Raw genomic sequence first — 115343 nt, 5'->3', positions numbered from 1 at the left:
GCCTGTCCCATCTTCTCCTGTCCGAAGTACTGAAAGTGCGTGGTGCCGACCGCCGCGATGAATCGGCACAAGAGCTTGCCGCCGCTGAAGCGCTGTTTTGAGCAAAAAAAGCGCGTTCTTTTGAATCTCTGCGACCGACTCAGGGCAGGAGAGGCAAATCTTGTACCTGCAAGGATCCTGCGTCATTTACTTCCCCTCGCCGATTGAAATATCGCATTCTTTTCCTCACACGATATAAGACCACCTTCCTCCCAAAAAAAACCAGCATCGCTTGTCGATTACGGCGCAATGCCGTGCCGTCGTCTAGCCAAATCAAGGCTCCGAAACCAGAGCCTTCGCCCACCATCTACGACCAAAGTCGCCTATTGGGAAACGTTGATTCGTTCTATACATGCTGTACACAGAGCGCCCGCAAGCGCCAACTCCCTGTACACGCCGTGTTTAGAGAGCCTCGATGCCAAGAATCATCAAACCCCATAAGGAGACATAAGAATGAGTTCAGCCAATACTGTCGTGACGGCAGTCACCCAGCACCCTGCCTATCAAGAGCTGCTTAGAAAACGCAACCGCATGAGTCTGATCTTTTTCGGCTTGACCGTGATTGTGTACGCCGGTTTTATCCTGACCCTGGCCTTTGATCCCGAACTGTTCAGCCGCTCCGTTGGCTCCATGACCATGACCATCGGCGTACTGAGCGCTGTCATTGTGCTGCTGAGCGCCGTCGTGCTGGTGTCCGCCTTCGTCTACATTTCCAACAAGGTGTATGACCCCTTGCTGGCTCAAATCATGAAGGACGTGACATGAAGACATTCCTTCTGAGCCTGGGCCTGTTCAGTCTGGCCAGCAACAATGCGATGGCCGCCTCGCCCGGCCAGGCCAATACCTCTGCCATTGTCATGTTCCTGATCTTTATTGCCGGGACTATGGGCATTACCTGGTGGGCGGCCCGCCGCACACGCACCACGTCGGACTTTTATACCGCCGGTGGCGGTTTGACCGGCTTTCAAAACGGCCTGGCCATTGCCGGGGACTATCTGTCCGCCGCCTCCTTCCTGGGGATTGCAGGCATGGTGTACGTCAGCGGTTTTGACGGCATGATTTACGCCATCGGTTTCATGTTCGGCTGGCCGGTTGTGATGTTTCTGATTGCCGAGCGCCTGCGCAATCTGGGCCGCTACAACTTTGCTGACGTGACCTCGTTTCGCCTGTCCCAGAACCCCATGCGGATTCTGGCGGCCAGCGCCTCGCTGCTGATCATTGCCCTGTACCTGATCGCGCAAATGGTAGGCGCCGGCAAACTGATCGTGCTGTTGTTTGGTCTGGACTACAACGTGGCCGTTGTCATCGTAGGCTCGCTGATGATGATTTACGTCACCTTTGGCGGCATGACGGCCACCACCTGGGTACAAATCATCAAAGCTGTCCTGATGCTGTTCGGTGCGACGCTGATGACGATTCTGGTTCTGGCCGCTTTCTACTGGGATGTCGATGCCATGCTGGCCGCAGCCGTGGAAACGCACCCCACCGGGCACGCCATTCTTGAACCCGGCGCTGCCGTCAGCAGCAACCCGCTGAACGTGCTGTCCCTGGGGATTGCGCTGGCCTTCGGTACCGCTGGCCTACCCCATATCCTGATGCGTTTCTTCACCGTGGCCGATGCCAAGGAAGCTCGCAAATCCGTGATCTACGCCAGCAGCTTTATTGGCTACTTCTACCTGCTGACCTTCATCATCGGTTTCGGTGCCATCGCCTTGCTGGTCAAGCACCCCGAGTACTTCCAGACTGGCCCGGATGGCTCTTTCAACATGCTGACCAATCTGATTGGTGGCACCAATATGGTGGCGGTTCATCTGGCCAATGCCGTAGGCGGCAACCTCTTGCTGGGCTTTCTGGCAGCGGTGACCTTCGCAACCATTGTGGCTGTGGTCGCAGGCTTGGCTCTGGCTGGTGCCGCAGCTATTTCGCATGACTTGTACGCCAACGTCATCGCCAAAGGACGCGCGACCGAAAAAGACCAGATGCGCATTTCGCGTATCTCCACGGTGGTGCTGGGTGTGCTGGCGATTTTGCTGGGCATTATTTTTGAGAACCAGAACGTCGCCTTCATGGTGGGCCTGGCCTTTGCCATTGCCGCCAGTGCCAACTTCCCGGTTCTGGTGCTGTCGATTGCCTGGCGTGGCTGCACCACACGGGGCGCCACGATTGGCGGCTTCCTGGGTCTGGTCACCGCCACAGTGTGGGTGGTCTTGAGCAGCACGGTGTGGGTGGATGTATTCGGTTTTGCCGAGCCCATCACGCCTTTCCCTAACCCTGGCATCCTGTCCATCCCGCTGGCTTTCTTCTCGATCTGGCTGTTCTCGACCCTGGATAACAGCGCCCGCGCTACCCAGGAACGAGAAGCCTTCGAGGCTCTGACCGTACGCAGTCAAACCGGCATTGGTGCTGCCAGCGCCAGCGCTCACTAAGGCTTTTACGCTGATTTGATCAGCATGCAAGAACAGAAAACAGGGCATTTCGGTGCCCTGTTTTTACGGATGTGCAGCTCATCCTGACAAGCACTATGACAGAAACGTAAACATGGCATAATCCTCACATGAATGAACTGCTCATTGCTGACGATCACCCGCTGTTTCGTGAAGCATTACGAGGCGTCGTAGCCAGCCTGTTTCCCGGCACCACCATTTACGAAGCGGATCGCATCTCCAATTTATACCCCCTGGTCGACGACCATCCGGACGCCGATCTGCTCTTGCTGGATCTGGATATTCCAGGGGCAATCGGGTTCAGTGCGCTGGTTCATTTACGAGCGACCTATCCCTGCCTGCCCATCATTCTGGTTACCGCCCATGAACAGGCCCGCTTCATGCGCCGCGCCATGGATCACGGCGCCATGGGTTTCATCCCCAAATCTATTGACTCCCACACCCTGGGCGTGGCCTTGCAGGTAGTTCTGGACGGCGGCACCTGGCTGCCAGAAATCGGCTCTTGTGCCCCTGGCATCAGCCTGGACGAACGCGAAGTGGCCGCGAAATTGCGCGAACTGACCCCACAACAATTCCGCGTGCTGCAAATGCTCAGCACAGGCCAACTGAACAAGCAGATTGCCTACGAGCTGAACGTCTCGGAGGCCACCATCAAGGCTCACATGACGGCTATTTTGCGCAAATTGGGTGCCTCCAATCGTACCCAGGCCGTCTTGATGGCCAGTCACCTTGGCCTGAACCAGGATGAGCCCCAGGACGCTAATACGTTTTAATTTGGGCAGCCAAAAAAGCGCGCAACGAAGCGGGCTTGACCGGTTTGGTCAGCACCAGGTAACCATATTGCCGAGCTGCCGCTTTCAACTCATCGCTACCATCGGCCGTCAACAAAGCACCTTGCGCATGGGGCAAATGCAAGCGCAATAATTGCAGTGCCTGCAAGCCGTCCAATCGATCATGCAAGTGGTAATCCACCAGCAAGACCTCGGGATGCAAGTCGATTTTTTCCAAAGCACCATCGACCGTATTGGCGGTAATGATTTGCGCTCCCCACCGACCCAACAGCACTTCCATACCCGCCATAATATCCAGATCATTATCCAGGCAAAGTACCCGCAAGCCCGTCAAGGGCAGGCCGTCTGCAGGCTTGCTGGACTCGTTATTTGGATAGCTGCCAGGTTCGGTAGCCTGGCTCAAGGGAACACGGATGGAAAACATGCTGCCGCGCCCCACTTGGGATCGCACATCCAGCGTGTGTCCCAACAGGACGGCAATACGTTGGCAGATAGACAAGCCCAACCCAAGGCCACGACCATCCCAATCGAAGGCTTGCTCATAGCGATGAAACTCCGCATAAATCTGCTGAATATGATGAGACGGAATGCCCTGTCCTGAATCCCAGACCTGAAACTCCAGTTCCTTACCTCGAACCCGCACACCAAACACCACCCTCCCCTCCTGCGTATATCGCAAGGCATTGGCCAGGAAATTTTGCAGCACCCGACGCAGCAAGCGATGGTCGCTATACACCTGCAAAGGTCGTGCATGAACCCGCAGTTGGATACCACGCCGTGCCGCCATGGCCGCGTATTGATCCGCCAAATGCTGCAGCAAGTGCTGAACATCGATCACGCCCAAATCCGGCTTCAAGGCCCCAGCATCCAGACGGGAAATATCCAGCAGACCCTCCAGCAATTCTTCTGCCGTACGCAAAGAAGTGTCGACCCGCTCGGCCAAATTAGGCATCTCTGCAAGGTCGTGCGTATCGCGCAAGGCCGAGGCAAACAGACGCGCCGCATTAATCGGTTGCAGCACATCATGGCTGACCGCCGTCAGGAAACGGGTACGGGACTCCTGGGCTTTTTCCGCCTCTTGTGTACGCACCGCAACGCGCTGCTCCAGACTGTCGTTCATCTCGCGCAACTCGCGCTCCACGCGCTTGTATTGTGTGATGTCGCTATAGCTGGTGACGTAGCCGCCGCCCGGCAAAGGCCGCCCCCGCAACTCGACCACCTGCTTGTCATTCAACATGCGTTGAGTCACATAGGAAGAGCCTTCGCGCATGAACTGAATACGACGTTCTATGGCTTGTTCCACCCCTATGCTTTCCACGCCATCGACCTTGCCCCGCTCGGCATTAAAGCGAATCAGGTCCGCCACAGAGCGGCCCACATACAGCATGCTGGGTGGATAATCGAACAACTGCTGGTAGCGCTGATTCCAGGCAACCAGACGCATGTCCGCATCCACCACACTGACGCCCTGATCAATATTTTCCAGCGTAGCCAGCAAAATATCCCGATTGAAGCGCAGCTCCTGCCCCGCTTCGTCCAGCACGGCCATGATGGCGGCCACTTCCATGCCCGAACCACGCAAGGCACTGGTCAGCACCAAACGCGCAGACGCCGCCCCCACCGCTGCCGCCAATAGCAATTCGGTGAAATGCACCCAGGCACTATCAGCCCGCAGACCAGGTTCCAGCACTTGCTTGACCTGCCTGGCCTGCGTCTCAAAAGCACGACGCGCCATTTTTTTGCCGACAATCCGTTCCGCTAATACCAGTAAATCGTGTACCGACAGATCCCCATAAGAATGCCGGGCCGCCAGCGTCTGTCGCTCTGCATAAGGATCCAGAAAAGGCTCGGCACGCAAACGTTCTCCCAAGCCCGGACGTCTGCGCCACGAAACCCACAAAAATGCGCTGATATTGCACAGCAAGGACCAGAAAGTGCCATGCGTCAGCGGGTCCCAGCCTTCTACGCCAAACAACTGATAAGGGCGCAGCCAGGACAGTCCAAAAGGCCCTTGATGCAACCAGTCATCTGCCAGCAAACCAACCTCGGTCAGCGTTGGCAGGAGCAAGGTATAAACCCAGATGGCAAAGCCCAATAAAAGACCGGCCTCCACCCCTTGCCGACTGGCACCGCGCCAATACAAGCCACCGATCAAGCCCGGCCCAAACTGCGCGACCGCCACAAAAGCCATCAAGCCGTAGGCAGCCAAGGTCGTATCGCTGCCGCTGAGCATGTAATAGCCGTAAGCCACACCGGCCAGTGCCATGATGGCAACACGACGTATCCATAACACCGTGGAAGCGACTGTGCTTTGCTGGTATTGCGCCCAACCTCGGCGCAGCAACAAGGGCATCACCAAGTCATTACTGACCATGGTCGAGAGCGCTACGCTGGTCACAATCACCATGCCGGTTGCTGCCGAAAAACCGCCTATATAAACCATCAAGGCCAGGCCCACCTGGTTTTGCGACAAGGGCAAGGCCAGCACAAAGCTATCGGGTGCCACCCCCTCGCCCCCGACACCAAACAAGCTGACACCTGCCGCAGCAATGGGCACAACCATCACGCTGACCAGCACCAGATACGCGCCGAACAACCAGCGCGCCCGCCGTATATCCACCACATCCCCACATTCAACAATGGCCACATGGAATTGACGGGGCAAGCAAATAATGGCGGCAAAAGCCAGCAAGGTCTGCCCGACAAAGCCCACGGGGGGACTGTTCTCGAACAAGGTGGTGACCGCTCCCACCATATTGAGCTCAGCCTCCCCAAACCAGCGAAACGCGAACACACCAACGGCAACCAACGCCACCAGTTTCACCACCGACTCAAACGCCACTGCCAGCATCAAGCCCGGTCGATGCTCAGTGGCATCCACTTGCCGTGTTCCAAACAGGATGGCAAACAAGGCCATCAAAACGGCAACATATAAGGCCGGATCACCTAATAGGCCCACATGAAATTCCGTCCCTGCCAGCACACTCAAACTCAAGGCGACCGCCTTGTATTGCAGGGCCAGATACGGAACGGCAGCCACCACAGCAATCCCCGCCACCATCGCCGCCAAACGCTGCGAACGCCCATAACGACTGGCCATGAAGTCCGCAATGGACACCGTATTCTGGGATTGAGCCACCAGCGCCAGGCGTTCAATAATCCGCCAGCCAAACAGCAGCATCAGCATGGGGCCTAAATAAATAGGCAAAAAACCAATGCCATAGCGCACGGCCGAGCCGACCGCACCATAAAAGGTCCAGGAAGAACAGTACACAGCCAAGGCCAGGCTGTAGACCGTGGGTCGCAGCCAAGGGCGCTGGGTATACAAAGGATTCCTGTCTCCGAACCAGGCAATGGCGAACAAGATGGCGGCGTAAATCAAGGAAGCCAACACGACCCAAGCTGGCGTCATCTGCACTGTCTCCTACTTTGGTATAACGCGATGATTTTTCTCGTGATTGTAAGTAATACTAGGACAGTTCCTGCGGGATCTGGCCATGAAAATCTAGGGCTTATCACCTATACCCAATTTGAATTTCAAGGCAGATCTCCTGGGGCAAGCAACCGCCGCAGCATCATGGGCCACGGTGAAGATCACCTCACCTGCCAAGCAGCCCGACACGGTGCCTGTATCCCTGTCGTCATGCCGTATCAAACGACCGCAGCAAAACGATGCGCAAGCGGTACTCAAGCCAGCGCTGCATCACCTGTTCGGACAAGGATTTTTCGTCCGACATCACAAGAAGAAATAGAGCGTTTGAAAGCAAAGAGCATCTGCTCCGGCCCAGAGCACATCTATCACCCAACACCAGAAAAACGCCCCGACAAACAACTATCTTTCATCATCACGCGGGGCACATTAAAGGAGGCAATATGAAGCACTCAACATTGAACTTTGACCGCTACCCCCAGCAGCCGCATGGTGGGACGCTGGTCAACCAGGTCGTCCCGGAAGATCGCGTCAAGGACGAGATCGAACGTGCGCGCTCCCTGCCCAGCATCCGCGTGGATCTGGAGGCGGTCATCACCATCGAGATGATTGCGACCGGGGTGCTCTCTCCCAACAAGGGCTTCATGAACGAGGCCGACTACAACTCCGTGCTCAAAGAGGGTCGTTTGAGTAATGGTGTGGTGTGGCCTGTGCCCTTGAGCTTTGCTCCCATTGGCGATCGCAACCGCGACATTATCAAAGACCTTTCGGTTGGCTCTGAAGTGGCGCTGACCAATAGCGACAACGAACCAGTTGCCATCCTTAGCATCGAGGACATCTTCTCCTACGACAAGGAGCAGCGCGCCCAGCAATTGTTTGGCACGACAGACAGAAACCACCCCGGTGTGGATTCCATTTACCGACGCATGGGCGATGTGTCCCTGGGCGGCACCTTGCACCTGCTGCAGCGTGTGGACTGGGGCCCATTCGAGAAACTGCGGCGCGAACCCAAGGACACCTGGCATCTGTTCTACGAAGAAAAGAAATTCAATTCCGTGGCGGGCTTTATCACCGGCGCAAACCCACTGCACCGGGGCCACGAGTACATTCACCGCAATGCGCTGGAGGGGATTGATGGCCTGTTCCTGCAGCCACTGGTAGAGATGGCCAAGCGTGAATACGTGCGCCATGAGTTCCGCATGATGGCCTACCGGAACGTGCTCGATACCTACTACCCCAAGGACCGCGCCATCCTGTCACCGTTGCGTGTCACCTATATTTTTGCGGGTCCGCGCGAAACCATTTTACATGCCCTGATCATGAAGAACTACGGGTGTACTCACGCCCTGATTGGGCGGGATCACGCCGGGATTGGCAGCTACTACGACAAGTACGCCAGCCACAGCATTTTTGATCAGTTCAGCCCCAAGGAAATGGGCATTGATGTGCGCCTGTTCCACGAGGTGTTTTACTGCACACGCTGTGCCTGCCATGCCACTTCCGAGACTTGCCCGCACGATGATCGCTTCAGGCTGACCATCTCCGGCACGGGCATTCGTGAGATGCTGCGTCACGGCATCATGCCGCCCAAGGAGATTTGCCGCCCCGAATCCATCCTGCCCGCCATGCAAGGCGTGCAACCCAAAGGTCTTTGCGAGGAAGGCGAGGCGATTCAGCCCGTCAGCAAGGTGATCCAGAGCATGTTCCCCTACTACACCCAGTACACCCGTCTGGGCGGGGCCAAGCGCAGCGAACCGCTGGATCCATCTCAACTGACGGTGCGTGATCTAGAAATCGCCAGTCACGACGTCCGACACCATGCGGGGGATATTTATAACGGTGTCTACACCGAGTACAGCGCCGTGGTGGACCATAACCGCAGCATGCAAGCCGCCTGGATTGAAGATGCCCGTGCTGCCTTGCGCTTTCAGCAAGAGCGTCTGATCAGCGATCTGGAAGAAAAACAGCAGCAAGCACCGGAAGAGGCCTCGGACGAGTTCATGTATCAGGACAAGCAAGAGGTCGTGCGGGAACTGCATTCAGCCCGCAGCCTACTGGACGATATTCCAGCGGTGATCTCTGCCAAGCAATTGACCACACGTACCTGGAACGTCCTGCCCTACCAGCGCTATCGTGGGGCGGATAAGGAATAAGGCGGTATCTTGCTACACCGTCCTGCTTGGATTGAGATCGGGCAGGACGGCCCGTGGCAGATGCCTATCTCGATGATGGAAAACCATGTGAGCGAGCAACTCCAGTGACCGCTAATGCCGCGACAAGCAGCACCAGCACACTCCACGGAAAGGCAGACACGCTGAAGGTTTCAAGCAAAATGCCGCCGACAATTCCGCCACCAGCAATAGCGATGTTCCAGACCGTCACCATCATGGACTGCGCTACGTCGGTGGCTTCCCCTGCCGTCTTGGCCAAAGCCGTTTGAAAGAGCGTCGCCGAACCACCAAAGGCTAGCCCCCAGACGGCGACAGACGCGTAGACAGCAGCCGGTACGTTGCCGACAAGGCCAAGTGCCAATGCGGCAAGCGCGAACAAGGTCGTGCTGATCAGTACCAGTTCACGCAAGCGGCGGTCGATCAACACACCCACAATCCAGATGCCCAGTAACGCAGCGACGCCAAAAACCAGCAGGACAAGATCGATCCGATCCGCGATGCCAACCGGGACGAGAAAGGGGGCTATGTAGGTGTAGAGGATGTTATGGGCCAGCACATAAACTAGCGTGACAAACAGAATCGGCCGAATGCCCGGTAAAGTAAAAACCGTCCTGAGTGCAAACCCCTTTCCGCGTGCTTGTCCTGGAAAGTCCGGCACCTTGGCAGTCACCCAGACCACGAGAATCACCGTCAGAATGCTCATAAGACCAAAAGTCACGCGCCAACCCCAAGCCGCACCCAGAAAAGTGCCGGCCGGAATGCCCAGGGAAAGTGCAATCGGCGTACCTGCCATGGCGATCGCGATGGCGCGGCCCTTCAGGTGCTCGGGCACCATGCGGGCCGCATAGCCGGCCACCAAGGCCCACAACAGTCCTGCAAATACACCAGCAAAGAAACGGGCGACAAGTGTGATGGTATAGCTGTCAGAAACAGCCGTCACCGCATTGACAACAGCGAAGCCGCTGATGGCGATCAGCAACAATGGCCGACGCCGCCAATACCAGTGCGGCGGTGGAGACAATGGGCTTGCTCACGGAGGCCAGGCGAAAGACCGTATCCACCGTCATCGCACGACGACTTTCATGGTCGGCCCAGCCGTAAGCCTGGTGATGGATCAGCTTGCCATCGCGGGCCACCAGCACGACCGCACCGACCAGGCGGCCTTGGTCCTGTGCCTGTTGAGCTATGGTCTGTACACGGGTGGAAAGATGCGCAGGCAGGGCGTCGGCGCATCGCGTAATTACGGAAGTCATTACAAGTAATTCCTTTCATCAGTGGACCCAAACGTCATGATAGAAAGCCTGAAATTAAAGAAAAAGTCAGGTAGAGTTCCGTTTTAAGCGGAACTTTATATCCGTAATTGAGGGGTGATGATGGACAGTCTCAACAGCTTCGTGGTGTTCGTCCAAGTGGCTGAAGTGCGCAGCTTCGTTGCAGCTGGTCGGCTGCTGGGCGTGTCGGCCTCTGCGGTTGGTAAGAGTGTGGCGCGGCTGGAGGAAAAGCTGGGTGTGCGCCTGTTCCACCGTAGCACTCGCAGTGTCTCGCTGACAGCCGAGGGCTCGCTGTTCCTGGAGCGCAGCCGCCGCATCCTTGCCGAAATCGAGGCGGCAGAACAGGAACTGTCGCAGGCGACGACTATGCCGCATGGCCGGTTGCGAGTCAGCCTGCCTTTAGTCAGCTCGCTGTTACTGCCCGTGCTCGGCGAGTTCATGCGCGAGTACCCGGAGATCGAGCTGGACCTGGATTTCAGCGACCGGCTCGTTGATGTGATCGAGGAAGGTTTCGACGCCGTAGTCAGAACGGGCACCCCAACTGACTCGCGCCTTTCCGCTCGTCGGCTTGGCTCTTTTCGTTCGATGTTGGTCGCCTCGCCCGACTATCTGGCGCGGCAAGGAATACCCCAAGTACCTGCTGATCTGCTGAATCACACCTGCCTGCACTACCGCTTTCCCAACAGCGGCAAGCTGGAGCCGTGGGCCTTGCACCGCGCGACCGATGAGTCCGAACTGACGCTACCAACTTCGATGATTTGCAACAACATCGAGACACGCGTGTGCTTTGCCGTGCAGGGTTTGGGCATCGCCTATCTGCCAGAATTCTCGATCAGCGAGCCTCTGGCAGATGGGCGGCTACAAACCGTTCTGGACGACTATGCAGAACGCACTGGCGTTTTCTACATCCTCTGGCCTGCCAGCAAACATCCTTCGCCCAAGGTCAGAGCCTTCGTCGATTTCCTGTGCGCCCGTGTGTTTCCGGCTGTTCTGGACACGTCTCAAACCCAAGCCCGCCGCGTGAGCGGCCAATAAATGCCCACCCTCAATCCGCTCCACTTCCCACGCCTGCATTGCCGCACACCGTTGCGATGCCCCACCCCTGCCCTAGGGCGGACTTTTGACGCGCGCCTGAGCGTACATTGACCTTGTCTCAGCCATTGCTAAACCTGCTGTATAGAGCTTAGACTCAGTGCGACACATGGCGCACTGACAGCATCACGGACAAAAAAAGCCCCTGATCTACTTGAGATCAGGGGCTCTATTTCTAGCAAAGTCAGCGGATCGCCAAGCTTTGGCCGTTTATCGCGGGCGGCCTAACAGACCTCTTCCAGATTGGCCTCGTTCACCGGCATCAGGCGGCGGTAGAAAGTAGGCAGAGCAAACAAGGCGCCATGAAGATCAGCGTTGTAGAACTGCAGAGAATCCTGATTCTCGCTGCTCATGCGCTGTTCCAGACGTTCCTGGATTTGCTCGGCGCAGAACGCACGCGGGTTCAACTCGTCGGAAGCAATCGCCAGCCCCCAGTAAGAACCGTACAGCGGAATATGCAGACCGTAACCATGCACCTGCGCAAACACGCTGGCCAGGGATGCGCTCAGGTTCTTGACCTGCTGGCTTTCGTGGAAAGGCGAACCCAGGTGCAAGACCAAAGCACCACCGCTTGCCAGCGCGCGTTTGCAGGACTCAAAGAACGCGGCGGTGTACAAAGGACCAGCCGGCGTTTCGGGGTCGGTCAGATCCAGGTAAATCAGATCAAACCGCTCCTGTGTATTGGCCAGAAATTTCGCGCCGTCTTCAATCTGAATCTGCACACGCGGGTTATCAAAGGCCCCCTTATGAATAGACTGCAAGTGCTCGCGAGCCACCTCGATCACTTCGCCATCCAGCTCAACCAAGGAGACTCGCTCCAGGCTGGGGTACTTCAACAGTTCTTCCAGGGCACCACCATCACCACCGCCCACAATCAAGGCGCGACGTGGATTGGGGTGTGCCATGGCGGCCGGGTGAATCAGACCCTCGTGGTAGAAGAACTCTTCGGCCTCGGAGGTCATCATGCAGCCGTCCAAGCGCAAGGTCGTACCCAGAGTTTCAGACCGCAACAACTCCAGACGCTGGAAAGCAGTCTGACGCTCCAGCAAACGCTCGGTAAAGCGAAAGCCGTACAAGGCATCCTGGTTCAGGTTTTCCGTCAGCAGTTCGCCTGCATGAGCCGGGCCATCGGCCTCGCCACGCCACAAGCGATTACGCTGGGCCTGGCCGGGCTTGAAAGCCTGCTCAATACCGTTAATCAGGCGGGTCGCCTTGCCTGAGTTGTCTTGCATGAAGTTGCAAACATACACGTCCAGCGTCACGCCGTCGCGCTCTGGCCAGGTATGAATGGCTAAATGAGACTCCGCCAGCAGCAGGACACCGGTGACACCACCGGGCTGCCCTTCAAACTCGGGAAATGCCTGCCACTCTTCACCAACAATCGTCAGCCCAGCATCGATCGTCTGCTGGCGGCAAAAATCAGCCAGTTTCTGGGCATCGATCAGCAGCTCCGGGCTGCATGCACATTGGTAAAGGTCTGCGGTCAAGTGCAAGCCTTGCATAATCGTGTGCTCCTTTAACGGATTTTGCGCTCCCTACCAACGAGATGACCGCAACATAAAAACTTCAAAGCGAGGTGCACCTGAAAAGGCGATCACCTCGCTTCATCGAAAAGAGGGCAAATTGTACCTTATATCAAACTTAAATATATGAAAATAACCCTATTTTAGGGAAGATTAAGGTATATACGACGCGGAAGGCAACAAAACCAATTCCATGACCAAATGTGCGCCTGCCCCTGGGTGATCCTTGAAGTACACCCTGCCCCCGTGATGCTGGACAATCGAGCGCAAAATGGACAAACCCAAACCACTGCCTTGCACCTGTTGGCCAGGCAGGCGATAGAACTTGTCAAACACCTTATCTTTATAAAGAGGATCAATACCCGGGCCTTGATCCAGGACGTCGATACAGGCCCAACCCGTTTGGCCAGGCCGCAAACGCAAGGTCACCACCGTATCCGCAGCAGAGTACTTCAAGGCATTTTCCAAAGCATTGCGCAGCGCCACTAGCAAAGGAACCACATCCACTCTGGCCCACATGTTGTGCGAAGGTAAATCCAGACAAATGCGGTGGCGCTGTTCATTGAAAGAGCGCAGGCTCAGGCGCAACACCGCACGCAAATCTGACGTGCGCCACTCCCGGCTGCCAACCCCTTCATACTCGATGCGATTTAAACGCGTCAAATCGTCGAGCAGCACATCCACCCCTCGAACTTTTTCTCGTAACTTCATGTAAATTTTGCCAGCCCAGGCTGACGGGGTGGACTCTAACTGCAGCAATTCAATGTAGCCGCTGATGGCCGCCAGCGGAGAGCGTATTTCATGAGCGGCCACTGCAAAACAGTCTGCCCGGTCCCGTTCTTTTTGCATTTGTGCGCTGACATCACGAATCATCAATAAAGTGGCCGTAGCGGGAGCTGGCGCAGCATAGGAGTGAAACTCCAGCGCACGCCGGCGCTCACCTTCGCCATCCCGGTGCATACAATAAAAGGGATGATGGGCGCGGTAAATAGCCTGGCTAATTCCAGGCAGCAAATACGCTAAATCGGCCTGCAGTCCATTTTCGAGACGTTGAAAAAAATCCAGAAAATCATTTGTGTGATTGACTAACTCCGGAATACCCAACAAGTTGCGCATGGCCCGATTACAGCCCTGCAGCATCCCGCTGGAATCAAACATAGCAATCGCATCCGGCAAGGCATCGAGCATTTGCTCCGAACAATGCGATCTTTCATAAGTTAGCCTGGGCCATTTAGGAACACTCGCTTGATTAAACAAGCGTTGCCCCATTAAAAAACTGGTAAATAATGTGAGCAACAAGCCAATCCCCTATTTCTGCCCCAAAACAAGCACTGTGCCTGCCTCAGTGCGTTCTCAATCGCCATGCCGCCAAAGATCAGGCCCCGAAACTACGCCTGCTTTTTTTTGGGATGGGATTATCGACACGCCGATATCCTGCATCGGCCTGGGTGAAACAAACGATCAATTGCCTAATAACTTTATTTCATTACCAATAAGAAAAATGGCGGGAAAGGTATCATTAATTTTAAAAAGCCTGGCTCCAAAATGACGCGCCATAATGCTTAAAATCACAAACAGCCGTATCATAAGACGCACAACGCTGATTGTAGAAAACGAGGAGACTTGCATAAAATAGATTCCTATTTATTTCATAAAGGCAGGCTGGGATCAAGGTCAATACCAACAAAAAACACTAGGGTGCAAACACCCTGATTTCCTGGTTTGGCAGCCCCGTCACGATCCCGGACACCTATTTGTTGCGCTAGAGGACAAGTGTGTTCAAGGGCCTACACTGGAAGGTCCGGTAACACGACAGCACAAGGGATACGCGTAAAATCAGCAGGGCGAGTCCAGGTTCACAGGCCCGCCAGATTAAAGTGATTCCCTGAAGAAACATGAACATCTGAAAATCGGAGATATTAGAAGCATGTGTGTCAAATACTCTGCCTATCACTGGGCATGAACAGGCCACTTCCCATTGCCAGTATTAGTATTTCAGTACTTACTAATATCGTCTCTACACTCTGCACTGCTACATCGGGGCCCTTTCTTTCACTACCCCGGTCTGGCCTGCTTTCATTTTTTTGACTCCATGAACGACGCCGTTTACTCCACTCGGCAGGCTGCTGATTTACTAGGTGTGTCCGTACGCACCGTACAACTTTGGGTAGAAGCCGGGACCTTGAAGGCCTGGAAAACCCAAGGCGGCCACCGACGCATTGACCGCGACTCCGTGCAAACCATTTTGCAAGAGCGCCAAGGGCGAGGTAGTGCGCAACTACCCGATGCCCCCACCCCCTCAAGCCTGCCCGTTGGCAACGATGAACCTTGTCTGCGCGTGTTGGTCGTTGAAGACGATCTGGATCTGCTGGCTATTTACCGTATGGCCATGGAACATCTGCCCTTCCCGATTGAACTGCGTTGTGAGCAGGATGGGCTCAAAGGTCTGATTGCTGCAGGCAATTTCTACCCCGATGTCCTGATTGTGGACCTGAACTTGCCCAAGCTCGATGGCTTTGCCATGCTCAAAGCCCTGGCGGACGCCCCCGAAACCGGACATACCCAGATCTACGTCATTTCCGCTCTGAGTGCCACCGACATTCACGCACGCGGTGGCCTGCCCGGCAACGCCACAGCCCTGGCCAAGCCCATTCCTATCGCCTTGCTTTTGCAACTGCTCAGCGAAGCCTTCCACGCCCAGTACCTGCCCTCCTGAGCGCCTCTTTCCCCCTGTATCAGCACGGATCAATTTTTTCAGTTTCAACCCATTTGTGACAATGATTTTCATTTGATTATCAATTTTTTATTTTTAGACATAAAAAACGGATCAAATGATACTATTCACGAAAATTCACAACAAGAAATTGATCCGTTTATCGCGCGTCTTTTGCTGATACAAAAATATAAAGGGGAAGGTTATGCGCAAGAACCTACCAATTACCGGCATCGAAACCGAGCTGCTGGACGAACAATATCTCATCTCCAAAACTGACCTGGCCGGGCGCATCATCTATGCAAACCCGGCCTTTGTCGAGGTAAGCGGCTTTAGTCGGGCGGAGTTGATTGGCGAGCCACACAATATCGTGCGCCACCCCGATATGCCCTCCGAGGTTTTTGCAGATTTGTGGCATACCCTAAAGCAGGGGCGTTCGTGGGTTGGAGTCGTTAAAAACCGCCGTAAAGACGGCGGTTTTTATTGGGTTCTAGCCCATGCCAGCCCAATTATTGAACAAGGTGAACTAACCGGCTTTGCCTCGGTACGGGTACGGGCAAAACCTCAAGCTATTCAAGCCGCTGAACAGTTCTATCAGGAACTGCGCGAGGGCCGAAATCGTTCACGGGCCATACGCGCTGGCCATATTACGGTCCGCAGCTGGCAGCGTCCTTTTGCAGGACTACGCTTTTTATTTGGCCCCAGTTTACTGGCGGCTTTTCTGCGCAAAGGCATATTGAATCTGGGTATTACCGGCGGGATTATTGCCATGATCCTGAATACGGAAATGCCACAGCAAAGCATGACTCTGCTGGCCAGCTCCCTGGGCGTGGGCACGCTGATAATTTTGGGCTATCAAGCGATCTTGATGCGGCGTGTTTTGGGATCGTTTAAAACAGCCACGCACATCGCTCAACAAATTGCGGCGGGCAACCTGACAGTCAATACACGTGGGCCTGCTGTCAAAAACCTGGAGACACTGGGTCAAAACCTGGACCTGATGCGCAAAAGCCTGATGAGCATCAGCACGGACGTGGACCAGAGCTGCAGAAACAATCAGCGGGTATCACGCAAGCTCTCTGACAATAGTGCCTTGCTGGAAGCACGCACTCAAGAACAAGCGTCCTCCATGCAAGAGACTACCGCCAGCATGAGCTCATTTGGACAAACCGTCTTGCAAACGGCAGACAATGCCAAGGCCAGCCATGAACTGGCCAGCCGCAGTGCTGATATTGCCAGTCGTGGCAATGAGGCGGTTCAGAAGGTCAGTTCGTCCATGCAACAGATTCTGGAAAGCTCGCAGCATATTGGCAATATCGTCTCGATGATCAACAACATCGCCTTTCAAACCAATATCCTGTCAATCAACGCGTCGATTGAATCAGCACGGGCTGGAGAAGCCGGTAAAGGTTTTGCGGTAGTCGCGTCTGCCGTGCGTTCGTTGGCCCAGCAAGCAGCCCAAGCGGCCGATGAAATCAAGCAACTGGTCACTCAAACCCAAACACTCAGTGCCGAAGGGGCGGATCATGCAGCGCATGCGGGCCAAACCATGCAGGAAATTCTGACGTCGGTCTCTGAAGTAGCGGGTTTGATGGGTGAAATCTCTACCGCGACCAGTGAACAAAGCATTGGTTTGAGCCAACTGACCCAAGCCCTGAAACAAGTGGATCAAATTACCACCGACAATGCCGCTCTGGTTCATGATTTGAGCGAAACCGCTCAGGAGTTGAATCAGAACGGTGCCCAGTTGCAAGAGGCGATCAGTGTCCTCAATCATGGAAAAAGCGCGCCTACCCACTCACCTGTGCCTTTGACTCTGGCACCCATTGTGAATATGGATACCGCTCGTCGCAGGTCAACCCATCCGGGCCGACTACGGCAAGTGGTATCCAACCCCTAGCTATGCTAGAACCCCAGGCTTTGGGTGCCGCCCAACAGGGCCAGCACACCCAGCACAGCAAAGATACCGGCTGCAATCCGGTGGACCAACTGAATAGGCAAACGGCGGGCGATGCGCTCACCGAACAAAACGGCCGGAGCGTTGGCCAGCATCATGCCCAAAGTCGTGCCTAGCACCACAAAACCGAATTCTTGATATTGAGCGGCTAAAGCGACCGTGGCGATTTGGGTTTTATCGCCCATTTCAGCCAGGAAAAAGGTGACCAGGGTGGTCCCGAACACACCAAAGCGAGTACGTGTGGCCTCTGCATCGTCGATCTTGTCGGGAATCAGAATCCAGATGGCCATGGCCAGAAAGGAAATACCCAGCACCCAACGCAGCACTTCAGGATCCAGCAATGCCGGAACCCAGGCACCAATGGCACCAGCCAGACCGTGATTGACTAAGGTTGCTATGAAAATAGCGAGAATAATGGGCCAAGGGCGTTTGTAGCGGGCTGCGAGAATAAAGGCGAGCAACTGGGTTTTGTCCCCAATTTCTGCTAGAGCAACCACACCCGTGGAGATAAACAACGCTTCCATAACAACTCCTGGCCGGATACGAGACGAATGACCACAAACCCTCCCGGCCAAACGCGAAGGTCTATGGTCAAAAGTCTTGCCAGGCTAAGTTGCTACCAGCGCCATGACCCTGTATAGGTCAAGTATGTTGACGCTGATCTTCGCTCATTCGAAGCGGCTACTCCCTAATGACGAAGCGCATCGTAGCCCAGATTAGTGCGCCTGTCCAATCGGTGATTTTCAACGCACTGGAAGTACACTTAATTATTTTTACGCTTTCGTCCTACGCATGATTGCCCAAACCCCAGCGTCTCCCCCATCCGACACCTACCAGCGCTATGTGCTGCTGTATCTGTTATTCATGGTTTTGTTGTGGTCCGTTTTGATGGCTATTAGCCACAAAGCGCCTGACCTGGACGGCATGGAAGAGCTGGTCTGGTCGGCCAGTTTTGAGTTGGGCTATCTGAAACATCCCCCCTTCCCCTCGTGGGTGATGGCCGCCTTGACCAGTATGCTCGGACGCCCGGCCTGGCTGACCTTTGCAGCAGGCATGACAGCCTCGGTGCTGGGACTATGGTTTATCTGGAAACTGGCCTGCGAGTTCCTGAGTCCTGAGCGCGCCTTGATGGTCTTGCTGATCAGCTCTGTCAGTATTTACTTCTCCTTGCGCGGCACCATTTTTAATCACAACACGGCCCAGCTGTGGTCCGTAACCGCTGCGACCTGGTTTTTCTATCGTGCCAGCCGGGATCAGAAACCAGCAGACTGGTTATGGCTGGGCGCAGTCGCGGCGCTGTCTACCGTCACCAAATACAGCGCCGTTATTCTGTTCACTGCCTTCTTTTTGTATTTCCTGCGCAGCGGCATGTGGCGTCAACGACAAACCTGGGTAGGCGTGGGTCTGGCCCTGCTTGCCTATGTACTGGTTTTGTCTCCCCACCTGTACTGGCTGGTAAAGCATGACTTCGCCCCCTTCCGATATATGGATGGCTCGCTGGAAACGCATACTCGTTGGCAGGCCTACAAAGAGCTACTGGCTTTTAGCCTGGACCAACTAGGGCGACTGAGCCCCATGATAGTGGCCATGATCGCGCTGGGCATCTGGAACCATCGGGACAAGAAAAAGCGGGCTCAGTCGGATACCGCCCTGCAAGACAAGCAGCGCTATGCCGATGCGATTTCCCGCAGCGATAAGCAGTTTGTGCTATGGGTAGGCCTGACCCCCATGATCAGCACAGTCTTGATTTCAGCCATTATGGGCACCCGTCTGGTGGCCTCTTGGGCCACGACGTTCTTTGTGCTGTATGGCTTTTTTGCCTTGTGGATCCTGCATGGCCAGGACAAGATTCAGTTGCGCCGTATCGCCATTATTGTGATCGTGCTGCAGATTCTGCTGGCATCGGGCTATGCCTTGGCCCGTGGTCCACTGGCCTGGCATACAGGCCGGGATTCTCGCTCCACCTTCCCCGGCCCCGAGGTGTCTGCTCAGATGCAGGCCATCTGGAAAGAGCACATGCCCGGCATCCCCCTAAAGGTCGTGGTAGCGGATACCTGGCTGGGTGGAAATATCGCCGTTCATGCAGGCCAGGACGTCATGGTCTTTATCGATGCCGATCCTGCCGCTTCGCCCTGGCTGAAACTGCCGCAGGATTTGCAATGCGGGGCCCTGATTGTTTACAGCATCCAGACCCGAGGCAAGCCGCCAAAGCCCTTGCTCGAACTGTATGAACAAGCCCCCATCAAGGGGCTGGCCGAACAGCGCTGGTCCTCTGAACGCAGCCCCATGATTGATCTGAACTGGGCGATTTTGCCCGCGCAACGCAGTTGTCCCTTTACAGCCACTGCAGGCCACGACGGTTAAATCTGCGGGTGATGCACTGGCAGTTGCTCACCCAGGTAATCCAGAAAATGCCGCACCGCCGGGGCCATGCCTCGGCGGGAGGCAAATACAGCGTGAATGATCCCCGGCAAGGGGGCCCACTGCGGCAGGACCTGCACCAAACGTCCAGCTTTCAAGGCATCGCAGCACATATAGTCGGGCAAGATACCCACGCCTATGCCCTGCTCTACCCCCTCACGCAAGGTCAATAAATCCGAGGCCATATAGCGTGGCCTGTGCGTTACCGTCAGGCTGGCTCCCTCGGGACCGTACAACTCCCATTCGTTTTGACCTTGCCGAGCCGACATGGCCACCGTGGGCAATTTAACCAAATCTGCCGGGCCTCGCACCGGATCAAACCGCGCCAGCAAGCTAGGCTGGGCGACCAGAATCGCTCCGGTTTCGCCCAGGCGTTTCACGATATAGCTGGCGCTATCGCTGAGGGTGCTGCGTACTCGCAAGGCCACATCAATTCCATCGGCCACCGGATCGACCACACGGTTGCTGACCTCCACCTCCAGCTCAACCTGGGGATAGCGAATCAGAAATTGGGCGAACACGGTCGACAAGACGGTATGGGCCAAGGTAACCGGACAACTGATACGCAAAAGACCACGCGGCTCTTGCTGCACTTGTGCAACAGCGGCATAAGCCGTTTCAGCCTCGTCGCGCATGGCCTGGCAATGACGCAGGAACACCTCCCCGGCCGGGGTCAGAGACAGGCTACGCGTGGTGCGTTGCAACAGGCGCACACCCACTTCGGCTTCAAGGCGGCTAAGACGCCGCGACACGCGCGATGGCGGCATACCCAGGTGCCGAGCGGCTGCGCTGAACCCGCCGCGCTGCACCACTTCGGTAAACAACACCATGTCATTTAAGTCATACATACAGGGATGCTTTCCAGAATTACAAACAAAATTAGAATAATCTTTCTCAGAAAAGCCGGCTTATCAAAGATATGAGCATCAAACATAATGACACCATTCCTTCATCGCTTTGGACAACAGACATCATGAAACTGCTACACGTAGACTCCAGCATCACCGGCGCCAACTCCGTCTCCCGCGAACTTTCACAATTTGTGGTTGATCAACTGCGCCAGCAAAACGATCAAGTCCAAGTGGAGCATATCGATCTGGCCCTGAACCCGCCCCCTCACTTCTCGGCTGACTCCCTGGGCATGCGCCTGGGCCTGGACCCTGCCACCCTGACCGAACGTCAACGCGCCGAGAATGCGATCACCGAACAATACCTGAACCAGTTTCTGGCCTCGGACGTCATTGTGATTGGCGCCCCCTTCTACAACTTCACCATCCCTAGCCAGCTCAAAGCCTGGATGGACCGTCTGGCTCAAGCTGGTCGCACCTTCCGTTACACCAGCAATGGACCAGAAGGTCTGGCCGGCGACAAAACGGTATATCTGGTTCTGAGCCGTGGTGGCATCTACTCCGAATCGGAGCAAGGCCAGGCCATGGAGCACCAGGAAAGCTATCTGCGCGTGATGTTCGGCTTCATGGGCATAACAGACCTACGTATTGTGTACGCTGAAGGCCTGGGCAAAGCACCTGAGCTGCGCAACCAGATTGTAGAAAATGCCAAAGCCAGTGTCAGCGCCTTGCTGGAAAAGAGCACCGCCTAAAACAGACGCGGTCCGAGTCAATCAGGCCGCAACACTCGCGCCGTCACGCGGCCTCGCTCAGAATCTGGTGTTGTTTCAACTCCCAAGGCTGAGCACGCTACGCTCTTGCCAGACTGCGACCTCGGTCCAGTCTGGCTTTGTTTTTTGTCGCATCCGGCTTCTTGTTCCTGCCCGGCGAAAAAAAAGCCCCCTCGCTACGCCTTCGGCTTGCTGCCCCCCGTGGGGGAGCTTTTTGTCTTGGGGCGGCCCGGCGACGAAAAGAGCCCCCTCGCTACGCCTTCGGCTTGCTGCCCCCCAAGGGGGAGCTTTTTGTTTTGGGGCGGCCCGACGACGGAAAGGGCCCCCTCGCTACGCCTTCGGCTTGCTGCCCCCCAAGGGGGGGCTTTTTGTTTTGGGGCGGCCCGACGACGGAAAGGGCCCCCTCGCTACGCCTTCGGCTTGCTGCCCCCCAAGGGGGGGCTTTTTGTCTTGGGACGGCCCGGCGACAAAAAAGGGCCTATGCATGGCCCTTTATCCTAAGCGTGCAAGTCCAGTCTTAGCCCAATGATCCTTGAACCCGTACAGGCGCTCACAGGGCGTCAGGCTGGCCCCGCGCTTATTCGTCTGTCTCCAGCCAATGCCCCAAACGCAAACGCTTGGTATTGAGGTAGGCCTCGTTAAAGGGATTACCTTCAATTTGATGCGGTACGCGTTCCACCACATCAATACCGATGTCCTGCAAGGTTTTTACCTTGCGCGGGTTATTGGTCATCAGACGTAGTTTCTGGATACCAACGTGCTCGAGCATATCCTTGCAAATATCGTAGCGACGCATATCGGCCGGAAAACCGAGCTTCTCGTTGGCCTCTACGGTGTCGGCTCCCTGATCTTGCAGCTTGTATGCACGAATCTTGTTCACCAGACCAATGCCTCGCCCTTCCTGGCGCAAATACATCAGGGCGCCACGGCCAGCCGTCGCAATACGTTCCAGCGCCAGTTGCAGTTGAGGGCCGCAATCACAGCGCAGGCTAAATAAGGCATCGCCTGTCAAACACTCGGAGTGCACACGGGCCAGGACTGGGTGGCCATCGGCCACGTCCCCCAGGGTCAACAGGACGTGTTCTTTTTGATTGCTGCGCTCTACAAACACATGAATTTGAAAGACAGCCCAAGGCGTGGGCAAACGGCTGGAGCTGACATAGTCCAGTAAAACACCGGGTTTGGCCTGCTGGGCTGCAAGCGCGGAGCCCGATTCTGACGCCAGTGCGGCATCTGGGGTGGATTGCATAATGAGTCTCTGCTGCGGCGAAGAAATGCGGCTTGGCCCCATCCGGGGCGACTTGGCAATGATAGCCCAATTCAGCCGGTTTCTTTCAGTCTGGGACCTGATGCTTTTCAGGGCTAATTACCGCTCTTTGCCCACGACACAGGAGTGAAATAGTCACCTTATGTTCTTATCCTTATAGCGAAAAATTCTGCTATCCGGTATTCTACGCAACAAGAAAATACATAAAATGTTATGAAACTTACAAATACAGACGATCTATGGCACTTTGTGTTTTTCACTGAGTCCTGATCGTCCTCAGCCCTGATTGATCATGCCCGCCCTTAAGGTCTTTATCCGCTACGTTGTCATTGGGCTTGCTTTAGCCCTGCAACCGTTTGTCGCCCACGGCGCGGCAAGCCAGGCCTGGCCTCAACCGCCCTCACAGCTCAGTCTGGACAGCCCCTACGGCACACTGCAGGTAAGTCAAAGCGATTATGTCTACGAAGCGCGGCTGCAACTGGACGCAAAAACCATAGAGCCAGAGCTAAAAGGGATGATCAATATCCCCTACGCTTTCAAGCAAGCCAACAATCAAACCGCCCTGATTTCAGTCGACAAGGGCCTGGGTGCTTGCTCGATCAATTACCATTGGGTCACCGTATCGTCCCAGGGCTATACCGTCTCGCCAGCCTTTGGCTCATGCAGCGCCAAAATCCGGGTCCGTCATCACGGCCGAACCCTGATTATGGAAACACCCAGCCAGGACAATCCGGCCATGATCGACGAATACCGATACGATGGGCGCAAAATCAGTTTACGCCAGCGCCGTCCACTTATGCAGTAAGGGGAACCTGCAAGGAGCAGCGGACTCAAACGGAACACTGACTATAATCAGGTGTTTACGTCTCTCCGGATTTTCCCTATGCAAACCTCCACAACCCGCCCTTTACTCGTCTGGGATTTACCCACCCGTTTGTTCCACTGGCTGTTTGTCATTAGCATTGTGGGCTGTTTTGTGACAATCAAAGTTGGCGGGCTATGGATGGACTGGCACGTACGCTTTGGTCTGCTGGCCTTGGGACTGTTGGCCTTTCGTCTGGTCTGGGGTTTGATCGGTGGCTACTACTCGCGCTTTAGCCACTTCTTCCCCAATCCGATACGCAGCCTGCGTTATTTGCGTGATAAACCTGCCGTCTACCCAGGCCACAATCCTGTCGGCGCCTGGTCGGTCTGGGTCATGCTGATTGTGTTTGGTTTTCAGGCCATCTCTGGTTTGTTTGCCAACGACGATATCTTTACCTCAGGCCCTCTGGCCTATCTCAGCAGCGATTGGTCCAAAACCCTGACCGGTCTGCACAAAGCCAACGAATGGATCATGCTGGCCATTATCGGCTTGCATATCCTGGCTATTTTCCTATATCGCGTCCTGGGTGGTCAGAAATTAACCAGCGTCATGGTCAAGGGCAGCATGCCCGTACCCAGTGAACCTGCGCTACCTGCCAGCAAAGACAACTGGAAAACCCGTTTACTCGCTCTGCTCATTGCCGTACTGATTGCCTGGGGCGTGTACTGGATCACCGGCCTGGCACCGGTAGGCGGCGGCATGGACGACTTTATGTAAGCCTGACTTATCCCCAGAAGCTGTGAATAAACCTGGGGATAATGCGGGGATTGTTTGGGCTGAGCCGCATTTTTACTAGCCGTCTTTTAAACTGGATGGTGACTAGCCGCTTGAACACTCTCTGCACAAAGAGCGACGGCCTCACGATATTTTCAGCGCCGTCGCCAAAATCCCCACAAGACCAGAACCAGGCCCAGAACGGCGGCCAATAAACCGGCCCAGCTAAAGATAGTCAGGCCCAGCCAAGCGGGGCCGCGTGTAACCAGCACCGGCCCCAAAATCAATACAAAGGCCGCCGTCACAATCGCAATGGCCAAACGGGTAGCCGCCTTTTCCAGCGATGAGGCCAGACGCGGCATACCCTCGACTTGAATACGGGCAGAGATCTTGCCTTGCCGGACGCGATGCATCAGCAAACGCAGCAATTGAGGCGCATCCATCGCCAATTGACGGGACTCCAGCAAGCTGCGTTGCAAGTCTGCATAAACACGACGAGGGGAATACTGCTTACGCATCAAAGCCAGAATGACCGGTTGTGCAACCTCAACCACATCAAATTGCGGGTCCAGACGTTTCAATACGCCATCCGCGGTGATAAAAGCCTTGAACAGCAAAGCCAGATCTGGCGGCAAAATCAAATGGTTCTCACGCGCCAGCGCCATAAAATCCAGCAAAGCAACCGAAATGGACAAAAGCCCACTACTTTGTCGAGCAACATAGCGCTGGGCACTTTCTTCCAGCCGGCTCCAATCAAAATCTTCCGCACCCGACCAATCCAGCAAGGTGGTAGCCACCCCATCGGCCTGCCCGTCCACAATTGCGCGCAATAGAACCAGCAATTGCTGACGACGACGTTCCGTCAAATGACCGACCAGACCGAAATCAATAAAGGCGACCTGATTGCCCGGCAACGCCATCATATTGCCGGGGTGCGGGTCGGCATGAAATAGCCCATCCTCCAGAACCATATGCAAGAACGCCAAGGCTCCCCGGCGTGCCAGCAAGGGGCGATCCACTTCAATGGCTTGCAACTGCGCCTCTTGAATTGGTGAGACTCCGGGTACAAACTCCTGCACCATGACGGTGGCACTGGTCCACTCCATATAGACACGCGGCACCACAATGTCTTTAAAGGGCTGCATATTCTCGCGCACAGCCACGGTATTGGCTGCTTCGCGCGTAAAGTCCAGCTCATCGGCAATGGCTTCGGCCAAGGCGCGCACAATATCGTAAGGGCGATACTCAGGCAACAAACCCTGCTGCTGCACCAAACGGGCAATCTGTTTCAGCAAACGCAGATCGGCCTGGATCAAAGACTCAAGACCGGGGCGCTGCACCTTCACCACCACTTCAGTACCGTCCCGCAAACAGGCACGATACACCTGCGCCATAGAAGCCGAGGCCAGCACCTGGATATCAAAACGCGCAAAGGCTTGGTCTACGGTTTGCCCTAAAGCCAGTTCCAATTCGGGTCGAATAGTTTCCCACGGCACCGGCGCGGCATGACCTTGCAGTTTTTCCAGTTCCTGGGTCCATTCCAGAGGCAGCAGGTCATTGCGTGTGGCCAGAATCTGACCGAGTTTGATAAAGGTAGGCCCCAGCTCCTCCAGGGCACGTCGCAAACGTTCAGGCGCCGAGCGTTCGGGCATTTCTGTCGCCACCGGGGTTTTGTTACCGGGCAGCAGCTCCGACAGACCCAGACGATGCATCACATCCCCGATTCCGTATCGAGCAATGACCGATCCGATGGCACGCACGCGCGCATGGTCGCGCAAGGCCAACAAGGTTCCTCCCAACATACTCGCTCTCCAGTAGGCTACGCCCTGAGAAAAGTAGCATACCGCAGCGTCCGGGTGACTTACTTATCCACTTATCCACATTTTCAGTGGGCAAGCGCGGGGATAGCCTTTGGACAAGTCGCATTACCCCAAGTAATTCAAAGACTTGTCATGATGGGGTAATTAAAGCCCCCCTCCCTTTAGAAGATGACAAGAATCGAAAATGCCCCTGCTTTGGCCCGCAAATCAGAGTACATTGACGTTTTCAAATTCAAGGAGAGCGTGATGCGTCTGGATAAATCTCGCTCCAGCCGTAATGTCGAGGACCGCCGTGCCAATGGGCCACGCCTGAGCGGCGGCAAGATCGGTTTGGGGACAATCGTGCTGGCCTTGGTAGCCCTGTACTTTGGGGTCGACCCCAATGTGGTGCTGAACCTGGCCGGTGGCCCCACCAGCGCCCCGCAATCTCAACCGATTGCCGCCTCGGATACACAGGGCCAAACCATCGCCAAAATCCTGGGTGAAACCGAGGATGTCTGGCGCGATATTTTTGCCAAACAAACCAATGGCAGCTACCGTGATCCTGTGCTGGTTCTATATCACGGCGCCACTCCCACGGCTTGTGGCGCAGGCCAATCGGCCATGGGCCCGTTTTACTGCCCGGCCGATCAAAAGCTCTATATAGACCTGGGCTTTTTCACCGAGATGGAGCAAAAGATGGGCGTCAAGGGAAACTTTGCCCCTGCCTACGTGATTGCGCATGAAGTGGGCCACCACGTTCAGAACCAATTGGGCATGATGCGCCGTGTGGATGAAGCCCGTCGCAGCGGCTCGGCCTCGCAAGCCCGTCAGGCGTCCGTGCGTTTGGAACTGCAGGCAGACTGCTACGCCGGCATCTGGGCCAATCACGCCGATGCACAACGCCAGATTCTGGAACCGGGCGATATCCGCTCTGCGCTAGACGCGGCTCAAGCGGTAGGTGATGACACCTTGCAAAAGCAGTCTCAAGGCTATGTGGTTCCAGACTCTTTTACCCATGGCAGCGCGCAACAACGCATGGCCTGGTTCATGCAAGGCTATCAAACTGGGCAACTGAACATGTGCGATACCTTCACTCGACCTGATCCCGCTTCCTGATAAACGTAAAATTATGTAACCCGTCCTTGCGCTACATAATTTCCGTTCTATAATCATTTTCTTCGCAGGAAACGGGGGTCGTTAGCTCAGTTGGTAGAGCACTGGACTCTTAATCCATTGGTCGACAGTTCGAGTCTGTCACGACCCACCAGATATCCTGCTGTTTGCGGTACACCATGCCGCAACACCGTAAATTAGCCCGCTGCTACAGCGGGCTTTTTTGCGTCTGGACGCATCGATCCAGCACATCGCTACCCCAATTTTGCGCAGCCATCTTCTGGTCATAGTTGTTTACTTCGCCCACTACAAAAACCCGCTAGGCTAACAGATCATCACATCAGGAGATTGTCATGCTGATTGCCATTGATCCGACCAAGGCCCCCGACACCACACCTCCGGGCAAAACGCCGAACCCCGAACCCGATCCGAAGAAAATCCCGGGCAATGAGCCGCCTAGCAAAGCCAGGAACTGACAGACCTCGCCCACTCAAACATCCTGCACCCCTGCCATGTAGGCACAATCCAGGGCAGCGCAGAAAATGTCGCTGCCCTGCCAGCGCCTTGCCCCACATTTGAATCATGCTTTGGCAGCAGGAAAATGTTGCAAAGTTAAGACTATTTTAAAAAAAAATGCACACAATGCGCACTTGTTGCGTTGCAACATATATTATTTTTCCATAGTCGTTGTTCCTGCGGTGGTGAGATGAGCGGAGACAGGCGTCACAGAGCGCTGCTGTTATCTCGCTGCCCACCGACTAGGCAAGACCGGGGTCACGTGCCTAGCTAGCTTACTCGCCTTGCCGGAATTGTGTTGCTCTTCAACCTACAACACAGGTCCGCTTGCCTACCACTTGCGTTCGCGCTGTCGCACATCCTGCTGACAGCCGGAGAGTCGCTCAAACCGGCGCTGCCGGTTGCACTCAAGCCATCCACCAGGATTACCCATCCCGGTCGGCCCCCTCTCAACCGTCTCCTACCCCCCTCGGTGTTCCATTGCATCCGCAAGGCCAGCTTGCCTGTGTTTACTTCAGGAACACCTATGAAATTAATTACCGCCATCGTCAAACCCTTCAAGGTTGACGAGATACGCGAGGCCCTTTCCGATCTGGGCATACAGGGGATGACACTGACCGAGGTCAAAGGATTTGGTCGCCAGAAAGGCCACACTGAGCTGTACCGCGGTGCAGAATATGCAGTCGACTTCCTGCCCAAGATCCGCATTGAACTGGCTATTCCCGACGAGCAGTTGCAAAGCGTTCTGGAAGCCATTCAAAGCAGCGCCCGCACCGGTCGTATTGGTGACGGCAAGATCTTTGTCCAGCCGCTGGACCACGTCATCCGCATCCGCACCGGCGAATGCGATGAGCAAGCCCTGTAATCGGAGACTCCATCATGAACAACGCTGATCTCTCGTGGATGCTGGTCTCCACGCTTCTGGTACTAATGATGGCCGCGCCGGGCCTGGCCCTGTTTTACTCAGGGATGGTGCGTCAAAAAAATGCCTTGTCCATGTTGTCCCAAACCTTGCTGGTGTTCAGTTTGGGGGTGGTGCTGTGGTTTATCTATGGCTACTCGCTGGCTTTTACCGCTGGCAATCCCTTGATTGGTGGTTTCGACAAGGTCTTGTTCAATGGCATGTTTACTGCCGCTGACCAACAGTTCTCCATGTCGGGCACCCTGCCTGAACTGCTGTTTGCGTCTTTCCAGGCCACGTTTGCCGGTCTGACATGCGCCCTGGTTGTCGGCAGTCTGGCAGAACGTACCCGTCTGTCCGCCATTTTGGTCTTTACTGTGATCTGGTTCACCCTGGCCTATCTGCCTATCTGCCATATGGTCTGGTTTGCCGATGGACAGAACGGCGGTTTGCTCAACACCCGTGGCGCGTTGGACTTTGCGGGAGGAACGGTCGTACACATCAATGCTGGTATTGCGGGTCTGGTCGGAGCCTGGATGATTGGCCCACGCTTGAACTACCGTCGTGAAGCCATGCCACCCCATAACCTGCCCTTGACCTTTATTGGTGCGGCTCTGCTGTGGGTAGGCTGGTTCGGTTTCAACGCTGGCTCGGCTTTGTCTGCCAATGAAAATGCCACGCTCGCCTTCTTCAACACCATGTTGGCCGCTGCCATTGGCGTTGTGGCCTGGACATTGGGCGAATGGATCAGCAAAGGTCATCCTTCCTTGCTGGGTGCCTGCTCGGGTGCCATTGCAGGTTTGGTCGGTATTACCCCAGCAGCCGGTTTTGTGGCTCCCTCCGGTGCACTGGCCATTGGCTTGATTACTTCCCTGGCTTGCTTGTGGGGCGTTAATGTTCTGAAGCGCTGGCTGCGTGCCGACGATACATTGGACGTGTTTGGCATTCACGGTTTGGGCGGAATTGTGGGCGCGTTGCTCACGGGTCTGTTCAACGCACCTGTTCTAGGTGGTCCCGGCACCGCTGCTGGCAACAGTATCTGGATGCAGTTGTGGATTCAGCTCGAAGGCGTCTTGCTGACTCTGGTCTGGTCCGGTGTGGCCGCCTGGATTGCCTTCAAGATTGCCAAAGTCGTCTGCGGTGGTTTACGTGTCGATGCTGACCATGAACGCGAAGGTCTGGATATCCGCACCCACGGTGAAACGGGCTATCAACACTGAGATCCCATCATGATTCTTGACTATCTTGCCCACAGGCAAACAGCCCCCTTCAAACACAGGTACAAACCTAAAAGAAAAAGCCCTCTCTCGAGGGCTTTTTTTTTATAAGCAAAACGGCTGCTTATTTTTCTTTGCGGTAAGCGTCGTGACAAGTCTTACAGGACTTGCCCACATTACCAAAAGCCACACGGAAGGCATCAAAATCGCCTGAATCGGAAGCCACTTTCAGCTTGTCGATCGCAGCGGTGAAATCATCGGTAGCTTGCTTGAAACCCTGGGCATCGCTCCAGGCTTCTGCTTTGGTCTCGCCGCCTTCAGTACCGGCACCAAACGCGCTCCAAGGCAAAGCAGCCAAAACAGTCAGCACTTCCACGTTCTTGGCGATCGCAGCCGCGTCATAAGGAGCTTCCTTTTTAGCGACGGGAGCCATACGACCAAAATGCGAACCGATCAAGGCCATGCTGGCTTGACGGTAGTCCACCGCTTGCTCAGGCTTGGCGAATTGGGCTGTAGCTGGCGTGACAAACGCGGCGCACAAAGCGGCAGCGGCAGTCAAAAACGCAAGTTTTTTCATGGGAACTCCTGTGTGATGAAACATAAAACACTTCATAAAGCACTGGCTCAAGAAACCCGATCGGCGGTGCCCTTGTGCAAGAACACAGCCGTTTGGATTTAGATTGCCTGAGCCAACTGTACCGCGACGCCCAGATAGCTGCGTGGAGTTAGCTCAAGCAAATAGTTTTTAGCGTCTGCGGGCAGCTCCAGGCCACCAATAAACTCACGCAACGCTTCCTCGGTAATACCACGGCCACGTGTCAGAGCTTTGAGTTGTTCGTAAGGCTGAGGCAAACCGTAGCGACGCATCACGGTTTGAACTGGTTCGGCCAGGATTTCCCAGCAAGCATCAATGTCCGCATCCACAGCGGCAGCATTCAATTCCAGTTTGCCGATTCCACGCAGGCAGGCGTCGTAGGCCACCACGCTGTAGCCCAGGGCCACGCCCAGATTACGCAGCACGGTCGAATCCGTCAGGTCTCGCTGCCAACGAGAGATAGGGAGCTTCTCGGACAGGTGACGCAGCATGGCGTTGGCCAGGCCCAGATTGCCTTCCGAGTTTTCAAAGTCAATCGGGTTGACTTTGTGCGGCATGGTGGACGAACCGATCTCACCTTCTTTCAAGCGCTGCTTGAAGTAGCCCAGGGAAATGTAGCCCCAAACGTCACGGTTGAAGTCCAGCAGGATGGTGTTGGCACGGGCAACCGCGTCAAACAGGGCAGCCATCCAATCATGCGGTTCGATCTGAATGGTGTAGACGTTTTGCGTCAGACCCAAACCACCCAGCACTTTCTTGCTGAACGCTGGCCAGTCAATTTCGGGGTAAGCCGAGAAGTGCGCATTGTAGTTACCGGTTGCGCCATTCAATTTAGCCAGAGGCTGAACAGCGGCGATAGCGGTAATGGCGTTTTGCAAACGCGCGGCCACGTTGGCGAACTCTTTGCCCATGGTGCTGGGGCTGGCAGGCTGGCCGTGGGTGCGCGACAGCAAGGGCTGCTCGGCATGCAGACGGGCCTGGGCCTTGATGGCATCGCACACTTCCTGCAACTGAGGCAGGATGACCTGCTCGCGAGCACGCGTCAGCATCAAGGCGTGCGAAGTGTTGTTGATGTCCTCGGAGGTGCAGGAGAAGTGAATGAACTCGGCCGCGGCGGACAGTTCGGCGTGGTCGGCCACTTTTTCTTTCAACCAGTATTCCACGGCTTTCACGTCGTGGTTAGTGGTGCGTTCAATGGCTTTGATGCGGGCAGCATCGTCTTCCGAGAAGTTCTGCACCAGGCTCTTGAGTACCTCGCGGGCTTCGGCAGAGAAAGTAGGCAGTTCAGGCAGACCCGCGTCGGACAGGCCGATCAGCCAGGCCACTTCGACCTCCACGCGATGCCACATGAATGCGGCTTCGGACAACAGGCCACGCAAGGGGGCGGTACGGCTACCATAACGCCCGTCCAATGGCGACAAGGCATTCAGAGTGCTCAGGGTATCGGCTATGTGCATCGTTCTACAGAAAAGAAGGGGAATAAAGTCAGCCCGCATTCTAACATTGCGGGCCGACACCCGTATGCCACGTGTTCAGCATGGAGGTAGAAAGCGACGGCAGTCCCAGGCTTTGACGAATAAACCACAGTTTTCCAACATTGTCTCCAGCGACAGGGTCAGGCCCGGCCTGCGGGGCGTTCGCCCATAGGTTCCTGCTATACTTTTTGAGCCTGCAACTTTTGATAGCTTTTTATGAAACTTATAGCTTCCCTCACCAGCCCATACGCGCGCAAAGTGCGTGTTGTCATGGCGGAAAAAAAGCTCGATTACGAGCTGATTCTGGAGGATGTGTGGGCCGATGACAGCGATATTCTGAAACACAATCCACTGGGCAAAGTTCCCTGTCTGATTATGGATGATCAGGCAAGCTTGTTTGATTCCCGCGTGATCGTCGAATATCTGGATACCCTCTCGCCCGTCGGCCGCCTGATCCCCCAAGCCGGACGTGATCGCGCTGCAGTCAAATGCTGGGAAGCCATTGCCGATGGCTTGCTTGACGCCTGCGTTGCCATCGTGGTGGAAAATCGCCGCCCCCAAGAGCTACGTCTGCCCGCCTGGATTGACCGCCAGAACAGCAAAATCACCGCTGCCCTGCAATCGATGAACAACACCCTGGGTGATCAGTCCTTTTGCATGGGCACCAGCTTTAGCCTGGCCGACATTGCCGTAGGCTGCGCACTGGGTTATCTGGACCTGCGCTTTCCTGAGCTGGACTGGCGCTCGCAGTACGGCAATCTGCAACGCCTGGATGAAAAACTCCAAGCGCGTCCCTCGTTTGCCAGCACCTTACCGCCTACGCAGTGAGCGTTGCGCCAGCAAGCAAGGGCCCATTCTTTTGAATGGGTTTTTTTATGTCTGCCACCTCAGGACTTACCCAGCAAACGATACATCCAGAAGGCCTCATCGGTCTTCATGCGCTGGGCAAACTGGGCCGGCGAAAAGCCGGAAATTCGTTTGACCTCTCTGCCAAAATGAGACTGGTCGCTATACCCGGCCTGCAGCGCCACATCGGACCAGACCGGATTTTCCTGCTGCTGCACCAGGGCAAAAGCACGCTCTGCACGCACATAAAGCTGTAGCTCACGCTGACTCTGCCCAGCCCAACGCTTGAATTGCCGTTGCATCTGACGCAAGCCCGTTCCCGTGCAAGTTGCTGCTATTTTCATCCCCAAAGCCGTCAACCAATGGTTCAAGGTAGCAGCACCGCCTGTTGCCAGACCGCCATGGGCGCAACGTTGGATTGCTGACTCCAGCTGCTGAAATAAAGGGCCATCTCCAGTGCCTACCTGTCCAAGGGCCTGACAACTAGAAGCAGGCAAAACCTGCTCCATAGGCAGTACCAGATCCATCAAGTCGCTGGCCTCTATACCAAACACACGCTTGAAGGCATCGGGGTAAAGTCCAATCGAAATCGCATGGACAGATCCCGGAGACCAGCTAATGGACGGTGTACGCGACGGCCCGGCAAACAACATGCTGGGAAGGGCCTCTGACAGTACCGGAGCCCCCCCATTCGCTGGCGTCTGAACCATGTGCAGTTGGCCATGAAAAACCCACGACAAAACCACCAGGGGCGAGGCTGGATAAAAATTCAAACGCTGCTCCGACGGCAGAGCCAAACCACGGGTATCACGCTCCACCCCCAGATGGATGCTGGCCGCGGTTTTTCGGCTGGGGCGATGCAAACGGGCACAAGGCAAAGCAGACATGGCAAGTCGTTTCCGTTCTATCCGGCCCAGGCAAGACGGGCCACACTGAAAGTCCCTTTATCCTACTTCAGCCCCGCCCTCTTATGCCTAAAACTATTTTGCAAGGATCCTGGTCTCATCGTTGGCGAAGCGCCCTCACCCTCTGGGCCACCACCATAGACGTACTGGCCCGACGTATCATCGCCAAGCCGCTGGTGTCCGGCTGGTCTGTGCCTTTTGAAATCGCCACCCTGTTCTATCGCAAGCAGTTCAACCACGCCTTCCGCTTGCCAACCCTAGCTGAAGGCCGCGCCTATTTCGACAGCCTGTACACGATTGCCGAACCGGACTTGCCCGTCCAGATGCAGGCCAGCACGTCCCCAGAACCACGGGGAGACTGGTTCACTCCAGATCGCCCAAACAGCAGCAAAACCATCTTGTACTTTCATGGCGGCGGCTATGCGTTCTACCCAATCGTGTCGCGCCACTTCACTCGTCTGCTGGCCCACAAGCTGCAAATACCCATCTTCGCCGTGGACTATCGCCTGACCCCGGAACATCCTCACCCAGCCCAACAGGAAGATGCGCTAGAGGCCTACCGCTATCTGCTCAAACGTGGCATCCCCGCGCAGGATATTGTCCTGGCAGGCGACTCGGCAGGCGGACACCTGGTGCTGATGACCCTAGTCAGCCTGCGCCAGGCCGGACTGCCCCAACCTTCTCTGGCCTTGGCACTAAGCCCCTGGACGGATATAGGACGACGCGGCGCCAGCCAGTTTGGCTATGATCGCTACGATATGGTGCAGGGCTATCAAACACTGCAATACGGTCAATGGCTGAAGGGCAACGGCCTCTGGAGTGACGATCAACTCTCTCCCATTGCCCAGGATCTTCGCCATCTAGCCCCCATCTACATTCAGGCAGGCGGCAAGGAGATTCTGGTGGACATGATTCGCGATTTTGCCCAAGAGGCGCATAAGCAAGGAGCCGGCATTCGGCTGGATGTCTGGCCGGACATGACGCACGAGTTCCATGCCTATGGCCGCACACTGCCGCAAAGCGAGCAGGCGATTGCCGCGCTACGGACAGCGATTCAATGGACTAAAGGGGGCGTGTTTGAGCCGGCAGAAGAAACCGAATTGAATGGACTGGACTCTGCCTTTGGCAAAGCCCAGCGTAAAGACATCAAAGCTGTGTAATGGCCTGCGTAATCATATAGATCGCCAGCACAGTCAGCATGCTGGCAAAAATACGCTTAAGCGTCACCTGGTCAATTTTGTGGGCCAGGCTGGCGCCCAAGGGCGCGGTACAAATACTGGTGGCCGAAACGATCAACAAGGCAGGCCAGTAGATAAAGCCAATCATGCCAGGATGGCTGCCGAAAGTGGCCTGACCGGACCAGATATAGCCCACGCTATTGGCCAGCGCGATGAAAAAGCCCAGTGCAGCCGAAGTGGCGACGGCCTGTCGCACAGGCACATTGCCACGCAGCATGAAAGGGACGGACAAGAAGGCCCCGCCCGCACCCAACAGACCGGAGACGAAACCGATCAAGGCGCCCATGGCAGCGATCCAAAATGGGGCAGGCAAGGAGCGGCCTTGCACCGGGGTCGACTTGCGCGCCATTTTTGAAGCCGAATACAAGACGAACACACCGAACACAATCGCCAGCGCCGTGCTGTTGATCATGGCAAAAATCGCGCCGCCCGACAGCAGCCCGCCCACGATCAAACCGGGCACCATCACCTTGACCACGTCCCAACGGATAGCACCATGTTTATGGTGCGCCCGCACGCTGGATAAGGAAGTAAACAAAATCGTAGCCATGGCCGTGGCAATGGAGGCGTGCACGGCCAACTCTTGTGGCACGCCAAACAAGGGCAGCAGGAAGGTCAGGAATGGCACCAGAATCATGCCCCCGCCAATCCCCAACAGACCCGCGGCCAACCCTATACCGGCACCCAGCACCAGCAAACTGATGACAAGAATGGGATCCATGCCCGCCTCTTATTGAATAATGCCGCCGCCCAGGCAGCGGTCACCGTCGTACAAGACCACGGACTGACCGGGGGTTACAGCCCACTGAGGCTGATCAAAATGCAGAGACAGGCTATCACCTTCAGCCGCCAGCACCGTGCAGGCGGCATCAGCCTGGCGATAGCGGGTCTTGGCATGAATCGGGCCTAACGCCGGCGGATGGCCTGCTACCCAGCTAGTCTGCTCAGCCTTCAATTCGGACTGCAACAGCCAGGGGTGATCGTGCCCTTGCACAACATACAAGGTGTTTGTAGCCAAGTCTTTACGGGCGGCATACCAGGCGTCGGCGGTACCGTCTTCGCGCTGCTTGCCCTTGACGCCACCAATGCCCAAACCCTTGCGCTGACCATAGGTGTGGAAAGCCAGGCCCACGTGCTGACCCAGCACCTGCCCTTCCGGTGTCTTGATCGGACCGGGTTGAGTGGGCAGATAGCGATTCAGGAACTCGCGGAAAGGACGCTCGCCAATAAAGCAAATGCCGGTTGAGTCTTTTTTAGCCGCATTGGGCAGCTTCAGTTCTTCGGCAATACGGCGCACTTCCTGCTTGTTGATCTCGCCCAAAGGAAACAAGGTGCGCGACAACTGCGCCTGATTCAGGCGGTGCAAAAAATAACTTTGATCCTTAGAAGCATCCAGACCTTTGAGCAACTGGTAGTCTGTACCGCCCCCGGTCATGGGCACACCACGCACGCGAGCGTAATGGCCGGTCGCAATCCAATCAGCGCCCAAGGTCATGGCGTGGTCCAGAAAGGCCTTGAATTTGATTTCCGCATTGCACAGAACATCGGGATTCGGGGTACGGCCCGCCGAGTATTCCCGCAAGAACTCCGCAAACACGCGGTCTTTATATTCTGCTGCGAAGTTGACCGCCTCAATCTCGACCCCGACCAGATCGGCCACGCTGGCCGCATCCAGCCAATCCTGGCGCGAGGAGCAGAATTCGGAATCGTCGTCGTCTTCCCAGTTCTTCATGAACAGGCCCACGACTTCATAGCCTTGCTCTTTAAGCAACCAGGCCGAGACAGAGGAGTCCACGCCGCCGGACATTCCGATAACGACGCGACCTTTTTTGGTGGAAATAGTCATTGCAGTGATGATGAAAGGTGTCGCAGCAGGCAGACCGATGGTCCGGCGCACACCTGACTAACTAAAAAAGGCATTGTACGCCTGCCCTGACGCATGTACAGGCCGACGCTGCCAGTGCCTGGGGTTTCTGGAAAACGGTACTGCCCAAGACACGAAAGCCCAGACACAAGGTCCGGGCTTTCAGGCCAACTCAAGTGTGACTCAAGCGCGATCAGCCCAGAGGACGCGCAGGCAACATCTTGCCAGGGTTCATGATGTTATGAGGATCCAGCGCATGCTTGATGCTGCTCATCACATCCAGGGCATCCTGACCGTGCTCGGCCAGCATGAACTCCATCTTGTGCAGACCTACGCCGTGCTCACCCGTGCAGGTGCCTTGCATGGCAATGGCACGCTCTACCAGACGATGATTCAGGCGCTCGGACTCGTCCCACTCTTCCTGGCTATCGGCATCGAGCAGCATCAGGACGTGGAAGTTGCCATCGCCCACGTGGCCCACGATGGTGTACGGGAACGGAGCCTGATCCATATCGGCCGCGGTTTGCGCCACACATTCTGCCAGGGCGGAAATAGGCACACAAACGTCTGTGGTGCTGGAGCGGCAGCCAGGGCGCAGTTGCAAACCGGCAAAGTAGGCATTGTGTCGAGCCGTCCACAAACGCGAACGGTCCTCGGCCTTATCGGCCCATTCAAAGTCCATCCCGCCGTTCTCGCGGGTAATTTCCTGAACCACCTGAGCCTGCTCCTGCACACCGCTGGGGCTGCCGTGAAATTCAAACAGCAGCAGGGGCGACTCTTTCAGCGTTAGCTTGCTGTAGGCATTGGTGGCACGCACTGCTGCGGCATCCATGAACTCGACACGCGCAATTGGGATACCCATTTGAATGACCTCGATCACGCTTTGCACGGCAGAGCGCAGATCGGGGAAATTACAGATGGCGGCGGAAATGGCTTCGGGCTGCGGGTACAGGCGGACCGTCACTTCGGTAATGATGCCCAGCGTGCCTTCGCTACCAATGAACAAGCGAGTCAGGTCGTAACCGGCCGAGGATTTCTTGGCGCGATTAGCCGTATCGATAATGCGGCCGTCTGCCGTCACGACCTTCAGAGTCAGGACGTTTTCACGCATGGTGCCGTAGCGTACGGCATTGGTACCTGAAGCGCGGGTTGCAGCCATCCCACCCAGGCTGGCATCCGCACCGGGATCGATGGGGAAGAACAAACCTGTGTCACGGATATGCTCATTCAGGGCCATGCGTGTCACGCCAGCCTGCACTGTCGCGGTGAAGTCCTCGGCATTGATCGCCACGATCTCGTCCATGCCGGACAAGTCCAGACTGACGCCACCTTGAATCGCCAGAAAATGCCCTTCCAGCGAGGAACCAGCCCCGTAAGGAATCAGGGGCACATGGTGCTCATGGCAATGCCGCGCCACCCAGGCGACTTCTTCTGTGCTGCGAGCAAAAACAACCACATCAGGCAGCATGGGTGGATACGGCGATTCATCCCGTCCATGGTGTTCACGCACGGCGTGAGAAAGCGAGCACCGCTCTTGGAACTGAGCCTGCAAGGCTTCTACAAAACCTTCAGGTAAAGGGCGCCGCGCTAGATCGGCATGATCGGGAGCATTCATGAGCATTCCAAAAAGGCAAAACCCTATTATGAGTGGCTAAGTGCCCCCTCTTCAAGAGCGACTCGCGCCTGGCGACGCTGACGCACCGCTTGGGCCAGTTTTTCCAGAACCACCACGGTGTCATCCCAATCAATGCAACCGTCGGTGATGCTTTGGCCGTAGGTCAAGGGCTTGCCTTCCACCACGTCCTGACGACCGCCTACCAGATGGCTTTCGATCATCACGCCGCAGATACGCATATCGCCGCCCGAGATCTGACCGGCCACATCGGCCAGCACTTCGGGCTGACGGCGGTAGTCTTTATTGCTGTTGGCGTGGCTGGCATCGACCATCACACGCGGCACCATGCCGGCCTTGATCATGGCCTGGCTGGTTGCCTCGACGTTTTCAGCATCGTAGTTCGGCGTCTTGCCACCGCGCAGAATCACGTGGCAATCGTTATTGCCCACGGTGGACACAATGGCGGAGTGACCACCCTTGGTGACCGACAGGAAATGGTGCGGCTGCGAAGCGGCCTTGATCGCGTCCAGAGCAATACGAATATTGCCATCCGTGCCATTTTTGAAGCCCACGGGGCAGGACAATCCGGAGGACAGCTCGCGGTGAACCTGGCTTTCCGTCGTACGAGCACCAATGGCGCCCCAGGACACCAGATCGGCAATGTACTGGGGGGTAATCATGTCCAGGAACTCGCAGCCTGCGGGCAAATCCAACTGGTTGACGGCCAGCAGCAATTCACGCGCCGTACGCAAACCCTGATTGATGTTGAAACTGCCATCCATGAACGGGTCGTTGATCAGCCCTTTCCAGCCTACTGTGGTACGTGGCTTTTCGAAGTACACACGCATCACAATTTCCAGCTCGGGCGCAAAACGCTTGCGCTCCACCGTCAAACGGCGGGCGTAGTCCATTGCAGCTTCAGTATCGTGAATGGAACAAGGGCCCACCACGACCACCAGACGATCATCGCGTTCGTGAAGAATCTTGTGAATGCTGCGACGTGCCTTGTGAACCGTGGTCGAGACAGCAGAGGTACACGGGAACTCGCGCATCACATGGGATGGGGGAGACAGCTCCTTAATTTCACGAATCCGTAAATCATCAGTATTGTGCGACACGATTGAACTCCAGTTGGTTTGCCAGGTCCGGGGGCAAACGAAAAAAAAGCCGCCCGGACAATGCTGGCGGCTTATTTCAGGATTTGGGTCTTACTTGTGTTTGGTGCAACCCGTCCTTTCCTCCACCAGCGGCATCGGAAAAGCATAAAAATAAAAGAAGAAAACGGGGGTTGCGAAAGTCATGGGAAAAATCCTAACACAGTTCCGGACGTGCCGCCAACAAAACCGGCAAGATTCACCCACAAAAATGCAGAATAACAAAATATTTATACCAACAAGCCGCTAAAAAACACCACCAAACGAAACTATCATTTCGTTTAGAATTTTTTATTGGCCCTTTTGTTTCGTGTTATCGCAAAAAATCACGATAAATCTTTTAGCTGGCTTGTTTGTCTTATTTTTACATCTGTATACAAAACTGATCGCTATCTGTCCTGCTCAGATGCGAAAGGGCCAAAACACAAGGTTCTGGCCCTTAGCTGCCCAATTTAGCAACACGCTATCCGTCCTTTTCCGCCATAACGCGCTTGCTGTCGCTCGCGGAAAAATTCGGCGTATTCCATCGGTTTCTGATCGGGGTGATTCACCCGCATATGATTCAAATAGGTTTCGTAATCAGGCACGCCCACCATCAGGCGCAAGGTTGTGGCCAGATAGCGCCCGGTACCCCGCCCTGCCTGGGCACTGCGCGAGATCGCTCCGGTCAATAAGCCTTTCATATCAAGCTCCTGCTGCCGCTTGAGCCGGCAATGGCTGGTAGGGGGTCTGGGCAGAATGCGGCTCTGTGCTGCGGCGCGCTTTCAACACGCAACGTATGCCAAAGAACACCATGCTCAAGACCACGAAAATGAACAGACCACACAAGGTGGAGTTCACGTAATCGTTGAAAATGACCTGCTGCATCTGCTCCAGTGATTTGGCCGGTGCCATGACGGTTTGTTCGGCCAGACCTTGCTGGTACACCTTGGCGTGGGCCAAAAAGCCGATCTTGGGATCGGGGTGGAACATTTTCTGAAAGCCAGCCACCAGTGTGCAAATCAGTAGCCAGAGAGTGGGAACCACGGTCACCCATGCGTAGCGGTCTTTCTTCATCTTAAAGAGCACCACCGTACCCAAGACCAGTGCCACTGCCGCCAGCATCTGGTTGGCAATACCGAACAAGGGCCACAAGGTATTGATGCCGCCCAACGGATCGACCACGCCCTGATACAGGAAGTAGCCCCACGCCGCCACGCACAAGGAAGTGGCAATCAAGTTGGCAACCAGAGACTCCGTACGCCGCAAGCCCGGAACAAAGGTTCCCATCAAATCTTGCAGCATAAAACGACCTGCACGCGTACCGGCGTCTACGGCCGTCAGAATGAACAAGGCTTCAAACAAAATGGCGAAGTGGTACCAGAAGCTCATCATCGCAGGCCCGCCGATGACGTTATGCAAGATGAAGGCCATACCTACGGCCAGAGTAGGAGCACCACCGGCACGAGAAATGATGCTGTTTTCACCCACGTCACTGGCCATTTGGGTCAGGTCAGCCGGTGTAATCAAAAAGCCCCAGCTGGACACCACTTGCGCGGCCTGTTCGGGCGTGGTGCCAATCAAGGCAGCCGGGCTATTCATGGCGTAGTAAATGCCAGGCTCGATAACGCAAGCGGCCACCAACGCCATGATGGCCACAAAGGACTCCATCAGCATGCCACCGTAACCGATGTAGCGCGCCTGGGTTTCGTTCTCGATCATCTTGGGCGTGGTGCCCGAGGAAATCAAGGCATGGAAACCGGACACGGCACCGCAAGCAATGGTAATGAACAGGAAGGGGAACAAGCTGCCGGACCAGACTGGACCGGTGCCATCAATAAACTGGGTGGTGGCGGGCATTTTCAGCTCGGGTGCCACGATCACAATCCCAATGGCCAGCCCCACAATGGTGCCAATTTTCAGGAAAGTGGACAGATAGTCACGCGGCGCCAGCAACAGCCACACGGGCAGCACGGCAGCAATAAAGCCGTAGATAATCAACGCCCAGGTCAGCTCTTCGCCATTCAGGGTAAAGAATGGCCCCCAAGTTGGATGTGCAGCTACGTCCTGACCATACACAATGGTGGCCAGCAGGAAGATCAGCCCAATCACCGAGACCTCGCCAATGCGGCCTGGCCTTAGGAAACGCAGATAAATCCCCATGAAGATAGCCAGCGGAATCGTTGCTGCCACCGTGAAGGTGCCCCACGGCGAGTTGATCAAGGCCTTGACCACAATCAGCGCCAGCACCGCCAGGATGATGACCATAATCAGAAAAGCGCCAAACAGCGCGATCACACCCGGCACCGTGCCCAGTTCGGACTTGATCAAATCCCCCAGCGAGCGCCCGTCACGGCGCATGGAGATGAACAGAACCGTGAAGTCCTGCACCGCCCCCGCAAACACCACGCCGGCCAGAATCCAGAGCATGCCGGGCAAATACCCCATTTGCGCTGCCAGCACCGGCCCCACCAATGGACCAGCACCTGCAATTGCAGCAAAATGGTGCCCAAAGAGCACATGTTTATTGGTCGGTACGTAGTCCAGACCATCGTTATGACGCCAGGCTGGCGTCATGCGGGTAGCGTCCAGCTCAAAGACCTTACGAGCAATGAAACGACTGTAGTAACGATAGGCAATTAAATAGACGCAGACTGCCGCGACGACGATCCATAGAGCATTGATGCTCTCCCCCCGGCTCAGTGCTACCGTCCCCAGGGAAAAGGCCCCCAGCATCGCAACCAGCACCCAAATCAGATGCTGTTTCATAAAACCGCCCTCTTCTGTGCGCATACAAGCTCCATGATTTGCATTAAGTAAGTCTGTCACCCACTTTTTCTTCTGGCTGCACTTCTGATCTGAAGAAGTTGCCAGCTGCCGGTACAAGAGACGCTACACCGCGCGGGCTTAGCGTTCTTGCTGGGTCAGCACAGTTGCTTGATACCGTGCATTTCCCGCACCAGCAGTGTTGAAAGCGCGCCAAAGCGCACTTTCCAAAAAGGTGTCGGCGCGCCCGAAGGCGCGCCGAACTTATTCATGAATCAACCTGAGGTAGGCACAAGTCAGGCGCTTTTGAGAGGGCAAGCGCTCTTGAATCCTTGGGAGCATAGTGAAAACGCGCACTCAAGACACCGCGCATTTTCCCTAAGATCAACTACTTTGCTTATATAGAAATTCTAATCAGTTCTTTTGATCGATAGTTTCTATCCATTTAATTTGAGTACGAATGATTTTATGCGCTATGATTTCCCTGCAAATCTTTCGTAAAACAAATCATTTATAACGAAATGGTATAGGCGAAAAAAGGACTCATGATGAAACTACAATCCAAGCCCCTCTGCGCGCTGGCCTTTGCCCTGATGGGCACCATGGCCGCCGCTTCCAGCGCCCAAGCTGTCACGCTGGAACAAGTCAAAGAGCGCGGCGTGATTCGCGTCGCCGTTGCTAATGAAATTCCGTACGGATATATGGACATGTCCGGCAAAGCCCAAGGTGCCGGCCCTGAAGTGGCCCAGGCCATCATGGAGCGCCTGGGTGTCAAAGAAATCAAATGGGAAACCGCCAATTTCGGCTCCCTGATTCCCGGCCTGCAAGCCAAACGCTTTGATATGGTGGCTGCTGAAATGGCCATCCTGCCGCAACGCTGCAATACCGTGCTGTTCTCCGAGCCCAACAGCTCTTACGGCGAAGGCCTGCTGGTGGCCAAGGGCAATCCCAAGAACATCCACTCTTACGAAGACTTCGCCAAGACCGATCACAAGATTGCCATCATGGCGGGAGCCGATCAGCTAGAGATGATGCAGGCCCTGGGTGTGCCTGACGCGCGCATGGTCACCATTTCCAACAACGCCGATGCCATCTCGACCGTAGCCACAGGTCGTGCCGATGCCTATGCGGCTACCGGCCAGACTGCCAGCGACCTGGCCTCCAAAGGAGATGGCAAGGTGGAACTGGCTGCCGAATTCAAGGATCCCATCATCAATGGCAAGCCGGTCCGTAGCTGGGGCGGTTTTACCTTTGCCAAGGAGTCCGAGGACCTGCGTGATGCCGTCAACAAGGAACTGGCTGAGTTCAAAAAAACCGATGAATGGAAAGCCATCCTGAGCAAGCATGGCTTTACCGAAGAAGACGTCAAGCATTCGTTTGAGAAATCCACGGAACAGCTGTGTAAAGCCTGATCCTTCACCTGCGGGTAAGGCGGCCGCACGGGCCTGCGCGGCTCCTTGCAAGGGCCAACAGAGCATTCAACGTGCGTCGCCTGCCCTTGTCTGGAACCTGATATGGATTGGTTAAGTTACAGCTTGCCCCTGATGGAAGGGGCCTGGGTCACCATACAACTCACCCTGTATTCAACCGTGGTGGGAGCTATCGCCGCCTTTGCTCTGGGCATAGGCCGGCTGTCCCACTCGGTCGCCCTGCGCTCTTTGTCCATCACGATTATTGAAGTTTTTCGCGGCACCTCTTTATTGGTACAACTGTTCTGGCTGTACTTTGCCCTGCCGATTCTGGGCGAGTCCATGGGTCTGGACTGGCGTCTGGACCCGGTCGTGGCTGGCACCCTGGCCTTGGGCCTGAACATTGGCGCCTATGGTGCCGAAGTGGTACGTGGGGCTATTCAGGCCGTGCCACACTCCCAACTGGAAGCCGCCAAGGCCCTGGACTTTACGGAGCGCCAAACCCTGTGGCGCATCAGCCTGCCCCAGGCCATCCCCGAGATGATGCCCAGCTTCGGGAATCTGGCCGTGCAGAATCTGAAAGATACGGCCCTGGTCTCTTTGATCAGCTTGGGGGACTTAAGCTTTAGAGCTGAACAAATACGCAACTTCACCCAGGACAGCACCACCATCTACACCCTGCTCTTGCTGATGTACTTTGGCATGGCACTGGTACTGACCGTCCTGATGAAATTGCTGGAACGCGCAACCGGCCGCTGGCGCGCGCAAAGGAGCTGAACATGCTGTTTGGTATTGAATGGGACACCAGCAGCAACGGAGCATTTGCGCTGTCTATCCTGCCTATCTTACTCAAAGGTTTATGGGTCACCATCCAGGCCGCTGTGCTGGGCTTCGGTGTGGCCGCGGTGTTAGGACTGATTCTGGCCGGCCTGAAAAGCGTACGTTTGCGCCTGATTTCCTGGCCCGCCTATGTACTGACCGAATTCCTGCGCGACACGCCTTTGCTGGTGCAACTGTTTTTCCTGTACTACGTGCTGCCGGACTACGGCATCGTGTTACCCGCCTTTCTGACCGGCGCGCTGGCGCTGGGGGTGCAATACAGCGCGTATCTGTCTGAAGTCTATCGAGCCGGTCTGGAGTCTGTTACTCACGGCCAGACTGAAGCCGCCCGCGCGCTGGATATTTCTCCGCTGCGCACCTTTATGGTCATCACCCTGCCCCAGGCTATCCCACGCATCATCCCGGCCATGGGTAATTACCTGGTGTCCATCATGAAGGACGTGCCCGTGCTCTCTGTCGTATCGGTGCTGGAAGTCCTGAACGTGGCCAAGATTATTGGTGACCGCACTTTTAACTACATCATTCCCCTGTCCATGGTGGGCGGCCTGTACCTGCTGCTGACCCTCCTGGCTTCGGCTGGGGTACGAGCGCTGGACCAGCGCTTGCCCAAGCAAGGAATTCCCCTGCGATGACTGACACTACAAACCCCATCATTCAATTTGACAATGTCACCAAGAAATTCGGTGATGTCACTGTCCTGGATGCCTTGAACTTCCAAGTAGAGCCTGGTGAGAAAGTCACCATCATCGGCCCTTCCGGTTCTGGTAAATCCACGGTACTGCGTATCCTGATGACGCTGGAAACCATCGACGAAGGCGTCATCACGGTAGCAGGCAAACCTCTCTGGCATGAACGAGTTGATGACAAGTTGGTGCCCGCCAGCCAAAACCATTTGCGCGAAATGCGCAAGGAAATGGGCATGGTGTTCCAGCAGTTCAACCTGTTCCCGCACATGACGGTGATGCGCAACGTCACCGAAGCGCCCACCCATGTGCTGGGCCTGTCCAAAGAACAGGCGCGCGAGCGGGCCACCAAATATCTGGATCTGGTGGGCCTGATCGACCATGCGGACAAATTCCCCAGCCAGCTCTCTGGCGGGCAGCAACAGCGCGTCGGCATTGCTCGAGCCCTGGCCATGGAACCGAACATTCTGCTATTTGACGAGCCAACCTCGGCTCTAGACCCGGAACTGGTGGGCGAAGTGCTGGGCGTGATCCAAAAGCTGAGTCAGGAACAGGATCTGACAATTTTGCTGGTGACCCACGAAATGCAATTTGCCAAGGAAGTCTCAGACCGCGTCTGCTTCTTTGATAAAGGCGTGATCGTGGAATCCGGCCCGCCCGAACAAGTATTCTGCAACCCGCAGGAAGCACGAACGCAGGCGTTCTTGAGCAACTTTATTCAGGCGGCGTGAACGCTAACACTGCGTCACTTGAGCGTGGCTCTCCCCTGAACCGCGCTCAAACGGCTTTTTCCAAAAAAATAGTCAATCTCCTGCAAAGGCTCCGTAGAGGGAGCTCTCCAAACCTGCACGGCGACGGGCCAGCCCTCCCAGGTAATCCGCCTTATCAGCAAAAGCCAAAAACGAATCTGTGCTTTGTTGCTAAACCAGCATAGCCAGATCCCGTCGCCCCTGTTTCGGACCAATCAAGAATGGGCCGCCTGAACCCAAAAACTGGCCGCCGCTTGCGTGCGTCGCGCATGACAAAGGCACGACCTGATACCTGAGCCGGCTCCAGATAAACACGTGGCTGAGGCTTGGTGCTCATGCTCTCTGTCCCCAAGTCTTATTCAAGCAAGGATGTCGCCGGAGCTTCAGCCAGTTTGATAGCATGCTCACGCACATCTTCCGGCCAGGCTGCCAGCAGTTGTTTGAATCGCTCCCACTCATCGGCAAACAAGGCTCGCATGGCTTCTTCAAAGCCGGGCAAATCGCCACCGATTGCCGTCATGAAGTTATAGACCCGCTCTTGCGCCTGACGACGCTGATCTTTGGCGGCACTGGCTCGGCGGGCTTGTTCCACCAGTTTGCGTAGGGCAACCGATGCACCTCCAGGCTGGGTTGCCAGCCAATCCCAATGTCGTGGCAACAAGGTCACCTCGCGGGGGACGACGCCCAGCTTAGGGCGACCACGGCCTCGTGGGGCCTCTTCTTTTATCTGCTCAAGCTCAGGTTCAGGGACGTCCACAGACGCATAGCGTTGCGCCAGCTCTTCGTCCGTCCCGTGCGTATTCACATCCACGAAGCGGCCCGTCTCATCGTCAAAGATCAACACGGGATCGTTAACCTGGCTTTCCAGCACTTTTTTCACGGCCAGCACATTGACCAGCATGGAACCGTGCGCGATACGGCGGTGGCCCATAAAGCTGGTGTAAGTATGGGGATAAGTCGTTTTCATAGCAAAACCAATGCGTCAAGTAAGAAGGCCCTATTTTTACCCGGGTATTATTAATCAGTCAATATTATCCGGATATAAATAAAAAATGGGCCAATTAGGTGCATTGAAGCCACTGATCCTGGCCAGCAAGCATCTCAAATGATTCCGACCTAAGCCATGACCAAAGAATTGTCTGCGCTCACTGCTTTCCTGGGCCCAGACCCGTCAATGCGATCAAGACCAATAGTCTGCCCACAACTCGGTCCCAGAGACTGGCCGCCTCATCCCCTTATGCAAAGTCTTGAATACACAAAAAACGCCCCCTGGAAACAAATCCAGGGAGCGTTTTATCCGGCCAAATCCGCACGCAAGGTACAGACCTTCTTCGTGCTTAGGGCTCCAGCAACGGCCCACTCAATGGCGTCAGGACAGGGAACTGTCCGCGAGTCGCCACATGAGCAGGACGGGGTGTCAGCCCCTGCTTGGGATCGCCCACGCAGTTCTCCATGCTGTTATAGACCGTAAACACATTGGCTCGTGGCCAAGGCGAGATATTGCTGGCCGAGCCATGCAAGGTATTGCAGTCAAAAAAGATCACCGAACCGGCCTTGGCCGTAATGGCCTCAATGCCGCCTTGATCCACCAGCAAACGCAGGCTGATCGGATCGGGCACGCCATACTCCTGCTTGCGCAAGGACTCCTTGTAATGGTTGTCCGGTGTCTGCCCCGTGCACGAGATGAACTGGCGGTGCGAGCCCGGCACCAGCATCAAGGGGCCATTGCACACATTATTGTCCGTCAGCAGCACCGAGCAACTTAATGCGCGCATCTGCGGCATGCCATCTTCGATATGCCAAGTCTCGAAGTCCGAGTGCCAGTAAAACTCCTTGCCGGTAAAGCCCGGTTTCAGGTTGGCACGGGACTGATGCACATACACCTCCGAGCCCAGAATCTGGCGAGCCACATCCAGCACACGTGGATCCCGCACCAGGCGGGCAATCAACTCGCTAAGTTCATGCACCCGAAAGATCGAGCGCACGGCCTGACTGCCTTTTTCCACCACGGCCTCTTCTCGGGACAAGATGCCGGGATCCGCACTCATCGCCTCCACATTGCCCAGCAAGGCTTGCACTTCCTGCGCATTGAACAAATCGGGCAGCAGCAAAAAGCCGTTGTCCTCATACTCCCGCAGTTGGGACTTGTTCAAAGGCTGGCTACCTACCGGGTCCGGATACACCACCGGCTCCTGGCGGCTGACGATGGCCGCCGTTCGTTCTGTACGGGATGTGTACAGATCGCTCATGGTCACTGTCATCATGCTCTCCTTAGGTCTTCAGTCTTCCACGATGGCTGGGTAAACCCCTTTCTCATCGTGAACTTCCTGACCGGTCAAGGGCGGATTGAATACGCAGATCACTCGCAGCGGCTCTTTACCACCACGCAGATAGTGTTCGTCGTGCTGGTCCAAAGCGTAGACCACGCCTGGGCCCAACTCGTATTTCTTGCCGTCGGCAACGGTTTCGATTTCACCATCGCCCTCGATGCACCATACCGCTTCCAGGTGATTCTGGTAGTGGATGTGCGTCTCGGTGCCAGGAAAAATAACGGTTTCATGAAAGGAAAAACCCATGCCGTCTTTCTTGAGCAAAACACGGCGGCTGACCCAGGTATCTGTACGCACCTCGTCGCGGGTTCCAATCACATCCTGTACGTTCTTCACCAACATTAGCGTGCTCCTCCAATCTTCAGAATCTTGGCTTGGCTGCCACGCTTGGACAGGCACTGCGCCACGCTGCGTTCAATAATGTCCAGCCCTTGAGTCAGCTCTTCATTGCTGATCGTCAGCGCAGGCAGCAGCTTCAGAACTTCGTCATGGGCGCCCGACGTTTCAACCACCAAACCCTGCTTGAAAGCCTGTGCGGCAATTTCATTGGCCAGACCGGCACCGGGTGGGGTTACCAGACCTTGGATCAGGCCGCGACCACGCACACTCAAGCCACGATCGGGGTAGCTGTGCACCAGATTTTCCAGCCAATCGCGCACTTGGCGCTCTTTACCCTGAATCTCGGCTTCAAAGTCCTCGTTGGCCCAGTAACTTTCCAGGGCTTGAGCGGCGGTCACGAACGCCAGGTTATTGCCACGGAAAGTACCGTTATGGGCGCTGGGCTTCCACACATCCAGCTCAGGACGCAGCAAGACCAGGGACATGGGCAAGCCAAAGCCAGACAAGGATTTGGACAAGGTAATAATGTCAGGGCTGATACCGGCCTGCTCGAAACTGAAGAAACGGCCAGTACGCCCGCAGCCGACCTGAATGTCATCGACAATCAGCAACATATCGTGCTCGCGGCACAGACGTTGCAGCTCACGCAACCAACGCTGTGTGGCAACGTTCACGCCCCCTTCACCTTGCACGGTTTCCACGATGACCGCGGCAGGATGGTCCAAACCACTGCTGGGATCTTCCAGCAAACGTTCCAGATAAGCCATCGTATTGACGTCCGGGCCCAAGTACCCGTCATAGGGCATGAACGAGGTATTGCCAAGGGCGACACCTGCTGCACTACGAAACTTGGAATTCGCCGTCACTGCCAGGGAACCCGTGCTGACGCCGTGGAAACCGTGCGTAAAGGAAATCACATTCTGGCGACCCTTGACCTGGCGTGCCAGTTTTAACGCCGCCTCCACGGCATTGGTGCCCGTCGGCCCGGTAAACTGCAAGCGGTAGTTCCACCCGCGTGGTTTGAGCAGAATTTTATCCACCGTTTCAAGAAAATACTTCTTGGCGCTGGTGGCCATGTCCAAACCATGTACCAAGCCGTCGGTGTTCAGGTATTCAATCAGCTTTTCTTTCAGATGGGGGTTGTTGTGCCCGTAGTTGAGCGTACCGGCCCCACTGAAAAAATCGATGTATTGCCGACCTGACTCGTCCTCCAAAACCGAGCCTCGGGCTTTGTTGAAAATGACCGGGAAGGACCGGACGTAGCCCCGTACTTCAGACTCCATCCGGTCGAATATTTTTAAATCAGTCATATTTCCTCTCCTGGTTATAGAACGGCGTGTCTTTTGAGCCGACAAACAACAATCAGCGAACCAGACCGGCTCTACCGTTCTTTTGCGTAAAGTCCCCTTATCCAGAGTCCAAGGGGCCGATTCGTAATAGAGGTTCTGCCTCGTGAGCCTGATCGGCAAACAAGGCGGTATCAAAAAATTCCTGTTCCTGCATGGGCACACCCCAACGCCGTGCCATGGCCGCAAACAAGCCGCGCGACGCCCGGTTCCCGGGGCTGACCGTCGTTTCCAGATAGCGCAGGGAACGACCACGCAAACGCTCTCGTAAGTGCTCCAGCATGGCCTGCCCCAGACGACGCCCGCGGGCGCGCTCATGCACGGCAACTTGCCACACAAAGAGCACATCGGGACGGTCGGGGAGAAAGTAGGCAGAGATGAAACCGTCTATTTGTTCCCCACGCTGCGCGATAACGCAGGTCTGGGAAAAGTGCTCGCTGAGCAGCAAATAGAGATATTCAGAATTCAGATCCAAGGGCGGACTGTCGGCAATCAGTTGATGGATTGCAGCAGCATCGCGCAATTGAGGCGCTCGCAGGATCAGCGCCGGGTCACTGGGGGCAGGATTGGCTGCAGTCACACTGCCAGCCGAGCTGCCCGGACTGGGTCGATCCGTCAAACCACCAACCCGGATTCAGGGGGAACATCCCCTTCCGGGACCTCAAGAATAGGCGAGGCCGTCTCATCGGCCTCCAGCACAACATCCGGGTCAGCGTCGAGCAAGCGCACAATGCGCTCCAGGGACAAGGTCATGGTGGCCTGTTCCAGCTCGGGCAACTCTTTCAAAGCGTCCGACAGCTTCTTTTGCAAAGGGGATGGCGTATCGTGTGCCAAGGTCTTACCCTCTGGTGTCGCACTGACAAAAACAATGCGCCGATCTTCACGACCGCGCTCACGCAGCACCAGTTTCTTGTCTTCCAGACGATCCAGAATACCGACCACGGTGCTGGGGCTGACGTGCATTTCGCGACTGATGGCTGTAGCCGTCAGCGGGCCTTTTTCAATAATGGTGCGCAGGCAGATCAACTGAGGCGCGGTGATATTGCTGTACGCCGACAGCTGCCTGGAATGCAGGGCAATCGAGCGCGTAATCTGGCGCAAAGCCCGCAAAATTCGTAAATCGTAGTGTTGATCTGTGGTCATTTAATTAGCCAAACAAAATAATTCAGCACGATTAATTCGTGTTGAAATGATATGCCTAGAAAAGATCTAAGTCAAACCGATTCACACTCAAAATCATACGGAGCGTAAACACGCAGAGCCGACTTAAAACCCCAAAAAGTAAGCACCCGCCCCCTATTGAGCGGGCCAGCAAAATGTGGAAAATACCCTGCCCTATCCCTTTATTCGCCCTGATCGCGCCAAGACGATACACAGCTTACAGTACACTGTCATGCGCCTTTACCGAGGCGGATCGGTCTGTCTTTAACCAAGGCAGAGGCGCTGCATCAGAATCCTGCTTGCAAACTGCCACAGCCTGATACAGACCCAGCCCATTAACCCATCACCGTCTCGGCCAAGTAAAGCCACGACCTGCCCACGGTGCGCCTGGCAGACAGTAAAACCAGCATGAAGCAATCTGATAAGGCCACCCTGACCGGACTGATCGCCATTGTCCTTTGGAGCACGATAGTCGGTCTGATCCGCAGCGTCAGCGACTATCTTGGCGCCACCGGTGGCGCTGCTCTGATTTACACCCTGGCTACCGTCTTTCTGCTGTTATCGGTGGGCTGGGTGCGCCTACGAGACTTCCCTCGCCGCTACCTGCTTTGGGGCAGCATCCTGTTTGTCTGTTATGAGCTGTGCCTTGCCCTGTCGATTGGCTATGCTCATAACAGCCAGCAGGCTATTGAAGTGGGGATGGTCAATTATCTGTGGCCCACCTTCACCATCGTGGCCGCTATTTTGTTCAATAAGCAAAAAGCCAACTGGCTGATTGCGCCTGGCCTATTCTTGTCCATGATGGGTATCAGTTGGATTCTGGGCGGTGAACAAGGCTTGGGTCTGCACAACATCTGGCTGAATGTGCAGGACAATCCCTTGAGCTACGGCCTGGCCTTTAGCGGTGCACTGATCTGGGCCGGCTACAGCACCATGACCGCCCGCATCGCCCAGGGCAAAAATGGCATCACCTTGTTTTTCATGCTGACAGCAGCGGCCCTGTGGATGAAATACCTGATCCAAGGCGCGCCTGCCATCACGTTCACAGTGCCCGCTTTACTGTATTTGCTGCTGGCTGCCATTGCGATGGGCTTTGGTTATGCCGCCTGGAACGTGGGCATTTTGCATGGCAATGTCACCATACTGGCCGGCGCTTCTTACTTTATTCCGGTCATTTCAGCCGCCCTGTCCACCTTTTTGCTGCAAGCCCCCTTGACGCTGACTTTCTGGCAAGGCTCGGCCATGGTGTGTTCGGGGGCCCTGTTGTGTTGGTGGGCCATTCGCGTGCGCAAACCCAGGCCGGTGACACGCACTGTCTGAAAAACCATACTCATTAATCCCAACACCGTTGTGCCTGCCGCGCAAAAATCAAAACTAAAAGCAATGTGCTGTGCTGCAATAAAAGCGGCATCAAAAAAGACCGCCCCCGTTAATTCAACTTCGGGCGGTCTTTTTATTGGTTTTGATTAGCCAGCAAATTAAATCAGGCGGTTCCACCCACAGTCAGGTTTTCCATCCGCACGGTAGGAATCCCGACCCCAACCGGAACACTTTGACCTTCTTTACCGCAAGTACCCACTCCTGAATCCAACTGCATGTCATTACCGATCATACTGATTTGATTCATGGCATCGGGTCCGCTACCAATCAGGGTGGCCCCTTTAACGGGGTACATCAGTTTCCCATTTTCAATCACCCAGGCTTCCGAGGCGGAGAAAACAAACTTACCGCTAGTAATATCAACCTGGCCGCCACCGAAGTCTACGGCATATAAACCTTTTTTAACCGAGGCAATAATTTCCTGAGGATCCTTATCGCCGCCCAACATAAAGGTGTTGGTCATACGCGGCATGGGCAGGCTGGCGTAGGATTCACGGCGGCCATTACCCGTAATGGCCGTCCCCATCAGGCGCGCATTATGGGTATCTTGCAAGTAGCCTTTCAAAATACCGTCTTCAATCAAAACCGTACGTTGCGTGGTATTGCCCTCGTCATCCATATTTAAGGAACCACGGCGGTTTTCCAAGGTGCCATCATCAATGACGGTCACGCCTTTAGAAGCCACGCGCTGGCCAATACGGCCCGAGAACAAGCTGCTGCCTCTCCGGTTGAAATCGCCCTCCAAACCATGGCCTACCGCTTCGTGCAGCATGACGCCTGGCCAGCCCGGCCCCAGAACCACCGTCATCTGCCCAGCGGGTGCCGGTTTGGCTTGCAGATTTGTCATGGCTGAACGCACAGCCTTGTCCACATAACTGCGCAGCATATCGTCAGAGAAATAGGACAGGTCAACCCGCCCGCCACCGGCTGCCGAGCCGCGTTCACGACGGCCATTTTGTTCAACAATGACCGACAAGGACAAATGCACCAAGGGACGTACATCGGCTGCCAACCGGCCATCGCTACCGGCGACCAGCACCACATCGTATTCCGCACCCAGACTGGCCATGACCTGCACCACGCGCGAATCTGCCGCACGCGCCAAAGCATCCAGCCTTCCCAGCAAAGCCACCTTCTCAGGGGCAGGCAAACTGGCGATAGGGTCCGTGCCGGTATACAAGGGGGGGCGCGGTGAATCGGTCGGCACCAAAATGCCGCTTTTACCCGAACCGCCCTGGCGTGCAATCGAACGCACCACACGGGCCGAGGACAGCAACGCCTCGGGACTGAGGGAGTCCGAATAGGCAAACGCGGTTTTCTCGCCGCTTAATGCACGCACACCCACGCCCTGCTCGATTGAAAAGCTGCCGCTTTTGACGATCCCCTCATCCAGCGCCCAGCCTTCGCTACGGGTGTACTGAAAATACAAATCGGCGTAGTCGGCCTGATGGGTGAAGATCTCACCGAGCGCGCCAGACAAATGACTTTCGTCCAGACCCCAGGGGTCAAGCAACAGTCCACGGGCACATTCCAGAGCATTGATAGCCGGATCAACTAACTTCATCGTTTATTCCTACTGACAGATCCCCGGCAAGCCCATGGCTGCAAGGGACGAAAATGGGTACCAATAGACGTGCTGACATCAACTTGGCTTCCGTCCATCTGAGCATTAAAACAGAATGTGCCACCGTATGCGATGCCCACGTACGGATCAGGCCATTTACGCCCCTCCCCCCCTAAATCAGCCGATTGAAGCAATCGGTTCAAATATTCTACTTACGACATTTTCTGATACGGAATTAAAACTATTTAAAAATCCGTCTAATTAGAAATGAACCCATATGGTTTTGGTATAAACCCATTCGGTTTTATGATAACCCCTGATTAGATTAATTAATCAAGAGCCATAGAATCGTCTAATACCCTTAAATAATTACAAAAACCAAACACCTTTTTGATTAAGGGTTTATTTTTTATCCAAACCACTTATCTTTTCAAGAAAATCAAAGTACACTGCTTTCACATGATAAACATGAGCTTGTGCAGGCAGGGTTTATCAGATAACTACAAACATGAAACAGGAATCCTATATGTCAGTCGAAACTTACAGCTCCGCAAAGCAGAAGATCGAAAAAGAGATTCTGCGTCTGCAAAAGCAGATGAAATCCCTTAGAGTTAAACAGCGTCGTCCTGTCATTGCGTCTATCGTCAAGTCCATGCAAGACAACGAGATCACGATTGAAGAAGTTGCTGAAGCTCTGGAAAACTCTGCCCGTCGCGGCGCTGGCGCTAGCTCCAATGGTCCCAAAACCAGCCTGCCTCCCAAATACCGCCACCCCGGCACCCAAGACACCTGGACGGGCCGTGGTCGTCCACCACGCTGGATCATTGATGCAGAAGCCAATGGCCGCAGCCGTGAAGAGTTTCTTATCAAATAAGCTTGGAAACCAAACAAAAGAAAGGGACCGCTTTTCAAGCGGTCCCTTTCTTATTGATCTAAAACCCCTACATAATATCGGGGTTCTAGCGACTCAATCTCGAGGTAATGGATATCGGATATCAATCACTTGTCCATTATTACCGGGAAAACCATCAAATATGGCCTGGGACAAAAAAGGCATCTGCTGGTCCAGATTGTCAGAATGGCTATACGACACAGCGGTGGCGCGATACACTTCCGCGCCCGAGTTTTGATTATCCGTAATAATTACATTTAGATAATTTTTATACATAGTGACAGGAACATTCACTACATTCGGAGAATAAAAGAAACCGCCGCCCCAGCCATCATTTGGCGCATAATAGCCGCGACCAATTCCCCATGCGGATGGGCCATAAAAGCTATCTGCAAATTGCGGCACCCAGCTTTGCTCCTGCGGATTGCCATAATCCATTTGCACCACGAAACGCGCCGATTTCAGATCAGGGGCTTGCACCAGTCCTGTCACCCCAATAGAAGCCCGCACAGAATCAGCAAAAGACTGGTATTGCAAACTGCCGCTTTTGTCTGGCGAGGACTTGATGTAATACGTATCGCCACTGGTGGTGGTGGGCCATTGCTGATAACGCGTCAATTTGGCAGACCAGCTAGGCGCAGCGCAAGCCGTAGTCAACAACGCGAATGCCAGGCCCATCAGGCGTAGGGCGCGCCAGGAAGCCCCTTCAGAAAATAAGCTCATCGTTTCACCTTTGCTTGTTTTTCGCTTGCACGTTCAAGCCCGATTAATGGCAGCGCCACAGCGCTGGCGAACAATTAGTGTACTGCCTGTTTCTGGCGCTCAGTGTGGGCGTTCAAACAACATTACAATAGACCATCTTTTTCGATTGTCGGACCAGGATCACATGCGCACAGACACCTTACCCACGATCTCCCGTCACGATTACCAACCCTACCCCTATCAAATAGAAAAGGTACGGTTGGAATTTGATTTGGCGGCCGAGCAAACCTTGGTTCGTCTGGCTTTTCGAGCCAGCAGCCGGGATGGCCAGATCCGCCCCCTGGTGCTGGATGGCGAAGACATTGAACTCATTGAAATCAGTCTGAATGGCGTCGCCCTGAACGCCCAGGATTACCAGCTTGATGAGCAGGGCCTGGCGCTCTCGCCGGCGGCCACAGAGTTTGACGTGGTACTGGTGAGCCGCTGCCGCCCCCAAGAGAACACCATGCTGATGGGCCTGTATATCTCGGGCCAGAACCTATTTACTCAATGCGAAGCCCAGGGCTTTCGCCGCATCACTTTCTTTCCGGACCGCCCCGATGTGATGTCCCGCTATGAAGTGGTGCTGCGTGGCGATGCCAAGCGCTACCCGTATCTGCTCTCCAATGGCAATTTGCTGGAAAGCACCACACTGGACGATGGCCGTACTCAAGCTATCTGGGAAGACCCCTTTCCAAAACCTTCTTATTTATTTGCGCTGGTGGCCGGCGATTTTGATGTACGCGAGCGTGAAATCAAAAAGGCCAATGGCCAGCCTGCCCTATTGCAGGTTTATTGCGATCGTGGTGACGGCGATAAAACAGAATGGGCCATGCAATGCCTGGAGCATTCAGTACGCTGGGATGAGCAACGCTTCGGCCTGGAACTGGATCTGGACCGCTTCATGATTGTGGCCGCTCGCGACTTCAATATGGGCGCGATGGAAAACAAGGGCCTGAACATTTTTAATTCCGCCTATGTGCTGGCCGATGCACAAAGCACCACCGATGCGTCCTTCAACGCCGTCGAAGCCGTTATTGGTCACGAATATTTCCACAACTGGACGGGCAACCGCGTGACGTGCCGCGACTGGTTCCAGCTCTCCTTGAAAGAAGGCCTGACGGTGTTCCGCGACCAGGAGTTCTCGGCAGACATGTTGGCGCAAGGACTGGACGGCCCTCAAGCTGCCAGCGCTCGTGCCGTCAAACGCATTGATGATGTCAGCGTCTTGCGCGCGGCCCAATTTCCTGAAGATGCCGGCCCGATGGCTCACCCTATCCGTCCCGAGAGCTATCAGGAAATCAGCAACTTTTATACCGCCACGATTTACGAGAAAGGCGCTGAAGTCATTCGCATGCAGCACACCTTGCTGGGCGAAGAAAACTTTCAGGCTGGCATTCGTGAATACTTCAAGCGCCATGACGGCCAAGCGGTCACGTGCGATGATTTCGTGGACAGCATGGACAGCGTGTATCGCCAAGTCAAGCCTGGCCGCAGCCTGGAACAGTTCCGACGCTGGTATCAGCAGGCCGGCACTCCCCGCGTTCAGGTCAGCCTGCAACACGACCCCGCCACCCAGACCGCTACGCTGACCCTGCGCCAAAGCAATGCCCCCGCTGGGATTGAAAACAAATCCACGCCCAAACCCCCTTTGCATATCCCCTTTGCCCTGGGCATGCTGGATCAACAAGGCGCTCCCTTAACCCTGCACCTGGATGATCAGCAAGGCGATACGCTGGTGCTGGATTTCACTGAAGCGGAACAAAGCTGGACCTTCACGCAGATTCCCGACGCTCCGGTTCTGTCCCTGCTGCGCAATTTCTCTGCCCCCGTGCGGGTGGACTACTACCGTCCGGATTCCGAGCTGGCTTTGCTAGCCCGCCACGACACGGATCCATTTGCACGCTGGGAAGCGGCGCAGTTGCTGGCTACCCGTCTGATTTTGTCCTCGGCCTCGGGACGCACTCCTTCGGCCACACAATTGGCGACCGTAGTGCAAACCTGGCATGCGCTGGTACAAGACCCCGCCTTAAGCCCTGCTTACAAGGCCCGCATCCTGTCCCTTCCCAGCGAGCGTGAATTGCTGGAACAGACCCAGCCCATGACCCCGCGTGCCGTTGTTCAAGCCCGCCGTCAACTCCAACGTGAACTGGGTCTGGCCCTGACTCCCTACTGGCAAGAGCTGTACCAGTACCTGAGCCTGGAACAGGCTCCTTACAGCCCAGACGCCTTGCAGGCAGGCCAGCGCTCCTTGCGCAATCTGGCTCTGAATTATCTGCTGGTTGCCGGCGTGAGTACCGGCCCACGGTTGGCACGCAATCAATACGATCAGGCCACCAATATGACTGATCGCATGGGTGCCTTAAGTGCGCTGGTGAACTACGGCGACCAAGAAGATCGCCAAGACGGCCTGGATGACTTTTTCCAGCGCTGGCAAGACAATCCCCTGGTGCTGGACCGCTGGTTCAGCTTGCAGGCCACCGCCCCCAGCACACAAGTTGCCCAAGTGCGCGCCTTGATGCTGCATCCGGCTTTCTCGATGCGCAATCCCAACCGCGCTCGCTCTCTGATTTTCCAGTTTTGCATGAATAATATGCAGGCGGTACACACGCCCGAAGGCTATACCTTCTGGGCCGAGCAAGTCATTGCCCTGGACAAGCTCAACCCGGAAATCTCTGCCCGTCTGGCCCGTGTGTTTGATAACTGGGCCCGCTTTGAACCCGAAGCCCGCGACCTGCTCAAGGCAGCGCTGGAGCGTATTCAGGCCGAACCCGGCCTGTCGGGTAATGTGGCCGAAATCGTACATAAAGCATTAACTCTTTGACCTCGGAGTCTGTCTTGAAGAAAAACCTTACTCAGTATCTGGTGGAGCAACAGCGCCAGAAAAAAACGGTCACCGCCGATGTGCGCCTACTACTGGAGACCGTGGCTCGCGCGTGCAAGGCCATTGGCCATGCCGTCAGCAAAGGGGCGCTGGGCGGCGTTCTGGGTTCTCTGGACTCCGAGAACGTCCAGGGCGAAGTTCAGAAAAAACTGGACGTCCTGTCCAATGAAATTCTGCTGGAAGCCAATGAATGGGGCGGCAATCTGGCTGCCATGGCCTCCGAGGAAATGGACACCCTGCACCGTATCCCCGACTACTACCCCAAGGGCGAAAACCTGCTCTTGTTCGATCCGCTGGATGGCTCATCCAATATTGACGTGAACGTGTCCATTGGCACGATCTTCTCGGTGCTGAGCGTACCGCCTGAAGCGCGTGACCGCGTCATCGAAGAGCAGGACTTCCTGCAGCCCGGCATGCGCCAGGTTGCGGCCGGTTATGCCATTTACGGCCCACAAACCATGCTGGTACTGACTGTGGGTGACGGCGTTGCCGCGTTCACGCTGGACAAGGAAATGGGCTCCTGGGTATTGACCACTGAGCGCGTCACCATCCCTGAGGACACCGCTGAATTTGCCATCAACATGTCTAATATGCGTCACTGGGAAGCTCCGGTAAAACGCTATATCGACGACTGTCTGGCAGGCCCAGAAGGCCCACTGGGTAAAAGCTACAATATGCGCTGGATCGCCTCCATGGTGGCCGATGTACACCGCATCCTGACCCGTGGCGGTATCTTCATGTATCCCCGTGATGCCCGCGCCTCCGGTCGCAAAGGCAAGCTGCGTTTGATGTACGAAGCCAACCCCATGAGCTTCCTGGTCGAGCAGGCTGGTGGCTTGTCGATTGACGGCACACAGCGCATTCTGGACGTGCAGCCTACAGAACTGCATCAGCGCATTGGCGTGATTCTGGGTTCGCGCAATGAGGTCGAGCGCGTGCGCCAATACCACGAGCAGGGTTGACTTCTATCCGCTGCACGCCAGCGGACACCGTTGCTTTGCTGAAATGAAAATGGCCTCCAGATTGGAGGCCATTTTTTTAGAAGGCAAACTATTCAGGCTGACTGCTGAGCACGTCTTTTCAACTACCAGATAGGTAAATTGGGAAATAACGTAAAGCCAACAAGGGCAGATGAGTGGTTCATAAGCACACCTCTGGTCTCAAGCACAGCGCTGAACAAAGACTATCTGTTCATCACTCTCTACACCCGATAATCCGCTTTAATCCAGTGTCAAAACGGTAGACCCCGTCGTGCGACGACCCGCCAAAGCCTCATGCGCCTGGGCAACCTGATCCAGTGCAAAGCGTTGGCCAATCAGCGGCTTGATCTTGCCTTGCAAAACCAGCTCGAACATCTCATCTGCCGCGGCCTGCATGGTTTCCTGCGTCGGCACATAAGCACCCAGAACAGGACGAGTCACATACAAGGAACCCTTGGCGGCCAGAGTCGCCAGATTCACACCGGTTACCGGGCCGGAGGCATTGCCAAAGCTGACCATCAAGCCACGCGGTTGCAAGCAATCCAGCGAACGCTCCCAGGTGTCTTTACCCACACCGTCATAAACGACCGGCACTTTTTGGCCATTGGTCAGTTCCAGTACACGCTGCACCACATCTTCATAGGAGTAATCAATCACTTCCCAAGCACCATTCGCTTTCGCCAGTGCTGCTTTTTCGGGGCCAGAAACCGTACCAATCAATTTCACACCCAAGGCACGCGCCCATTGGCAGGCATACAAACCCACGCCACCGGCAGCGGCATGGAACAGAATCGTCTGGCCTTCATGCACACGATAAGTCTGGCGCAGCAAGTACCAGCAAGTCAGACCTTTCAGCATCATGGCTGCGGCCTGCTCAAAAGAGACAGCATCGGGAATACGCACGACACGGTCGGCAGGTACATTACGTGCTTGGGCATACGCCCCCAGGGGACTTTGACCGTAAGCGACGCGATCACCCACTTTCAGGTGCGTGACACCCGAACCGACTGCTTCCACAATGCCAGACGCCTCAAACCCCAAACCATGGGGCAAGGGATGGCTGTAGAGGCCATTACGGAAATAAATATCGATAAAGTTCAAACCCACCGCCTTTTGCCGTATGGTGACTTCTTGTTCCTGCGGAGCAGGTAACTCTACCGAAGCCCACTGCAATACCTCCGGGCCTCCATTACGTTCAATCCGTATCGCCTTAACCATCTGCGTCATTGTTTTACTCCTTTGATGAGGGGGCCCGTTGCAATGTCTTAGAATAATGCCTTACACGTATTGCCTGCCCGACCCCGCTGCCCTATCGCTGGCTGATCTAAAGCACCAGAATAGCGTAAATTTCACTCTTTTTTCTCGGATCGCTTTCCATGACGCATGGACGTGCTCTGGCAGCCATTCATGTGGCCGCCGTTCTGTTCGGACTGACCGGTATTTTTGGTGAACTCATCCAGGTCGGCGCCATGCTGATCACCGCTGGCCGGGCCAGCTTTGCGGTCCTGGCCTTGTTTATCAGTATCCGCTCTCAAGGACGCGGTTTGGGGCAAGGCATGAAAGCCGCGGACTTTCGTACCCTTCTTATGGCCTCCATCATGCTGGCCATTCACTGGGCCACTTTTTTTGTGGCCGTCAAAGTAGGCGGCGTGGCCATTGCCACCTTGGGGTTTGCCAGCTTCCCGGCCTTCATTACCCTGTGCGAATGGGCCGTATTGCGAGAGCGCGTCACGGTATCGGAATGGATCATTCTGGCTTTGGTCACCGTCGGTTTGTTGCTGGTTACCCCCTCTTTCGACTTTCAGGATCAATCGACCATCGGCTTGGCCTGGGCCATTGCCTCCGGCTTTACCTTTGCCATGTTCACCCTGATCAACCGCCGCGCTGCCAAACATTTGTCGGCACAGCAAGTGGCCTGGTGGGAGAACCTGTTTGTCGCCCTGATGTGCTGGCCTTTTGCCATACCGCTGCTGGGCGATAGCACATTATTAGACTGGTTCTGGATTGCCCTGCTGGGAGTGTTTTGCACAGCGCTGTCACACTACCTGCTGGTCTCTGCACTCAGCGTTCTGAATGCGCGCAGCGCCGGGATTGTGATCGCCCTGGAGCCCGTCTACGCCATTGCCTTTGCGGCTCTGCTCTTCGCTCAATACCCCAGCAGCCGTGCGCTGCTGGGCGGTGCCATCATGATTGGCGCCATCACTTGGGCAGGCCTGCGCCCACCCAAGTCCAACTAAGGATTTAGGCCATCGCTTCCAAAGTCTGGGCGATGGCCATTCTTGCCTTTTCCCTACTTATTGGCCCGATGGCGCAATACCAATCGGGCCAGAACATCAAATAGCTGGGCTCACCTAAGCCTTCATCCAGCACCCTCACTGAGAAAGAGCCCCCCCCCCAAAGAACGCCCTTTTCTGTCGATACTCAAAAGCGCTATGACTCAATTGAGCCACCTCAAAATGACAACCAATTTCCACACTGGAAATCAGTTACCATTATAATGAGCTGTACAGCAATGACTGACGCTCTATCTTTCTCAACGCACAAGCACCTCGGAAGGTAACCATGGTAAAAAAATCACCTGGGATAAAACCTAAAATTCATGCGATTGCTGGCGGCCTTGCCGGGATCGTAATCTTCAGTTTTCTGCTTTCCACGACGCTGGTCGAGATTCTTGGCAGCCAGCAAGAAATCGCTTTCGTAAAACGTATGATCGTTTTTCCAGGGCTATTCATATTGGTTCCGCTGCTTGCCCTCACAGGCGGGCTAGGGAAAGCGATGGCAGGCTCCGCCTCGCATCCCACACTGGCAATTAAAATCAAGCGTATGAAAATCATTGCCGCGTTCGGTATCGTGATTTTGATACCCAGTGCACTGGCGCTATCCAAGCTAGCAGCATCAGGCACCTTCGGGCCAATGTTCATCCTCATCCAAACCATAGAAATTTTGGCTGGCGTCACAAACCTAAGCCTCATCATCTTGAATGCTAAAGATGGTGCCGCTCTGTCAAAGCCGGGGTACTGAGACTGCTCAGCAGGAAATATCAAACGCCACAACATTTGAAACCGGTACTATGGGATGCCACTCAACTTACGGCGGCAACCGGTATCCACGAAAGGAGCTTAACGATTAGCAACTACTCTGATAGCAGTCAAAAGCAATCATTGACGGAAATCATTCTCGCCATTTTCCGCTTGAAAACTGCACTACTTGAAAATGGGAATGAACTGGTGCGGACTATCGTGACAGATAGCACCAACTGGCAAGTCTTGGGCGCTCTCGCACTCGCCAACCACGCCATGACCGCTCCCATGGTGGCTGAAAGTATGGGGATGACGCGCCAGGGAGCACAAAAGCGCTTGAACAAGCTCGCTGAAGACGGATTGGTGAAACCACATTCCAATCCTCGCCACGATCGCTCGCCAATTTGGGAACTCACTGATACCGGGCAGGAAGCCTATCAACAGATCATGAGCCGCTATGATGTCTGGCTCCAATCCCTACTTCCACAATTTCAATCCGCAAGCGCTGACTTAGCTACGACTCGTCAGGTGCTGACAGAGCTGGAAAAAGCACTCAATCACACTGATATCAAAAACGACGTCCTACCCAACATTGATGGTGGGCACCCGATATCCAAAACCAACACACCGTAGCGCACGTCATCGCCACAGCGGCCTTGTGATGTTCCGTGGTCGCTAGCTTTGAGCACTACTTCATGCAATCACTACAAGTACAAACCAACTTGGGCAGGCCTGCGCCCACCCAAGTCCAGCTAAGGGTTTAGGCCATCGCTTCCAAAGTCTGGGCGATGGCAGCACCGACTTCTGAGGTGCTCGCCTGGCCGCCCAGATCGGGCGTACGCGGACCATTAGCCAACACCTGCTCAATGGCTTGCACTACTTCGGCCGCTGCCTGTGGGTAGCCCAGAAAATCCAGCATCAAGGCACCACTCCAGATTTGACCGACCGGGTTGGCAATACCCTTGCCGTAGATATCCGGTGCCGAGCCATGCACGGGCTCGAACAAGGATGGAAACACACGTTCAGGGTTCAGGTTGGCCGACGGCGCAATACCGATGGTGCCGGTACATGCCGGCCCCAGATCGGACAAGATATCGCCAAACAGGTTGGAAGCCACCACCACATCGAACCAGTCCGGGTGCTGTACAAAGTGAGCACATAGAATGTCGATGTGATACTTGTCCCACTTCACATCCGGGTATTGCTCGCCCATGGCGGCCACGCGGGAATCCCACCAAGGCATGGAAATCGAAATACCGTTGGATTTGGTCGCGGCGGTGACGTGCTTGCCTCGTTTTTTAGCCAGTTCAAAAGCGAACTTCAAAACACGGTCTGTACCGGTGCGGGTAAAGACGCTTTCCTGAATGACCACTTCGCGCTGCGTGCCTTCAAACAGGATGCCGCCGCTATTGGAGTACTCGCCCTCGGTATTCTCGCGCACGATAAAGAAATCAATATCACCAGGTTCACGACCTGCCAGCGGCGAACGCACACCGGGCATCAAACGCACGGGACGCAAGTTGATGTACTGATCAAATTCACGACGGAATTTAAACAAGGACTCCCACAGAGAAACATGGTCAGGCACCAGATCAGGCCAGCCCATGGCACCAAAGAAAATGGCCTCGGTATCCATCAACTGGGCTTTCCAATCTGACGGCATCATGGTGCCGTGCTTCTGGTAGTAGTCCGAGCTCCAGTCCAGCACTTTCCAATCAAAATTGATGGCGTGACGACGAGCAGCCACTTCCAAAATACGCAGCCCTTCAGGCATGACTTCCTTGCCGATCCCGTCTCCCGCGATCACGGCAATGCGATGAACTTTACTCATTCCTCTATCCTTGTGGTTTTAGCTGGCCGCAATGGCCTTATTTTGAAAAAGCACTGCTTCGTTCACGAAACAGCAGGCAGCCTGTCAGCTTCCACCGTGCTGGCAGACTGGCCCTCAATTTGAAAACGCTTAATAACCCTGACTATGATCCACTCGTCCGGCCGCTGGTTTACCTTGCTGCAAAAGCTCGATACGTGAGCCAATTTGCTCCAGCGCCAGCTCTCGCACGGTGATGCCCGAAATATGCGGCGTAACCATCACAGAAGGAATGCCCCAATACGGATGATCCGCAGGCAGCGGCTCCTGGGTGAAGGCATCCAGCAAAGCGCCTGACAGATGACCGCTTTTGAGCGCGTCCAGCACATCCGCATCGACCAAATGTCCACCACGAGCCACGTTGATCAAAAAACCACCGGGCTGCAAATTGGACAACAGGTCGCGGTTGATCAGCCCTTCCGTTTGCGGCGTCAGTGGCAAAGCGTTGACCAGGATACGGCTGGCAGAGACGCACGCTTTCAGGCCCTCTTCACCCGCATAGCAAGGGAAGTCCGCTTCATGCAGACGACGCGACCAGCCACGCACAGGATAGCCCAGGCTGGCGATGACCTTGGCAATCTTGCTGCCAATTGCGCCCAGCCCCAAGACGGCTACCGGCCACTGCCGACGATCAATCGGGCGATAGGCTTTCCACTTGCCCTCGCGCGCCTGCTCTTCGTAGGGCTGAAAACGACCCACGGCACGCAGTACACCATACAAGGCATATTCGGCCATTTGCTCGGCCATGCCCGCGTCCTCCAGACGGTACAAAGGCATCTCGGCTGGGATACGGCCTGCCACCGCATCCACGCCCGCCCCCAGATTGAAAGTGGCGCGCAGCGTAGGTTCCTGCTTGAACAAGGCCGTATCCGGTTGCCACACCACAGCGTAGGTCGCCCCGGTGCTGGGCTGACCCGCTACGAACTCGTCAACTTTCCAATCAGGGTAGGCCTTGCGGAATTCGTCCGCCCAACGTGTGGTTTCTGATGGCCGTGCGGTGGCAATAATTAAATGCGGCAGTTGCAAGGGCATTAACGTTTTCCTCCAAATAAAGAGCCCAATACCCCACGCAGCACTTTAGTGGCAGCCCGTTTGGTCTCGGTTCTAATCATGCTTTGCACCAAACCGTCTTTCTTGCCACCGCGCGGCCCTGTTGATCCAAATAGAAAGTCATTGACCACGCCCATCAAGCCATCGTCCTTGTTTGCTGGCGCGCCGACCTGTGTGGCGCCTGCTGCACCATTGGCGGCGGCGTCCGCTGTTTTCTTGGCCAGCACCTCGTAGGCGGATTCGCGGTCAATAGCCTGGTCGTATTTCAAGCCGAACAAGGAGGCTTGTCGAACCGCCTGTCGCTCGGCATCAGTGGCCGGGCCAATCCGGCTACCTGGAGCCACCAGCCAGGCACGCTCGGTAGGCGTGGGAATGCCCTTGGCATCCAGCATGGACACCAAAGCCTCCCCCACCCCCAGCTCGGTAATCGCCGCTTCAATATCCAAACCGGGATTAGGGCGCATCGTTTGCGCTGCTGTCTTGACAGCCTTCTGATCACGCGGCGTAAAGGCGCGCAAAGCGTGCTGAACCCGATTACCCAACTGGCCCAGAACGGTATCAGGAATATCCAGCGGGTTTTGTGTCACGAAATAAATACCCACGCCTTTGGAGCGGATCAGACGCACGACCTGCTCGACTTTTTCCAGCAAAGCCTTGGGGGCACCTGTAAACAATAAGTGGGCTTCGTCAAAAAAGAAAACCAGACGCGGTTTGTCCAGATCGCCCACTTCCGGCAGGCGCTCGTACAGATCAGCCAGCATCCACAACAGAAATACCGCGTACAAACGAGGCGATTGCATCAGCTTGTCAGCGGCCAGCACATTGATCATGCCGCGCCCGGCAGAGTCGGTACGAATCCAATCCATCACATCCAGGGCGGGTTCGCCAAAGAAGCGATCCGCCCCTTGGGTTTCCAGGCGCAGCAAGGCGCGTTGAATGGCCCCTACGCTAGCGGCAGCAATATTGCCGTACTGATTACGCAGCTCGGCAGCACGATCCGATAGGTCTTGCAGCAAGGCACGCAAATCCTTCAAGTCCAGAATCAGTTGTCCCTCATCATCAGCCACCCGGAACAGAATGTTCAATATTCCTTCCTGGGTGTCATTGAGCTCCAGAATCTGGGCCAACAGCAAAGGCCCCATGTCGGAGATGGTGGCGCGCACTGGATGGCCCTGCTCGCCAAAAATGTCCCAGAAAGCAACCGGATTGGCGCCCCAGGCCGGTTCAGGCAGCCCCAGCTTTTGCAGACGCTCCTGCAATTTGGGATTGGGCTGGGCAGCCTGAGAAATTCCGCTCAAGTCTCCCTTGGCATCGGCCAGAAAAACCGGGGTTCCCTGCCGGGAAAAAGCCTCGGCCAGTACTTGCAAGGTGACAGTTTTTCCTGTCCCTGTCGCCCCCGTAATACAACCATGCCGGTTAGCCAGAGCAGGCAACAGGTAAATGGGAGTATTGCTGTTTTGAGCAAGCAAAATTGGATCGGCCATGATTGTTTGTTCTCTTCCGGATAGAATGCCAAGTGCCTAGATTCTAGCGACTTTCGCCCAAGCTCGGGCCTTGTCGCACAGACAGGTTAAAATAGATCTGTTTTTCTTTGAACGTAGTCTACTGAATTGGTAATACTTTATGGCCGGACATAGTAAATGGGCGAATATTCAGCACCGTAAAGGTCGTCAGGACGCAAAACGGGGCAAACTTTGGACCAAGATCATTCGTGAGGTCACCGTGGCCGCGCGTGCCGGCGGCCCTGACCCCGAGTCCAACCCACGTTTGCGCATGGCCTGGGACAAGGCAACCGCGGCCAATATGCCCAAAGACAACATTCTGCGCGCCATCCAGCGCGGCGCAGGCGGGGCAGACGACGCCAACTACGAAGAAATTCGCTACGAAGGCTATGGCATTAACGGTGCTGCCGTTATTGTGGACTGCATGACTGACAACCGTCAGCGCACGGTCTCGGATGTGCGTCACGCCTTTACCAAAAATGGCGGCAATCTGGGTCTGGACGGCTCGGTCGTGTTTCAATTTCGCCACTGCGGTCAGTTTCTGTTCGCCCCAGGCACCTCGGAAGACACGATTATGGAGATCGGCCTGGAGGCCGGTGCCGACGACATCGTGACGGATGAAGAAGGCCTGATCGAAGTGCTATGCGCTCCCACGGACTACCCGGCTGTGCAAGCAGCGTTCCAGGCAGCCGGTCTGACCCCCGAAGTAGAGGGTGTCGTCATGAAAGCCCTGAACGAGACCGAACTGAGCGGCGATGATGCCGTCAAAATGCAAAAACTTCTGGACGCACTGGAAGGCCTGGACGATGTCCAAGAGGTCTACACCACCGCTGTCATGGACGAAGCCGAATAACCTGATTCCTGAAAACTCCTCTTTGCGGGCCCTGCCCGACTCATCACTATGAAGCTACTTGTTGTCGGCAGCGGCGGCCGTGAACACGCCTTGGCATGGCGCCTGGCCCAATCTGCACGCGTACAGACTGTCTACGTTGCCCCGGGCAATGGCGGTACCGCACGTGCCGAACGTATTGAAAACCTGGCGATCACCGATATCCAGGAACTGATTGCCTTTGTGAAGCAAGAAAAAATTGCCTTCACCGTCGTTGGCCCGGAAGCGCCTCTGGCCGCTGGCATTGTGGACGCCTTCCGTGCGGCCGGCCTGAAAATCTTTGGTCCCACCCAGGCTGCTGCGCAGCTCGAAAGCTCCAAGGACTACGCCAAGGCTTTCATGGTGCGCCACAACATTCCAACAGCCGCCTACGCAACCTTTACCGACCCGGACGCCGCCAAGGATTACATCCGCCAGCAAGGCGCACCCATTGTGGTCAAGGCCGACGGCCTGGCCGCTGGCAAGGGTGTGATCGTGGCTACCACGCTGGAAGAAGCACTGAGCGCCATTGACGATATTCTGGGCGATGGCCGCTTTGGTGCTGCCGGTGCCCGCGTGGTCGTGGAAGAGTGCCTGACCGGCGAGGAAGCCAGCTTCATCGTGATGTGCGACGGCAAGCATGTACTGCCGATGGCCACCAGTCAGGATCACAAACGTCTGAAAGACGGCGATCAAGGCCCGAACACGGGTGGCATGGGCGCTTACTCCCCTGCCCCTATCGTCAGTCCTACGCTGCACAACCGCATCATGCGCGAAGTCATTCACCCCACCATGCAAGGCATGGCCAAGGAAGGCTTGCCCTACTCCGGTTTTCTGTACGCTGGCGTGATGATTGACGATGGTCCGGACGCAACCCGTCCGATCAAAGTGCTGGAATTCAACTGCCGCATGGGCGACCCTGAAACCCAGCCCATCATGATGCGCATCAAAAGCGATCTGACCGAAACCTTCGAGCTGGCTCTGGCTGGCAAGCTGGACGAGGCCACTATCGAATGGGATCGTCGTACCGCGATTGGCGTAGTACTGGCTGCGGCCAACTACCCCGAAGAGCCTCGTACCGGTGATGCCATCACCCAGTTTGCGAAAGACACCGACGAGTGCATCACCTTCCATGCGGGCACTCAAATGAAAGACGGTACCGTCGTCACCTCTGGTGGTCGTGTACTGTGCGTGACCGCCATGGCCGACTCCATCCGTCGCGCTCAGGAAGCCGCTTACGAGGCCATTTCCCAAACGCATTTCGACGGCAAGCAATTTCGCACCGATATTGGCTGGCGCGCCCTGCCCAGCAACGAATCCTGATTGTCGCAGCAAGGTCTTTTCATGTCTTTACCCATTGATACCGTCCAGGCTTATTTCCGTCAGTTGCAAAGCCACATCGTGGACACTCTGGAGCAACTGGATGGTACGCCCTTCGAGTCGGACCAGTGGGATCGTCCAGAAGGCGGTGGCGGTCTGTCCCGCCTGCTGGAGAACGGCCCCGTGTTCGAGCGGGCTGCCGTTTTGTTCAGCCATGTCAAAGGCCACACCCTGCCTCCTTCGGCCAGCGCCCACCGCCCTGAATTGGCCGGACGCCCCTGGGAGGCCATGGGTGTTTCGCTGGTGATACACCCGCGTAATCCCTTTGTGCCCACCACGCACATGAACGTGCGCATGTTTGTGGCCCAGGCCCAGACAGCGGATCAAGACGATGTATTCTGGTTTGGCGGCGGTATGGACTTAACGCCCTACTACCTGCACGAAGACGATGCCCGCCATTTTCATCAGGTGTGCCACGATGCCCTGGCACCGCACGGTGCGGATTACTACCCGCGCTACAAGCGCTGGTGCGACGAGTATTTCTATCTGAAGCATCGCAACGAAACCCGTGGTATTGGCGGCATTTTCTACGACGATTTGAACGAGTCCGGCTTTGAAGCCAGCTTTGCCCTGACCCGCTCCGTGGGCAACTCCTTTACCGATGCCTACGTGCCCATCGTGCGTGCCCGCATGGATCAGGAATACACCCAGGAAAATCGGGACTTCCAGGCCATTCGTCGTGGCCGCTATGTCGAATTCAATCTGGTCTTTGACCGCGGCACCCTGTTTGGTCTGCAATCGGGGGGGCGTACGGAATCCATCCTGCTGTCCATGCCTCCCCAGGCAAACTGGCGCTACAACTGGTCGCCCGAACCTGGCACACCGGAAGCGGCTTTGGCGCAATACCTGGTGCCTCGCGAATGGATTTAAAGCGAGTCGGGCTCTTGGGTGGCAGTTTCGACCCCATCCATAAAGCCCATATAGCACTGGCTCTTGCTGCATTCGAGCAATTGCAGCTGGATCAGGTTCAACTGCTGCCCGCTGCCCAGCCCTGGCAACGCGACGCCCTGGGTGCCAGCACCCAGGACCGTCTGGCCATGGCCGAGCTGGCCACCCAAAGCCACCACGGGCTGCAAGTGAACCCCGTAGAGATCGAACGCGGCGGCCCCACCTACACCATAGACACGGTGCGCAGCTTGCCTGCCGGGTCGCGGTACTACTGGATTTTAGGCAGCGACCAACTGCATAATTTCTGCAGCTGGAACGACTGGCAGGAAATTCTTGAATACGTCGAGCTGGCGGTGGCCCAGCGCCCCGGCAGTCCTGTGGAAACGCCCGCAGCCTTGCAACAGGAGCTGAGTCGACTTCAGCGCCGTTTACATCAGATCGACTTTCTGCCCATGGACATCTCGGCCACCCAAATTCGGGAGCGAGTGCAGCGCGGTGACAACATCACCGCCCTGGTCCCGGAAGAAGTCGCTCAATACATTGACAAAAAACGGCTCTATCTTTCCCACCCACAGGTGCGCCCTGTATAGTTCTTTTTATGAATATAGAAACACTTCAACGACTCGTCATCGATGCCCTCGAAGACGTCAAAGCTCAAGACATCAAGGTCTTTAGCACTACCCACATGACCGGCCTGTTCGATCGTGTGGTCATCGCCAGTGGTACGTCCAACCGGCAAACCCGCGCTCTGGCCCAGAACGTGTTTGATAAAGCACGTCAAAACAAAGTCGACGTTCTGGCCCATGAAGGCGAGGACACCGGCGAATGGGTATTGCTGGATTTGGGTGACATTGTGGTGCATTGCATGCAGCCCGCCATCCGCCAGTATTACAACCTGGAAGAACTTTGGGGCGAGCGCCCTGTCGAAGTGGAACTGCTGCCGCAATCGCGCCAGGTTCCACCCACTGGCTTTTTCGCCAGCGCCGACGAAGACTAAGCTCTTGCTCCTGCCTGTCGGCAACACCCAGGCCGCAGCTTATGATGCGGCCTTTTTTTTACCGCCGGGCCACCCCAAGGCTCGGCACCCCCGGTAAAAAACGCCCCCTCGGGGATGAGCCCGGACACACAGAAGCCCATTGGGAACGGCTGTGTATCAGGCAAATCCGAGCGGCATACAGGCCGCGAGGGGGAGCGCAAGCCGAAGGCGCAACGTGGGGGCTTTTTTTCTTGTACGACATTTCATGAAACTCATTGTCATTGCCGTCGGTCAGCGTATGCCCGACTGGGTAGAACAAGGTTGGCAGGAATATGCTCGCCGCCTGCCCCAGGACTGCGCCATAGAACTGCGTGAAATCAAGGCTGAGCCCCGTACCAGCGGCAAAACACCTGCCCAGATGATGCAGGCTGAAGCCAAACGTATTGAAGCAGCCATCCCCGCCCAGGCAATGCGTATTGCTCTGGACGAACGCGGCAAGGACCTGACCACCGTCAAGCTAGCCCAGGAACTCGAACGCTGGCGCAGCAGTGGTCAGGATATTGCGATTCTGGTCGGAGGCCCGGACGGGCTGGACGCAACCTTGAAGCAAAGTTGCCACGGCATGCTGCGCCTGTCCTCCCTGACGCTGCCCCACCCTCTGGTACGCATTTTTCTGGCCGAACAACTGTATCGCGCCTGGTCCGTCATGACCGGGCATCCTTATCACCGCGCCTGAATCTTCTTTAGCTCTGATTTTCTATGCCTTTTCAGCCCATCTACTTGGCCTCTGCCAGCCCGCGCCGCCACGACCTGCTCAACAGCATCCAGATTACTCATGAAGTCCTGAATGTACCCAGCCCTCCAGGCGAGGATGAACCCCGTCTGGAACAAGAGGCCGTGCTGGACTATGTTCGGCGTACCGCCCGCGACAAACTGCTGCGCGCGCTGGAATGGCGTGTACAGAACAGCAGCCTGGATCAGGAACGCGCTATTTTAAGTGCCGACACCACGGTCTGCATGGGCGAAGACATTTTTGGCAAACCTGCGGATCTGGACGACGCCGCACGTATCTTGCGCGAGCTCTCGGGCCGCCGTCACAAAGTGATGACAGCCTTGTCCCTGGGCGTAGGTGGAGTGGAATTTGAAAGCATCAGCATTAGCGAAGTCAGCTTCAAAACCCTGAACGAACAAGAAATTGCAGAATACTGTGCCAGCGGTGAACCTATGGGCAAAGCCGGAGCCTATGGCATTCAAGGTCTGGGTGGCGCATTCATCAGCCATTTGAGTGGCAGCTATACCGGCGTGATGGGTTTGCCTGTACACGAAACCTATCGCTTACTGGAATTGGCTAACCTGAAAATCCGCGCCCCCGGTTGAACCAGAGAAACGACCGAATCAGAACAGGCATGGGGAACTATCCAGGCAAGGCCCAGTCCCATCCTTTTATTCCATTTTGATCTTAGTATATATTTTCTTGGTATATACACTCACCGACTGTTTTGCAGGAATAACTACCATGTCGCTTTCTTCTTTTTCGATTCGTCTTGCCCTGGCCGGTTTGCTGTGTGCAAGCACGGCCGCGCAAGCCGCCGACCGTCCCGCTGCACTGAAAGCCCTGGAAGAACAAGGGCTGTCCATTGTGGGCGAGTTTGATGCCCCCGGCGGCCTGAAAGCCTGGGGTGCCTATAGCGGAAATCAGGCGCTGGCTATCTACAACTTGCCCGATGGGCAGCATATGATGGTCGGCACCATGATCGATGCCAAAGGCGAAGAGGTACGTCCTGCAGGCCTGGACGAGCTGGTGCAACCGGCTATCGCCAAAGACATGCTGGGCAAGCTGGAAAAGTCCCGCTGGATCAAAGATGGCGACGATAAGGCCTCACGCGTGGTCTACGTCTTTACCGATCCCAACTGCCCTTACTGCATGCAGTTCTGGCAAATGGCCCGCCCCTGGGTTGAGTCCGGCAAGGTGCAACTGCGTCACATCATGGTGGGCATACTGGCTCCCAGCAGCAGTCTGAAATCGGCCGCCATCCTGGCCGCCAAAGACCCAACCAAGGCCTTGAACGAGCACTCCCTGGCCATGCTGAAAGACCGCAGCGCCGGTGTGAAAGGACTAGACAGCATACCCAGCGACATCGAGGCCGACCTGACCCGCAATGAAGATCTGATGATGGGCTGGGACTTGCGTGCCACCCCCGCCATGGTCTGGCAAGATGAGCAGGGCCGCATTCAAATGCAGACCGGCGCTTCGCCCGACATTGCCGAACGCGTTTTTGGCCCACGCTAATATCAAGCAGGACGTTTATTCATGAGTACTCGTGTTCTTTTGCATGCTCCTACTGTCGATGCCCTGGAGCGTGCCCGCAGCAATGCGCGCAACTTGCTCAAGGACATCCCGGATGCCCAGATTCGTATCATCGCCAATGCCCAGGCCGTTAAAGCCTGTGTAGAAGGCGCTGAACACGATTGCGACACCTACACTTACCTGTGTCCCAACACACTGCGCAATCAGGATCTCAATGCACCAGAACGCTTCCAGACGCTGGAGCACGGGGCTATCACCGCGCTGGTGAAACTGCAGGCAGACAACTGGATTTACATTCGGGCCTGAGCAGATGTAGGCCTGGCACAACAGACCATACAGGCCGGTCATTATTTTGCCTAAGCCTGTTCAAACCTTGATACGATAGCTAGGCCCGCGACAAGCGGGCCTGTTTTTACCCCGTATCACAAGGAAATCTGCTATGTCCACCCTCGCCCGTTCTGCTCTGCGCCCCTTCCTGCTACTGGCTGCTTTATGTGCTTTAGGAACCAGTCAGGCACTGGCGCAGCAAACCACGGTGGGTGTCGGCGTGGGTTTCGCCCCAAAATACGAAGGGGCCGACAGTTACGGTGGCCGTTTCTACCCTCTGCTGTCGCACCGTAACGGCCACTTTTTCCTGGCCCCAAAAGCAGGCATGCCTGCCATCGGCCTGCAAACCAATCTGACAGACAACTGGACTATCGGCACCTACGCCGCCCTGGCCCGCGCACGTAAATCCGGTGATGCCGACCGCCTGTACGGTACGGACGATATTGATCGTCACGGCAATCTGGGTGTATTTACTGCTTACCGACTAGGCAATGCCAAGATCGAAGGCAGTTACTACCAGGCACTGAAAAGCGGCTACGGCGCCACTGCCGTTCTAGATCTGAGTTACCGCCTCTGGAACGATCAGGACAGCAGCTTCTCGCTGGGTGCGGAATTGAAATGGTCCAACGAAAAAGCCATGCGCACCTACTTTGGCGTGAAATCGCATGAAGCTGCTGGCAGCAATGGCCAACTGCGCACGTACCGCCCTGACGCTGGTTTGCGCTCTTATGCCTTGTACGGCCAGTACACCCACAAGATCAGCGAAAGCTGGTCCCTGCAAGGTCTGCTCGGCGTGAACACCTTGGGTGAAGAAGCCAAGGACAGTCCATTGGTCGAGAAGAAAAGCAGCGTCTTTGGTGGCGTAGGCTTGGGCTACAGCTTCTAAATACCTGTCAGGGTCTGCCGACCCGTTTAACCGTCAAGCCGTTGTGTTCCAGGCGTGCCTGCACAACGGCTCGATGATCACCCTGTATCTCCAGCGTTCCCCCTTTCAGCGTCCCGCCCGCCCCACACGCACTCTTCAGTTCTTTGACCAACGCCTTGAGCTGCTCTTCAGGCATCACCAGACCTGTTACCACGGTCACTCCCTTTCCTTTGCGTCCCTTGGTTTCCAGACTCAAGCGCACTGGCCCCTGAACCTGAGACAAGGCTTGTTCGCGCTTGTTTTCTTCGCAACGACACTGGTTCTGAGGCTGTCCGCAATCCGGACACACGCGTCCTTGTTCTGTGCTGTATACCAGCCTGGATAGCTGGTCCGATAAACTGGCCATGAGCTGGCTTCCTTCCAATTACTGAATCAAAACAAGCCTTCGGCTTGCGCTCCACTTCGCGGCCTGTGTGCTAGGCTCACCCCCAAGGGGGATTTTTTCCTTGGGGCGGCCCGGCGGTAAAAAAAAGCCCACCGAAATTCGGTGGGCTTTACGCTGGACAAAGCCCAGATAAATTACATCATGCCCATCAGGACCAGACCCAGCAATTGCTCGGAGGTAAAGCGCTGGCCGTTGATATCGAACACGCGATCCTGACCATCGTACTTGATAACGGTAGAGATATCGTTTTCGTCATTCTTGATCATATTGGACTTGGCGTAAGGCGCCACAGCAGCATCCAGCATCATGTCCAGCATGGCAGCGTTACCTTCCTCAGGCGTCAGGCCTTCGGCCTTGTCCATATCGGTAGCCAGACCACGCAGCATGGGCTTGGAGATCGAGACATCCAACTGAGCAGCAGGAATCGCTTCAACCCACAGCTCTGGGCTTTCTTTCAACTGTTGCAGCGTTGCATCAGGCTTTTGGAAGTCCACGCGCAAAGTGGCTTTGGACTCGCCAGCGGCAGTGTACCAACGCAGCGGCTCAATACGCAGCACAGGTTTTTGCTCCAGCGCTTGCAGAACCAGTTCCATTATCTTCTGAGCAGTTGGGCCATCAACCGAATCCATATCGTTTTGCAAATTGGAGTCGGAAATCAGCTTGGAGAGCGCAGAAATAGCAGGTGCATAGACGCGATCAAAGTTCATGGACAACTCAATCGAACCCAGATTGACCTTGTCCTCAAACACCAGATCACTGACCGTGTAGATGACCTTGGTATCGCTGATGGAGTCTTTGGTGACAGCGTCCGAGTTGACAGCGATTTGCTTGAAAGTGATGCCATCGGTCTCGGCGGTTTGCATCTTCACGTTATCCACGCTTAGCTTGCCAACCTGGGTGCCGTTTACATTGATGTCGCCATCTTGCTTGAAATCCACCACAAAGTTGGAGGCTTCCAGCTTCAATGGATCTTCGCTGATGTCATCGACGAACAGCTTGGGGAAGCTGCCAGTCACAACAATATCTTTGCTCTTGCCACCGGCTTTGGTACGCAACTGGCCACCACTGAAATCCACACTGATTTCATTGCCTTGGTGCTTGATGGCTTCAAAGTGCACGTTGGTGTCCACAGCACCGTCAAAACCAACCAGGCTGTCTGCCCACAAAGGGGTCTTGTCGCCAGTCAGCTTGTACCAGCCTTCCGTGTCCTTGGTCTTGACCAGGGTGCTGCGCGACAAGGCGGCAACAGGAGTGAAGTTACCCAGAGCCATTGCCGACATAGGAAGCGGACCATGGCTGATCTTGTCATCAAAAGTCAGCTCCAGAGGCGTATCTTCAGCATCAGAAGGCTTGATAGTGATGGTGTAACGAGCGGTAGAGGAAAATACGCCACGCTGGTAATCCAGCACATTCATGACGACTGACTCGCTCAAGCCCATTTGCTGCATCTGCTCGGCAGCCAGGGTATTGAACTGGGCCACTTTCTCACTGACCAGCGCTTCAGTTTTCTTACCGGTATACCAAGTCGAACCGCCGTATGCAGCCGCTAACACGACAACCAGTGTGACTAGCCCTGTACTTTTTTTCATGACTTCCCTTTTGTTGATCTACAGTCCCAACTTTAAACAGCCGACATAATACCGAAACTAAGTTTGACTGAAGATGGTTTATTCCCCGTAATTGTAACTATTCACGTGCGTAATGCGAGCGACATCTTGTTCGCCCAGTCCCAAACGATGAGCCACACGGTAACTTTGCTGGGCTGCATGGGCCACGGGCATACTGGTATGACTGGCACTGGCCAACTCTGCCACCGTGTTCAAGTCCTTCAACATGGTGTCGACCGACGCTTTTACTTGATTGTCGCGCTGCGTCATGCGCGGCACGAACAATTGCAGCAGCACCGAATCGGCCCAACCACCCCCCAGAGCCTCACTGATTTTAGAAGCATCCACACCATTATCATTGGCCAGGCTCAAGGCCTCGGCGATGGCGGTCAAGGTGGTGGCCACAATGGTCTGATTGCATAATTTTGTTACTTGGCCAGCCCCGACCGCCCCCATCAAGGTGACGCGCTGCGAATACGCCTCCAGTGCGGGGCGCACGCGCTCTAGCTGTGCCGCTTGTCCACCCACCATGATGGCCAAGGTGCCTTGTTCAGCCCCACCGACACCACCCGATACAGGGGCATCCAGCCAGTCAGCCCCGCAACGCTGCTGCAATTGGGCAGCCATCTCGCGCGTCGCCCGAGGTGAAATCGAGGAGTGGTCTACCACAATCTGCAAGGTTCCCTGCACAGTGGCCAGGCCCTGCTCACCCAGGACGGTATCGTGCACTGCTTGGGCATCGAACACGCACAGGAATACGGCTTCACACTGCTGGGCCATTTGCGCTGGAGTATCACACCAGCTTGCTCCTGCTTCCAATAGTGCAAGTGCCTTGTCTTTGGAGCGATTCCAGATACTGACCTGATAACCCGCCCCCAACAGGCGGCGCACCATCGGTTGACCCATACGACCCAATCCACAAAAACCAATCTTCATGTTTTGTCCTTTACGCCCCCAGGCCGCCACATCAACGGCAATGAGGCAAGAAAAACCCGCCTATCAGGCGGGTGGATTCCGGCCAGCCCAGCTTCGGGCGGCCTTCACGCTTGGCGTCAGGCCGCATCAGGCTGACGGTCAGGAGCGGCTTCTTGAAACGCGGATAGTTCCAGACATTTTTCTTCCACCGCCAACAGGCGAGGAAAAGCAGTCAGGTCAATCTCAAAGCGACGCGCATTGAACATCTGAGGAATCAGGCAAATTTCAGCCATACCGGGCGTATCACCAAAGATGAAGGCGTGACCTTTTTTGCCATGGCGTTGCACCAAGGCCTCCAGGCCCTCCAGTCCTACGCTGACCCAATGGCGATACCACTGATTGCGCGCATCTTCTTGGGCATGCAACTCGTTCTTCAAGTACTGCAGCACACGCAGATTATTCAATGGATGAATATCACAGGCCACGGTTTGAGCCATGGACCGCGCCCAGGCCCGCTCTGCTGAGGTTTTAGGCAAGAACGGCAGTTCGGGATAGCGTTCGTCCAAATATTCCAAAATAGCCAGGGATTGCGTGATGATCAAACCATCGTCGTCCAAGGCAGGCAACAACTGGACAGGGTTGATTTGCACATAATCGGGCTGATGCTGCTGACCGCCATCTTTAAGCAGATGCACAGGCTTGATCTGGTAATCCAGTCCCTTGAGGTTCAGACCAATCCGCACCCGGTAAGCGGCGGAACTGCGAAAGTAGCTATATAAAATCATCTTGTCTCCTGTCCACCCTGCAAAATTCGTTTTTTTATTTGTTCAGGTTTTCAATCTTGCGCGACAACTCTCGGGGCAGCGGGAAGGCAATGTTTTCCTCCACCCCATCCAGGGCTCGTACACGACCCACGCCTAGTTCCTGCAAGCGCTGAATCACCTGATTGACCAGAACCTCCGGTGCCGATGCGCCGGCCGTCACACCCACGCGCTTTTTACCCACCAGCCAGGCCGGATCAATCATTTCCGGTTTATCCAACAGATAGGCTTCAGCGCCTTTGCGTTCAGCCACTTCGCGCAAACGATTCGAGTTCGAGCTATTGGTACTGCCCACCACCAGAACCAGGTCGCACTGAGGGGCCATGATCTTGACCGCATCCTGACGGTTCTGGGTGGCGTAACAGATATCGCTTTTCTTGGGTTCGACGATATTGGGGAAACGCTCGCGCAAGGCCTGGGCCACAACCGCCGCATCGTCCACGGACAAGGTGGTTTGCGTCACAAAGGCCAACTTGTCGGGATCAGCCACGTTCAGATTGGCGACGTCCTCGGGCGTTTCCACCAGGTACATGCCGCCATCGGCCTGCCCCAAGGTGCCCTCAACTTCAGGGTGACCGACGTGACCAATCATGATGATTTCCCGGCCTTCGGCGCGCATGCGAGAGACCTCGATATGCACTTTGGTCACCAGCGGGCAGGTGGCGTCAAAGACTTTCAGGCCACGTTTTTCGGCATCGTCACGCACCTGACGCGAGACGCCGTGGGCCGAGAAAATCACGATCGCGCCCGAGGGAGCTTCGTCCAGCTCTTTAATAAAGATCGCCCCTTTGTTGCGCAGGTCTTCGACCACGTAACGGTTATGGACGATTTCATGACGCACATAGATTGGTGCGCCGTGCAATTCCAAGGCGCGTTCGACAATATCAATCGCGCGGTCGACCCCAGCACAGAATCCACGGGGCTGGGCCAGAACAACCTCAGCGTTCTGAACGGGAGTAACTTGACTCATTACAGAATCCCCAAAATATGAACATCCAGACGCAAGGCCACACCGGCCAAAGGATGGTTGAAATCGAACAAGGCCGTCTTGTCGTCGATTTCCTTGAGCACGCCCGAATAGCGGCTGCCATTCGGGGCGGCAAACTCCACCATGTCACCGGGTACGAACTCCACCCCTTCGGCAGCATTGCTGGCCAGCATTTCACGAGTGATGCGCTGCAAGAGGTCCGGATTACGGGCACCGTAGGCATCCTCGGGGGTGATGTCGAGCTGAAAGCGCTCGTCCTCACGGTGACCCAGCAATTTTTCTTCCATACCGGGGGCCCACTGACCATTGCCCAGTTGCAAGGTCGCCGGACGACCCGTAAAGGTATCCGCGAACACAGAGCCTGCCGCCGGGCCACTGGCCAGCTCTATACGATAGTGCAAAGTCAGGTAGGAATCCTGACGGACAATTCCAAGCTCGGAACTAGCAGAGTTACTCACGATCGCTCACTATAGAAAATCATTCAATTACCGCATTTTAACGTTTCTTATGGCCACATCCACTTTACGCCGCCAAGGGCCCCGCGAGCGCATGTTGGCGCACGGCCCTGCCTGCCTGAGCACCCCGGAACTGCTGGGTATTGTCCTGCGCACCGGTACACGCGGGCGCAATGCTGTCGAGCTCGGTCAGATGTTGCTGGAACATTTTAACGGACTCAAAGGATTATTATCGGCCGATGCGTCTGCCCTGCGTCAGCTGGACGGAATCGGGCCAGCCAAATGCGCGGAACTGTTGGTTATCCGGGAACTGCAACGCCGCTGTGCCCTGGAATCCCTGACCGGATTGCCAGTACTGAATCAGGCGGACAAGGTACGCGACTATTGCCTGGCCCATATTGGACATTTGCCCGTGGAGCACTGCCTGGCCCTGTTTCTGGACAATCAACTGCGCCTGATCTGCGCCGAGGAAATCAGCCGGGGCACCGTCAATCAGGCCTCGGTCTACCCACGGGAGATCTTGCGCGCTGCCCTGCGCCACCATAGCTGCGCCATTATTCTGGCGCACAATCACCCTTCTGGCGCTGCCTATCCCAGCGCGTCCGATATCAGGCTGACCCGGCACATACGTCAGGCACTGGCATTAGTAGATATACGTTTGTTGGACCATATTATTGTCACGCCCAGCCAGACTGTCTCCATGGCCGAACGCGGGGATCTGTAGCCGACCGGGTCCGGCGGAAACTGCCGGATTTTTGATACAGTTCCATGAGCTTCCCCGTAAAATCCTGAACACACTACAAGAGTACGGAGCGCCATGTCTGATCCCGCCGTGAAGTCCTTTGTTGGACGCGTACGTGACATTCTTCACGATCTATCCCCATCAGAGCGACGTCTGGCGGAATTTGCCCTGGATTTCCCAGGCGATCTGGCCGGCTACAGCGCGTCTGAGCTGGCATCTCTGGCCAATGTATCTAACGCCACGGTTACCCGCTTTATTCGGCGCCTGGGTTATAGCAATTACGAAGCGGCTCGCAAGCAAGTGCGCTCCGAAAAGAAAGCGGGCTCTCCCCTGCTGCTGGCCGCGACCGAGACAGAAGCCGAACGCTCGCTGGCCACACACCTGCAACAGAGCCAGAACAATCTGGCCTCCACCTACCGACGCATTCCCGACTCACTACTACTAGAGATTGCCCAGGCCATTCTGGGCGCACGCAAAGTGTGGGTACTGGGGTTTCGATCCAGCCATGCTCTGGCCAATTACTTTCGCTGGCAGTTGCTGCAAATCGTCCCTGAAGCCCATCTGATTCCCGGCCCTGGCGAAACCATGGGGGAGCATCTGGCCGGCATACACGCCGACGATGTGGTGGTGATCTTTGCCCTGCGTCGCCGGGTGCGCAATATGGATCAGCTGATTAGGCAAATAGCTCAGCTGAACCCGAATGTGCTGCATATCACCGATCAACTCAGCGCCGAGAAAAGTGCCTGTCGCTGGACGTTGCGATGCGATGTCCAGTCGCCCGGTGTGCTGGACAACCACGTGGCGGTGATCGGCTTATGCCATTTGATTCTGAGTCAGATAATGGATCAGGCCGGCCCGGTCGGGCGTCGCCATTTGGGCATGGTGGAAGCTTTCCACGACAGTTTTCTGGAGCTGTAGACCGCTGAAACTGGCATCACAAACCCATCCACTGCTCATGCAGCCAAGAAGGTAAGTCAGTCCAGCACAAGTCAGGCTGCCAGAGGCTATCCCAAGAATCGAATAAGGATCATATGCAAAATGCGATGATCCTTTTTTTATTAAAACCCCTTTTTTATCAATGAATTAAAGAACAGAATAAAAAAACTGCAAAATCTTTCTCGTTAACCCTAGTTTTGAAAATATTTTTTCATATTAATAATGGCTGAAAAAATAATGTTATGGGCGGACGTGCCAAGCATGTCCTGAAACGAGGAGAAACCATGTCTAGCAAGCAGCAAACCTTGCCGGCCGACACCGAGCAGGCACAGGCCAGTTCTACGGCCAACAATCACACGGTTCAGCAGCAACTGGAAAACTCGCTGGAAACCATAGGCGTCACCAACTCACACCGCAAAGTGCTGGCCCTGATTTTGCTGGGCGTGCTGTTTGACGTGCTCGAGCAAAATGCCGTGGGCCTGGTAGGCCCGCTTCTACAGCAACACTGGGGGCTGACGCCTCGTGATGTCGGGTTTCTGAACACCTTGACCTTTGCCGCTGCGGCCCTGGGGCGCTTGCTATCTGGTTATATCGCCGACCACTATGGTCGCCGCGTCATGCTGACCATCAATCTGGCCCTGTTCACGCTGGGCGCGCTGATCTGCGCCCTGGCCCCCAGCTACTGGGTACTGGGCCTGGGTCGCATGATTGTGGGCTTTGGTCTGGGTGGCGAGATCTCGATTGCCGTCACTATGCTGGCCGAGTTCTGCTCCTCGCGCTTTCGCGGCACCGCCGTCGGTACGATCAACGTCGCGGGTGGCGGTCTGGGCAATATGCTGGCTCCGGCCTTCGGCTTGCTGGTCTTTACCCTCTTTCCCGGCCCCGAGAGCTGGCGCTGGGTGTTTGGCCTGCTGGTCATGCCCGCCTTCACGGTGCTGTTCTACCGTCGTTATATTCCTGAAACACCTCGCTTTCTGGTGTCGCAAGGCCGTATCGACGAGGCCAATCAGGTTTTGAATATTCTGGCCTCGGGCAAGCTGGGCCGACACGTTGCCAACCCCTACCCTTATCTGCACAGCGGCCCACAAGCGCAAAAAGCAGAGCGCGTACGCTTGAGCGAGATTTTCGAAGGCCCGCTGGCCATGCGCACGCTGGTCACCGGTATTGCCGTGTGCATGACCTACGGCGCGCAACTGACGGTTCTGACCCTGATGCCGACTCTGCTGGTAGAGCAAGGCTACTCCCTGGTGAAAAGCTATACCTTCACCATCCTGATGCAGTCGGGCAGCTTGCTGGGTGCCTTGACCGCCTCTTACCTGGGCTCCCGCGTGCCTCGCAAACGCGTCTTCACCTACGGAGCTTTACTGGCCTGCGCCAGTGGTCTGGCCTTTGGCTTTCTGAGCTTCAATATCTACCTGGTATTGCTGTTCGGTGCGGCCTTCCAGTTCTGCGTACTGTTGCTGAACACCACGATCTGGATTTTCTCCCCCGAGCTGTATCCCACCCGCGTCCGCGCCTTTGGTACCGCCTTCATTCTGGCGCTGGGCACCTTGGCGGGCGCATTTATCCCCACGCTTAGCGGCTGGGTGCTGGAAGGCTACGGTGTCGCCGGCATGTTCACCTTAATGGCGGGCATGTATGTCACCTTTGCCGCCGTCCTGCAGTTGGCGCCCGAAACCTTTGGCCGCCCCCTGGATACCTGATTCACTTGATAAGCCGCATTACAGCGGCTCCTGTATTTATGTCTCATACCGTACTGCTCATCAACCCCAATACTTCCCGCCCCACCACCGACATGATGGTTGCGCTTGCCCAGGCTTGCTTTCAGAGCCTGCAGCGCAGCGACATCCTGGTCCGGGGGCTGACCGCCCCCGAGGGACCGGGCATGTTGACCGAAATGGAGGAACTGGAGCAAGCCGCCGCCATCGCCAGGCACCCGCTGATACTGGCCCAGGCGCAAGGCTCGGACGGCATCATCATCGGTGCTTTTGGTGATCCCGGCCTGCAGGCCCTGACTGAGCACGTAAAGGTGCCTGTCATCGGCATAGGCCAGGCTTCCATGCTGCAGGCCGCCCGAGCAGGCACCCCTTTTGGCATTGCCACCACGACGCCCGGCCTGGAGCAATCCATTCTGGACCAAGTACAGCGCTATGGCTGGAGCAACCAGTTCTCCGGCCTGCGCCTGACCCCTACCGCCCCGCTGGATCTGGCCCAGGCCCCTGAACGTCAGGATCAGGAGCTGGCCGACAGTGTCGTGGCATGTATCGAACAGGACGGTGCTCGCGCCGTCATCATCGGTGGCGGCCCGCTGGCTCAAAGCGCCCAAGCGCTGCAAAGCAGGCTGGCTGTGCCGGTGATCAACCCCATCATTGCTGCCTGCGAGCTTATGGCCGAGCGCCTGCCCCCAGATCAGCCATAACACGCTGTACCACACAAGGAGACACCCTCATGACGAGCAGCACCCTTGCGGACGGAGCCCAGGCCCCATCCGCCAGCAAGCAGGAACTGGATCAGATTTACAAAAAAGTGATGTGGCGCATTTTGCCCTTCATCTTTTTGCTTTGGATGCTGGCCTGGATAGACAGGCTCAACATTGGTTTTGCCAAGCTGCAAATGCAGCCCGAACTGGGGTTCTCCGAAACCGTTTACGGCATAGGCGCCGGCATTTTCTTTTTGGGCTACTTCTTTTTTGAAGTGCCCAGCAACTGGTTGCTGCTGCGTATTGGCGCGCGCAAGACCCTGGCCCGTATCGCTTTTGGCTGGGGCCTGATCTGCGTGCTGATGATGTTTACCAAAACGGCCGCCTACTTTTATGTGATGCGCTTTTTGCTGGGCGCTTTTGAGGCGGGTTTCCAGCCCGGTGTATTGCTGTTCCTGACCTTCTGGTTCCCGGCCCATCGTCGCGCCAAAGCGTTTGCGGTCTTTATTTCCGCCTCGGCGGTGGCTTCGGTTGTGGGTGCACCACTGGCCGGTTTCATCATGACGCGTCTGGATGGCGTCAATGATTGGTCCGGTTGGCAATGGTTATTCCTGCTGGAAGGCCTGCCGACGATTTTCGCAGGCATTCTGGCAGTGATGTTCATTGTGGACAGCCCGGAAAAAGCCAGTTGGTTAAGCCAGCGAGAGAAAGACCTGATCAAACAGGAGTTAGTGCTGGACGCCAAGGCCGCAGGCCCGCGCGAGCACAGCTTCAAGAAAGCCTTGGGCAATGCCGATCTGTGGACCCTGACCCTTATGTTCTTTGGCATCGTGGCCGCGAACTCCACGCTGGCCTTTTTTGCCCCCACCCTGGTACGCTCGCTAGGCCCGACCGATCCGCTACAAGTTGGTTTACTGGTAGGCCTGGTCTATGTTTTTGGAGCTATTTTCCAGTTGACGCTGGGCTTTAGTGCCGACCGTCGCCGCGAAGCCCGACTGCACACGGGCATTCCCGTCATCATCGGCGCGATCGGTCTGGCTGGTGTGGGTCTGTTCCTGTGCAACAATACGGCGATGGCTTTTATCAGCCTGATTGTGGCCGTATCCGGCACCATGGGCTGCATTCCGGTGTATTGGCAATTGCCTAATGCCGTACTGGCTGGCTCGGCAGCCGCTATCGGTGTGGCCTTCATCAACTCCGTAGCTAATCTGGCCGGCTTCGGCGCCCCCTTCATGTTGGGTGCGCTGAAAGATTCCAGCGGTAACTTCCAAAGTGGTTTGTGGATTATTGCGGCGCTGGAACTGGCCGTCGGTATCTGGATTCTGTCTTTCCGCAAGCGCAGGCAAACCACCTGAACTCCTTGAAAAGCAAGGATCAGGACCGCGAAAAGGCTGGCAAACTGGCCGTTTTCGGGGCCTGTCCACCCGCCAGCGAGCGAGACCCTGTTGCACTTGTGCCGCGCTTTGACGGAGTTTTCTTTGAAAAGCGGCGGCTCGATGCTAAAATCTCAGGCTTCATCGGATACGTGGCAAAAAGTCTTTAGGCATTATTCAATCGGGCGGGATGTAAAACCCAAACCCGGTTAAAAAAACAGCCCTCTAGCTTTTTAGTGCCGGTAGTTACAAGAAAGATTGAAAATCTGCCCTGTGCAGCTTTGTTTTTGTAAATACGTGCCTTGCTGGCGGTCCTTATTTGTCAAAACAGGAATCATCATGAAAGAAGGCATTCACCCAGAATACCGTGACGTGGTGTTTCTGGATCTGCAAACGGGCAACTCCTTTATCACCCGTTCCACTGTCCAGACTCGCGAAACCACCGAAAAAGACGGTCAGACTTACCCGCTGTTCAAGTGTGACGTGACGTCCGAGTCGCACCCCTTCTACACGGGCGCTCAAACCCGTATCGTGGAAACTGGCCGCGTTGAAAAATTCCGCGCCCGTTTTGCCCGTACGGCTGGTACCGTCAAGAAAGGCGAATAAGCTCTCTTTCTCGACATACCGCGTTCAGCGCAAAAAAGGCAGCTTCGGCTGCCTTTTTTACCGCCAGGCCGCCCCAAGGCTCGGCGCCCCCGGTAAAAAGCCCCCCTCGGGGATGAGCCCGGACACACAGCAGTCCATTGCGGACTGTTGTGTGCCTGGCGAATCCGAGCGGCATGCAAGCCGCGAGGTGGAGCGCAAGCCGAAGGCGCAGCGTGGGGGTCCTTTTTTAGCGTACATTTCCCGGCCAAGGCGCCCCCTTTGCATTAAGATAGGGCGAATCAACAGACTGTTTTACCCTAGACGTGTCATCTAGCCTCATACCCACCTCCACCCCTGCCCGCCTGACTGCTACCGCTGCCGTCAAACTTCCCCGACTGGTCCTGCTTGTTGTGGGGACAATTTACATTCTTGCGGGTCTGTTTTTCCGTGATCCCTGGAAGGCAGACGATGTCATCGGGCTTGCAACCATGCTGACCGCTTTGTCTGATCCCAGCGGTCAGGCTTTGCTGTTGCCGCAGGTGGGCGATCTGGCGCATGCCCAGGACGGGCCGCTGACGACCTGGCTGGGGGCGCTGTTCATTACGCTGTTTGCGCCGCTGCTCAAGCTGTTCACCTCCGAACTGAACGCCAATATTGTGGCGTCCCGCCTGCCCAATTTACTGTGGTTCGGCATGCTGGCAGCCTCGGTCTGGCACAGTGCCTACTGGCTGGCCCGTCGTCCCGAAGCCCAACCGTTACGCCTGCCCTTTGGGGGGGAGCCCTCGCCCACCGCCTATGGGCGCATGATTGCCGACGCCACTTTGCTGCTGACAGTGGCCACAGTGGGCATCATCTGGCGCATGCATGAAACGTCCGAAGTGCCGGCCATCATTGCTTTCCAAGCCCTGGCCTTGTACAGCCTGGTACGCATGTTCGACCGCCCAGCCTCAGGTGCAATCATGCTGGGCCTGTCTTTGGGTGCCTGCTTTCTGACCCGTGGCTGGCTGGGCGCAGGCCCCATTATGCTGGCCACTGCGCTGTGCTTTATTCCACGCGGCCCCTTGCGCCAGCACAGCCAATGGCTGGCCCTGAGTGCCGTGCTGACCCTGGCCATCATCATGGCCTGGTGGATCCCGGCCAAGCGTGTCAGCGTGTACTGGACTGAACAGTGGCGTCTGTGGCATCTGGCAGCCTGGGGCTGGGCCGGATTCAAGGAGCAGTTGAATAATCTGCGCGACTTGCTCTGGTTCCTCTGGCCTATCTGGCCGTTGGCATTGCTGGCGCTGTGGCAATGGCGCAGCTGGCTCAAAGCCCCGCATATTTACGTACCTGCCATCAGTTTTCTGGTTCCGCTCATCAGCCTATTATTCATGCGCGATGCCTTCGAGCCCGAATACGCCTTGCTGGTCGTGCCTTGCGCCATCCTGGCTGCTTTCTCGCTGCCCACCCTGCGTCGTGGCGTCATCAACACGCTGGACTGGTTTGCCATCATGTGTTTCTCGCTGACAGCGGCAACCGTCTGGCTGGGCTGGTTTGCTCAGCAAACAGGATGGCCACGGCAGATTTCGCAAAATATTGCCCGCCAGACGCAAGGCTATGACACCTTTATCTCCTGGCCGGTCATGATTATTGCCGTGCTCGGCACCGTCGCCTGGATCGCACTGGTGCGCTGGCGCTTGTCCTCCAACCCGCCAGGGCTGTTGCGTGGCACAGTCTTGTCTGCAGGTGGCCTCATTACCACCTGGCTCTTGCTGGTGACTTTATGGATGCCCTCGCTGGACTACGTACGTAGCTACCGCGATGTATCCGGCGAACTGTCTGCCGCCCTGCAGGCGCACAAGCAACCCGGTGAATGCCTGCGCTCCTGGGGGCTGGGTTCGGGGCAACGAGCCTCCTTCCTGGTATTCAACAACATCAATATCAATTTTGATAACCGCTGCTCCTTGGTACTGGAACAGTTTTCCCTGCGCGACCTGAAAGATGGCAAGGCCCCCATTCCCGACAATGCGGTCCAGCTCTGGCAAGGTAAACGCGGGCCAGATCGCCACGAGGCTTTCCGTCTGCTGCGAGTGCAAGCTCAGTAAGTTTCAATCATGTCCTCCGTGTTTCATCGCAACTGGAAAGGCCAGGCAGGTCAGATCCTGCGTCAGGCCTGGCCTGTGCTCGTTGGCTCCTGGGCAGGTATCGCCTTTGGTGTCCTAGATACCGTCATGGTCGGCCACAGCAGCCCGATCGACCTACAGGCCATGGGCCTGGGCGTATCCATTTACATCACCGTTTTTATTGGCTTGATGGGCGTCATCCACGCTCTGATTCCTATCATTGCGCAGCAATTTGGCGCGCGCCGCCTGACAGAAGTGGGCCGCTGGTGGGGGCAAGGCGTGTGGCTGGCCCTTTTGCTGACCTTGATCGGCACCCTGGCGCTGGCCTTTCCCAATATATGGTTACGCTGGTCGGGCGACTTAAGCCCTGAGGTTCACGACCGAGTAACCTGGTATTTACGCAGTCTGATCTTGGCTCTACCCGCCGCCCTGGTATTCCGAACCATTTATTGCCTGGGTACCGCCACATCGCGCCCCAAGGCCGTCATGCTGATCAATCTGTTCAGCGTGGCCTTCAAGGCCCTGTTCAACTGGGTGCTGATTTTCGGGAAATTTGGACTACCGGCCATGGGCGCCGTCGGCTCAGGTTTGGCCACTACGGTAGTGTCCTGGCTGATGCTGGCGGCAGGCCTGTGGTTGCTGCGTACCGACCGCTACTACAAGCCGTTTACGCTGCGACTGGGGCTACCCAACTGGGCGGCCCAAAAAGAACTGCTGCGTCTGGGTCTGCCTATGGGCGGCTCCTACCTGATCGAGATCTGCGCCTTCAGCTTCATGGCACTGCTGGTCGCCCGCGAGGGAGTCTTTGCATCGGGTGCGCACCAGATCATGGCCAATCTGGCCGCCGTCTGCTTTATGGTGCCGATGGCCGTGGGCGTTGCCGCTGCCTCAGTCAGCGCTCAAGCGATTGGTGCGAGGCAATATCATCGCGCCCGTCAAGTGGGAATGCTGAGCCTGGCAATCGTGCTGGCGGGGGTGACCTTAACGATTACCCTATTGGTGCTGCTGCGTCCGACCTTGGCCCATGCCTACACCGATGATGCCGATGTCGCACTCCGGGCTTTGCTGTTGCTGCAACTACTGCCCTTTTTCCACTTTTTCGATGCGTTCCAGTGCCTGATTTCCTATCTGCTGCGCGCGTATAAAGTGGCTTTTGTCCCCATGCTGCTGCAATTCTTTGCCTTGAGCGTACTGGGTTTGGGTGGAGGGTGGTGGCTGGGTTTTGGACCTGCAGCCGGATCGCTGGAAGGCGTTATTCAATGGCTGGCACCGGGAGCACCTGTGGGGGCGGCCAGCTTATGGACCATGTCCAGCCTGGGCCTGGGGGCTTCGGCCTTGTTGCTGATGTTCTGGTACGTTCATATTTTGCGCATCTACAATCCGACAAGGCGCAAGACGCAGGCGTCCCAATAAGCCAGACCTGGGGCACTGACACTCACTCAGTCCACGGCAAACTCAGACGCTCCGATACTGACTACCCTGTGCTTTTTTACTCTTTGCTCAGCCTCAAAAGCCCAAGGCCGAAATACGGTAAATCTTCAACGCGCAAACATATAAAAAAAACGGGACCAGTTGAATAACTGGTCCCGTTTTTTCTGTTGCCTTACCAAGACAAGGAAACTCAGGCAGCAGGCTTACTGCCTTCAATAGCTTCCGCAAGCTTGACGGTATCGTCTGTAGTTGAATCCGAGGACGCATCCGCCTCTGCCTGCGCCGACTCCTCAACCGCATCAATCAATGGGCTGACCAGGTCCACGACCTTGCTACGCGATAACAGGCCCAGGAACTCATCATTCTCCCCAGTCACTGCCAAAGGTTCGCTGCTACGCAGCAATTGCCCCAGAATTTCATCCAGCCCCATGGTCGCGGGCACTGAACTCATTTCATCCACAAAGCCGGAGATGTCCCGTGCGCCTTGCTGCACCGCTTCCTGGGCACTGGAACGCATCAAGACACCGGCCAGGCGCTTGCCATCGAGCACAGGCGCATAACGCACGCCCCGTTCGCTCAAGCGCTCCAGCGCATGAACAGCACGAGTACGCATGGTGAAGGTCAATGTCTTGCTGGAATCGCGCACCGCATGGGCCGCATTCAGCACCTTGCTGCGGTTCACGTCTTGCAAGAAAGCCTGTACATAATCGCTGGCGGGCGAGAGCAAAATGTCTTCGGGCGAACCTTCCTGGACCAGCTCACCATCTTTCAGAATGGCGATCCGGTTACCCAGGCGCAGGGCCTCATCCAAATCATGCGTAATAAACACAATGGTCTTGTTCAGACGGGCCTGAAGCTCCAGCAACTGATCCTGCATTTCACGTCGAATCAGTGGATCCAACGCCGAAAACGCTTCGTCCATCAAGAGGATGTCCGCATCGGTGGCCAAAGCGCGTGCCAGGCCCACACGTTGCTGCATACCGCCAGACAACTGATGGGGATACTGTTTTTCAAAACCCTGCAGACCCACCTGCTCCAGCCAATAAGTGGCCTTCTCTTCCCGGGCGGCGCGGCCCATGCCCTGCACCTGCAGGCCATAAGCGGCATTTTCCAGCACGGTACGATGCGGAAACAGGCCAAAGCGCTGAAAGACCATGCTGATCTTTTGCTGACGGAACTGCATCAGAGCCTTGCCATCCAGACTCATCACGTCCACATCATCCACCAGAATTTGCCCTGCCGTCGGTTCAATCAAACGGTTGAAGTGGCGAATCAAGGTGGACTTGCCTGAACCGGACAAGCCCATGATGACGTAAATACTGCCAGGCTCGATAGACAGGCTGATATCGCGCAGACCCAGCGTATGACCGCTTTTGGCCAGCAGCTCATCTTTGCGAACACCGTCACAAGCCTCTTGCAGCCAGCGCTCGGGTTGCGAGCCAAAGATTTTATAAATATTGCGAACTTCAATCTTGCTCATGAGGCCTCCCGCGTCTGAAAGCGGCGACCGAACTCTTGCGTAATACGGTCAAACAAGATTGCCAACAGCACAATACCCAAACCGGCCATCAGGCCACGGCCCACTTGCAGGCGGTTAATGCCTTGCAGCACTTCGTAGCCCAGCCCTCGCACACCGATCATGGAAGCGATCACCACCATGGCCAGGGCCATCATGGTTGTCTGGTTAATACCGGCCATGATGTTAGGCATGGCCAGGGGCAGTTGCACCCCGTAGAGCTGCTGCCAACGATTGGACCCAAAAGAACGCGAGGCTTCCAGCACTTCACTGTCGACCAGACGTATTCCCAGATCCGTCAAACGAATGACAGGCGCAATGGCATAAATGATGGTGGCAATCAGGGCGGCGATCTTGCCCAGATTGAACAGCATCACCACCGGAATCAGATAGACAAAGCTGGGCATGGTTTGCATCACATCCAGGATCGGCATCATGATGCGGCGCAGCCAGTTAAAGCTGGCCATCAACAAACCTAGTGGTATGCCTATCAGGACAGACAGGAAAACGGCCACGATCATCAGCGCCAGGGTCTGCATGGCAGCATCCCACAAGCCAATCAAACCGATGGCGAACAACATCGCCCCCATGGCGACGGAGAACAGAACCCGACGACTGGCAGCCCAACCCAGCACCACCACCACCAACACAACCGCCCACCAAGGGCTGCTGCGTAAGACGGACTCCATAAAAACCAGCATATCCAGCAAAGGCTGGGTCATGGCGCGCAAGGCACTGGAATAATTGTCAACCAGATCACCCACGAACTGATCGATGGGCAAACGTAAGGCGCGCGGATCAATCAACTCAGGAAACATAAAAAACACTCCGTAAAACTCGTGCATGTGGCGCGGGCGTGCCGCCTGGCCATGAGCCTGCCGGCCACAAACTGACCAGGCACAAAAGCGAGGTACGGCTCAGTGTCCACACCCCGAAGGATGCCGATACCGAGGCCGGCCTCGCTTACACAACAACACGAATACTAAAGAGCGGCTTTTACGCGCTGAGCCACTTCCATAGGCACCCACTTGGACCAGGTATCCTGGTGCTCTTTCAGGAACCAGTGCGCCACATCTTCGGGCTCACCCTCGGTTTTTTCCATATGAGCCATGGTGTCGTTCATCAACTCCAAAGGCACGCTGACATTGGCCAAGAAGGCCGTCAACTCGGGAGCCTGCTTGGAGAACTCCGTATTAACAGCGGTGAACACCGGATTTTCGGGGTAGTCGCTAGGCTCCGGATTGGCACAATTGGGGTCCGTCAAACAACCATGCTTTTTCGCGTCATAGGCTGGCAACTCCAGCTTGACCAGATCCATGGAGCCCACCAGCGGTGTCGGGTACCAGTAGTAGAAAACGATGTTTTCCTTGCGCTGGTAAGCGGAGGTCAAGGCAGCCTTCTGCGTGGCACCGGTACCGGGCGAGAACAAGGTGTAGGTATCACCCAGCTTCAGGGCATTGAACAGATTGCCACTGACCACTTCACACCCCCAACCTGCCGGGCAGCCATAGAAACGGCCTTTACCGGGCTCTTCAGGGTCTTTGAATTTATCTTTGAACTTGGGCAAGTCCGCGGCGGACTTCAGCTCTGGCAAACGCTCGGCCGTGTAGCGTGGAATGAACCAGGCTTCGCCACCCATGTAGATATCACCAATACGTTTTACTTTCCCTGTAGCTTGCGCCTGTTTCCAGGGGTCTGCCACACTGTTGAGCCAGATTTCCGTGTTGACATCCAGGTCGCCTCGCTCCAATGCAGCCAAAGCCGGAAGCGTCTCGACCGAGATGACCTCAGTCTTGCAGCCATAGCCCTTGTCAGCAATAAAACGCTCGACTTCAGTCAGGACCAGGTTGGATTCCCAATTCATACCGCCAAAGCGGACAGCACGATCCAGTTCGCAGGAAACCGGGGTAGCGGCTTGTGCGGCGGACGACAAACCCAGCAAAACGCTGGTCAGCACAGAGGCTTGAATCAGGGGAAAGCGGTGCAAGCGCGACTTGGCACCGGCGTGAGGGAAGTATGAAGACATGATGCTCCTCCTTGAGTTACTGTGGACGCGTCCTGCATGATCAGTCGGCGCCAAGGCTAAAGGGGTGTGCGGAAGACGATACTTTTATCGCCAATACATACCTACGTATAGACGAGTGCCAGGCACTCACGAAAAACCCGGAACGATGCGTATGGGTCAACACCCTTTTTTATATCGTTCTGCGCCCTGACCGAAACAAGACGGCTGGGGCCGGGTCACACCGCGCGGGGCGATGATTTGGTGCGAATAGAACACGCTGCACGAGCGGTTCTGGATCGAATTGATGAATAAGACAAGGAAGCCATTCTACGGGTCTTTGCAATCAAAAACAAATTATTACCACGAAAAACCAGTAAAATCCAAAAATATGTCAATGGTTAAAACACAACAAAACCCTTGTTTGACGTGGTTTCAGCGATTTTCTAAATTTTTTTTTGTTACTTAATGATTCAGGGCGAATCGAGGGATATAGAAACCGGGCCCAAAAAGGCAAATGACAAGGCCTAACACCTTGTCATTTGCTCTTTGGATGACTGACTTAAGGCTGGTACATGTAATCCCGTCGCCATGGATACACGATGCCAGGCGCATACTCCAGCTCCTGGGTCCGCCCTACGCTTTGGGCCTGAGCCAGCACCTGATGCAAGGCGATCCAGCCATGCTCAAAGCCCATGGCACAACCGGCCAGATACACCCGATAAGCACGCAGGGATTTTTGGCCCTGCTCCGAATCCAGCGTCGCTTTGGCCTTGTCCAACTGACTTTCCAGTGCATCGCTCCAGGCCCACAAGGTACGCGCATAGTGGGGACGAAGATTTTCAATATCTAGCCCTTCCAGACCACCTTCCGCCAAATGACGCAATACATGGCTGATATGAGTCAGCTCCCCACCGGGGAAAATGTATTTCTCGATAAAGTCGCCCATCCCGGCGCCCAGTTGGCTATTGTCCACACCACCGGCCGTAATACCGTGATTCAGAATCAAACCACCGGGTTTGACCAAACGACGCAGCTTGTCAAAATAGGCCGTCAACTGTGCTCGCCCCACATGCTCGAACATGCCCACCGAGGCCAGCTTGTCATAAGGCTTGAGTTCATCGAGCTCACGGTAATCAAGCAGCATCATACGGGCGCGGCCCGACAGACCCTTTTGCTCGATCAGCCCGTTCACATAGGCATGCTGGTTACGGGACAAGGTAATACCTGTCACGTTCACATCGTAGTGTTCAGCAGCCCACATCAACAGCCCCCCCCACCCGGCCCCGACATCCAGAAAACGCTCGCCGGATTGCAGACGTAGCTTGCGACAAATGTGCTCCAGCTTGGCTTCCTGAGCCTGAGCCAGCGTCATGTCCGGCTCGCGGTAATAGGCGCAGGAATAGACCCGACGCGGGTCCAGCCACAAGGCGTAGAAATCATCCGACAAGTCGTAGTGAAACTGGATCTGCTTGGCGTCCTTTTCCTGGGAGTGACGCCAGACAGAAGTCAGGTGCTTGATGATGGAGGTCAGCCAGCCCGCCTGGGCGGCATCGACTGGCGAGCCCGGCAAGATATCAGCGGCCAATTGCATCAAATCGCGCATGGACCCGTCAAAGTCCATACGCCCCTCCACGTAGGCCTCGCCCAACTGTCCGGACTGGCCGGCAGCCAGTTGCGCCAAGGTGGCATTGTCTTTGATCGTCAGATGAACCGATGCGTTGGTTGTCCCGACCTGCTCACCATTGGGCAAGGTCAGTCGAACCGGAACGCTGAGTTGATCTAATTTGGCTTGGACCATGGATGAAATTGAACTCAACTTCGCCTCCTTGCATGTAAACAAACAAAGATGACAATGTGCCGCCTACCGCGACACACCGCCCGTAAGCTGTCAATCCTGTAGCCTAATACAATCAGCCCCTGGATCCGTTGCGTCAAAGTCACGGATCACATACTTCAAACCTAAAGCACTCACCCCAATATTGACGTTGCCCCATGCTAAACTGCCTGCCTTTGGCCCATTGCATCGGCTTGCATTGATGCGCGGCACAGGGTAGTGGGTTCAGGCTCTCGGCCAGGATCTGCCCCACCTTAATACTTGGCCCGATGACACGCAACCACTCCCCTGCATTTCCACCCTGGCTGATTCTGATGGGGCTACTCACGGCCCTGGGCCCTTTGGCCATTGATATGTACCTGCCCGCCTTCCCGGCGATGGCCCAGAGCCTGAACACCTCGGCAGGCATGGTAGAGCGCACGCTAGCGGGTTTCCTCTTGGGCGTCGGTGTGGCCCAACTGGTCTATGGCCCAATGGCAGACCGCTTCGGCCGCAAGCTGCCCTTGCTGATGGGCGTGCTGATTTTCACCACCGCTTCTTTTTTCTGTGCACGCGCCAGCGATATTGATGAACTAACTGTCTGGCGTATCGTCCAGGCCTTCGGAGGGGCGGCTGGCATGGCCATTCCCCGTGCCGTGATCCGGGACCGTTTCGAGACCCGTGAAGCCGCCCGCGCCCTATCTATGCTGATGCTGATCATGGGGGTTATGCCCATTCTGGCTCCGCTGATTGGCGGCCAGATCCTGCTGTTTAGCGACTGGCGCGGCATCTTTTACTTCATGGCAGGCTGTGGTGTGCTCCTGTGGCTGCTGACTTTTTTCACCATGAAAGAGTCTCTGGCCCCGGAGCGCGTACTGCCGCTGCAGCCCAAACTGATCGCACATAATTACAGCGCCTTGCTGCGTGACCGGCCGTTCATGTTTTATTCCCTGGCCGCCGGTTTCAGCTCTGCGGGCATGTTTGCCTATATCGCCGGATCGCCGCGCGTTTTTATCGACTTGTTTTCTGTCGAGCCGCGTCATTTCGGTTTTTATTTTGGTGCCAATGCGGCCTGTCTGATTGTTTTCTCTCAAGTCAGTGCCCGCTTGCTCAATACTTACAGCCCACCCACATTGTTGCGCGTGGCGCAGGGACTGCAGGTGATCTTTACTGTGCTGGGCGCGATTCTGACCCTGCTGGGCGTGCTGGATCTGACCTGGTTGATGGTGACCCTGATGGGTTTTATGGCTTGTCAGGGCTTTGTAAACCCCAACTCCGCCGCCCTGGCCCTGTCTGAACAAGGTCTTCGCCTGGGAACCGCTTCGGCCTTGATGGGCGCTTTGCAAATGCTGTGTGGAGCGTTAGCCGGTTTCGCCGTCAGCAGTTGGGCTGCTCCCAATGCTTTGCCATTGACCGCCGTATTGGCGATCTGTGCCATCTTATCGTGGCTGTTTGGCCGCAATGCCGCGAGGAAAGCACGGTAAAACTTGATCTAAGTGATTTTTCCATATTAGAATAATCTTCTTTGTACCCCAGCACTGGGGTTAACACGATCCTAATTTTACAATCGCCCGCGGCTTTTTTCGTTTAGCGGAGGCTGATTTAGATCTCAAGGGGTATGACCATGGCACGCGTATGCCAAGTGACCGGAAAAGGCCCAATGTCGGGCAACAATGTTTCGCACGCCAACAATAAAACCAAGCGTCGCTTCCTGCCAAACCTGCAGTCCCGTCGTTTCTGGGTTGAAAGTGAAAACCGTTGGGTTCGCCTGCGTGTTTCCGCTAATGCTATCCGCACCATCGACAAGAACGGTATCGAATCCGTTCTGGCCGAAATGCGCTCCCGCGGCGAAAAGTTCTAAGCTGCGCTTCTTAATCATTTAACCAGGAGCTCATCATGGCAAAAGGTATACGCGAAAAAATCAAACTCGAATCGTCCGCCGGTACGGGTCACTTCTACACCACCACCAAAAACAAGCGCAACATGCCTGAAAAGATGGTGATCAAGAAATTTGACCCCGTCGTTCGCAAGCACGTCGAGTACAAAGAAACCAAGCTGCGTTAATTCGCGCCCGCCGCTACTGCAGCGGATTGGTTTTCAAAAAAAGCCCCTGCCCTGCAGGGGTTTTTTTTGCGCTTCACAGGCTGCTGTGACAGGCCTGCCTCCTATCTGCCATTACGCTCATGCACACTGCCCATCTTGCAGCCGTCCACAGCGAGATTTGCCCCGTATAATGGCGGATACTCCTTTACTTTTGTCTAAAACGGTATTGCCACTCATGCAGGAACGTTACAACCCCAGCGAGGTTGAACAACTCGCTCAGCAAAACTGGACCGATCGGGACGCCTATCGCGCCGTCGAAAACGCCACCGCTCCCGATGGCTCGCTCAAACCCAAGTTTTACGCATGCTCCATGCTGCCCTACCCTAGCGGCAAGCTACACATGGGCCACGTGCGCAACTACACCATCAACGACATGATGGCGCGCCAGCTACGCATGCGCGGTTTTAACGTTCTCATGCCTATGGGCTGGGATGCTTTTGGCATGCCTGCTGAAAACGCCGCCATCAAATCGCAAGTGCCACCCGCCAAGTGGACTTACGACAATATTGCCTACATGAAAAAGCAGATGCAGGCGATGGGGCTGGCTATCGACTGGTCGCGCGAAATGTGCGCCTGCGACCCCGAATACTACAAATGGAACCAGTGGCTGTTCCTGAAGATGCTGGAAAAAGGCATTGCCTACCGCAAGACCCAGACCGTGAACTGGGACCCGGTAGACCAAACCGTTCTGGCCAACGAACAGGTTATTGAAGGCCGTGGCTGGCGCTCGGGCGCACTGGTTGAAAAGCGTGAAATCCCTGGCTACTACCTGCGCATTACCGACTACGCCGAAGAGCTGCTGGAGACCGTCAAAACCGGCCTACCCGGCTGGCCCGAGCGTGTTCGCCTGATGCAGGAAAACTGGATCGGCAAGAGTCAGGGTGTGCGCTTTGCCTTCCCTCACGAAATTCGTGACGAGCAAGGCCAACTGATTCAGGATGGTCGACTGTACGTGTTCACTACCCGCGTGGACACCATCATGGGCGTCACTTTCTGTGCCGTTGCCCCTGAACACCCACTGGCTGCTTTGGCTGCTCGTCACAACCCTGAGCTGGCTGCCTTTATCGAGGAATGCAAGAAAGGCGGCACTACGGAAGCCGATATGGCGACCCGCGAGAAAGAAGGCCTGCCTACCGGCCTGAGCGTCAAGCACCCCCTGACGGGTGCGGACGTTCCTGTCTGGGTCGGTAACTACGTCTTGATGAGCTACGGCGACGGTGCTGTCATGGGCGTGCCCGCTCACGACGAGCGCGACTTCGCCTTTGCGCTGAAGTACCAATTGCCTATTCAGCAAGTCATTGGCGTTGAAGGCAAAGAATACGACGCCACCCAATGGCAAGACTGGTACGGCGACAAGCAGCAAGGTCAAACCATCAACTCCGGCAAATACGACGGCCTAGCGCACGTCGATGCCGTCGATGCCATTGCCGCCGACCTGAACGCCAAGGAACTGGGCGAGAAACAAACCACCTACCGTCTGCGCGACTGGGGCATTTCCCGTCAGCGTTACTGGGGCACCCCAATCCCGATCATCCATTGTGACGATTGCGGTCCGGTGCCTGTTCCAGAAAAAGACCTGCCCGTGGTTCTGCCCGAAGAGCTGATTCCCGATGGCAGCGGCAACCCGCTGAACAAGCACGAAGCCTTCCTGAAGTGCGCTTGCCCTTCTTGCGGCAAACCGGCTCGTCGCGAAACGGACACCATGGACACCTTTGTGGACTCGTCCTGGTACTTCCTGCGCTACACCACCCCCAATCTGCACGATTCCATGACTGATCCACGTAGCGATTACTGGATGCCCATGGATCAGTACATCGGCGGTATCGAACACGCTGTGCTGCACTTGCTGTACGCCCGTTTCTGGACCAAAGTCATGCGCGACATGGGGCTGGTCAAGATCGACGAGCCCTTCACTCGCCTGCTGTGCCAGGGTATGGTGCTCAATCACAGCTACACCCGCCGCACCCCACAAGGGGGTATCGAATACTTCTGGCCTGAAACTGTCGAAAACATTTACGACGAGAAAGGCGCGATTATCGGTGCCCGCTTAAAGAGTGATGGTCAGCCCGTTCAATACAACGGTATTGGCACCATGTCCAAGTCCAAGAACAACGGCGTGGACCCCCAGTCCCTGATCGATACCATGGGAGCAGATACCGCCCGCCTGTTCATCATGTTCGCCAGCCCGCCAGAGCAGACACTGGAGTGGTCGGACTCGGGCGTGGACGGCGCCAACCGCTTTCTGCGTCGCTTGTGGGCCTTCTGCTACAACCGCGCCGATGCTCTGCGCGCTGGCAATGCACAAACGACCGACTGGAGCGATCTGGACGCTGCTGCCAAACGTGCCCGTCTGGAAATCCACTCCTTGCTCAAACAAGCCAATTACGACTACGAGCGCATTCAGTACAACACCGTCGTGTCGGCTTGCATGAAAATGCTCAACACCCTGGAGCAGACGCAATGGGAAGACACGCCGGCCGCACAACGTGCGCTAGCTGAAACTACCTCCATCCTGTTGCGCGTTCTGTATCCAGTTGTCCCCCACATCACCTGGCAGTTGTGGCGTGAGCTGGGTTGGGCTGACGGTCAAGGCGATATGCTGGATGCCCAATGGCCTGTCGTGGATGAACAAGCCTTGATTGCCGACGAAGTCGAGTTGATGCTGCAAGTCAACGGCAAGCTGCGCGGCTCTCTGGTCGTACCCCAGGGAGCAGAAAAGGCCGCCATTGAACAAGCCGCAGCCGAACACGCAGCGGTGCTCAAGTATCTGGAAGGCCGTCCCGCCAAGCGCATCATCGTGGTGCCTGGCAAACTTGTTAACGTCGTAGGTTAATCATGCACTTAGCCCGCCTGCTTCCTTCCAGCGCCTTGTCTGTTCCTGCACCCAGGTTCTGGGGACTGGCGGGCTTGATCATCCTGCTCAGTTTTTTTCTGACAGCGTGTGGTTTCCACCTCAAAGGAATAGCCCCACTGCCGTTCAACGCGATTTACACCAACATTACAGACAACAGCGCTTTTGGCGCGAACCTGCGTCGAACCCTATTGGCCAGCTCGCCTCAAAGTCGCTTTGTGGAGAGCCCGCAAGAGGCCCAGGCCATTTTGCGACAGCTCTCGCTCAACCGTAATCAGCGTGAAATTTCCATCAATGCCAAAGGCCAGGTGGAAGAATACGAACTGCAACTGACCTTCACATTTGAGCTGCTGGACGCCAAAGGCCGCGTAGTGCTGCCGCCCACCACGCTGGACGTCATACGTGAAGTGCCTTATGACGCGGAAGCCGTCCAAGCCAAAGACAGCGAAATCGAGATGATTTTCCGTGATATGGAACAATCCTTGATCAACCGCATTGTGCGTCGCCTAAGCTCGCCCGATGTCACCAGCGCCTACCTCTTCATCAGCAGTCAGCCCGAGCTCAGTTCCATGGAAGAGATGGAGCTGCTGCCCAACCGACAACAGGCACCGTTGTAAAGATGGGGCGCAGGGTCGACCACGACACCTTGCTGCGCGAGCTGGCCACGCCATCTGCAGCCTTCCAACCGCTTTATGTGGTGTCTGGCGACGAGCCCCTTTTGCTGGTTGAAGCCGCCGATGCCGTGCGCGCTCGCGCCCGCCAGGATGGTTTTACGGAACGCAGCAGCTTTACCCTGGATGCACGCGCAGATTGGTCACAGCTGTTTGCTGTCGCCCAGAACATCTCTCTGTTTGGCGATCAAAAACTGGTGGATGTCAGCATTCCCAGTGGCAAACCGGGCAAGCCGGGCGGTGATGCCTTGCAAAAACTGTGCGGACTGATCAGTGGCGGGCAGATGGATGGCACCAGCTTTCTGATCCAACTCCCCCGCCTGGATAAAGCCACACGCAACAGCAAATGGTGCCAGGCCTTGGAGCAAGTGGCCAGTTGGATTGACATCCAGCCCGTCAACCGCAACTCCCTGGCAGGCTGGATTGCCCAACGCCTCAAAGCCCAGGATCAAAGCCTGGAGCGCAACAGCCTGGAATGGATGGCTGACAAGGTCGAAGGCAACCTCTTGGCGGCTCACCAGGAAATCCAGAAACTGGCCCTGATTTACCCTCCCGGTCAGTTAAGCCAAGAGGAACTGGAAAACGCCGTCCTGAACGTGGCTCGCTACAGCGTGTTTGATTTGCGCGACTCCATGCTGGCTGGCCATAGTCAACGCGCCCTGACTGTACTCGATGGCTTGCAGGCAGAGGGCGAGGCCCTGCCTCTGGTCTTGTGGGCGGTAGGCGAGGAAATCCGCACCCTGGCACGTTTATCGCAAGCCCGTCAACAAGGGCAGGATCTGTCCAACCTGTTTCGCCAATACCGCATTTTTGGCCCACGTGAAAAACTCGTCCGTCAGGCATTGGACCGCATCCCGCCTCAAAGCTGGCCTGCCTCGGTGCTACATGCTCACGATATAGACCGATTGATCAAAGGCCTGCACCCCAGCGGACGTCAACAAGACCCGTGGGAAGAAATGCGCCGCCTGACCATGCGTATCGCGGTTGCGACACAAGCGCCCCGCCGCTAAGCGTCCGACACCCCTTAACCTCTTAATTGTTGCGATAATGCTCTCTTGAACCGGAGAGTTACACGGCTATGAACGATATCACCCAGTCCTCTACCACCACCCAGGTCGGCGATCTGTCCGCCATGATGCAAGATTTGGGCAAGCGCGCCCAGCTTGCAGCCCGTCGCATGCGCGCCGCCACAGGCAAAGCCAAAGCCGACGCCCTGCGCTATATGGCTGATGCCCTGATTGAGCAAAAAGCCCAGTTGCAAGCCGCCAACGAGCTGGACTTGAGCGCGGCACGTGAGCGTCAGATCGCCCCGGCCATGATCGAGCGCCTGGCTCTGTCAGACCGGGCACTGGAGATCATGACCACAGGCCTGCGTCAAATTGCGGACATGGACGATCCCGTTGGCCAGATCAGCGCCTCGCGCACCCGTCCCAATGGCATGCGCGTGGCTCAGATGCGTGTACCTTTAGGGGTGATCGGTATCATTTACGAATCGCGCCCCAATGTGACCATTGACGCCGCCGCCTTGTGCCTGAAATCTGGCAACGCCACCATTCTGCGCGGCGGCAGTGAAGCTTTTCACTCTAACCAGGCCCTGGCACACATTATTTCCAGCAGTCTGGAGCGTGCCGGCTTGCCTAAAGATGCCGTGCAAGTCGTTCCCACCACCGATCGCGACGCCGTTGGCTTGCTCGTCACCATGAACGACTACGTGGACGTCATTGTCCCGCGTGGTGGCAAGAGCCTGATCCAGCGGCTCAGCGCCGAAGCCACGGTTCCCCTGATCAAACACCTGGACGGAAACTGCCACGTCTACGTGGATGAATTTGCCGATCTGGAAAAAGCCTCTCGCATCGTGTTCAATGCCAAAACCTACCGCTACGGTATTTGCGGCACCATGGAAACCTTGCTGATTCATCGCAGCATTGCACCGGCTTTCCTGCCAGAAATGGCCCGCCAATTGCAAGACAAAGGGGTGGAGTTGCGAGGCTGTGAACAAACCCGTGCCCTGGTCGCCAACGTGGCCCCCGCTACCGAGCAAGACTGGGAAACCGAATTTGCCGCGGCCATTCTGGCGATCCGCATTGTCGATTCCATGGACCAGGCCATGGACCATATTGCCCAGTACAGCTCTGAGCACACAGAATCCATCGTGACAGAAAACCTGAGCCAGGCCGAGCGCTTCCAGCGCGAGGTAGACTCCAGTTCCGTCATGGTGAACCTGCCTACCTGTTTTGCCGATGGCTTCGAATACGGCCTGGGTGCAGAAATCGGTATTTCCACCAACCGTCTTCATGCCCGTGGCCCTGTTGGCCTGGAAGGCCTGACGACCTACAAATGGGTCTTGCATGGCAATGGCCAAATACGTGGTTAAATCATGCTTTGGTTAAAAACATTTCACATCTTGTTTGTAACCTCCTGGTTTGCGGGGCTATTTTATCTGCCCCGCATCTATGTCAATCTTGCCCAGGAGCAAGATACCAAGACCTATGAAACGCTCTTGGGTATGGCCCGACGCCTGTATCGTTTTATGGCCCCCTTGGCCATTTTGACCTTGCTGACAGGCCTGGGACTATTTTTGTATTACGGCATAGGCAAAGGACAGGGTTGGATGCATGCCAAACTAACCCTGGTTTTGATCCTGTTTGCCTTTCACGGTGTGTGCGGGCGCTATCTGCGGCAGTTCCAACAAGGGAAACAAAGCCGCTCACACGTATTCTTCCGCTGGTTCAATGAAATTCCGGTCATCGTTCTGCTGCTGGTCCTCATCCTGGTGGTTATAAAACCCTTCTAATACCTTATTCATGTCAGACCAATCTGAACGCAAGACACTTAGCCTGAGCCCAGGCACTAAAAAGAAAGCCAGCAATGCGGAACCCCGCGTGCGCTCGGGTGCGCGCGCACGTGCGGCCAGCCAGCAGCAAGACCGCCAAGGCGGCCCCAAACGCGAGGCACGCCCCTACGTAGAAAAACGTGACCAGGAACGCCGTGAGCGTCCCGCATTCAACCGCAACCGCGAAGGTAGCCGTCCGCAATCGGGCGAACGTCGTGAATTCTCTGGTGAGCGTCGTGAGCGTCCCGCATTTGACCGCAACCGCGAAGGTGGCCGTCCACAATCGGGCGAACGTCGCGAATTCTCTGGTGAGCGTCGTGAGCGTCCCGCTTTCGACCGCAACCGCGAAGGTGGCCGTCCACAATCGGGCGAACGTCGTGAATTCTCTGGTGAGCGTCGTGAGCGTCCCGCATTCGACCGCAACCGCGAAGGTGGCCGTCCGCAATCGGGCGAACGTCGTGAATTCTCCGGTGAACGCCGCGAACGTCCCGCATTCGACCGCAACCGCGAAGGTAGCCGTCCGCAATCGGGTGAACGTCGCGAATTCTCTGGTGAACGCCGTGAGCGTCCCGCATTCAACCGTGACCGCGAAGGTGGCCGTCCACAATCGGGCGAACGTCGCGAATTCTCTGGTGAGCGTCGTGAGCGTCCCGCATTTGACCGCAACCGCGAAGGTGGCCGTCCGCAATCGGGCGAACGTCGTGAGTTCTCCGGTGAACGCCGCGAGCGTCCCGCTTTCGACCGCAACCGCGAAGGCGGCCGTCCACAATCGGGCGAACGTCGTGAATTCTCTGGTGAGCGTCGTGAGCGTCCCGCTTTCGACCGCAACCGCGAAGGTGGCAGTCCACAATCGGGCGAACGTCGTGAATTCTCTGGTGAGCGTCGTGAGCGTCCCGCTTTCGACCGCAACCGCGAAGGTGGCCGTCCGCAATCGGGCGAACGCCGTGAATTCTCCGGTGAACGCCGCGAACGTCCCGCATTCGACCGCAACCGCGAAGGTGGCCGTCCGCAATCGGGCGAACGTCGTGAATTCTCCGGTGAACGCCGCGAACGTCCCGCATTCGACCGCAACCGCGAAGGTGGCCGTCCACAATCGGGCGAACGTCGTGAATTCTCAGGTGAACGCCGCGAACGCCCGGCATTCAACCGTGACCGCGACAGCCGCCCGCAAACCGGTGAACGCCGTAATTTCTCTGGCGAGCGCCGCGAACGCCCTGCGTTCCAAGGTGACAAGGAAACTTCGGACCGTACCCCTGCTGGAAAAATGCCCAGTGGCTTATTCAAGCCCGCCGGTGACTCGGATGCCTTTCCGCAGTACGTGTCTCCCATCCAGCGTGTAGATAGCCCTCAGGCCCCCAAGCCCGGCCAACGCCTGCCCGATAGCAATATCGAGCAAAATGAGCGCGTCCAGGTCAAAGCCCTGCAAGGCGAACGCTACCGTCTATTTGCACCCTGCCCCCAAGGGCTGGAAGAGGCGCTGTCGCTGGAACTGCAAGCACTGGGTTACGAGAACGTGCAAACCGGCCGTGCCGGCTGCCATTTTGACGCAGACTGGATCGGCGTCATGCGCGCCAACCTGTCCTCAAGACTGGCGACACGCATTTTGCTGGAAGTCTCGCACGCTCCTGTCACCAACGAGGAAGACATTCTGGCCCTGGCCCGCGTAACGCCTTGGGAGCGCTGGTTCGGCCCCGAGCAAACACTGCGCGTTGACACCTCGGCGGTACGCAGCCCCATGCAAAGCCTGCAGTACTGCAATCTGCGCGCCAAAGACGGGATTTGTGACCGCCTGCGAGATCTGGAAGGCGCACGTCCTTCCATCGACACGGTACGCCCGGACGCCAAGGTACATTTGTTCCTGGATGAGACCAGCGCCACCTTCTATCTGGACACCAGTGGCGAGTCCCTGTTCAAGCGTGGCTGGCGTCACGACAAGGGCGATGCGCCTTTGCGTGAAAACCTGGCAGCGGGCCTATTGGTCCTATCTGGCTGGGACCCTAGCAAACCCTTGATCGACCCCTTCTGCGGTAGTGGCACAATTCTGATCGAAGCCGCCTGGATGGCTCTGGGAGCACCTCCCGGAATCTGGCGCCCCTTCCATTTCGAACGTCTGCGCTGCCACGACCAGCGTTTGTGGCGTGACATCAAGGACGAAGCGCGTTCCATGATCGCCCCTCGTCTGGATACCCCGCTCATTGGCTACGACATCAACCCTACCGTTCTGGATGCTGCTCGTTCCAATCTGGAACGCTCGCACCTGACGCTGGAGACGATTCGCTTCGAGCAAGGCGATGCCCTGAAGATTCGCCCCGAGACAGAAGCCGGCTGGATTGTCACCAATCCTCCTTACGGCGAGCGTCTGGAACATCAGGACGAGGACTTCTGGCCAAACTGGGCCAGCAACCTCAAGCAAAACTTCGCCAACTGGAGCGTCAACATGATCAGCAGCGACCTGGAGCTGCCGCGTCATATGCGCCTCAAGCCCAAGCGTCGTTACCCACTGTATAACGGCGCTCTGGATTGCCGTCTGTTCTGCTTTGACATGGTTCCGGCCAGCTATCGCAATAACGAAACGGCCTCGGGCACCAGCGAAGATTCGGTCAACGACGATTAAGCGTTAAACAGTCTTGCACATGCCCCAAGGGCCAAGTCCATATCAATCAATGGCTTGGCCCTTGTTTATAGGGGCGACGTTCCGTTCGCCTCCGATATACGCGATAATGACAGTCTTGCCTGCTTCAAAACGCACCATGACACCCACCTTCACTACTCCTGGCCGCTGGCGACGCTTTGCCTGCATGATGTATGAATCCATCCTGCTGTTTGGCGTTATTTTTACTGCCGGCTATCTGTTTGATACTTTGACCCAAAGCCGTAGCGGCCTGGATCTGCGTCATGTGCGTCAGGTCATTCTGTTTATTGCATTGGGGATTTATTTCGTACTGTGCTGGCGCAAAGCAGGCCAAACCCTGCCCATGAAGACCTGGCATATGCGTCTGGTGAACGAGCAGGGCCAGATTCCTGCCCTCGGTACCCTGCTGCTGCGTTATATTCTGCTATGGCCCCTGCCCTTGCTGGGGGCTTTGCTGATTCAGCTTCTGTCTGGCTACACAGGCTATGCGTCCACGGACCTTCTTATTGTGTTTACGCCTTTTCTGAACTTTATCTGGACCTGGTTCGACAAAGACCAGCAGTTCCTGCACGACCGTCTTAGCAAGACTCGTCTGATCGATGCGCGCCCCACCCGTGTTACTTCGGCGGCCACCTGAGCAGGCAGGCTGCCTCTTCATTTTTTAGTAGTACCGCAAAGTCATGACTGACATTTTAAAAAAATACCTGTTCGCCGACCAAAGCACACGCGCCCAGATTGTCCATCTTGAACAAGCCTGGCAAATGGGGCTGGAACACCAACACTACCCTGCCTGCATCCGCGACTTGCTGGGCGAGTTGGTAGCCGCGTCGGTGCTCCTGGCGGGCAATCTCAAGTTTGACGGCTCCCTGATTCTACAAATCCAGGGTGATGGTCCCATTGCCCTGCTGGTAGTGGAGTGCACCTCGGACATGGACATACGCGCAACGGTTTCGCTGCGTGAGAACCATCCCGTGCCCCAAACCGGCACCTTGCAAACCCTGCTGAATCCGCAAGGCCAGGGCCGCTTTACTGTCGTATTGGCCCCTCGCCAAAGCAGCAAGGACTTCCGTCCCTACCAAGGCGTAGTTCCGCTGGAAGGTGAAACAGTCGCCGAGGTGCTGCAAACCTATATGCGCACCTCCGAGCAACTGGATACACACTTGTGGCTGGCCGCCGATGAGAACCGCTGTGGGGGTCTTTTGCTACAACGCATCCCACCCCAAGGCGGCCACAGTCTGGCTCAGAACCTGGACACCTGGGAACGCGCTCTGGCGTTGGGCTCCACGGTCCAGACCCAGGAGTTATTGCAACTAGATAGCGACACCTTGATTCATCGCCTGTTTTGGGAAGAAGATCTGCAAGTCTTCGAACCCCAGTCCGTACGCTGGCATTGCCCTTGTTCCCGTCAACGCGTCAGCAATATGTTGCGTATGCTGGGCCAGGCAGAGATCGAGCAAATGCTGGCAGAACAAGACACCATCAATGTGTCCTGCAACTTCTGCGGTAAACCCTATCAGTACGATGCAATCGATTGTGCATCCCTGTTTGTCGACAAGGGCGACACGCAGCCGGGTGATGACACCCTGCACTAGGCCGATGTCTCTACGAGACACTACGCTCGCACAAGTCCCTCTATCGGGCTAGAAGACAATCAGCCATGATGACAACCATCATGGCTGATTTTTTTTCTTCACTCCATCGTCAATCCGGCTTGGCAGGCTCTCACATCATGGGAGCCCTGTTGGCCATCATCCTGCTTAGCTGGCTGGTGCTGGACGTGCTGACGCTGTACTCCTTGCGCGTACGCCTACAGCACGGTCTGTTACAGGCCGCACGCCAGGCCAGCGTGCATCATGCCCAGCCTGAAACCATTGCCTTGGCATTCGGCCAAACACTGGCCGCTGCCAACGTGCCCCTACACGATCAGTGGCAAATCCAGATTCTGTCTCCCTCAGTGCAGGCTTTTATGCAGTACGGCAAGCCCTCCGGGCAGCATAAGGGGCGTGCAAGTATTACCCAAGGCTGGCAGGCGCTGCAAGACGGGCAAGCCAGCCACGGCGGCCCCAGCATCTACCAGGCCAACACACTGCACTTGTACCTGCTCTATGCCCATAAGCCAGGGCCTCTTTCCTTGCTTCGCCTGCTACCCAAGTTTGCCGCCAGTATGCCCAGTCCTTCAGGTTCTGCAGCGGTCTGGCTACGCCTGGAAATCAGACACCCTATGCAGTCCGATGCAGTGCAGTGGGATGACTTAGCTGACGGTCGAGTTATCTATACCCAGCAAACTGAAAACGCGCTTGCCTTGCCAGTTTCCCAAACAGGCTGGTCAGCAGATAGAGAGCCAGCGGGAATACCATCGACGGATGGGAGTGGTCGTCTGCCCTCATGGAATGACTCTGTTCAAGGACCAGGTGATGGCACCCACTCTCCAGGACCTGCCGCCCCCACCCCAGACTCAGGAGGAGCTGACTCCCTGCCCCCAAACCCCGCCTGCGACTAACTGCAGCGCGACCCAAGGCGGGCGTCAGGTGTCGGCGGCATAGGACGCTATAAACGCATTCCTGCCCAAGCGGGAGACAGAATTACAACCCGTTGTGGCCGTAGTCAGGGCAGTAAAGAAGACCAAGGAGAAAGAAAGTGCAGATAAGGCGATCACAAAACCCACAAAGCCAAAGGGACTTCATAGCCACTGCGCCACTGACTCTTATCCTGAAATGACTGGCACTTAAAACCAAGTCCCATTCAGGCCCACATCCAAGGGGCGCAACAAAGCCCGGATCAACGACCCAAACATCAGGTAGAAGAATAATCAGAACGGAACTGGCTGATCAGCCATTCCAGCAGCGCCTTGCGCGCTACTTCTTAGCGTGGGCTGGCTGTCGTGGCAGCCGAACCACCGGGAGGCACGATCTGCACAAAGATCTCGCCTTCACGCATCATGCCAAACTCGCTACGGGCCCGCTCTTCAACGGCATGAGTACCCGAACGTAAATCCTGAACCTCAGCCAGCAAAGCGTTATTACGCGCTGTCAGGGCTTCATTGGTTTCTTTTTGCGCGACCAGCTTGGTCTGCATTTGCCGTACGTCCAGCCAACCGCCTTTGCCCCACCATAAAGCGTAATGGGTTACCAGGGTCAAACACAGCAGGAGCAGAACGATCAGGCGCATGGCGATATAAGAACCGGGTCTTACGACCCGGTCCATCAAACAGAATTAGCGCAGATTATAGAACGCTTCGCGACCTGGGAAGGTAGCAACTTCTGCCAATTCTTCCTCAATACGCAACAACTGGTTGTACTTGGACATGCGATCAGAACGGGACAAGGAGCCTGTTTTGATCTGCATGGCGTTCGTCGCCACCGCGATGTCCGCAATGGTGGAGTCTTCGGTTTCACCCGAGCGGTGCGAAATCACGGCGGTGTAACCAGCGCGCTTGGCCATCTCAATAGCGGCAAAGGTTTCGGTCAGGGTGCCGATCTGGTTGATCTTGATCAGGATCGAGTTACCGATACCCAACTCGATCCCTTTCTTCAGAATCTTGGTGTTGGTCACAAACAAATCGTCACCAACCAACTGGATCTTGTCGCCCAGTTGCTGACTCAGAATACGCCAGCCGTCCCAATCGTCTTCGGCCATGCCGTCTTCGATGGAGATGATGGGGTACTTGTCGCACCAGTTGGCCAACAGGTTGGCAAAGTCTTGCGAGCTCAAGGACACGCCGCCTTCGCCAGCCAGGTGGTATTTACCATCGCGGTAGAACTCGGAAGCCGCGCAGTCCAGGGCCAGAGCAATCTGGGTGCCAGGCTCGTAGCCAGCTTGCTCGATAGCACGCAGAATCAGCTCGATCGCGGCTTCGTGGTTGGCCACGTTCGGAGCAAAACCACCCTCATCGCCCACCGCAGTGGACATGCCCTGATCGTGGATCAGGCCTTTCAAGGTGTGGAAAACTTCTGCACCCATACGCAGCGATTCGCGGAAGCTCTTGGCACCCACGGGCATGATCATGAACTCTTGCAAGTCCAGGGTGTTGTTGGCGTGTGCGCCACCGTTGATGACGTTCATCATCGGCACAGGCATGGCCATGGCACCGCTGCCACCAAAGTAACGGTACAGGGACAGACCCGAATCATCAGCAGCGGCACGGGCCACCGCCATACTGGCAGCCAGCATGGCGTTCGCGCCCAGGCGGCTCTTGTCTTCGGTGCCGTCCAGCTCGATCAGGGTGCGATCGATAAAGGTTTGTTCTTGAGCATCCAAGCCCATCAAGGCTTCGGAGATCTCTGTGTTCAGGTTCTCGACAGCGCGCAAAACACCTTTGCCCAGGTAACGGCTCTTGTCACCATCACGCAGCTCCAACGCTTCGCGAGCGCCAGTGGATGCACCAGAAGGAACGGAGGCACGCCCCATAGCGCCCGATTCGAGCAATACATCACACTCCACCGTTGGATTACCACGGGAGTCCAGAATCTCGCGGCCAATAATATCTACGATTGCACTCATGATTTTGACAGTCCTGCCTGAAGTAGCATTAAGCTAGATAAGTTAAACAATCCTGCTGCCGGGCGTATCGCCGTAAACCGATATGAAGATCAGCTTGAAAAGGCGCCTAGCCTGGAAGTTGAAAAGATCAGCAAGCGCGACAGCTATAGTGCAATCAGCGCCCCTGCCCTCCTGCTAAAACAGGATTGTACCTGCCCATGACACAGCCGTGCCATGTCTGGTCTCGAAAGCTGGAAAAAAGCCGGGACTCCAGCCCCTGCCTTCGTCCTGATCGAAACCGGCACATGTTTATTATCACCAGAAATTCCGAGACTAGGCGGCGTCTCTGTAAATACAAAAAGTACCGATACGTCTCAAAGTAAATCTTTGTCGGCCGCTTTCAACAAGGCGCTTTCCCAGTTGCCCAACAAGGTGATCAACTGGTTCAAGTCCTGGTCGGAGAAATCTTGCAGCATGGCCTCCACTAGGCGGCGGCGACGCGGCAAGGTGGCCTCAACCAGCTCACGGCCAGCAGGACTTAGGCGCACATTGGTCAGCCGATTATCCTGCTCATCGGTGAAGCGCTCAACCAGCCCCAAGGACTCAATGCTTTTAAGCTGCCGTGTCACCGCAGCCGGATCAATGCGCAGCAAGCGAACCAACTGCTTTTGAGACAGGCAGCCGTTCTCTTGGTACAAGCCAATCAGGACACGCCAGCGTGGCAAGGGCATGCCCAACTGCTGGTCAAACGCCGCCATCAGACTGCGATAGGTGCGCCCCAATTGCTGAGCCGCTTGAAGTTGCGGAAATTCATTCATCATGTTCAAGGCTGTTCTTGACGATTAAACCGTATTGGCGGCACTTTACGTACCCAATAGAAACACCAGACTATCAGCAGCAAGGTCACGGCCATACCCATATTGACGGCATGCGCCAGAGCATCGCGGGCCAAGCCCAGATACATCTGCCCGTCCAGCCCGGCCTGCTCCAGAAACTGTGACTGCTGGCTTGCACTCATCAAGACTTGCGGGTCTTGCAGCGCGTTAACGACATTTGCAGGCAAAGCCGTCAATTGCGTGCGGATGGATTCGCCATATTGGTAATTGATCAAGGCTCCGACAACAGCAGTTCCCAACATGCCGCCCACCATGCGCATGGACTGTAGCATGGCCGTGGCAATCCCCAGCATGGAACGCTCTACAATTTCCTGCGCAAACACCGTCAAATTCGGCATGATGAAACCAACCCCGGTTCCGGCAATCGTGGCGTACAGGACAAAATGCCAGTGCGGATCGGTTTTCTGGATGAACACCATGCCCAGACAGGCAATCGTCAACAACGTCAAGCCCAGGTACAACATCAGGGTGGGACGACGCAGCCGCGTAATCATACGGCCATTAATGATACTGCCCACCGTAATGAACACCACCAAGGGGGTGACCAATAAACCGGCTGTTTGAGGGCGTAGACCATACCCCCCTTGCAACAACAAAGGCGCGTAGAACAAGAGACCAAACAGGATAAAGCCCAAACCGGCAGACAGAACCAGCAAGGAGAATTGAGCAGGACTACTGAACAGAACCAAGGGCAACAAAGGTTCCGCAACCCGCCGCTCCCAACTGACCAATAAGACAAAAGCGGCCACACTACACAGCCCCAACAAGACCATCAAATAGCTGCCACCATAGTGAGGCAGCAGCTCTACCAATAGTTGAACACAGGCCAAACCGACCATCAGCAAAAAAGCGCCCAGATAATCCAGGCGAACTTGGGTTTGACGAAAGTGACGAATCTGCGGCAGGTAGCGATAGACAAAATACAGGCTGAGTAAGCCAACAGGCAGGTTGACATAAAACACAGAGCGCCAGCCGTAGTGCTCGGTCAAAATCCCACCCAGAAAAGGCCCTATCCCGTTCGCAATCCCAAAGGACGCGCTAAGCATCACTTGCCAGCGCAAACGCACTCGAGGATCGGGAAACAGATCAGGCACACAGGCAAATGCCGTCCCTACCAACATGCCCCCGGCTATGCCCTGCAAGGCCCGCGCAAGCACCAACTGCAGCATGCTTTGCGCCATGCCACAGAATACAGAGGCCAAGGTAAAAAGGACAATGGACACCAGCACGAAGCGGCGGCGTCCATAAAAATCCCCCAAGCGACCAAAGATAGGTACGGTAATCACCGAAGTCAGCAAATACGCGGTTGCCACCCAGGCATACAGCTCAAAGCCATGCAACTCGGACACGATGGTGGGTAAGGCTGTCCCGACCACGGTCTGATCAATGGCTACCAACATCACCACAAAGCACAAACCCATCATCGCTAATATAGATTCTGTGACGGACAAGACACGCCCCGGCGTCTTCTGCGTCGATTCTGCTGCGTTTACCATTTCTATTGACCACACAATTATTGCCTAGTCAACGATTCTACGGGGGACTGAAAAACCTGACAAGTACGGCCTGAATCAACCCCTGTCCCGCTATCCCGATACACAATAACGATCACCTGCAGAGCCATGCTCTCCACGCACATCTGTTCCACAGGAAAACAGTATGAATATCATGATTATTGGTGCCAGCATGGGTCTGGGTCGCGCCTTGATGGACGGCTTGGCCCAAGATGGCAACACGCTGTATGGTGTGGCCAGACGGCCACCCAGCACCTTGGCCAGCTCCCTGCACCCAGACCCCAGCGCCCATCAGCATTGGATCAGCGCCGACTTGTCCGAGCCTGACGCCGCCAGCCAATTGGCAACCGCCTGCCCGGACTTGCTGGATGTCCTGATCTATAACCTGGGAATCTGGGAAGACACGGCATTCAGCCCGGAATACGATTTTCTATCGCAGTCCGATCAAGCTTTGCGCCGCCTGGTTGATGTAAACCTGACCGGCGCGTTATTGGCTATACGCCACTTGCTGCCCAATGTGCTGCGCAGCAGCCAGCCCCGCTTGATTCTGACAGGCTCCACTTCGGGCCTTCGCCAAAGCGGTCGACCGGAAGTTGCTTTCGGGGCAACGAAATTTGCCTTGAGTGGTTTAGCTGACAGCCTGCGCGAAGGTTATAGGGATCAAGGCCTGGCCGTCACGTGTCTGCAACTGGGCTATCTGAATACGGAAGATGGCCTGGATGTTCCGCTGCGGGCTGCCGCTGAACGGGACCAAGGCCAGACAATTCCAGTCCATGACGTCCTCACCATTGTGCGCAGCCTGCTGCAACTGTCTCCCGCCAGCTTTGTCCGCGAGCTTACTCTGCCTGCCCTGCGTGATCCACGTTTTTAAACCGCAAGCGTCGCCACGTATTCACAAGGGGCATGGGACGATAAGGAAAGGAAAAAGCACTCTCTGCGGCTGATAGAGCACCTGGTGACGCTGAAAAATCCGCCCGCTCGCACCTGCCTTCAGGCACAAAGACATTCGGCATTCGGCATTCGGCATTCGGCATTCGGCATTCGAGAGCATCAAAACAAGAGCAACGCCTTCATGCAATAGTGGTCGAACAGGTCGGATCTATGCCTGCAAGCATAGAAAAAGGGAGTGTTTTCGCACTCCCTTTTTCTGCCTGCCTAGATGGAATAGCCTGTTTTTACAGACCTTGCACCACGTACATGGTCATTTTGGCCGCACCTTCACGCGCTTTACGGGCACGACGGTATTCCTCGGAATCATGGAAAGCCTGGGCCTGTTCCAGCGTGTCGAACTCCATGACCACGGTACGCAAAGGCGCATTGCCTTCCAGAGCGACCGTTTCGCCACCACGCACCAACACTTTCACATTGTGAGCTTTCAGGGCAAGGCTGGAAAACTCCTGGTACTGCTTGTACTGTTCGGGGTTGCTTACTTCGACATTCGCAATCAAATATGCAGGCATACTGTCTCCAAAACTATTTTTAATAGCCGTGCTGCAGGGCACCGCTGTTTTTAACAATCGAATCGATCTGTTGCAGCGTCCGCAGCAAATCTGACATCTGTGACAGGGGAACGGCATTGGGGCCATCAGACAAGGCCTTGTCCGGATTAGGATGAGTCTCCATGAACACGCCAGCCACACCTGCTGCAACTGCGGCACGCGCCAGCACGGGAACAAACTCACGCTGACCACCCGACGAGGTGCCCTGCCCACCCGGCAACTGCACCGAGTGAGTGGCATCGAACACGACCGGGCAATCCGTGGCGCGCATGATCGCCAAAGAGCGCATATCGGATACCAGATTGTTGTAGCCAAACGAAGCGCCACGCTCACAGACCATGATGGTGGAGCCATCACCGCCCATTTCCATTGCCGCTGCACGTGCTTTTGCCACCACCTGAATCATATCCTGAGGCGCCAGGAACTGGCCTTTCTTGATATTCACGGGTTTCAGGGTAGCGGCACAGGCTTGAATAAAGTCGGTCTGACGGCATAGAAAAGCGGGGGTTTGCAATACGTCCACCACGGCTGCCACATCATCGACCTGATCTTTGTCGTGCACATCGGTCAGGACCGGCACTTTATAGTGTGAGCGCACATCCGCCAGAATCTGCAGACCTTCCGCCATGCCAGGACCACGATAGGACTTATCCGAGCTCCGGTTGGCCTTGTCAAACGAGCTTTTGTAGATAAAGGGGATACCCAGAGCCGAGGTAATCTCGGCGAGTTGGCCCGCTGTATCAAACGCCATTTGACGCGACTCAATCACACAAGGGCCAGCGATCAGAAAAAAGGGGCGATCCAGGCCAACATCGTAACCGCATAAATCCATAATAGACCTCGTTTCAGTATTGCTGCATTCTCCCACATTCCAGACAGCGATGCTGCATCACCGTGCAGCATACTTGTCTGCCTAAATGAAAAAGCCCGCATAGTGAACTGCACCCCAAAAGTTGGACACTCATCCAACCTTTGGGGTGTTTTTCATGACGAAATACGATGTACGGTTCAAAGTCAACTTGGTCGAGCAGTATCTGTCGGGAAGCAATGGTTATCGAGGG

The 115343-nt window shown here is 55.9% G+C and carries 106 protein-coding genes, 1 tRNA gene, 1 pseudogene and 1 riboswitch (1 of these 109 running past the window's edge); of the genes and pseudogenes, 62 read left to right on the top strand and 46 right to left on the bottom strand.

Annotated features, from left to right (window positions below; translation table 11 throughout):
• From AB7E06_RS06445 to AB7E06_RS06430, 4 genes are all read left to right on the top strand, one after another.
• On the top strand, positions 1 to 101 hold the 3' portion of the coding sequence (locus AB7E06_RS06445) for a MurR/RpiR family transcriptional regulator (protein ID WP_094197193.1). It extends 736 nt beyond the left edge of the window; the window shows 101 of its 837 coding nt (coding positions 737-837); its start codon lies off the left edge, out of view; its stop codon occupies positions 99 to 101.
• A gap of 391 nt (positions 102 to 492) precedes the next feature.
• Positions 493 to 804, top strand: a complete 312-nt coding sequence (locus AB7E06_RS06440; protein ID WP_094197194.1) for a DUF485 domain-containing protein — start codon at positions 493 to 495, stop codon at positions 802 to 804.
• The gene (gene actP / locus AB7E06_RS06435; protein ID WP_094197195.1) at positions 801 to 2465 is read left to right on the top strand and encodes a cation/acetate symporter ActP; all 1665 of its coding nucleotides are present in this window, start codon (positions 801 to 803) and stop codon (positions 2463 to 2465) included. The genes AB7E06_RS06440 and actP overlap by 4 nt, the downstream gene beginning before the upstream one ends.
• A gap of 128 nt (positions 2466 to 2593) precedes the next feature.
• The gene (locus AB7E06_RS06430; protein WP_230017775.1) at positions 2594 to 3256 is read left to right on the top strand and encodes a response regulator transcription factor; all 663 of its coding nucleotides are present in this window, start codon (positions 2594 to 2596) and stop codon (positions 3254 to 3256) included.
• Here the strand turns inward: AB7E06_RS06430 and AB7E06_RS06425 are convergent.
• Positions 3243 to 6686, bottom strand: coding sequence for a hybrid sensor histidine kinase/response regulator (locus tag AB7E06_RS06425; protein WP_427955785.1), 3444 nt, complete (start codon positions 6684 to 6686; stop codon positions 3243 to 3245). The genes AB7E06_RS06430 and AB7E06_RS06425 overlap by 14 nt on opposite strands.
• 30 nt (positions 6687 to 6716) lie before the next feature.
• Here AB7E06_RS06425 and AB7E06_RS06420 point away from each other — a divergent pair, with 30 nt between their 5' ends.
• Together AB7E06_RS06420 and AB7E06_RS06415 are read left to right on the top strand one after the other, a co-directional pair.
• Positions 6717 to 7151: a hypothetical protein gene (locus AB7E06_RS06420; protein ID WP_159086127.1), complete on the top strand. Its 435-nt coding sequence runs from the start codon at positions 6717 to 6719 to the stop codon at positions 7149 to 7151.
• Positions 7148 to 8857, top strand: a complete 1710-nt coding sequence (locus AB7E06_RS06415; RefSeq protein WP_094197198.1) for a sulfate adenylyltransferase — start codon at positions 7148 to 7150, stop codon at positions 8855 to 8857. The genes AB7E06_RS06420 and AB7E06_RS06415 overlap by 4 nt, the downstream gene beginning before the upstream one ends.
• Positions 8858 to 8921: 64 nt before the next feature.
• On the opposite strand, the pseudogene AB7E06_RS06410 reads toward AB7E06_RS06415, so the two are convergent.
• Positions 8922 to 10025: pseudogene (locus tag AB7E06_RS06410) on the bottom strand (MFS transporter); the annotation flags it as partial.
• Between the two features lie 223 nt (positions 10026 to 10248).
• Here AB7E06_RS06410 and AB7E06_RS06405 point away from each other — a divergent pair.
• Positions 10249 to 11181, top strand: coding sequence for a LysR substrate-binding domain-containing protein (locus AB7E06_RS06405; protein ID WP_427956018.1), 933 nt, complete (start codon positions 10249 to 10251; stop codon positions 11179 to 11181).
• A gap of 281 nt (positions 11182 to 11462) precedes the next feature.
• Here AB7E06_RS06405 and speE read toward each other — a convergent pair whose 3' ends face one another.
• The 3 genes from speE to AB7E06_RS06390 all read right to left on the bottom strand — a co-directional run bounded on the left by speE (position 11463) and on the right by AB7E06_RS06390 (position 14390).
• On the bottom strand, positions 11463 to 12740 hold the full coding sequence (gene speE, locus AB7E06_RS06400; RefSeq protein WP_108727698.1) for a polyamine aminopropyltransferase: 1278 nt from the start codon (positions 12738 to 12740) through the stop codon (positions 11463 to 11465).
• A 174-nt stretch (positions 12741 to 12914) separates the two neighbouring features.
• A complete protein-coding gene (locus tag AB7E06_RS06395; protein ID WP_230017767.1) occupies positions 12915 to 13949 on the bottom strand; it encodes an ATP-binding protein in 1035 nt (344 codons plus the stop codon).
• Between the two features lie 273 nt (positions 13950 to 14222).
• Positions 14223 to 14390 carry a hypothetical protein gene (locus AB7E06_RS06390; protein WP_230017765.1) on the bottom strand — a complete coding sequence of 56 codons (168 nt, stop codon included), beginning with the start codon at positions 14388 to 14390 and terminating at the stop codon, positions 14223 to 14225.
• A gap of 463 nt (positions 14391 to 14853) precedes the next feature.
• On the opposite strand from AB7E06_RS06390, the gene AB7E06_RS06385 reads away from it, so the two are divergent.
• Positions 14854 to 15477 (top strand): helix-turn-helix domain-containing protein, encoded by a 624-nt coding sequence (locus AB7E06_RS06385; RefSeq protein ID WP_094197202.1) that lies wholly within the window; start codon positions 14854 to 14856, stop codon positions 15475 to 15477.
• A gap of 202 nt (positions 15478 to 15679) precedes the next feature.
• Positions 15680 to 17374 (top strand): methyl-accepting chemotaxis protein, encoded by a 1695-nt coding sequence (locus tag AB7E06_RS06380; protein WP_321352269.1) that lies wholly within the window; start codon positions 15680 to 15682, stop codon positions 17372 to 17374.
• Between the two features lie 5 nt (positions 17375 to 17379).
• Here the strand turns inward: AB7E06_RS06380 and AB7E06_RS06375 are convergent, their stop codons facing one another.
• Positions 17380 to 17955: a TMEM165/GDT1 family protein gene (locus tag AB7E06_RS06375; RefSeq protein ID WP_094197204.1), complete on the bottom strand. Its 576-nt coding sequence runs from the start codon at positions 17953 to 17955 to the stop codon at positions 17380 to 17382.
• Positions 17956 to 18133: riboswitch (yybP-ykoY riboswitch) on the bottom strand.
• A gap of 90 nt (positions 18134 to 18223) precedes the next feature.
• Between AB7E06_RS06375 and AB7E06_RS06370 the strand changes: the two genes are divergently transcribed.
• Positions 18224 to 19795 (top strand): glycosyltransferase family 39 protein, encoded by a 1572-nt coding sequence (locus AB7E06_RS06370; protein WP_427955776.1) that lies wholly within the window; start codon positions 18224 to 18226, stop codon positions 19793 to 19795.
• Here the strand turns inward: AB7E06_RS06370 and AB7E06_RS06365 are convergent.
• A complete protein-coding gene (locus AB7E06_RS06365; protein ID WP_121739170.1) occupies positions 19792 to 20700 on the bottom strand; it encodes a LysR substrate-binding domain-containing protein in 909 nt (302 codons plus the stop codon). The genes AB7E06_RS06370 and AB7E06_RS06365 overlap by 4 nt on opposite strands.
• Positions 20701 to 20825: 125 nt before the next feature.
• Between AB7E06_RS06365 and AB7E06_RS06360 the strand changes: the two genes are divergently transcribed.
• Complete coding sequence (locus tag AB7E06_RS06360) at positions 20826 to 21452, top strand: FMN-dependent NADH-azoreductase (protein ID WP_094197207.1); 627 nt, start codon at positions 20826 to 20828, stop codon at positions 21450 to 21452.
• Between the two features lie 595 nt (positions 21453 to 22047).
• Here the strand turns inward: AB7E06_RS06360 and ribA are convergent.
• The gene (ribA, locus tag AB7E06_RS06355; protein WP_094197208.1) at positions 22048 to 22719 is read right to left on the bottom strand and encodes a GTP cyclohydrolase II; all 672 of its coding nucleotides are present in this window, start codon (positions 22717 to 22719) and stop codon (positions 22048 to 22050) included.
• A 310-nt stretch (positions 22720 to 23029) separates the two neighbouring features.
• On the opposite strand from ribA, the gene AB7E06_RS06350 reads away from it, so the two are divergent.
• Together AB7E06_RS06350 and AB7E06_RS06345 are read left to right on the top strand one after the other, a co-directional pair.
• Complete coding sequence (locus tag AB7E06_RS06350; protein WP_427955771.1) at positions 23030 to 23542, top strand: hypothetical protein; 513 nt, start codon at positions 23030 to 23032, stop codon at positions 23540 to 23542.
• Between the two features lie 78 nt (positions 23543 to 23620).
• Positions 23621 to 24319 carry a cytochrome b/b6 domain-containing protein gene (locus tag AB7E06_RS06345; protein ID WP_108727702.1) on the top strand — a complete coding sequence of 233 codons (699 nt, stop codon included), beginning with the start codon at positions 23621 to 23623 and terminating at the stop codon, positions 24317 to 24319.
• A gap of 152 nt (positions 24320 to 24471) precedes the next feature.
• Here the strand turns inward: AB7E06_RS06345 and AB7E06_RS06340 are convergent, their stop codons facing one another.
• Positions 24472 to 26118 (bottom strand): ABC1 kinase family protein, encoded by a 1647-nt coding sequence (locus AB7E06_RS06340; protein WP_094197211.1) that lies wholly within the window; start codon positions 26116 to 26118, stop codon positions 24472 to 24474.
• Positions 26119 to 26382: 264 nt separating this feature from the next.
• Between AB7E06_RS06340 and ypfJ the strand changes: the two genes are divergently transcribed.
• From ypfJ to AB7E06_RS06315, 5 genes are all read left to right on the top strand, one after another.
• Positions 26383 to 27234 carry a KPN_02809 family neutral zinc metallopeptidase gene (ypfJ, locus tag AB7E06_RS06335; RefSeq protein ID WP_427955767.1) on the top strand — a complete coding sequence of 284 codons (852 nt, stop codon included), beginning with the start codon at positions 26383 to 26385 and terminating at the stop codon, positions 27232 to 27234.
• Between the two features lie 75 nt (positions 27235 to 27309).
• A tRNA-Lys gene (locus AB7E06_RS06330) sits at positions 27310 to 27385 on the top strand.
• 199 nt (positions 27386 to 27584) lie between these two features.
• Positions 27585 to 27707 carry a hypothetical protein gene (locus tag AB7E06_RS06325; protein ID WP_257502692.1) on the top strand — a complete coding sequence of 41 codons (123 nt, stop codon included), beginning with the start codon at positions 27585 to 27587 and terminating at the stop codon, positions 27705 to 27707.
• A 566-nt stretch (positions 27708 to 28273) separates the two neighbouring features.
• Positions 28274 to 28612 (top strand): P-II family nitrogen regulator, encoded by a 339-nt coding sequence (glnK, locus tag AB7E06_RS06320; protein ID WP_009456229.1) that lies wholly within the window; start codon positions 28274 to 28276, stop codon positions 28610 to 28612.
• 14 nt (positions 28613 to 28626) lie between these two features.
• Positions 28627 to 29868 carry an ammonium transporter gene (locus tag AB7E06_RS06315; protein WP_094197213.1) on the top strand — a complete coding sequence of 414 codons (1242 nt, stop codon included), beginning with the start codon at positions 28627 to 28629 and terminating at the stop codon, positions 29866 to 29868.
• Between the two features lie 121 nt (positions 29869 to 29989).
• Here the strand turns inward: AB7E06_RS06315 and AB7E06_RS06310 are convergent, their stop codons facing one another.
• Positions 29990 to 30442, bottom strand: coding sequence for a c-type cytochrome (locus AB7E06_RS06310; RefSeq protein WP_108727704.1), 453 nt, complete (start codon positions 30440 to 30442; stop codon positions 29990 to 29992).
• Between the two features lie 98 nt (positions 30443 to 30540).
• Entirely contained in the window at positions 30541 to 31917 is a 1377-nt protein-coding gene (purB, locus tag AB7E06_RS06305; RefSeq protein ID WP_427955761.1) for an adenylosuccinate lyase, read from the bottom strand.
• A 234-nt stretch (positions 31918 to 32151) separates the two neighbouring features.
• Between purB and AB7E06_RS06300 the strand changes: the two genes are divergently transcribed.
• Positions 32152 to 32763 carry a glutathione S-transferase family protein gene (locus AB7E06_RS06300; RefSeq protein WP_094197216.1) on the top strand — a complete coding sequence of 204 codons (612 nt, stop codon included), beginning with the start codon at positions 32152 to 32154 and terminating at the stop codon, positions 32761 to 32763.
• Positions 32764 to 32822: 59 nt separating this feature from the next.
• Here AB7E06_RS06300 and AB7E06_RS06295 read toward each other — a convergent pair whose 3' ends face one another.
• Positions 32823 to 33668: a helix-turn-helix domain-containing protein gene (locus AB7E06_RS06295; RefSeq protein WP_427955757.1), complete on the bottom strand. Its 846-nt coding sequence runs from the start codon at positions 33666 to 33668 to the stop codon at positions 32823 to 32825.
• An 83-nt stretch (positions 33669 to 33751) separates the two neighbouring features.
• Between AB7E06_RS06295 and AB7E06_RS06290 the strand changes: the two genes are divergently transcribed.
• On the top strand, positions 33752 to 34846 hold the full coding sequence (locus tag AB7E06_RS06290) for an alpha/beta hydrolase (protein ID WP_427955754.1): 1095 nt from the start codon (positions 33752 to 33754) through the stop codon (positions 34844 to 34846).
• On the opposite strand, the gene AB7E06_RS06285 is transcribed toward AB7E06_RS06290, so the two are convergent.
• The 6 genes from AB7E06_RS06285 to AB7E06_RS06260 form a co-directional block, all read right to left on the bottom strand.
• On the bottom strand, positions 34833 to 35645 hold the full coding sequence (locus AB7E06_RS06285; protein ID WP_094197219.1) for a sulfite exporter TauE/SafE family protein: 813 nt from the start codon (positions 35643 to 35645) through the stop codon (positions 34833 to 34835). The genes AB7E06_RS06290 and AB7E06_RS06285 overlap by 14 nt on opposite strands.
• 9 nt (positions 35646 to 35654) lie before the next feature.
• The gene (mnmA, locus tag AB7E06_RS06280; protein ID WP_108727707.1) at positions 35655 to 36770 is read right to left on the bottom strand and encodes a tRNA 2-thiouridine(34) synthase MnmA; all 1116 of its coding nucleotides are present in this window, start codon (positions 36768 to 36770) and stop codon (positions 35655 to 35657) included.
• Positions 36771 to 36981: 211 nt separating this feature from the next.
• Positions 36982 to 38403: an FAD-binding oxidoreductase gene (locus AB7E06_RS06275; protein ID WP_094197221.1), complete on the bottom strand. Its 1422-nt coding sequence runs from the start codon at positions 38401 to 38403 to the stop codon at positions 36982 to 36984.
• A 26-nt stretch (positions 38404 to 38429) separates the two neighbouring features.
• Entirely contained in the window at positions 38430 to 39524 is a 1095-nt protein-coding gene (gene aroG, locus AB7E06_RS06270; protein WP_269467009.1) for a 3-deoxy-7-phosphoheptulonate synthase AroG, read from the bottom strand.
• Positions 39525 to 40009: 485 nt separating this feature from the next.
• Positions 40010 to 40240, bottom strand: a complete 231-nt coding sequence (locus AB7E06_RS06265; RefSeq protein ID WP_009456207.1) for a YbdD/YjiX family protein — start codon at positions 40238 to 40240, stop codon at positions 40010 to 40012.
• 1 nt (position 40241) lies between these two features.
• Positions 40242 to 42329: a carbon starvation CstA family protein gene (locus AB7E06_RS06260; protein ID WP_094197224.1), complete on the bottom strand. Its 2088-nt coding sequence runs from the start codon at positions 42327 to 42329 to the stop codon at positions 40242 to 40244.
• A 518-nt stretch (positions 42330 to 42847) separates the two neighbouring features.
• Here AB7E06_RS06260 and ehuB point away from each other — a divergent pair.
• The 4 genes from ehuB to ehuA all read left to right on the top strand — a co-directional run bounded on the left by ehuB (position 42848) and on the right by ehuA (position 45965).
• Positions 42848 to 43714, top strand: a complete 867-nt coding sequence (gene ehuB / locus AB7E06_RS06255; RefSeq protein WP_108727711.1) for an ectoine/hydroxyectoine ABC transporter substrate-binding protein EhuB — start codon at positions 42848 to 42850, stop codon at positions 43712 to 43714.
• 102 nt (positions 43715 to 43816) lie between these two features.
• Positions 43817 to 44488 (top strand): ectoine/hydroxyectoine ABC transporter permease subunit EhuC, encoded by a 672-nt coding sequence (ehuC, locus tag AB7E06_RS06250; protein WP_094197226.1) that lies wholly within the window; start codon positions 43817 to 43819, stop codon positions 44486 to 44488.
• A 2-nt stretch (positions 44489 to 44490) separates the two neighbouring features.
• Entirely contained in the window at positions 44491 to 45183 is a 693-nt protein-coding gene (gene ehuD / locus AB7E06_RS06245) for an ectoine/hydroxyectoine ABC transporter permease subunit EhuD (RefSeq protein WP_083053302.1), read from the top strand.
• The gene (ehuA, locus tag AB7E06_RS06240) at positions 45180 to 45965 is read left to right on the top strand and encodes an ectoine/hydroxyectoine ABC transporter ATP-binding protein EhuA (protein WP_094197227.1); all 786 of its coding nucleotides are present in this window, start codon (positions 45180 to 45182) and stop codon (positions 45963 to 45965) included. The genes ehuD and ehuA overlap by 4 nt, the downstream gene beginning before the upstream one ends.
• A 373-nt stretch (positions 45966 to 46338) precedes the next feature.
• Here ehuA and AB7E06_RS06235 read toward each other — a convergent pair whose 3' ends face one another.
• From AB7E06_RS06235 to AB7E06_RS06210, 6 genes are all read right to left on the bottom strand, one after another.
• Positions 46339 to 46950, bottom strand: coding sequence for a DUF2239 family protein (locus AB7E06_RS06235; RefSeq protein ID WP_094197228.1), 612 nt, complete (start codon positions 46948 to 46950; stop codon positions 46339 to 46341).
• A gap of 370 nt (positions 46951 to 47320) precedes the next feature.
• Positions 47321 to 48244: an ectoine hydroxylase gene (thpD, locus tag AB7E06_RS06230; protein WP_395029778.1), complete on the bottom strand. Its 924-nt coding sequence runs from the start codon at positions 48242 to 48244 to the stop codon at positions 47321 to 47323.
• Positions 48245 to 48262: 18 nt separating this feature from the next.
• Positions 48263 to 48655, bottom strand: a complete 393-nt coding sequence (locus tag AB7E06_RS06225; RefSeq protein ID WP_094197231.1) for an ectoine synthase — start codon at positions 48653 to 48655, stop codon at positions 48263 to 48265.
• Positions 48655 to 49962, bottom strand: a complete 1308-nt coding sequence (gene ectB, locus AB7E06_RS06220) for a diaminobutyrate--2-oxoglutarate transaminase (protein ID WP_094197232.1) — start codon at positions 49960 to 49962, stop codon at positions 48655 to 48657. Before ectB ends, AB7E06_RS06225 begins: the two co-directional genes overlap by 1 nt.
• A gap of 97 nt (positions 49963 to 50059) precedes the next feature.
• Positions 50060 to 50617: a diaminobutyrate acetyltransferase gene (gene ectA, locus AB7E06_RS06215; RefSeq protein ID WP_427955743.1), complete on the bottom strand. Its 558-nt coding sequence runs from the start codon at positions 50615 to 50617 to the stop codon at positions 50060 to 50062.
• Entirely contained in the window at positions 50614 to 51141 is a 528-nt protein-coding gene (locus AB7E06_RS06210; protein ID WP_042481944.1) for a MarR family winged helix-turn-helix transcriptional regulator, read from the bottom strand. The genes ectA and AB7E06_RS06210 overlap by 4 nt, the downstream gene beginning before the upstream one ends.
• Before the next feature lie 426 nt (positions 51142 to 51567).
• Here AB7E06_RS06210 and yddG point away from each other — a divergent pair, with 426 nt between their 5' ends.
• Positions 51568 to 52479, top strand: a complete 912-nt coding sequence (gene yddG / locus AB7E06_RS06205; RefSeq protein ID WP_427955740.1) for an aromatic amino acid DMT transporter YddG — start codon at positions 51568 to 51570, stop codon at positions 52477 to 52479.
• Positions 52480 to 52642: 163 nt separating this feature from the next.
• Here yddG and tldD read toward each other — a convergent pair whose 3' ends face one another.
• Positions 52643 to 54103 (bottom strand): metalloprotease TldD, encoded by a 1461-nt coding sequence (gene tldD, locus AB7E06_RS06200; protein ID WP_094197236.1) that lies wholly within the window; start codon positions 54101 to 54103, stop codon positions 52643 to 52645.
• Positions 54104 to 54629: 526 nt separating this feature from the next.
• On the opposite strand from tldD, the gene AB7E06_RS06195 reads away from it, so the two are divergent.
• Positions 54630 to 54977 (top strand): H-NS family nucleoid-associated regulatory protein, encoded by a 348-nt coding sequence (locus AB7E06_RS06195; protein WP_094197237.1) that lies wholly within the window; start codon positions 54630 to 54632, stop codon positions 54975 to 54977.
• A 93-nt stretch (positions 54978 to 55070) separates the two neighbouring features.
• Here AB7E06_RS06195 and AB7E06_RS06190 read toward each other — a convergent pair whose 3' ends face one another.
• Complete coding sequence (locus AB7E06_RS06190) at positions 55071 to 55718, bottom strand: DUF4136 domain-containing protein (protein WP_094197238.1); 648 nt, start codon at positions 55716 to 55718, stop codon at positions 55071 to 55073.
• A gap of 163 nt (positions 55719 to 55881) precedes the next feature.
• On the opposite strand from AB7E06_RS06190, the gene pepN reads away from it, so the two are divergent.
• Both pepN and AB7E06_RS06180 read left to right on the top strand, forming a co-directional pair.
• Complete coding sequence (pepN, locus tag AB7E06_RS06185; RefSeq protein WP_427955735.1) at positions 55882 to 58560, top strand: aminopeptidase N; 2679 nt, start codon at positions 55882 to 55884, stop codon at positions 58558 to 58560.
• On the top strand, positions 58557 to 59582 hold the full coding sequence (locus AB7E06_RS06180; protein WP_321278717.1) for a class 1 fructose-bisphosphatase: 1026 nt from the start codon (positions 58557 to 58559) through the stop codon (positions 59580 to 59582). Before pepN ends, AB7E06_RS06180 begins: the two co-directional genes overlap by 4 nt.
• Before the next feature lie 258 nt (positions 59583 to 59840).
• On the opposite strand, the gene AB7E06_RS06175 is transcribed toward AB7E06_RS06180, so the two are convergent.
• The gene (locus AB7E06_RS06175) at positions 59841 to 60827 is read right to left on the bottom strand and encodes a quinone oxidoreductase family protein (RefSeq protein WP_162496897.1); all 987 of its coding nucleotides are present in this window, start codon (positions 60825 to 60827) and stop codon (positions 59841 to 59843) included.
• A 149-nt stretch (positions 60828 to 60976) separates the two neighbouring features.
• On the opposite strand from AB7E06_RS06175, the gene AB7E06_RS06170 reads away from it, so the two are divergent.
• The 3 genes from AB7E06_RS06170 (at position 60977) to AB7E06_RS06160 (ending at position 63253) form a co-directional block, all read left to right on the top strand.
• Positions 60977 to 61837: a DMT family transporter gene (locus AB7E06_RS06170; protein ID WP_094197241.1), complete on the top strand. Its 861-nt coding sequence runs from the start codon at positions 60977 to 60979 to the stop codon at positions 61835 to 61837.
• Positions 61838 to 62162: 325 nt separating this feature from the next.
• Complete coding sequence (locus AB7E06_RS06165; protein WP_108727715.1) at positions 62163 to 62621, top strand: hypothetical protein; 459 nt, start codon at positions 62163 to 62165, stop codon at positions 62619 to 62621.
• 140 nt (positions 62622 to 62761) lie between these two features.
• A complete protein-coding gene (locus AB7E06_RS06160; RefSeq protein ID WP_159086128.1) occupies positions 62762 to 63253 on the top strand; it encodes a MarR family winged helix-turn-helix transcriptional regulator in 492 nt (163 codons plus the stop codon).
• Between the two features lie 127 nt (positions 63254 to 63380).
• On the opposite strand, the gene AB7E06_RS06155 is transcribed toward AB7E06_RS06160, so the two are convergent.
• From AB7E06_RS06155 to AB7E06_RS06145, 3 genes are all read right to left on the bottom strand, one after another.
• Complete coding sequence (locus AB7E06_RS06155) at positions 63381 to 64451, bottom strand: tartrate dehydrogenase (RefSeq protein ID WP_108727717.1); 1071 nt, start codon at positions 64449 to 64451, stop codon at positions 63381 to 63383.
• Between the two features lie 129 nt (positions 64452 to 64580).
• Positions 64581 to 65519, bottom strand: coding sequence for a 2-hydroxyacid dehydrogenase (locus tag AB7E06_RS06150; RefSeq protein WP_125276571.1), 939 nt, complete (start codon positions 65517 to 65519; stop codon positions 64581 to 64583).
• Positions 65519 to 67021 (bottom strand): helicase HerA-like domain-containing protein, encoded by a 1503-nt coding sequence (locus AB7E06_RS06145; protein ID WP_094197244.1) that lies wholly within the window; start codon positions 67019 to 67021, stop codon positions 65519 to 65521. Before AB7E06_RS06145 ends, AB7E06_RS06150 begins: the two co-directional genes overlap by 1 nt.
• Positions 67022 to 67160: 139 nt before the next feature.
• On the opposite strand from AB7E06_RS06145, the gene AB7E06_RS06140 reads away from it, so the two are divergent.
• The 10 genes from AB7E06_RS06140 (at position 67161) to AB7E06_RS06095 (ending at position 74672) form a co-directional block, all read left to right on the top strand.
• Complete coding sequence (locus AB7E06_RS06140) at positions 67161 to 67892, top strand: YebC/PmpR family DNA-binding transcriptional regulator (RefSeq protein ID WP_026483044.1); 732 nt, start codon at positions 67161 to 67163, stop codon at positions 67890 to 67892.
• 48 nt (positions 67893 to 67940) lie between these two features.
• A complete protein-coding gene (gene purD / locus AB7E06_RS06135; protein WP_094197245.1) occupies positions 67941 to 69230 on the top strand; it encodes a phosphoribosylamine--glycine ligase in 1290 nt (429 codons plus the stop codon).
• Positions 69231 to 69251: 21 nt separating this feature from the next.
• Positions 69252 to 70157 carry an oxygen-dependent coproporphyrinogen oxidase gene (gene hemF, locus AB7E06_RS06130; RefSeq protein WP_108727720.1) on the top strand — a complete coding sequence of 302 codons (906 nt, stop codon included), beginning with the start codon at positions 69252 to 69254 and terminating at the stop codon, positions 70155 to 70157.
• A complete protein-coding gene (nadD, locus tag AB7E06_RS06125; protein ID WP_108727721.1) occupies positions 70148 to 70765 on the top strand; it encodes a nicotinate (nicotinamide) nucleotide adenylyltransferase in 618 nt (205 codons plus the stop codon). Before hemF ends, nadD begins: the two co-directional genes overlap by 10 nt.
• An 8-nt stretch (positions 70766 to 70773) precedes the next feature.
• The gene (rsfS, locus tag AB7E06_RS06120; RefSeq protein WP_121739216.1) at positions 70774 to 71172 is read left to right on the top strand and encodes a ribosome silencing factor; all 399 of its coding nucleotides are present in this window, start codon (positions 70774 to 70776) and stop codon (positions 71170 to 71172) included.
• Between the two features lie 244 nt (positions 71173 to 71416).
• Positions 71417 to 71887: a 23S rRNA (pseudouridine(1915)-N(3))-methyltransferase RlmH gene (rlmH, locus tag AB7E06_RS06115; RefSeq protein ID WP_094197248.1), complete on the top strand. Its 471-nt coding sequence runs from the start codon at positions 71417 to 71419 to the stop codon at positions 71885 to 71887.
• Between the two features lie 23 nt (positions 71888 to 71910).
• Positions 71911 to 72528, top strand: a complete 618-nt coding sequence (locus tag AB7E06_RS06110) for a Maf family protein (protein ID WP_264671799.1) — start codon at positions 71911 to 71913, stop codon at positions 72526 to 72528.
• 139 nt (positions 72529 to 72667) lie between these two features.
• Positions 72668 to 73441: a thiol:disulfide interchange protein DsbG gene (gene dsbG, locus AB7E06_RS06105; RefSeq protein ID WP_094197250.1), complete on the top strand. Its 774-nt coding sequence runs from the start codon at positions 72668 to 72670 to the stop codon at positions 73439 to 73441.
• Between the two features lie 21 nt (positions 73442 to 73462).
• Entirely contained in the window at positions 73463 to 73765 is a 303-nt protein-coding gene (locus tag AB7E06_RS06100; protein ID WP_094197251.1) for a hypothetical protein, read from the top strand.
• Positions 73766 to 73898: 133 nt separating this feature from the next.
• Complete coding sequence (locus AB7E06_RS06095; RefSeq protein WP_094197252.1) at positions 73899 to 74672, top strand: MipA/OmpV family protein; 774 nt, start codon at positions 73899 to 73901, stop codon at positions 74670 to 74672.
• A gap of 7 nt (positions 74673 to 74679) precedes the next feature.
• Here AB7E06_RS06095 and AB7E06_RS06090 read toward each other — a convergent pair whose 3' ends face one another.
• From AB7E06_RS06090 to AB7E06_RS06065, 6 genes are all read right to left on the bottom strand, one after another.
• A complete protein-coding gene (locus AB7E06_RS06090; protein WP_406612055.1) occupies positions 74680 to 75057 on the bottom strand; it encodes a translation initiation factor in 378 nt (125 codons plus the stop codon).
• 173 nt (positions 75058 to 75230) lie between these two features.
• Positions 75231 to 76685, bottom strand: a complete 1455-nt coding sequence (locus AB7E06_RS06085; RefSeq protein WP_321266654.1) for a YdgA family protein — start codon at positions 76683 to 76685, stop codon at positions 75231 to 75233.
• A 78-nt stretch (positions 76686 to 76763) separates the two neighbouring features.
• On the bottom strand, positions 76764 to 77669 hold the full coding sequence (locus AB7E06_RS06080) for an NAD(P)-dependent oxidoreductase (protein ID WP_427955718.1): 906 nt from the start codon (positions 77667 to 77669) through the stop codon (positions 76764 to 76766).
• 86 nt (positions 77670 to 77755) lie between these two features.
• Positions 77756 to 78403, bottom strand: a complete 648-nt coding sequence (gene maiA / locus AB7E06_RS06075; RefSeq protein WP_249459760.1) for a maleylacetoacetate isomerase — start codon at positions 78401 to 78403, stop codon at positions 77756 to 77758.
• Between the two features lie 34 nt (positions 78404 to 78437).
• Positions 78438 to 79409 carry a 4-hydroxy-3-methylbut-2-enyl diphosphate reductase gene (gene ispH / locus AB7E06_RS06070; RefSeq protein ID WP_094197257.1) on the bottom strand — a complete coding sequence of 324 codons (972 nt, stop codon included), beginning with the start codon at positions 79407 to 79409 and terminating at the stop codon, positions 78438 to 78440.
• Positions 79409 to 79885: an FKBP-type peptidyl-prolyl cis-trans isomerase gene (locus AB7E06_RS06065; RefSeq protein ID WP_223254057.1), complete on the bottom strand. Its 477-nt coding sequence runs from the start codon at positions 79883 to 79885 to the stop codon at positions 79409 to 79411. Before AB7E06_RS06065 ends, ispH begins: the two co-directional genes overlap by 1 nt.
• A 49-nt stretch (positions 79886 to 79934) precedes the next feature.
• Between AB7E06_RS06065 and radC the strand changes: the two genes are divergently transcribed.
• From radC to AB7E06_RS06025, 8 genes are all read left to right on the top strand, one after another.
• Positions 79935 to 80606, top strand: coding sequence for a RadC family protein (gene radC, locus AB7E06_RS06060; RefSeq protein ID WP_108727730.1), 672 nt, complete (start codon positions 79935 to 79937; stop codon positions 80604 to 80606).
• Between the two features lie 93 nt (positions 80607 to 80699).
• Complete coding sequence (locus tag AB7E06_RS06055) at positions 80700 to 81542, top strand: MurR/RpiR family transcriptional regulator (RefSeq protein WP_125276562.1); 843 nt, start codon at positions 80700 to 80702, stop codon at positions 81540 to 81542.
• Positions 81543 to 81844: 302 nt separating this feature from the next.
• The gene (locus AB7E06_RS06050) at positions 81845 to 83263 is read left to right on the top strand and encodes an MFS transporter (protein WP_427955711.1); all 1419 of its coding nucleotides are present in this window, start codon (positions 81845 to 81847) and stop codon (positions 83261 to 83263) included.
• Positions 83264 to 83301: 38 nt separating this feature from the next.
• A complete protein-coding gene (locus AB7E06_RS06045) occupies positions 83302 to 83979 on the top strand; it encodes an aspartate/glutamate racemase family protein (protein WP_249459761.1) in 678 nt (225 codons plus the stop codon).
• 29 nt (positions 83980 to 84008) lie between these two features.
• A complete protein-coding gene (locus tag AB7E06_RS06040; protein ID WP_427955707.1) occupies positions 84009 to 85334 on the top strand; it encodes an MFS transporter in 1326 nt (441 codons plus the stop codon).
• Between the two features lie 357 nt (positions 85335 to 85691).
• Positions 85692 to 85958 carry a type B 50S ribosomal protein L31 gene (locus AB7E06_RS06035; RefSeq protein WP_009456467.1) on the top strand — a complete coding sequence of 89 codons (267 nt, stop codon included), beginning with the start codon at positions 85692 to 85694 and terminating at the stop codon, positions 85956 to 85958.
• A 302-nt stretch (positions 85959 to 86260) separates the two neighbouring features.
• Positions 86261 to 88021, top strand: coding sequence for an ArnT family glycosyltransferase (locus AB7E06_RS06030; protein WP_121739228.1), 1761 nt, complete (start codon positions 86261 to 86263; stop codon positions 88019 to 88021).
• A gap of 9 nt (positions 88022 to 88030) precedes the next feature.
• Positions 88031 to 89452 carry an MATE family efflux transporter gene (locus tag AB7E06_RS06025; protein ID WP_427955703.1) on the top strand — a complete coding sequence of 474 codons (1422 nt, stop codon included), beginning with the start codon at positions 88031 to 88033 and terminating at the stop codon, positions 89450 to 89452.
• A gap of 208 nt (positions 89453 to 89660) precedes the next feature.
• Here the strand turns inward: AB7E06_RS06025 and AB7E06_RS06020 are convergent, their stop codons facing one another.
• The 4 genes from AB7E06_RS06020 to AB7E06_RS06005 all read right to left on the bottom strand — a co-directional run bounded on the left by AB7E06_RS06020 (position 89661) and on the right by AB7E06_RS06005 (position 94789).
• Complete coding sequence (locus AB7E06_RS06020; RefSeq protein WP_108727735.1) at positions 89661 to 90950, bottom strand: quaternary amine ABC transporter ATP-binding protein; 1290 nt, start codon at positions 90948 to 90950, stop codon at positions 89661 to 89663.
• Positions 90947 to 91804: an ABC transporter permease gene (locus AB7E06_RS06015; protein WP_094197262.1), complete on the bottom strand. Its 858-nt coding sequence runs from the start codon at positions 91802 to 91804 to the stop codon at positions 90947 to 90949. The genes AB7E06_RS06020 and AB7E06_RS06015 overlap by 4 nt, the downstream gene beginning before the upstream one ends.
• Before the next feature lie 164 nt (positions 91805 to 91968).
• On the bottom strand, positions 91969 to 93012 hold the full coding sequence (locus AB7E06_RS06010) for an ABC transporter substrate-binding protein (RefSeq protein ID WP_264671805.1): 1044 nt from the start codon (positions 93010 to 93012) through the stop codon (positions 91969 to 91971).
• A gap of 538 nt (positions 93013 to 93550) precedes the next feature.
• Positions 93551 to 94789, bottom strand: coding sequence for a class I SAM-dependent methyltransferase (locus tag AB7E06_RS06005; protein ID WP_427956013.1), 1239 nt, complete (start codon positions 94787 to 94789; stop codon positions 93551 to 93553).
• 350 nt (positions 94790 to 95139) lie between these two features.
• Here AB7E06_RS06005 and AB7E06_RS06000 point away from each other — a divergent pair, with 350 nt between their 5' ends.
• The 12 genes from AB7E06_RS06000 (at position 95140) to AB7E06_RS05945 (ending at position 108394) form a co-directional block, all read left to right on the top strand.
• Positions 95140 to 96288: a Bcr/CflA family multidrug efflux MFS transporter gene (locus AB7E06_RS06000; protein WP_094198393.1), complete on the top strand. Its 1149-nt coding sequence runs from the start codon at positions 95140 to 95142 to the stop codon at positions 96286 to 96288.
• Positions 96289 to 96428: 140 nt separating this feature from the next.
• Entirely contained in the window at positions 96429 to 96665 is a 237-nt protein-coding gene (rpmB, locus tag AB7E06_RS05995) for a 50S ribosomal protein L28 (protein WP_121739234.1), read from the top strand.
• A gap of 35 nt (positions 96666 to 96700) precedes the next feature.
• Complete coding sequence (rpmG, locus tag AB7E06_RS05990; protein WP_003802781.1) at positions 96701 to 96868, top strand: 50S ribosomal protein L33; 168 nt, start codon at positions 96701 to 96703, stop codon at positions 96866 to 96868.
• Between the two features lie 214 nt (positions 96869 to 97082).
• Entirely contained in the window at positions 97083 to 99740 is a 2658-nt protein-coding gene (gene leuS / locus AB7E06_RS05985) for a leucine--tRNA ligase (RefSeq protein WP_125276557.1), read from the top strand.
• A 2-nt stretch (positions 99741 to 99742) separates the two neighbouring features.
• Entirely contained in the window at positions 99743 to 100375 is a 633-nt protein-coding gene (gene lptE / locus AB7E06_RS05980) for an LPS assembly lipoprotein LptE (protein ID WP_094197265.1), read from the top strand.
• A 2-nt stretch (positions 100376 to 100377) separates the two neighbouring features.
• Complete coding sequence (gene holA, locus AB7E06_RS05975; RefSeq protein WP_094197266.1) at positions 100378 to 101439, top strand: DNA polymerase III subunit delta; 1062 nt, start codon at positions 100378 to 100380, stop codon at positions 101437 to 101439.
• Between the two features lie 68 nt (positions 101440 to 101507).
• Positions 101508 to 102803 (top strand): glutamate-5-semialdehyde dehydrogenase, encoded by a 1296-nt coding sequence (locus AB7E06_RS05970; protein WP_108727736.1) that lies wholly within the window; start codon positions 101508 to 101510, stop codon positions 102801 to 102803.
• 3 nt (positions 102804 to 102806) lie between these two features.
• Positions 102807 to 103223, top strand: coding sequence for a CopD family protein (locus AB7E06_RS05965; protein ID WP_094197268.1), 417 nt, complete (start codon positions 102807 to 102809; stop codon positions 103221 to 103223).
• A 1303-nt stretch (positions 103224 to 104526) separates the two neighbouring features.
• Complete coding sequence (locus tag AB7E06_RS05960; RefSeq protein ID WP_427956010.1) at positions 104527 to 105876, top strand: THUMP domain-containing class I SAM-dependent RNA methyltransferase; 1350 nt, start codon at positions 104527 to 104529, stop codon at positions 105874 to 105876.
• Positions 105877 to 105982: 106 nt separating this feature from the next.
• Positions 105983 to 106531, top strand: coding sequence for an RDD family protein (locus AB7E06_RS05955; RefSeq protein ID WP_162496899.1), 549 nt, complete (start codon positions 105983 to 105985; stop codon positions 106529 to 106531).
• A gap of 43 nt (positions 106532 to 106574) precedes the next feature.
• Positions 106575 to 107486: an Hsp33 family molecular chaperone HslO gene (gene hslO / locus AB7E06_RS05950; protein WP_094197271.1), complete on the top strand. Its 912-nt coding sequence runs from the start codon at positions 106575 to 106577 to the stop codon at positions 107484 to 107486.
• 65 nt (positions 107487 to 107551) lie between these two features.
• Entirely contained in the window at positions 107552 to 108394 is an 843-nt protein-coding gene (locus AB7E06_RS05945; RefSeq protein ID WP_427955691.1) for a TadE/TadG family type IV pilus assembly protein, read from the top strand.
• A 362-nt stretch (positions 108395 to 108756) separates the two neighbouring features.
• Here the strand turns inward: AB7E06_RS05945 and ftsB are convergent, their stop codons facing one another.
• The 4 genes from ftsB to AB7E06_RS05925 form a co-directional block, all read right to left on the bottom strand.
• On the bottom strand, positions 108757 to 109098 hold the full coding sequence (gene ftsB / locus AB7E06_RS05940; protein ID WP_230017720.1) for a cell division protein FtsB: 342 nt from the start codon (positions 109096 to 109098) through the stop codon (positions 108757 to 108759).
• A gap of 9 nt (positions 109099 to 109107) precedes the next feature.
• Positions 109108 to 110394 carry a phosphopyruvate hydratase gene (gene eno / locus AB7E06_RS05935; protein ID WP_009456510.1) on the bottom strand — a complete coding sequence of 429 codons (1287 nt, stop codon included), beginning with the start codon at positions 110392 to 110394 and terminating at the stop codon, positions 109108 to 109110.
• Between the two features lie 353 nt (positions 110395 to 110747).
• Positions 110748 to 111194 carry a MarR family winged helix-turn-helix transcriptional regulator gene (locus tag AB7E06_RS05930; RefSeq protein WP_094197273.1) on the bottom strand — a complete coding sequence of 149 codons (447 nt, stop codon included), beginning with the start codon at positions 111192 to 111194 and terminating at the stop codon, positions 110748 to 110750.
• Between the two features lie 2 nt (positions 111195 to 111196).
• Positions 111197 to 112765: an MFS transporter gene (locus AB7E06_RS05925; RefSeq protein WP_427955686.1), complete on the bottom strand. Its 1569-nt coding sequence runs from the start codon at positions 112763 to 112765 to the stop codon at positions 111197 to 111199.
• Between the two features lie 163 nt (positions 112766 to 112928).
• Here AB7E06_RS05925 and AB7E06_RS05920 point away from each other — a divergent pair, with 163 nt between their 5' ends.
• Entirely contained in the window at positions 112929 to 113654 is a 726-nt protein-coding gene (locus tag AB7E06_RS05920; RefSeq protein WP_427955683.1) for an SDR family NAD(P)-dependent oxidoreductase, read from the top strand.
• A gap of 304 nt (positions 113655 to 113958) precedes the next feature.
• Here the strand turns inward: AB7E06_RS05920 and AB7E06_RS05915 are convergent, their stop codons facing one another.
• Positions 113959 to 114243, bottom strand: coding sequence for a DUF1330 domain-containing protein (locus AB7E06_RS05915; protein WP_094197276.1), 285 nt, complete (start codon positions 114241 to 114243; stop codon positions 113959 to 113961).
• 19 nt (positions 114244 to 114262) lie between these two features.
• The gene (gene kdsA, locus AB7E06_RS05910; protein WP_162496900.1) at positions 114263 to 115114 is read right to left on the bottom strand and encodes a 3-deoxy-8-phosphooctulonate synthase; all 852 of its coding nucleotides are present in this window, start codon (positions 115112 to 115114) and stop codon (positions 114263 to 114265) included.
• Between the last annotated feature and the right edge of the window lie 229 nt (positions 115115 to 115343).

Origin of the sequence: Alcaligenes sp. (assembly GCF_050255915.1) — a bacterium.
Classification (GTDB): Bacteria; Pseudomonadota; Gammaproteobacteria; order Burkholderiales; family Burkholderiaceae_B; genus Alcaligenes; species Alcaligenes aquatilis.
Note: the sequence above shows the minus strand (reverse complement) of the source record. Positions and strands in the feature narration are given on the sequence as shown.

Coding starts and splice junctions, on each gene's coding strand:
- glnK (WP_009456229.1), top strand. CDS start 28,274: ATGAAATTAATTACCGCCATCGTCAAACCCTTCAAGGTTGACGAGATA.
- AB7E06_RS06045 (WP_249459761.1), top strand. CDS start 83,302: ATGTCTCATACCGTACTGCTCATCAACCCCAATACTTCCCGCCCCACC.
- AB7E06_RS06275 (WP_094197221.1), bottom strand. CDS start 38,403: ATGAATGCTCCCGATCATGCCGATCTAGCGCGGCGCCCTTTACCTGAA.
- AB7E06_RS05925 (WP_427955686.1), bottom strand. CDS start 112,765: ATGGTAAACGCAGCAGAATCGACGCAGAAGACGCCGGGGCGTGTCTTG.
- AB7E06_RS06325 (WP_257502692.1), top strand. CDS start 27,585: ATGCTGATTGCCATTGATCCGACCAAGGCCCCCGACACCACACCTCCG.
- ispH (WP_094197257.1), bottom strand. CDS start 79,409: ATGAGTCAAGTTACTCCCGTTCAGAACGCTGAGGTTGTTCTGGCCCAG.
- eno (WP_009456510.1), bottom strand. CDS start 110,394: ATGAGTGCAATCGTAGATATTATTGGCCGCGAGATTCTGGACTCCCGT.
- AB7E06_RS06415 (WP_094197198.1), top strand. CDS start 7,148: ATGAAGCACTCAACATTGAACTTTGACCGCTACCCCCAGCAGCCGCAT.
- AB7E06_RS06110 (WP_264671799.1), top strand. CDS start 71,911: ATGCCTTTTCAGCCCATCTACTTGGCCTCTGCCAGCCCGCGCCGCCAC.
- AB7E06_RS06345 (WP_108727702.1), top strand. CDS start 23,621: ATGCAAACCTCCACAACCCGCCCTTTACTCGTCTGGGATTTACCCACC.
- AB7E06_RS06015 (WP_094197262.1), bottom strand. CDS start 91,804: ATGTTTCCTGAGTTGATTGATCCGCGCGCCTTACGTTTGCCCATCGAT.
- AB7E06_RS06425 (WP_427955785.1), bottom strand. CDS start 6,686: ATGACGCCAGCTTGGGTCGTGTTGGCTTCCTTGATTTACGCCGCCATC.
- rlmH (WP_094197248.1), top strand. CDS start 71,417: ATGAAACTCATTGTCATTGCCGTCGGTCAGCGTATGCCCGACTGGGTA.
- hslO (WP_094197271.1), top strand. CDS start 106,575: ATGACTGACATTTTAAAAAAATACCTGTTCGCCGACCAAAGCACACGC.
- AB7E06_RS06035 (WP_009456467.1), top strand. CDS start 85,692: ATGAAAGAAGGCATTCACCCAGAATACCGTGACGTGGTGTTTCTGGAT.
- actP (WP_094197195.1), top strand. CDS start 801: ATGAAGACATTCCTTCTGAGCCTGGGCCTGTTCAGTCTGGCCAGCAAC.
- AB7E06_RS06295 (WP_427955757.1), bottom strand. CDS start 33,668: ATGTCTGCTTTGCCTTGTGCCCGTTTGCATCGCCCCAGCCGAAAAACC.
- AB7E06_RS06300 (WP_094197216.1), top strand. CDS start 32,152: ATGAAACTTATAGCTTCCCTCACCAGCCCATACGCGCGCAAAGTGCGT.
- AB7E06_RS06025 (WP_427955703.1), top strand. CDS start 88,031: ATGTCCTCCGTGTTTCATCGCAACTGGAAAGGCCAGGCAGGTCAGATC.
- thpD (WP_395029778.1), bottom strand. CDS start 48,244: ATGACAGTGACCATGAGCGATCTGTACACATCCCGTACAGAACGAACG.
- AB7E06_RS06010 (WP_264671805.1), bottom strand. CDS start 93,012: ATGTCTTCATACTTCCCTCACGCCGGTGCCAAGTCGCGCTTGCACCGC.
- AB7E06_RS06055 (WP_125276562.1), top strand. CDS start 80,700: ATGTCTGATCCCGCCGTGAAGTCCTTTGTTGGACGCGTACGTGACATT.
- AB7E06_RS06090 (WP_406612055.1), bottom strand. CDS start 75,057: ATGGCCAGTTTATCGGACCAGCTATCCAGGCTGGTATACAGCACAGAA.
- AB7E06_RS06350 (WP_427955771.1), top strand. CDS start 23,030: ATGCCCGCCCTTAAGGTCTTTATCCGCTACGTTGTCATTGGGCTTGCT.
- AB7E06_RS06210 (WP_042481944.1), bottom strand. CDS start 51,141: ATGACCACAGATCAACACTACGATTTACGAATTTTGCGGGCTTTGCGC.
- AB7E06_RS06145 (WP_094197244.1), bottom strand. CDS start 67,021: ATGGCCGATCCAATTTTGCTTGCTCAAAACAGCAATACTCCCATTTAC.
- kdsA (WP_162496900.1), bottom strand. CDS start 115,114: ATGGATTTATGCGGTTACGATGTTGGCCTGGATCGCCCCTTTTTTCTG.
- AB7E06_RS06405 (WP_427956018.1), top strand. CDS start 10,249: ATGGACAGTCTCAACAGCTTCGTGGTGTTCGTCCAAGTGGCTGAAGTG.
- ehuC (WP_094197226.1), top strand. CDS start 43,817: ATGGATTGGTTAAGTTACAGCTTGCCCCTGATGGAAGGGGCCTGGGTC.
- rpmG (WP_003802781.1), top strand. CDS start 96,701: ATGGCAAAAGGTATACGCGAAAAAATCAAACTCGAATCGTCCGCCGGT.
- purB (WP_427955761.1), bottom strand. CDS start 31,917: ATGCACATAGCCGATACCCTGAGCACTCTGAATGCCTTGTCGCCATTG.
- AB7E06_RS05930 (WP_094197273.1), bottom strand. CDS start 111,194: ATGATGAATGAATTTCCGCAACTTCAAGCGGCTCAGCAATTGGGGCGC.
- mnmA (WP_108727707.1), bottom strand. CDS start 36,770: ATGACTATTTCCACCAAAAAAGGTCGCGTCGTTATCGGAATGTCCGGC.
- purD (WP_094197245.1), top strand. CDS start 67,941: ATGAAGCTACTTGTTGTCGGCAGCGGCGGCCGTGAACACGCCTTGGCA.
- AB7E06_RS05920 (WP_427955683.1), top strand. CDS start 112,929: ATGAATATCATGATTATTGGTGCCAGCATGGGTCTGGGTCGCGCCTTG.
- AB7E06_RS06260 (WP_094197224.1), bottom strand. CDS start 42,329: ATGCGCACAGAAGAGGGCGGTTTTATGAAACAGCATCTGATTTGGGTG.
- AB7E06_RS06430 (WP_230017775.1), top strand. CDS start 2,594: ATGAATGAACTGCTCATTGCTGACGATCACCCGCTGTTTCGTGAAGCA.
- AB7E06_RS06085 (WP_321266654.1), bottom strand. CDS start 76,685: ATGAAAAAAAGTACAGGGCTAGTCACACTGGTTGTCGTGTTAGCGGCT.
- ftsB (WP_230017720.1), bottom strand. CDS start 109,098: ATGGACCGGGTCGTAAGACCCGGTTCTTATATCGCCATGCGCCTGATC.
- AB7E06_RS06095 (WP_094197252.1), top strand. CDS start 73,899: ATGTCCACCCTCGCCCGTTCTGCTCTGCGCCCCTTCCTGCTACTGGCT.
- AB7E06_RS06225 (WP_094197231.1), bottom strand. CDS start 48,655: ATGTTGGTGAAGAACGTACAGGATGTGATTGGAACCCGCGACGAGGTG.
- ehuB (WP_108727711.1), top strand. CDS start 42,848: ATGATGAAACTACAATCCAAGCCCCTCTGCGCGCTGGCCTTTGCCCTG.
- AB7E06_RS06005 (WP_427956013.1), bottom strand. CDS start 94,789: ATGGTCCAAGCCAAATTAGATCAACTCAGCGTTCCGGTTCGACTGACC.
- AB7E06_RS06365 (WP_121739170.1), bottom strand. CDS start 20,700: ATGTATGACTTAAATGACATGGTGTTGTTTACCGAAGTGGTGCAGCGC.
- AB7E06_RS06360 (WP_094197207.1), top strand. CDS start 20,826: ATGAAACTGCTACACGTAGACTCCAGCATCACCGGCGCCAACTCCGTC.
- AB7E06_RS06380 (WP_321352269.1), top strand. CDS start 15,680: ATGCGCAAGAACCTACCAATTACCGGCATCGAAACCGAGCTGCTGGAC.
- AB7E06_RS06235 (WP_094197228.1), bottom strand. CDS start 46,950: ATGAAAACGACTTATCCCCATACTTACACCAGCTTTATGGGCCACCGC.
- AB7E06_RS06140 (WP_026483044.1), top strand. CDS start 67,161: ATGGCCGGACATAGTAAATGGGCGAATATTCAGCACCGTAAAGGTCGT.
- hemF (WP_108727720.1), top strand. CDS start 69,252: ATGTCTTTACCCATTGATACCGTCCAGGCTTATTTCCGTCAGTTGCAA.
- AB7E06_RS06170 (WP_094197241.1), top strand. CDS start 60,977: ATGACGCATGGACGTGCTCTGGCAGCCATTCATGTGGCCGCCGTTCTG.
- rpmB (WP_121739234.1), top strand. CDS start 96,429: ATGGCACGCGTATGCCAAGTGACCGGAAAAGGCCCAATGTCGGGCAAC.
- AB7E06_RS06285 (WP_094197219.1), bottom strand. CDS start 35,645: ATGGATCCCATTCTTGTCATCAGTTTGCTGGTGCTGGGTGCCGGTATA.
- AB7E06_RS06050 (WP_427955711.1), top strand. CDS start 81,845: ATGTCTAGCAAGCAGCAAACCTTGCCGGCCGACACCGAGCAGGCACAG.
- AB7E06_RS06420 (WP_159086127.1), top strand. CDS start 6,717: ATGATTTTTCTCGTGATTGTAAGTAATACTAGGACAGTTCCTGCGGGA.
- maiA (WP_249459760.1), bottom strand. CDS start 78,403: ATGATTTTATATAGCTACTTTCGCAGTTCCGCCGCTTACCGGGTGCGG.
- AB7E06_RS06100 (WP_094197251.1), top strand. CDS start 73,463: ATGAGTACTCGTGTTCTTTTGCATGCTCCTACTGTCGATGCCCTGGAG.
- pepN (WP_427955735.1), top strand. CDS start 55,882: ATGCGCACAGACACCTTACCCACGATCTCCCGTCACGATTACCAACCC.
- dsbG (WP_094197250.1), top strand. CDS start 72,668: ATGTCGCTTTCTTCTTTTTCGATTCGTCTTGCCCTGGCCGGTTTGCTG.
- holA (WP_094197266.1), top strand. CDS start 100,378: ATGGGGCGCAGGGTCGACCACGACACCTTGCTGCGCGAGCTGGCCACG.
- AB7E06_RS06290 (WP_427955754.1), top strand. CDS start 33,752: ATGCCTAAAACTATTTTGCAAGGATCCTGGTCTCATCGTTGGCGAAGC.
- AB7E06_RS06165 (WP_108727715.1), top strand. CDS start 62,163: ATGGTAAAAAAATCACCTGGGATAAAACCTAAAATTCATGCGATTGCT.
- AB7E06_RS06265 (WP_009456207.1), bottom strand. CDS start 40,240: ATGAAAGGCTTATTGACCGGAGCGATCTCGCGCAGTGCCCAGGCAGGG.
- leuS (WP_125276557.1), top strand. CDS start 97,083: ATGCAGGAACGTTACAACCCCAGCGAGGTTGAACAACTCGCTCAGCAA.
- AB7E06_RS06190 (WP_094197238.1), bottom strand. CDS start 55,718: ATGAGCTTATTTTCTGAAGGGGCTTCCTGGCGCGCCCTACGCCTGATG.
- AB7E06_RS05955 (WP_162496899.1), top strand. CDS start 105,983: ATGACAGTCTTGCCTGCTTCAAAACGCACCATGACACCCACCTTCACT.
- ribA (WP_094197208.1), bottom strand. CDS start 22,719: ATGCAATCCACCCCAGATGCCGCACTGGCGTCAGAATCGGGCTCCGCG.
- AB7E06_RS05970 (WP_108727736.1), top strand. CDS start 101,508: ATGAACGATATCACCCAGTCCTCTACCACCACCCAGGTCGGCGATCTG.
- AB7E06_RS05945 (WP_427955691.1), top strand. CDS start 107,552: ATGATGACAACCATCATGGCTGATTTTTTTTCTTCACTCCATCGTCAA.
- AB7E06_RS06040 (WP_427955707.1), top strand. CDS start 84,009: ATGACGAGCAGCACCCTTGCGGACGGAGCCCAGGCCCCATCCGCCAGC.
- ehuA (WP_094197227.1), top strand. CDS start 45,180: ATGACTGACACTACAAACCCCATCATTCAATTTGACAATGTCACCAAG.
- rsfS (WP_121739216.1), top strand. CDS start 70,774: ATGAATATAGAAACACTTCAACGACTCGTCATCGATGCCCTCGAAGAC.
- AB7E06_RS06195 (WP_094197237.1), top strand. CDS start 54,630: ATGTCAGTCGAAACTTACAGCTCCGCAAAGCAGAAGATCGAAAAAGAG.
- AB7E06_RS06440 (WP_094197194.1), top strand. CDS start 493: ATGAGTTCAGCCAATACTGTCGTGACGGCAGTCACCCAGCACCCTGCC.
- nadD (WP_108727721.1), top strand. CDS start 70,148: ATGGATTTAAAGCGAGTCGGGCTCTTGGGTGGCAGTTTCGACCCCATC.
- AB7E06_RS06175 (WP_162496897.1), bottom strand. CDS start 60,827: ATGACGCAGATGGTTAAGGCGATACGGATTGAACGTAATGGAGGCCCG.
- AB7E06_RS06000 (WP_094198393.1), top strand. CDS start 95,140: ATGGGGCTACTCACGGCCCTGGGCCCTTTGGCCATTGATATGTACCTG.
- AB7E06_RS05915 (WP_094197276.1), bottom strand. CDS start 114,243: ATGCCTGCATATTTGATTGCGAATGTCGAAGTAAGCAACCCCGAACAG.
- AB7E06_RS06150 (WP_125276571.1), bottom strand. CDS start 65,519: ATGCCCTTGCAACTGCCGCATTTAATTATTGCCACCGCACGGCCATCA.
- radC (WP_108727730.1), top strand. CDS start 79,935: ATGGCCACATCCACTTTACGCCGCCAAGGGCCCCGCGAGCGCATGTTG.
- ehuD (WP_083053302.1), top strand. CDS start 44,491: ATGCTGTTTGGTATTGAATGGGACACCAGCAGCAACGGAGCATTTGCG.
- lptE (WP_094197265.1), top strand. CDS start 99,743: ATGCACTTAGCCCGCCTGCTTCCTTCCAGCGCCTTGTCTGTTCCTGCA.
- AB7E06_RS06375 (WP_094197204.1), bottom strand. CDS start 17,955: ATGGAAGCGTTGTTTATCTCCACGGGTGTGGTTGCTCTAGCAGAAATT.
- speE (WP_108727698.1), bottom strand. CDS start 12,740: ATGCAAGGCTTGCACTTGACCGCAGACCTTTACCAATGTGCATGCAGC.
- AB7E06_RS06390 (WP_230017765.1), bottom strand. CDS start 14,390: ATGCAAGTCTCCTCGTTTTCTACAATCAGCGTTGTGCGTCTTATGATA.
- AB7E06_RS06155 (WP_108727717.1), bottom strand. CDS start 64,451: ATGAGTAAAGTTCATCGCATTGCCGTGATCGCGGGAGACGGGATCGGC.
- AB7E06_RS06395 (WP_230017767.1), bottom strand. CDS start 13,949: ATGCTCGATGCCTTGCCGGATGCGATTGCTATGTTTGATTCCAGCGGG.
- tldD (WP_094197236.1), bottom strand. CDS start 54,103: ATGAAGTTAGTTGATCCGGCTATCAATGCTCTGGAATGTGCCCGTGGA.
- yddG (WP_427955740.1), top strand. CDS start 51,568: ATGAAGCAATCTGATAAGGCCACCCTGACCGGACTGATCGCCATTGTC.
- AB7E06_RS05960 (WP_427956010.1), top strand. CDS start 104,527: ATGCCCAGTGGCTTATTCAAGCCCGCCGGTGACTCGGATGCCTTTCCG.
- AB7E06_RS06385 (WP_094197202.1), top strand. CDS start 14,854: ATGAACGACGCCGTTTACTCCACTCGGCAGGCTGCTGATTTACTAGGT.
- AB7E06_RS06370 (WP_427955776.1), top strand. CDS start 18,224: ATGATTGCCCAAACCCCAGCGTCTCCCCCATCCGACACCTACCAGCGC.
- AB7E06_RS06310 (WP_108727704.1), bottom strand. CDS start 30,442: ATGAAAAAACTTGCGTTTTTGACTGCCGCTGCCGCTTTGTGCGCCGCG.
- AB7E06_RS06020 (WP_108727735.1), bottom strand. CDS start 90,950: ATGAGCAAGATTGAAGTTCGCAATATTTATAAAATCTTTGGCTCGCAA.
- AB7E06_RS06340 (WP_094197211.1), bottom strand. CDS start 26,118: ATGTTGGGAGGAACCTTGTTGGCCTTGCGCGACCATGCGCGCGTGCGT.
- AB7E06_RS05965 (WP_094197268.1), top strand. CDS start 102,807: ATGCTTTGGTTAAAAACATTTCACATCTTGTTTGTAACCTCCTGGTTT.
- ypfJ (WP_427955767.1), top strand. CDS start 26,383: ATGCGTCTGGATAAATCTCGCTCCAGCCGTAATGTCGAGGACCGCCGT.
- ectB (WP_094197232.1), bottom strand. CDS start 49,962: ATGACTGATTTAAAAATATTCGACCGGATGGAGTCTGAAGTACGGGGC.
- AB7E06_RS06315 (WP_094197213.1), top strand. CDS start 28,627: ATGAACAACGCTGATCTCTCGTGGATGCTGGTCTCCACGCTTCTGGTA.